Source organism: Actinomadura kijaniata (assembly GCF_014138665.1).
GTDB classification, from domain to species: Bacteria; Actinomycetota; Actinomycetes; order Streptosporangiales; family Streptosporangiaceae; genus Spirillospora; species Spirillospora kijaniata.
Map to the genome: position 1 here is coordinate 897,769 of NZ_JACJIA010000002.1, position 100,848 is coordinate 998,616.

Below are 100,848 nucleotides of genomic sequence, written 5' to 3' on the forward strand. Positions count from 1 at the left end.
CTGCTGTTCCTGGTGGTCATCGCGGCGTTCTCGATGGCCGGGATCACCGTCGTGAAGCTGATCGGCGTCGGCATGTTCGTCGCGGTCGTCGTGGACGCGGCGCTGGTGCGCTCCCTCCTGGTGCCCGCGACCATGCGGTTCATGGGCGGGGCCAACTGGTGGCTCCCGCGCCCCCTCGCGGGCCTGCACGCCCGGATGGACCTCCGCGAACGCGGCGAGGTCCCCGCCGGGGAGCCGGTGGCGGCCCCGCCGGCGGTCGCGCCGCCGCTGCCCGCCGAGCAGCCCTACCCGTACGCCCTGCACTGGGAGCCGACGCCCGAAACGGACGGCAGGATCACCCGCGAAAGTGGTCCAGAAGTGGCCGCCGCGCCCCTCCCCCCGCCCGATCCGGGCCCCGACCACCCGCCCACCTGGGCCGATCCCGTTCCGCCGCCTCCGCCCGCCGCGCCCCCCGGGCCGTGGCGGCCGTGGGCGAACGGACAACCCCAACCCCAACCCACAAGCACCAGCCGTACCAGACGTGAGATAGTTCCCAATCCCGATGGTTCGGGCTGGCGCTGGAGGACCGTGGAGGAGAACGATGTCAACTGAGTCACGCCGCCGGTTCGCACGGCGGACGGCGGCCGTCACGGCCGCCGCGGTCGCCGGGGCGGGCGTGCTCCCGCTTCCGCTCCCGCTCCCGCTGGACGCGGCCCCGGCGCAGGCCGCGAGCTTCCGGAAGGCCGACTCCGGCGCGAGGATCGTCAGCTACAAGTGGCTGAACAAGGGCAAGACCTCCTTCGACTTCACGGTGCAGTCGCCCTCCCTCGGCGGCGCGAAGGAGAACGTGCGCGTCCTGCTGCCCAAGGGCTGGAAGTTCGGCTCCAAGAAGACCTGGCCGGTCGTGTACGCCCTCCACGGCGGCAACGACCGCTACATCTCCTGGACCCGCAGCACCGACATCGAGCAGGTCGCCCGCAAATGGGGCGTCATCGTCGTGATGCCCGAGGGCCGCAACGGCTCGTACACCAACTGGTTCAACGGCGGCAAGGGCGGCACCCCCAAGTGGGAGGACTTCCACGTCCAGGAGGTCCGCCAGTTGATGGAGCGCAACTACGGGGCGGGCGGCTCCCGCGCCGTCATGGGCCTGTCCTCCGGCGGCCAGGGGGCCTGCACCTACGTGGGACGCCACCCGGGCATGTTCCGGCACGCGTCCTGCTTCAGCGGCGTGCTGTCGATGAGCCACCCGGGCATCCCCACGCTGCTCATGTACACCAACATGCGCAGCGGCCAGGACCCCTACAACATCTGGGGCGTGCCCTGGATCCACAAGGCCAACTGGGACGCCCACGACCCGATCAAGCTCCTGCCCCGCATGCGCGGCACGAAGCTGTACGTCTCCTCGGGCACCACGGGTGAGGCCGGCCCGTTCGACAAGCCCGGCAAGGCCCCGTGGGACATCGGCTACCTGAGCGAGCGCGCCATCGGCCCGACGGTGAAGGCGTTCGTCGAGGAGGCCAAGCGCCAGAAGGTCTCCGTCACGAGCCACATCTACGGTCCGGGCAGCCACTCCTGGCCGTACTGGCAGCGCGAGATGCACACCGCCTGGCCCCAGATCATGAAGACCCTGGGCGCCAAGCGCGTCTGACCCGCCCCCCGGTGCCCCGGCCCGCCACGCGGGCCGGGGCACCGGCGTTCAGCGGAGGGCGTCCAGGACCTCGGCGGCGCGGGCCACGCCGTCCTCGGCGTGGAGGCGGTCGCTCACGGCGCGGGCGCCGCCGGCGAACCCCGCGTCGTTCGTCGCCCGGCGGACGCGGGCCGCCAGCAGCGGGACGGTCAGCCTCCGGAACGGCAGCGGCTCCGGCCCCGCCCCCAGCGCGTGGACGCGGTCGCCCCAGTACGGCTGGTCCCCGAAGAACGGGCAGACGACCGTCGGGACGCCCGCGCGCAGGCCCGCCGCCGTCGTGCCCGCCCCGCCGTGGTGCACCACCGCCGCCATGCGCGGGAACAGCCACGAGTGCGGGACGTCGCTCACCGCCAGGACGTCGTCGTCGGACGTCGCCGGGTCGCCCTGGACGACGCCCCGGACGCCCGCCGCGCGGAGCGCCGCGCGGACCGTCCGGTCCGTGCCGCGGGCGTCCCGGGGGACCATGCTGCCGAAGCCCACGTACACCGGGGGCGGCCCGGCCTCCAGGAACGCCGCCAGGTCGTCCGGCGGCTCCCAGCCGGGCTCGTCCAGGAACCAGTAGCCGGTCAGGTTGACGTGCGCGCCCCAGTCGCGCGGGCGGGGGACCACCGCCTCGCTGAAGCACGCCAGGACCGGGCCGGTGCGCTGGACCTCGCGCGTCAGGCCGCGGAGGGGGGCCCGGCGCAGCCCCAGCGGGCCGGTCCGCCACGGGTTGATGAACGGGCGGGAGAGCTGCCAGGTGAGCTGCTCCACGGCGGCGTAGGTCGCGCGGTTCGCCCAGGGGCCCAGCGCGGGGAGCCGGGGGACGAACGGGTGCGGGAACGCGCCCGTCGGCTGGCTCGGCTGGAAGTGGATCAGCGCCCAGGGCACGCCCAGGTGCTCGCCGATGTGCACGGGCAGCAGGCCCAGCGTGGGGCCGAGGATCAGGTCGGCGCCCTTGCACGCGTCCAGGCACTCGGCCAGCAGGCGTTCGGCCAGCGGCCCCAGGATGCGCCAGAAGCCCGTCAGGAACCGCACCGGGTTCCGGCCGCTGGCCAGCAGCCGCTGCCCCTCGGGGGAGTTCATGATCTCGGCCGGGTCGGCGGTCAGGGGGGCCAGCTCCAGGCCCGCCCGGTGCGCCAGCGGGGCGTAGCGCGCGCTCGCCACCAGCCGCACCCGGTCGCCGCGCTCGCGCAGCGCGCGTCCCAGCGCCGCGCACGGCTGGATGTCGCCGCGCGAACCGGCGGCGAAGATCACGATCGTACGGGTCATGGGCACCTCACCAGGCGTCGTGACGGGGGGCGGGCCGCGGGGACGCGGGCGGGGCGTCCTCGGGCACGTAGGGGCGGTACCAGCCCTTCGGCGGCGGGGGCGGCCACTGCTCGCGCACCACCGGCAGGCCGTTCCAGGGGGTGGCGCGCGGCGCGGCGAGCGCCGCTCCGGAAGCGCGCGGCGCGGCGGGGGCGAGGTCCGGGGCGGGGCGCCGCCGGTTGTGCTTGGGCCCGGACCAGCCGCGCCGGCTGGGCAGCGTCACCCCGCTGATCACACCTCCGACCAGCACCAGCGCGGCCCCCAGCAGCAGCCCGGCCGCCGTGCCGCCGCGGAAGGTCTCCAGCTCCGCCGCCGACGCGCCCGGACCGGGGATGTCGTGGATCAGCAGGCCGACGATCGCGATGCCGAACGCCCCCGACGCCTCCCGGATCACGTTCATGATCCCGCTGGCGACGCCCGTCTGGTCCTCGGGCACGGCCTTCAGCACGTACATCACGATCGGCATGCACAGGGCGGCCCCGAGCCCGACGACCAGCACGCCCGGCATCAGGTCCAGGAAGTCGTCGTCCCGCCGGAGCTGGGAGAACAGCGCCATGCCTCCCGCCATCAGCGCCATCCCGCCGCCGACGGTGATCCGGGGCCCGAGCGCGGCGGCGGCCCAGAACGCCACCGGTGTCATCGCCATCACCACGATCGCCGACGGCAGCAGCACCAGGCCCGCCTTGCCCGGGTTGAACATCAGGAACGTCTGCAGGAACGTCGCCGCGTAGAAGACCATCCCGTTGAAGCCGATGCCGTGCAGCATCTGCGTCGCCAGCCCGCCGGTGAACACCCGGTTGCGGAAGAACCGCAGGCTGATCATGGGGTCGGGGGCCCAGGACTCCACCAGCACGAAGCAGACCAGGGCGATCCCGGCCAGCGCGAACACCGCCAGCACCGGCGGGTCGGTCCACCGGCCGCGCCCGGCCTCCAGCGCGTAGATCAGCGCGAACAGGAACGTCGCCGAGATCAGCGCGCCGGGCAGGTCCACCCGGGCCGAGGGGTTCTCGCTGTGGTCGGTCAGCACCGCCAGGCCGAGCGCGATGACGCCGAGCCCGACCGGGATGTTGATCAGGAAGATCCAGCCCCAGTGCCAGTGCTCGACGATCACGCCGCCGATGGCGGGGCCGAGCGCGGTCGCGCCGCCCGCCGCGATGATCCAGACGATGGAGCCCAGCGACCGCTCCCGGTCGTTCCGCCCCACGGTGGTCATGACGCTGGTGGAGGGCAGCGCCATCGCCGCGCCCGCGCCCTGCACGAGCCGGCCGATGATCAGGACCGACTCCTCGCCCGCCAGGCCGCACACCGCCGAGGCCGCCGTGAACACCGTCATCCCGGTGACGAACATGATCCGGCAGCCGTAGATGTCGGTGAGCCGCCCGCCGGCGATCAGCAGGCAGGAGAACATCAGGATGTACCCCATGCCGACCCATTCCTGCGCGCTCTTGGACATGCCGAGATCGCTCTTGATCTTCGGCAGCGCGTTGGCGACCACCGTGTTGTCCATGGTGATCATGAATGCGGCGATGGCGACCACGGCCAGCGCCCAGCGGAATCGGCCCCGGGTCAAGTGCTCCTGCGCGGCGGCGTCCCGGACGGGGAATTCCGCCGCTTCCCCCTATAGATGTGAGGTAATCCTGTTACGGTTCGTCGACGTCCCGTTACCCGTCTCCTTGCGCGCTCCGGGCGTCCCAACCATCCCATCAGGCCACATTGGCCGTCACGGAGTCTTGTCATCACCGTGACAAGTGGCGCCCGAGAAAAGTGGTCTGGATGCGCATCGTGAGACGGGCGAAATGGGACATTGTGGGCTCTCGCCTCTGAACGATCCCAGTGTCATTGGGGGACCCCCTCGCATGCAGACCAGCAACGATCGTTCCGGAAGCGCGCAGGTTCGACCGCGGATCACCGAGGATTCGCTTCGCCGGCACCTGATCGAGCAGATCGCGCGCCGTTCCCGGATTCCGGCCGCCGACGTCGACGCCGACCGCCCGCTGGAGGAGTTCGGCCTGGCCTCCCGCGACGCGGTGGCCATCGCCGGAGAGCTGGAGCAGACACTCGGCCGCTCCCTGCCCGCGACGCTGGTCTGGGAGCACCCCACCATCAACCGGCTGTCGGCCGCGCTGGCGTCCGGCGCGGACCTGACGCCCGCGCCCGGCTCCGCCCGGGCGCCCGCCCCGGCGCCCGTTCCGGCCCGGCCGGACGAGCCCATCGCCGTCGTCGGCATCGGCTGCCGCTTCCCCGGCGGCGAACGCGACCTGACCACCCCGGCCGACTACTGGCGTTTCCTGACCGGCCGGGGCGACGCGATCCGCGAGGTCCCGCCGGACCGCTGGGCGCCGTTCGACGACGGCTCGCCCGAGACCCGCGACCGGCTGGACGCCACCACGCGGCTCGGCGGCTTCCTGGACGACGTCGCCGCGTTCGACGCCCGGTTCTTCGGCATCACCCCGCGCGAGGCCGCCGTCATGGACCCGCAGCAGCGGCTGGTCCTGGAGGTGGCGTGGGAGGCGTTCGAGCACGCGGGCATCGGCCCGGCGTCGCTGCGCGGCAGCAGGACCGGCGTGTTCGTGGGCGTGTCGGCGCCCGAGTACGCGGCGTTCACCGCCTCCGACCCGGCCGCGCTGGAGCCGTTCACCGCGACCGGCGCGGCGCTGAGCGTCATCGCGGGCCGCCTGTCGTACCTGCTGGACCTGCGCGGCCCCAGCATGATCGTGGACACGGCGTGCTCGTCGTCGCTGGTCTCCACCCATCTGGCGGTCCGGGCGCTGCGCGACGGCGAGGCCGACGTCGCGCTGGCGGCGGGCGTGAACCTGCTGCTGTCGCCGACCGTCACGATGACGTTCGACATGGCCGGGGGCACGGCCGCCGACGGGCGCTGCAAGGCGTTCGACGCTTCCGCCGACGGCATGGTCCGCGCGGAGGGCTGCGGCGCGGTCGTGCTGAAGCGCCTGTCGGACGCGCGCCGCGACGGCGACCGCGTCCTGGCGCTGGTCCGCGGCACGGCCGTCAACAGCGACGGCCGCTCCAACGGCCTGGTCGCCCCCAACTCCGACGCCCAGCGCGCCCTGCTCCGCGACGCGTACGCCGCCGCCGGGATCGACACCCGCGAGGTGGACTACCTGGAGGCGCACGGCACCGGCACGTTCCTCGGCGACCCGATCGAGGCCAAGGCCGCCGGCGAGGTGCTCGGCGCGGGCCGCGACGCCGGCGCGCCGCTGCTGGTCGGCTCCGTCAAGTCCAACCTCGGCCACCTGGAGGCGGCGGCGGGCGTCGCCGGGCTCATCAAGACCGTCCTGGCGCTGCACCACGGGGTCATCCCGCCGTCGGCGCACTTCAAGGAGCCCAACCCGCACATCCCGTTCGACGAGCTGCGGCTGCGGGTCGTCGCAGAGGAGACCCCCTGGCCAGAACGCGGCCGTCCCGCCCGCGCGGGCGTCTCCGGCTTCGGCTTCGGCGGCACCAACGCCCACGTCATCCTCGAACAGGCCCCCGCCCCGGAGACCGCGCGGACCCCGGCGGCGATCCGCGCGTTCCCGCTGTCGGACACCACCGCCGACCGGATCCGCGCGCACGCGCGGGCGCTGGCCGGCTGGCTCCCGGACGACGCCCGGCTCGCCGACCTCGCCCGCACCCTGCACCGGCGCGGCGGGCGCGGCCGGGCGCGCGCCGCCGTCGTCGCCCGCGACCGCGCGGGCCTGCTCGACGGCCTCACCGCGCTCGCCGAGGGACGCCCCCACCCGGCCGTGGTGTCGGGGACGGCGGTCGGCGTCCCCGGCCGCCCCGTCTGGGTGTTCTCCGGCTACGGCGCGCAGCGCCCCGGCATGGCGACGCGGCTGCTAGAGGAGGAGCCCGCGTTCGCCGAGGCCATCGACGACCTCGACGCGCTGTTCGCCGAGGAGGGCGGCCCCGAGCTGTGGCGGCTGCTGGAGGAGGGCGGGAAGCTGACCGGCGGGCCCGCCGAGGTCATGCCGGTGCTGTTCGCCGTCCAGATCGGCCTGGCGCGGATGTGGCGGTCCTACGGCGTCACGCCCGGCGCGGTGATCGGCCACTCGATGGGCGAGGTCGCCGCCGCCGTCGTCGCGGGCGCGCTCACCCTCCAGGACGGCGTGAAGGTCATCTGCCGCCGCTCGGCGCTGCTGACCCGGCTGGTCGGGGGCGGCGCGATGGCCGTGCTCGGCGCGTCCGCGCAGGACGTGCGGCGCCTGGCCCACGACCTGCCACAGGTGTACGCGGCGGTCCACTCCTCGCCCCGGCAGACCGTCGTCACCGGCGACGCCGACCAGGTCGCGGAGGTCGTCCGGCGCGCCGAGGCCGAGGGCCGTCTCGCCCGCATGGTGCAGGCCGAGGGCGCGGGCCACTCGCCGCAGGTCGACCCGCTGCTGCCGGAGCTGCGGGAACGGCTCGCCGGCGTCGGCCTCGAACGCGGCACCCCCCTCGCCGAAGGCATCCGCCTCTACACCACCGCCCTCGACGACCCGCGCGCCCTCGACGAGGACGCCCTCCTGGACGCCGCCTACTGGGCGCGCAACCTGCGCGACCCGGTCCGCCTCACCGACGCGGTCGCGGCCGCCGCCGACGACGGGCACCGCACGTTCATCGAGATCAACGCGCACCCGATCCTCGCCCACGCGGTCGGCGAGACCCTCGACGGCGTCGGCGCGCTGGTCACCCACACGCTCAAGCGCGCACCCAGGGGCCAGGAAACCGACGACGCGCTGACGTTCCACGCCCAGCTCGCCGCGCTCGCCGCGCACGGCCACGCCGTCGCGGAACCGGAGGGCGGCGCCGTCATCGACGTCCCGCAGTCGCCCTGGCAGCACGAGCACCACTGGGCGGACCCCGGCCGCCGCGCCACCGGCCGCGACGAGCACCCCCTGCTCGGCGCGCACGTCGAGCTGCCCGGCGAGGACCGCCACGCCTGGCGCGCCGACGTCGGCACCGCCGCGCTGCCCTGGCGGCCGCGCGTGCACGGCCTGCCAGTGCTGCCGGTCGCGGCGCTCGCGGAGATGGCGATGGCGGCGGGCGCGGAGGCCCTCGGCGGGGACGCGCGCGTCACCGGCCTGTGGATCGAACGCCCCCTCGCGCTCGCCGAGCACACCACCGTCACCACCACGTTCACCGAGGCCGACGGCCGCGTGGAGATCCACGCCCGCACCCCGGCGGGCACCTGGGCGCGCCTGGCCCACGCCGAGGTGGGCGAGGCCCCCCGGGGCTCCACCGCCCCGCTCGACGGCCCCGCCACCGAGGTCGCGGGCGCCGAACGCGGCAGCCGCCACTACCGCGTCCACCCCGAGGTGCTGGACCGGGCTTTCGCCGTGCTCTCCGACGCCGTGCGGTCCGGCGGGGACGACGAGAGCGTGTGGCTCGCCGAGACGGTCGGCCGCCTGCGCGTCCACGGGCCGACGCACCGGGGCGGGCACGTGCGCACCCGCGTCGAGGAGACCGAGGAGGGCGTGGTCGGCGCGTTCCAGATCCTCGACGGCGACGGCGCGGTCCTGGTGGACGCCGCCGGGATCGTCCTGCGCCGCGTCGAGCGCGCCGACGTCCCCGTCGCGCTCGCCGACAAGGCCGTCGAGCTCGTCTGGGACGAGGCCGACGCCCCCGCGCCGGTCCTGGACGCCCAGACCTGGCTGGTGGTCGCCGAGGTCGAGGACCCGTTCGCGTCCCGCGTCGTGAACCTGCTGGAGTCGCGCGGCCACGTCGCGCTCGTCCAGGCCCCGTCCGCCGATCCCGACATCAACGAGACCCCCTCCCAGGTCCTGGTCGTCCCCGCCCCCGGCCTCACCGACGAGGAACTGGTGCTGGCCGTCGCCCGCGTCAGCGTCGCGACGCCGGACGGGCCGCGCCTGTGGGTGGCGACCCGCGGCGCCCTGACCGTCCGGCCCGGCGAGGCGGGCGACCCCGAGCAGGCGCACGTCCGCGCGGTCACGCGGGTGCTGGCGTTCGAACGCACCGTCCAGCGCGCCACGCTCGTGGACGCCGACCGGCCCGAGTCCCTGGTCGCCGAACTGCTCGGCGACGGCGACGCCCGCGAGGTCGCCTGGCGCGACGGCGTCCGGTACGTCGCGCGGCTGGCCCGCGCCGAGGTCCCGGAGCCGCCGAAGGCCGAGCGGATCGTCCGGCGCGGCGGCGCGTACATCATCACCGGCGGCTACGGCGGCATCGGCCTGGTCACCGCCCGGCTGCTCGCCGAGCGCGGCGCGGGCCGGATCGTGCTGTCGGGCCGCTCCGGACCGGACGCCGACGCCGAGAAGGCCATCGCGAGGCTGCGCGAGAGCGGCGTCGACGTCGGCGTGGTCCTCGGCGACGTCGCCGAACCCGAGACCGCCGAACGCCTCGTCGCCGCCGCCCGGGAGAACGGCGCGGAGCTGCGCGGCGTCGTGCACGGCGCGGGCGCGATCGACGACCGGCTCGTCACCGACCTCGGCCCGGACGACCTGCGCCGCGTGTGGTCGGCCAAGGTCGAGGGCGCGCGCCGGCTGTCCGCCGCGACCTGGGACCTCGACCTGGACTGGTTCGTGGCGCACTCCTCGGCCGCCGCGCTGCTCGGCTCGCCCGGCCAGACCGCCTACGCCGCCGCGAACGCCGCCGTCGACGCGCTGGTCGCGCACCGCCGCGCCAACGGACGGCCCGCCCAGACCGTCAACTGGGGCACCTGGTCGCAGGTCGGCGGCGCGGCCGACCGCGGGATCGCCGTCATCGAACCGATCTCACCGCTGGAGGGCGCCGAGGCCCTGGAGGCGATCCTCGCCTCCGGCCGCGAGGCGACCGGCGTGCTGCGCTTCGACCCGGCGGCCGCCGTCGCGCTGTTCCCCGAGATCAGGCGGATGCCGTACTTCGCGGCGCTCACCGAGGCCGCCGAGGTTCAGGGGACCGACGACGCCACCGGCTGGCCCGGCATCGACGAGGTCCGGAAGCTGGACCCGGCCGCCGCGCGCCGCGCCATCGCCGCGCAGGTCCGCCACCGCATCGCCACCGTCCTCGGCTTCGACCCGCAGCGCCTGGACCCGGCCGTCCCGCTCACCGACCTCGGCCTGGACTCCCTGGTCGCGGTGCGGATCAAGAGCGGCGTCGAGCATGACCTCGGGCTGACCGTCCCCGCGTCGGTCCTGCTCCAGGGCGCGAGCGTGAACGTCTTCGAGGCGTGGGCCGCCGAGGAGCTGGGCCTGGCCGCCGCGCCCACCCCGCACGAGACCGCCGTCTCCACCGCCGCGGCCAACGCCGAGGCGGGCTACGTGATGCCGCGCGACGACGCCGAACGCCTCGCCGTCCGCATCTTCGAGGACGTCCTCGGCCTCGACCGCGTCAGCGTCACCGCCGACTTCTTCGCCGAGCTCGGCGGCACCGACGCCCACGCCGAGCGGGTCGTCGCGCACGTCGTCGCCGAGATGGGCGGCGAGGTCACGCGCGGCGAGCTGCTGGCGACGCCGACCGCCGAGCACGTCGCCGACCACATCCGCGCCGCCGACGAGGAGGCCGCCCGCCAGACCGTGCGCCCGCTGAAGCCGACCGGCGACCGCCGCCCGATCTTCATCGCGCACCCGGCGGGCGGCACCACCGCCTGCTACCGGCAGCTCGTCGCGCTCCTCGGCGACGACCAGCCGGTCTACGGGCTCGAACGCTTCGACGACGCCCCGCCCGTCGAGGTCCGCGCCGCCCGCTACGCCGAGCGCCTGGTCGAGGCGCAGCCCGAGGGCGCGTTCCGGCTGGGCGGCTGGTCGTTCGGCGGGGTGCTGGCCTACGAGACCGCGCGGCGGCTGCGCGCGGCGGGCCGCGAGGTCGAGTTCGTCGCGCTGTTCGACGCGGGGCTCCCGCTCCCGGTCGAGGACGAGTCCGACACCCTCGCGCGGCGCTTCGCGGCGTTCGCCGACTACATCAACGAGACGTACGGCCTGGAGGTCGCCCTCACCTACGAGGAGCTGTCCGGGCTGGACGAGGAGGCGCAGTTCGCGCTGGTGATGGAGCGGGCCGCGCCGCTGGCGGAGCTGATCCCGCCCGCGGCGCTGCACCACCAGCTCACCTCCCACCAGGACACCCGCTCCCTGGAGGCGTACGAGCCGCGGCCCTACGACGGCCGCGTGATCCTCTACCGGGCCCCCGAGGAGACCCCCTGGGCCGTCCGCGACGCCCGCTACGTGCTCGACGGGACCAACGGGTTCGGCGAGCTGTGCCCGGCCCTGGAGGTCGTCACGATCCCCGGGGCGCACCACCTGAACCTGCTCGACCCGCCCGGCGTGGAGGCCCTCGCCGCGCACCTGGACGGGGAGCTGGCAGGTACCGAGGCCGCTGGTGCGACCGAGTCCGACGGACAGGGCGGCCGACCCGCAGTCACCACGGCCCGCTGACGGGCCGCCCACCGACGTCCCCCACGGAGGAGACCCCCATGGCCCAGCCCGACGCCCTGCTCGACGCCGTCCGCAACGGAGCCGCAGGGCAGGAACTGCTGGACATCGACCTGCCCACCCGCTTCCGTGCCGCGTTCACCCGCAAGGACGAGGTGGGCATCTTCGAGGGGCAGACCGACAAGGACGTGCGGCGGTCGCTGCACGTCGACGAGGTCGAGATGCCCGAGATCGCCCCCGACGAGTGCGTGGTCGCGGTGATGTCGGCGGCGATCAACTACAACACCGTCTGGTCGGCGATCTTCGAGCCGGTGCCGACGTTCGCGTTCCTGGAGAAGTTCGGCCGCCAGGGCTGGCACGGGGCCCGCCACGACCTGCCGTACCACATCCTGGGCTCCGACGGCTCGGGCGTGGTGGTGCGCACCGGCGCGGGCGTGCGGCACTGGAAGGTCGGCGACCGCGTCGTCATCTCCCCGGCCTACGTGGACGAGGAGGACCACGGCTCCTACGACGACGGCATGATGAGCGAGACCCAGCTCGCCTGGGGCTTCGAGACCAACTTCGGCTCGCTCGGCGAGTACTGCGTCGTCAAGGCCAACCAGCTCATCCGCAAGCCCCGGCACCTGACGTGGGAGGAGGCGGGCTCCAACACCCTGTGCGCCGCCACCGCCTACCGGATGCTGGTCGGCTCGCACGGCGCGCGCATGAAGCAGGGCGACGTCGTGCTGATCTGGGGCGCGACCGGCGGGCTCGGCTCGTTCGCCACCCAGCTGGTCCGCAACGGCGGCGGCATCCCCGTGGCCGTGGTGTCCTCGGAGGAGAAGGCCGAGATCGTCCGCGCCCAGGGCTGCGAGCACGTCATCAACCGCAACGAGCTGCCGCTCGGCGAGCAGGGCCTGCGCAACCCCAAGGCGGGCCGCATCCTGGGCGAGGCGATCCGCAACCTGGTCGGCGAGGACCCCGGCATCGTCTTCGAGTACCTGGGCCGGGAGACGTTCGGCGCGTCGGTGTACGTCGCCAAGCGCGGCGGGAAGATCGTCACCTGCGGCTCCTCCACCGGTTACCGCCACGAGTACGACAACCGCTTCCTGTGGATGCGGCTGAAGAGCATCGTCGGCTCGCACGGCTTCAACTACCACGAGGCCGTGGAGACCAACCGCCTGTTCTCCCTGGGGATGCTGCACCCGACGCTGTCGGCGGTGTTCCCGCTGGACGAGGCGGGCGAGGCGACCCGCGCCGTCCAGACCAACCAGCACGTCGGCAAGGTCGCGGTGCTGTGCGGCGCGACCGGGGAGGGCCAGGGCGTCGAGGACCCGGCGATGCGCGAGCGCATCGGCGAGGAGAAGCTGAACCTGTACCGCCGCTGAGGACCGCCCGCGCCCCGGCCCCGTGACCGCCCCTCCGTCGGCACGGGGCCGGTGACCGCCCCTGGGAAAATGCCGCGAATGTGTCACGTGGTTATTCCCGGATGGCGCCCCATGTTGCGCTTCCCGGGAAAGACACTTTAGTGGCGGATGAACGACGCCCGAAATCACTCGAATAACAAAAGTGGCTTTCCGGTATCGCTTCTCCGGCGGCTCATAAGAGGTGTTCCAGGAAAGGCATCCCATCGCGCCGCCCTGCCGGCCGCTATCCGGAGAGATCGTCCACCGTCCGGGACAGGGTGGGACGCGGACCGGACGGCGGCCCCGAATCCCGGGGGCGCGTGAGGGGGACGCGGGGCCGTCGCCGGGATGACCGTGACGTTACGCCGGAGGACCCGCCCGGAACGATCTCTTCAAGAGCTCTTAAGGGTCTCCTTGGCGAACCATCAGGAGCGCCGCGCGGCCCGCCGGGACGTCCGGCGCGGCGGCGCGGGCGCGGCGGTGCGCAGCCACACCTCGATCTGCGCGCCGCCCAGCGGCGAGGTGTCCACGCGCAGCGAGCCGCCGGTGGACTCGGCGAGGCGGCGGGCGATGTCCAGCCCGAGGCCGGTGGAGCCCGCGCCGCTGGCGCCGCGCCGCAGCGCCGCCGGCGCGTCGGGGATCCCGGTTCCCGCGTCCCCGAACAGCAGGCCCGTCGAACGCTGCCCCCGGTGCACGGTCAGCGAGAACGCCGTGCCCGGCGGCGTGTGCCGGAACACGTTGCCCAGCAGCGCGTCGATCACCGCGCCGAGCTCGGCCTCCGGCACCGGGACGGGGGCGGGCCCCTCCGGCAGCGTCAGCGTCCACTCCCGCTCCTGGTCGTCGGCGAGCGCCGACCAGAACTCCATCCGCCGCCGCGCCAGGCCGGCGGCGTCGCAGCCGGAGGTGACCGGGGGAGCGTCGTCGGCGCGGCGGGAGGTCTCGATGATCCCGTCCACGGTCTCCTCCAGCCGGGTCAGCGCCTCCCGGCTCTGCGCGATCCGCCCGCCGTCGCCGGGGTTGTCGGCCAGCCCGTCGAGGTTGACGCGCAGCGCGGTGAGCGGCGTCCGCAGCCGGTGGGACAGGTCGGCGGCGGTCTCGCGTTCGGCGGCCAGCAGCCGGGCGAGCTGGTCGGCCATGTGGTTGAACGCCTCCCCGGCGGCGCGCAGCTCGGCCGGGCCGCCGGGGCGCACCCGCGCCGACAGGTCGCCGTCGGCCACCCGCGTCACGGCCCCGGCGAGCCGGTCGGCGGCCCGCACCACCCGGGTGGCGAGCCGGTCGGCCATCGCCACCGAGACCAGCACCAGCGCCAGCGCGACCAGCGCCAGGACCGTCCATGACTTGGTGACGCCCCGGGTCAGCTCCGCCTCGGGCACGTACGCCTCCAGCACCACGTGGCGGCTGCCCTCCAGCAGGACCGGCGTGAGCAGGACCGTTCCGCCGCGCGCGGGCGCGGTGGACGACCGGCTCTGCCGCCAGGCGGTGGCCAGGTCGGCGGGCGCGGCGCGGGACGTGCCGAGGACGGTGCCGCCCGGCAGGTGCAGGGCGAGCCGCCCGGCCGCCCCGGCCGGGATGGAGCCGATCGCGTCGCGCAGCGCCGCCGGGTCGCCGGTCACCGTCAGCACGGGCACGAGGGCGGCGGTCTGCCGCTCGGCGGCGGTCAGCGCGCGCTCCCGGGACAGCTGGCCGTTCAGCAGGCCCAGCGGGATGACGAACGACAGCGCCACCATCGCGGTGACGGCCGTCGCGACCCGCGCCAGCGCACCCCTCATCGCGCACCCCTCATCGTGTTGCCCTCCTCGCCCCGACCCCGGCAATAATGCACGGCATGCGGGTGAGGGTCGGTTTCGCGGCGGTCTGGGTCGCCACCACGGCGGCGGGCGTCGCGATCAGCTGGGCCGGGGTGAGCGACGCGGTGCGCGGCGCCGCCGCGACCGGCCCCGAACCGGCCGCCGACGTCCCGGTGCTCCGGGGCCGCCCGCCCGTGCCGTCCCAGTCGCCGGCCCGGTCGCCGTCACCGTCCCCGACCGGCGCGCGGGCGTCGGTGCGGCCCTCGCCCCGCCCGGCCACCGCGACGCCGAGCCCCCGCGCCACGCCGCCGCCCGACGGGCAGGTGCGCACCTACACCGTGCGGTCCGGGCGGGTGACGCTGTCGATCGGCCGCTCCTCGGCGCGGTTCGTCTCGGCCACGCCCGACAGCGGCTTCCAGGCGAGGACGTGGAACGCGGCCGGGTGGCTGCGCGTCGACCTGACCGACGGGCGGCACGGCTCGGCGGTGTTCGCGACCTGGAACGGCCACGCGCCGCAGGTGCAGGTCTACGAGTACTGAGACCGGCGCCGGGCGGTCAGTCCCCGGGCTCGGTCAGCATGAAGCCGACGCCCCGGACCGTGTGCAGGTAGCGCGGCGCGCTGGCCTTCTCCCCGAGCTTGCGGCGCAGCCACGACAGGTGGACGTCGATGGTCTGGTCGTCGCCGTAGGGCTGCTGCCAGACCTCCGACAGCAGCTCCCGGCGGCGCACCACCCGCCCGGCGTTGCGGGCCAGGAACGCCAGCAGGTCGAACTCGCGCCGCGACAGCCGCAGCGGCGCGCCGTCCAGGCTCGCCTCCCGCCGGTCCACGTCCACCAGCAGCCCGCCCACCCGCACCGTCTCGCGCCGCGGCCGCAGCCGCCGCAGCCGCGCCTCGACGCGGGCGCTGAGGTGCCCGGCGGAGAACGGCTTCACCACGTAGTCGTCCGCGCCCGCCCGCAGCAGCCGGATGACCTCCCGCTCGTCGTCCCGCGCCGTCGCCACGATCACTGGCACCTGGGACACGGCGCGGATCATCTTCAGCGCCTCGCCGCCGTCCAGGTCGGGCAGCCCCAGATCCAGGATCACCACGTCGGGGACGTCGGCGGTGAGCTCGCGCAACGCGTCCAGCGCCCGGCCCACGCTGCGCACCGCGTGCCCGAGCCCGGTCAGTTCGCGCAGCAGGGCCCGCCTGACGTGCTCGTCGTCCTCGACCAGGAGAAGGGTAGCCACAGGCGGACCCTACGACATGCCCGCTTCGTCCGGGTGCGGGAACGGGTCAGGGCTCGGCGGGCTCGTCGAGCGCCTTGCGGTGGCCCGGCGTCTCCTCCGGGGGCGCGTCCCGGTGCCCGTTCGGCGGCTCGGCGACGTCCGCCAGGAAGCGCCGGTTCAACGCGACGCGGACCCGGTGCAGCGGTCTCCTCGCCTCGGGCGGCGCCACGCCGTGGCGTTCGGGACGTCCGATCGGCAGCGCCGGGGCCGGGCGCGGATCGGTGACCGGGGCCAGCTCCTCGTCCGACAGCGGCCGCTCCACCTCGGAGAACCCGCCCTCCGGCGACATGCGGATCGTGCCGGTCTCCAGGCCGTGCGCGACCATCGCGCGGTCCCGGAGCTGCAACCCCAGGCAGATCCGGTAGGTGATCACGTACGCCAGCACCGGCCCCAGGATCACCAGCCCCCGGAAGAACCACGTCGTCCAGAACAGCGGGATGTCGAACTTGTAGGCGATGACGTCGTTGCCCCCGGCGGCCCACAGCCCCCCGTAGAACACCACGCCCGCCATGCCGATCCCGGTGCGCGCGGGAACGTCGCGCGGCCGGTCCAGCAGGTGGTGGATCCCGTGGTCGCCGGTCACCCAGCGTTCCAGGAACGGATAGGCCGCCAGCCCCGTGAACAGCACGCCGGGCACCACCAGCGCGGGCACGATCACGCTCATCGGCAGCGTGTGGCCGAACGCGCTGATCTCCCACGACGGCATGATCCGCAGCGCGCCCTCCATCCAGCCCATGTACCAGTCCGGCTGCGAGCCCGCGCTGATTGCGCCCGGGTCGTAGGGCCCGAACAGCCAGATCGGGTTGATCTGGAAGAACGTCGCCAGCAGCGCCGTCACCCCGAGCGTCCACAGGAAGTACGCGGTCGTCTTGCCGATGAACACCGGGAAGAACGGGTAGCCGCGCACCGTCCGGTTCGTGCTGCCCTTGCCCGGGAACTGGGTGTGGGTCTGCCGCCAGGTCAGCACGACGGCGTGCAGCGGGATCAGCGCCAGCAGGATGCCCGGGATCAGCAGGATGTGGATCACGTACAGCCGGGGGATGATCTCGGTGCCCGGGAACTCGCCGCCGAACAGGAACATCAGTACATAGGTCCCGACGACCGGGATCGACAGGATCACGCCCTCCAGGATGCGGATCCCGGTGCCCGACAGCAGGTCGTCGGGGAGCGAGTAGCCGAACAGGCCGTTGACCATCACGAGCATGAACAGCACGATGCCGATCAGCCAGTTCAGCTCGCGGGGCTTGCGGAACGCGCCGGTGAAGAAGTTCCGCAGCAGATGGATGACGATCGCGCCGAGGAAGACGACCGTCGCCCAGTGGTGGAGCTGCCGCATCAGCAGCCCGCCGCGCACGTCGAAACTGATGTGGAGAGTGGAGGCGTACGCTTCACTCATCCGCACTCCGCGCAATGGCGCGTAGGAGCCGTCGTAGTGGACCTCGACCATGCTCGGCTTGAAGAACAGGGTGAGGAACACCCCCGTCAACAAAACGATCACGAACGAGTACAGCGCGATCTCGCCGAGCAGGAAGCTCCAGTGATCGGGAAAGGCCTTGCGGAACGCCTTGCGCAGGAACGCGGCCCCGCCGAAACGCTCGTCACCGGCCCGTCCGGCGGCCCCCAGGGGCTTGGGAACAGTCACGCTGACCTCCCGACGGCGGCCTTCCGAACGCGGCCGCCGATGGCGTCGCTCGTTCGTCTCCTCCCAATGTCGCACCGCGAAAGATCGTGATCCACCCGTGGGACCTGGAACTTCTCATCAGCCGAGACGGCCGAATCCGGTCGGGTCCCGCCCTAGACTTTGCGCCCGACGTCCCAGCGGGTCATGATTTCCACCACACAAGCCACATAAGTCATTAATTACCCCTTGTGTTCGTGAAGCGACGCAAGGAAAAGGCACACGGGGAGGGCACGTGGCTGAGGAGCCGGCGGGACGCCCCTGGGCGGACCTGCCCCGGGAGCTGGCGGACCATATGCGGCCCCACCTCGACGAGGTGGCCGACGACATGATCCACGAGATCCAGACGCGGGTCCGCGAGTACGACCGCCCCGGCGACGGCTCCTACTCCGGCACGCTGCGGCTGGCCGTCGAACGCGTCCTGCACTACTTCGTGGAACGCGTCGCCGACCCGGCCAACGAGCCCACCACCTGCAACGACTTCTTCCGCGCGATCGGCCGCGGCGAGGCGGGCGAGGGCCGCAGCCTGGACGCCGTGCAGGCGGCGATGCGCGTGGGCGGGATGATCGCCTGGCGGCGCATGGCCGAGGGCGCGGCGACGCTGGACGTCGGGCCCCGCACCCTCGGTGCGGTCGGCGAGGCCCTGATGCTGTTCCAGGACGAGCTGGCCGCCGCCGCGGCCGAGGGGTACGCGCAGGCCAAGGCCGCCGTCGCGGGCGAGATGCAGCGCCGCCGCCGGCGCCTGCTGGACCTGCTGTTCGCCGACCCGCCCGCCGCGCCCGAGGCGATCGCCGACCTGGCCGCCGCCGCGCACTGGCCCGTCCCGCGCACCGTCGCCGCCGTCGCGCTGGGCCGGCAGGAGTCGCGCCCGCCCGCGTTCCCCCCGGACATCCTGGCCGACCTGACCCGCCGCACCCCCAGCCTGATCATCCCCGACCCGGACGGTCCCGGCCGCGCCAAGCTGGTGGACCGCGCCCTGGCCGGGACCCTGGCGGTGATCGGCCCGACCGTGCCGGTCGCCGAGGCGGCCCGGTCCATCCAGTGGGCCCGCAAGACCCTCGGCCTGGTGCGGCGCGGCGTGATCGAGCAGGACAGCGGCGTGATCCGCAGCGTCGAGCACATGTCCACGCTGATCCTGTTCCAGGACGAGGACCTGATCACCTCGCTGGCCGACCTGCGCCTGGCCCCGCTGTCCCATCTGCGCCCCAGCCAGCAGGACCGGCTCGCCGAGACCCTGCTGGCCTGGCTCCAGTCGGGCCGCAACGCCAACGAGGTCGCGATGCGCCTGCACGTGCACCCGCAGACGGTCCGCTACCGCCTGCGCCAGCTGGAGGAGCTGTTCGGCGACCAGCTCCTGGACCCGGACCTGCGCTTCGACCTGGAGATCGTGCTGCGCGCCCGGGCCCTGCTGGCCGACCGGCCCGACGAGATCCTCTCCTCCCCGGGGGAGGCGGTCGGCGACACCGGGGAGATCGTCACCTTCCGCCGCACCTGACCGGAGATCTCCGGAGAAGGCGGGAACCGGGTCGCCGCACCCGGCCGAGTAAGGGGTGAACACCATCCCCCGAAAGGATCCCGATGACCCGGAAGCGAAAGCGGTGACCGCGACCGACGCGGAGTTGATCCGCCGGTCGCTGCGGTCGGCGGAGGACTTCGCCGCGCTGTTCGACCGGCACGGCGACGAGATCCACCGCTATGTGGCGCGGCGGATCGGCCCCGAGCACGCCGAGGACGTGGTCGCGGACACGTTCCTGGTCGCCTTCCGTAAGCGCGCCGTCTACGACACCGGGCGCGCCGACGCGCGTCCGTGGCTGTACGGGATCGCGACGCACGCGATCCGCGACCACCTGCGGGGCGAGCGCCGCCGCGCCGGGCTGCTGGCGCGCGTGCTGCCGTCCCGGGCGCAGGAGCCGTTCGACGAGCGCAGCCTGGCCCGGGTCGCCGCGGCGGGCCTCGGCCCCCGGCTGGCCGCCGCCCTGCGCCGCCTGTCCCCGGCCGAGCGCGACCTGCTGCTGCTGATCGCCTGGGCCGACCTGAGCTACGAGGAGGCCGCCGCCGCGCTCGGCCTGCCGGTCGGCACGGTGCGGTCACGGCTGCACCGCGCCCGCCGGAAGGCGCGGCGCGAACTCGGCGACACCGACCCTTTGACCATCGGCGAGGAGTCATGGGCGTGACACACGACGAGATCGACCTGTTCCGGCGGGCGCGGCCCGAGGCCCCCGCCTACGACCCGGCCGCCAAGGCGGGCCTGCGCGAGCGGCTGGCCGCCCAGACCATCGAGGAGACACCCGTGCGGACGAGGAGGCCGGTGCGACGGTTCGCGGCGGTGGGCGCGCTCACCGCGGCCATGGCGGTGGGCGTCACCGTCGTGCAGAACGTGGAGTGGGGCGGCGGCGCGCCGGGGCCGGACGGCAGGAGCCGTCCGGTCGTGCTCGGCCCCGTCGCCAACGCCGCCGCCGGGGAGTTCGCCGCCAAGGCCATCGACAGGGCCAACGCCGAGTCCCCCGCCACCCCGCGCCCCGACCAGTGGGGTTACGTGAAGTCGGTCCACGCGGAGTCCTCCAAGGGCACCGGCGGGCGGCTGTTCGGACCGCCCGACCGGCGGGTGACCGAGGAGAGCTGGCGCCGGGTGGACGGCACTCAGTCCGCGACGGTCGTGCGCGGCAAGGTCCAGGTCCGTCCGGTCACGGACCTGGAGCGCAGCGCCGTGCCGCGCAACGACTACCCCTACCTGCTGTCGCTGCCGACCGACCCGAAGGCGCTGCTGGACACCGTCTACAAGGCCACGGAGAGCCACCCCGTCGATCGGAACGCCGCCGCGTTCGGCGCCATCGAGGCGTTCATGCGCGACGCCGCGCTGCCGCCGAGGCTGCGCGCCGCGATGTACGGGGCGCTCGCGAAGATCCCCGGCATCCAGTTCGAGCGGAGGGCCGCCGACATCCTGGGCCGCCCCGGGGTGACCTTCTCCGTGGTCGAGGAGGGGTACCTGCGCAGCGAGATCATGATCGACCCGCGCACCTACGAGTACCTGGGACACCGCACGGTCGTGATCAAGGCGCACCGGGCCACCACCGAGCACGGCACGGTGATCCGCGACAGGCCCGGAACGGTCCTCGGCTGGGGCGGCCTGGTCAGGGCCGGGATCGTGGACGGCGCCGGCGCGCGCCCCTGACCCGCGGGCCCGGCCCCGCGTCCGGGTCACCCCGGCAGGGTGACCCGGATGCGGCAGCCCCGCTCGGTGTCGAGAACCTCGATGCCGCCGCCGTGCAGGTCCACCGCCCACCGCGCGATCGCCAGGCCCAGGCCCGTGCCGCCGTCGCTGGCGGTGCGGGAGCCGCGGGAGAAGCGCTCGAACACCCGCTCCCGGTCCGCGACCGGGATGCCGGGCCCCTCGTCGGCCACCTCCAGGGTGAAGCCGGGCCGGGCGGTCACGGTGACGACGCCGCCGGGCGGGCTGTGCCGGGCGGCGTTGTCGAGCAGGTTGGCGAGCACCTGGTGGAGGCGGTCGCGGTCGGCGCTCACCCGCAGGCCCGGCGTGATGTCGGTCGTGACCGCGACGTCGGGGTGCAGGGCCGCGGCCTCGGCGACGAACGCCGCCACGTCCAGCTCCTCCGGCTCCAGCGGCACGACCCCGGCGTCCACCCGCGACAGGTCCAGCAGCTGCGTGACCAGGCGGCCCAGGCGCTCGGTCTGCTGGACGGCCGACTCCAGCACCTCGGGCGTGGCCGGGGTGACGCCGTCGGCGACGTTCTCCAGCACCGCCCGCAGCGCGCTGATCGGCGTGCGCAGCTCGTGCGAGACGTTGGCGACGAACGCCCGCCGCTGCCGGTCCACCTCGGCCAGGTCGGCGGCCATCCGGTTGAACGCGACCGCCAGCTCCCCGACCTCGTCGCGCGAGGTGGCCCGCACCCGGCGGCTGTAGTCGCCGCGGGCCATCGCCCGCGCGGCGGCGGTCATCTCCCGCAGCGGCGCGGTCATCCCGTGCGCGATCAACTGCGTGATCACCAGCGAGACCAGCACGCCGAGCGGCAGCGTGACCCGCGCCCGCAGCCCCAGCCGGTACCCCCACAGCACCATCAGGATCGCCGACACCCCGGTCACGACCGTGACGACGCCGAACTTCAGCTTGATCGAGCGCAGCGGGTCCAGCGGCCTCGGCAGCCTCGTCCACAGGCTGTGGATAACTTTCACGAGGTCTCCAGGGCGTAGCCCACGCCGTGCACGGTCCGGATCAGGTCGGCCCCCAGTTTGCGGCGCAGCGCCTTGACGTGCCCGTCCACCACGCGGGTGCCCGACGCCCCGTTGCAGGCGTCGGCCCAGTCCCACACCTGCTCCAGCAGCACCGACCGGGTCAGCACGGCGCCCCGGTGGCGCGCCAGGCACTCCAGCAGCTCGAACTCGATCGGCGTCAGGTGCACCTCGCGCCCGTCCACCCGGACCCGCCGCCCCGCCCGGTCGATCTCCAGCGGCCCGGCCCGCAGCACCTGCCCGGCGTCCCGCTCGGAGGCCGCGGCGGCGGCCCGGTCGAACCTGCGCAGCACCGTCCGGATCCGCGCCACCAGCTCGCGCATGCTGAACGGCTTGGTCAGGTAGTCGTCGGCGCCCACGCCGAGCCCCACCAGCAGGTCGGTCTCGTCGTCGCGGGCGGTCAGCATCACCACCGGGACGGGCCGTTCGGCCTGCACGCGGCGGCACACCTCCAGCCCGTCGAACCCGGGCAGCATCACGTCCAGCACCAGCAGGTCGGGCCGCCGCTCGCGGGCCGCCGCCACCGCCGACGGCCCGTCCCCGGCCACGTCCACGACGAACCCCTCCGCCGTCAGCCGCGCCTCGACGGCCCGCGCGATGGTCGGCTCGTCCTCGACGACCAGAATGCGTGTCACAGCCCGACTGTAGAACGCGAATGTGAAGATCCTGTGCGGACGCCCACCGCCCGGCCGGCGTCGCTAGGCGGCGACGGGCCAGGTGTGCACCGGCTCGTTCGAGCGCATGTTCTCGGCGTAGATCCGGACCATCCGCCGCAGCGCCTCCTGACGCGAGACGCCGAACCGGCGTTCGATCGCCTCCACCGTCGCGACCTGCCACGTCGCGCCGGTCTGCTGGGTGACGCAGCGCCGTTCGACGATCCCCAGCAACCGGTCCCGCCGCCCCGCGTCCACGCCCCACCGCTCCAGGCCCTCATGGGCGAGCGGCAGCAGCCGCCGCAGGATCAGTTCGCCGGCGGGCGCCTCGCCGACCCCCGGCCAGTACAGGGAGGCGTCCAGCCCGCCCCGCGCCGCCCGGTGCAGGTTGTCCTCGGCGGTCGCGAACGACATCCGCGTCCACAGCGGCCGTTCCTCCTCGGCCAGCATCCGGACGAGCCCGTAGTAGAACGCGCCGTTGGCGACGATGTCGGCGACGGTCGGCCCGGCGGGCAGCACGCGGTTCTCCACGCGCAGGTGGGGGCGGCCCTCGAACACCGCGTAGATCGGCCGGTTCCAGCGGTAGATGGTGCCGTTGTGCAGCGACAGCTCCTCCAGCGCGGGGACGCCGCCCTCGTCGAGCACCGCGACCGGGTCCTCGTCCTCGCACAGGGGCAGCAGCGCCGGGAAGTAGCGGGTGTTCTCCTCGAACAGGTCGAACACCGAGGTGATCCACTTCTCGCCGAACCACACGCGGGGCCGCACGCCCTGCGACTTCAGCTCCTCGGGCCGGGTGTCGGTGGACTGCTCGAACAGCGTGATCCGCGTCTCGTCGTGCAGCCGGTGCCCGAACAGGAACGGCGAGTTCGCGCCCAGCGCGACCTGCGGCCCGGCGATGGCCTGCGCGGCGTTCCAGTACGCGCCGAACTCGTCCGGGCTCACCTGGAGGTGGAACTGCACGCTCGTGCAGGCCGCCTCGGGGGTGATGTTGTCGGCGTGCATCCGCAGCGGCTCGGGGCCGTCGATCGCGATGTGCAGCTCCTCGCCGCGCGCCGCGAAGATCTGGTCGTTGAGCATCTTGTAGCGGGCGTTGGACGACAGCGTCTCCTCGCCGATGTCGCTGCGCCGCAGTGTCGGCAGGATGCCGATCATCACCAGGTTGCCGCCGACCTCCTGGGCGCGCGAGTCGGCGTGCGTGAGATGGTCGCGGACCTCGGTCTCCAGCGCGCCGGTGTTGTCGCCGCCCAGCACCCGCGGCGGGATGTTGATCTCCAGGTTGAACTGGCCGAGTTCGGTGGCCCACGCGGGGTCGGCGATGGCCTTCAGCACGTCGGCGTTGCGCATCAGCGGATCGCCGAGCGCGTCGATCAGGTTGAGCTCGATCTCCAGGCCGATGTGCGGACGCTCGAAGTCGAACTGCGACTCGCCGAGCATCCGGGCCAGCACGTCCAGACAGCGTCGCACCTTGTCGCGGTAGCGCCGCCGATCCTCGCCGCTGATGGTGACCGCTGTGACGTCCCTGCCCATGTGACCGTCCCTGCGTGCGATGAACTGTCACAAAACGGATGTCCGATCTGGCGGTGGCGAAACCCGGGCGCGGGTTTCGGGCACCCGTTTCGTTACCGTTGAGTACGTCGTGGTGGTACGCCCCCGACCTCGCCCGCGCGTGACACTCTGTGACGGACGAGAAACGGTTGGCCTCACCGCCCGTCGGGCAGGAACGCCCGGCGGGCGGCGACGCCCGGACGGGAACGGGGAGGACGATGCGCTTGCGGCCCCGGTCGATCAGGGCGCGGGACACCCTGGTGTCGTTCGTGCTCGCGGCCCTGGTGTTCGGCGCCGTGGCGGTCGGTGCGGACGCGGCGATCCGCGGCACGGCCGAGGCGGGCCTGCTCCAGGAGGTGCAGAACGCCGCCCGCCGCACCAGCGGCGCGGTCCGCGACGGCACCCTGCCCACCCCGATCCCCGACGACTCCGGCGGCCGCCTGCTGGTCCAGGTGGTCGGCCCGCGCGGGCACGTGCTCGACGCCACGCCCGCCGCCGCCGGACGGCCCCCGGTCAGCCGGAAGTGGCCACCGCCCACCGAGCGCGTCCAGGACTTCACCGAGTGCCACGGCCGCGGCCTCGGCCGCGAGTGCGTCGTCCTGGAGGCCATCCGGGTGACCACCGCGCCGGACTCGGTGGTGGTGTACGCGGCGCGGCCCCTGCCGTCCTACCTGGTCACCGGGCTGCTGGAGGTGCTGCTGGCCGCGGCGGTGCTGGCGCTGTCGTCGCTGGTGGCCTGGACGACCTGGCGGATCGTCGGCCGCACCCTGCGGCCCGTGGAGCAGATCCGCGCGCAGCTGTCGGAGATCAGCGCCAGCGACCTGAGCCGCCGGGTCCCGCAGCCGCCCGGCGAGGACGAGATCGCGCAGCTGGCCCGCACCGCCAACGAGACCCTCGACCGCCTCGAACAGGCCGTGTCCCGGCAGCGCCAGTTCGCCTCCGACGCCTCCCACGAGCTGCGCACCCCCATCGCGGGACTGCGCGCCAACCTGGAGGACGCGGCGATGTACCCCGACGACACGGACCTGCGGGAGGTGATGCGGTCGGCGCTGCGCGACACCGACCGGCTGGAGTCGATCGTCACCGACCTGCTGCTGCTGGCCCGCATCGGCACCGGCGGCTCGGCCGCCCAGGAGGTCGTGGACCTGTCGGAGCTGACCCGTGCCGAGCTGGAGCGCCGCCCGTTCCTGCTGAAGATCGAGTCGGACCTGGCCGACGGCGTCCACGTCCGGGGCGTCCGCATGCAGCTGGTCCGCCTGCTGAACAACCTCCTGGACAACGCCGACCGCTACGCCGACACCAGGGTCCGCGTCACGGTCACGGCCGAGGGCGACCACGCCGTGCTGCGGGTCGCCGACGACGGCGCGGGCATCGCCGCCGAGGACCGCGAACGCGTCTTCGAGCGCTTCACCCGCCTGGACAGCGCCCGCAGCCGGGGCGCCGGCGGCACCGGCCTGGGCCTGGCCATCGCCCGCGAGATCGCCCACGCCCACGGCGGCACCCTGACCATCGAGGACGTGCCCAGGGGCGCGTCCTTCGCGTTCCGCATCCCGCTGATCACCGACGAACCGGCCTGACGGCCGGGAAAGCGAGAAGGCCGCCCACCGGTTCAGTGCGGTGGACGGCCTGTCGCCGTTGAAAAGCCCAGGTCGGCGCTGCCTTCGGGGCGACCCTCGGCCCCGGCGGAAGCGGCCTGGCGGAGAGCCTCGCTGCGCGGTCCTCGTCAGGCGCGCACGGCCTGGATCTCCAGCTGGATGTCGACCTTGTCGCCGAGCAGGGCCTTGTCGCCCTTCAGCGGGACGTTGAACTCGATGCCCCAGTCCTTGCGGTTGATGGTGGTGGAGGCGGAGAAGCCGGCGCGGGTGCCGCCCCACGGGTCCTCGGCCACGCCGTGGAACTCGACCTCCAGGGAGACCGGGCGGGTGACGCCCTTGATGGTCAGGTCGCCGTCCACGAAGTAGTCGCCGCCCTCGGCGCGCACGCCCTTGGTGGCGAAGGTCATGGTGGGGTGGTTCTCGACGTCCAGCACGTCGGCCTGGCGCACGTGGGCGTCGCGGTCGGCGTTGCGGGTGTCGATGGAGGCCATCTTGATCTCGGCCGTGGCGGTGGACCCGGCCAGGGTCTCGGCGACCTGGACCGCGCCGGAGAACTCGGTGAAGCTGCCGCGCACCTTGGTCATCAGGTGGCGGATGCTGAAGGTGACCTCGGAGTGGGCGGCGTCGATGTTCCAGGTGCCGGCGGTCAGGTCGGGGGCGACGGTGGCGGTCGCGGTCATGGTGACTCCAGAGAGTTTGAAGTTTCAACGACTGGAACGGAGCTTAGTTGATTTTTCAAGCATCTGTCAAACCCTCTCCGCCGCACGATCACGATAGGGCATCACGTACATACAGGGCGTCCTGTATGTATCTCGGATAGGGTGCGCTCATGCCGACGCCGACCCGCCCCCGCCGCACCCAGGAGGAGCGCACCGCCGCCACCCGCCGCGCGCTGCTCGACGCGACGATCGACTGCCTGGTGGAGCACGGCTACCACGGCACCACGACGACCCGCGTGGTGGAGCGCGCCGGGGTGTCCCGGGGCGCGCAGGTGCACCACTTCCCGACCAAGAACGCCCTGGTCCTGGCGGCGGTGGAGCATCTGGCCCGCAAGCGCGCCGCCCAGTTCGTGGAACAGGACCTGGACCGGCTGCGCGCCTCCGCCGACCCGATCGGCGACGCCATGGACCTGGTCTGGGAGGTCCACCAGGGCAAGCTGTTCGAGGCGTCCATGGAGCTGTGGACCGCCGCCCGCACCGACCCCGAGCTGCGCGCGCACGTGGCCGACCTGGAACGCCTGGTCACCACCGGGATCCTGGACATGGCGCGGGAGTTCCTGGGCGCCCGCGCCGACGAGCCGGACTTCCAGGGGGACCTGTTCGTGGTGCTGGAGACGGTCCGGGGCCTGCGCCTGCTCCAGTTCATCCGCCCGACGACCCCGGAGCGCACCCGCGAGCGCTGGCTGCGCAGCAAGGCCCGCCTGCGCCTGATCACCGGGTCCCGCGGGCCCGCCTGACACCGGGCCCGGACGCGGTCAGCCGTCGTCCCCGTCCGGGACGTCGGCCGGGAGCACGGCGGTGACCACGAGGCCGCCGTCGGCGCGGGGACGGGCCGTGGCCTCCCCGTCGTGGGCGCGGGCGATGGCGCGCACGATGGACAGGCCGAGCCCGGCGCCCTTGGCGGTGACCAGGCGGTCGGCGTCCAGCCGGCGGAACGGCTCGAACAGCGCCGGGACCTCGTAGCGCGGCACCACCGGGCCGGTGTTGGCGACCTCCACCTCCACCCGGCCGTCGTCGCGGACGCGGCTGGCGACCTCGACCCGGCCGCCCGGACCGGTGTTGTGGCGGATGCCGTTCTCGACGAGGTTCTGCACCAGGCGCTCCAGCAGCAGGGCGTTGCCCGCGGTGACGGCCTCCGCCGCCTTGACGTGCACGGAGACCCCGGCGCGTTCGGCCTCCGGGGCGGTCTGCAGCAGGACGTGGCCGACGATGTCGGCGAGGTCCACGGGGGCGCGGTCGGTGATCTCGTTCTCGGATCCGGCGAGCAGCAGCAGCCCGGAGATCAGCCGCTCGTGCCGCGAGTTGATCTCCAGCAGGTCCGCGCCGAGCCGCCGCACGTCGGCGCTGGCGTTCCCGCGGTGCATGGCCATCTCGACCAGGGCGCGGCCCAGGGTGAGCGGGGTGCGCAGCTCGTGGGAGGCGTTGGCGACGAAGCGGCGCTGCCCGTCGAAGGAGCGGTCGAGCCGTTCCAGCATCGTGTCGAAGGTGTCGGCCAGCTCCTTGACCTCGTCGTCCGGGCCGCGCAGCGCGATGCGCTCGTGCAGCCCGCGGTCGGCGGCCGGGGCGGCGGCGATCCGGCGGGCGGTGTCGGTGACCTGGTGCAGCGGCGCCAGCACCCGGCCCGCGACGAGCCAGCCGAACGCCATCGCCGCGCCGCCGACCACCGCCAGCGCGATCCCGCCCTGGGCGAGCAGCGACACGGTCGCGGCCCGGTGCATCGACCTGCGCTGCTCGCTCGTCCACCGCTCGATGTGCTCGGGGAGCGGCGAGGGGCTCCGCCCGCCGCCGTCCCGCCGGGCCGGTGCCGACGGGGACGCCGGCGGGTCGGGCGAGAGCCCGGTCATCAGGACCTTGGTGCCGGGCCGGGAGAGCTGCTGGGTGAACAGCGCGTAGGTGACGCCGAGCAGCACCACCCCGGCGACCAGGAACAGCGCCCCGTAGGTGAGGGTCAGCCGGGTCCGCAGCGACACCCGGCGCCCGGACCGGCGCAGCGGCGCCCTCATGGGATCCGGTATCCCGCGCCGGTGACGGTCTCGACGACCGGCGGGTCGGCGAGCTTGCGGCGCAGCTTCAGCACGGTGAGCCGCACCGCGCCGGTGAACGGGTCGGCGTGCTCGTCCCACACCTTCTCCAGCAGGCGCTCGGCCGACACCACCGCCCCGTCGGCGAGCAGCAGCTCGGTCAGCACCGCGAACTCCTTGCGGGCCAGCGGCACGTACCGGCCGTCCCGGAACACCTCGCGGCGGGCCGGGTCCAGGGTGATCCCGGCGCGCCGCAGCACCGGCGGCGCGGCCGGGCGGGACCGCCGTCCCAGCGCCCGCACCCGCGCCGCCAGCTCGGCGAACGCGAACGGCTTGGCCAGGTAGTCGTCGGCGCCGATGCCCAGCCCGGCGACCCGGTCGGTGACGTCGGCGGCGGCCGTCAGCATCAGCACCCGCGCGCCCGCGTCCCGCTCCACCAGCTCGCGGCACACGTCGTCGCCGTGCACGACCGGCAGGTCCCGGTCCAGCACGACCACGTCGTAGTCGTGGACGGCCAGCCGCTCCAGGGCCGCGCCGCCGTCGCGGGCGACGTCCACCGCGTGCGCCTCCCCGCGCAGCCACTCCGAGACCGCGTCGGCGAGCAACGGCTCGTCCTCCACCACCAGCACCCGCATGGGCACGCCTCCTTGTGATCCTCGGCCCCGCCATGCTGGCGGCGGCGGTGTTTCCTCGCCGTAAGGGCCGGAGGAAACGCGGAGGAAACGCCCCGCCCGGTTGCATCGCCTTCCGTCGGGCCGGAACGTCCGGCCCCGATGGGAGGAGAACCCCCGATGCGACCGCGATCCCTCGGCGCGCTCACCGCGCTGCCGCTCGTGCTGGCCCTGACCCTGACCGGCTGCGGCGGGGACGGCGACGACGGCGGCGTGGCTTCGGCCGGCGGCGCCGGGCAGGGCACCAAGGCCGCCGCGTCCCCGAGCATGAACCGCGACGAGATGGGCCAGAAGTTCGCCGAGTGCATGCGCAAGAACGGCGTCCACATGGACGACCCGAAGCCCGGCGAGGGCATCCAACTGAAGCTGGACAGGAGTGTGACCAAGGAGACGGCGGACAAGGCGATGGAGGCGTGCCGCCAGTACAACCCGGCGCAGAACTCCGCGGGTGGCCCGGACCCGAAGATGGAGGAGCGGAACCGCAAGTTCGCCGAGTGCATGCGCGCCAACGGCGTGGAGAAGTGGCCCGACCCGAAGCCGGGCCAGGTCGGCCACCAGATCGGGCCGGAGGTCGGGGACGACCCCGACCTCCAGACGGCCCAGGGCAAGTGCCGGAGCATCCTGTCGCAGGGGACGGGGCGGTGACGGCCGAGCCCCTGACGGAGGAGCGGGCCCCCGAGAAGCGGCGGCGACCCCGTCGGCGGCCCCGCCGCCGCACCGTCCTGGCCCTCGGCGCCGTCGTCGCGGCGGGCGCGGCGGCCGTCGCGACGTTCGGGTTCGGCGGCGGGGACGGGAAGGGCGGCGCGCGCGCCGCCGGGCTGCCGCCGAACACGACCAAGGTGACGAAGCAGACCCTCAAGGACAGCGAGACCGCCGACGGGAGCCTCGGCTACGGCCAGGCGGCCGCCGCCAGCGCCCGCGCCGCCGGGACCGTCACCGCCCTGCCCGACACCGGCGACCGGATCACCCGGGGCAAGGAGCTGTACGAGGTGGACTCCCGGCCGGTGGTCCTGATGTACGGGGCCAAGCCCGCCTACCGCACGCTGAGCGCCGGCATGGAGGGCAAGGACGTGCTGTGGCTGGAGCGCAACCTGCGCGCCCTCGGCTACGACGGCTTCACCGTGGACGACGAGTACACCTCCGACACCGCCGACGCCGTCGCGGAGTGGCAGGACGACGTCGGCCTGGCCGAGACCGGGAACGTCGAGCTCGGCAGCGTCGTGTTCGCGCCCGGCGCGGTCCGCGTGGACGGCCTCCAGGCGGGGGTGGGCGACGCGGTCACGCCCGGCCGCAAGATCCTCACCTACACCGGCACCGACAAGGCCGTCACCGTGGAGCTGGAATCCGACGACCTGCGGCTGGCCCGCGAGGGCGCGGCCGTGGACGTCGAGCTGCCCGACGGGAGCGTCGCCCGGGGCGTGGTCGACGAGGTGACCACGGTCATCGAACCGGCCGCGCAGGGTCAGGACCCCAAGACCAAGGTCGAGGTCACCGTGGCGTTGAAGGGGGACAAGGCACAGAAGGCCGCCGCCCGGTACGTGCTGGCGGCGGTGGACGTCACGTTCACCGCGGGCACCCGCAAGGACGTGCTGACCGTCCCGGTGGCGGCGCTGGTCGCGCTGTCGGAGGGAGGCTTCGGCGTGGAGGTGGTCAGCGGCGGGACCTCCTCCTACGTGCCGGTGAAGGTCGGGCTGTTCGCCGGGGGGAAGGTGGAGGTCTCCGGAGCGGGGATCGCCGAGGGCACCGTCGTGGGGGTGCCGAAGTGATCTCCCTGGTGGACGTGGTGAAGCGGTACCCCGGCGTCACCGCGCTCGACGGCGTCACCCTGCACATCGGCGCGGGCGAGCTGGCCGCGATCGTGGGTCCGTCCGGCTCGGGCAAGTCGACGATGCTGAACATGCTCGGCACGCTCGACCGCCCCACCTCCGGGCTGGTGCGCGTCGACGGCCACGACGTGGGCGCCCTGTCGGACGCGGAGCTGTCGGCGCTGCGGGCGCAGCGGATCGGGTTCGTGTTCCAGCAGTTCCACCTGGCCCCCGGTACGTCCGCGCTCGACAACGTGGCCGACGGCCTGCTCTACACGGGCCTGCGCCCCGCCGAGCGCCGCCGCCGCGCCACGGCGGCCCTGCACCGCGTCGGCCTCGCCCACCGCATGGAGCACCGGCCCCAGGAGCTGTCGGGCGGTGAACGCCAGCGCGTCGCCATCGCCCGCGCCGTCGCGGGCGAGCCCCGCCTGCTGCTGGCCGACGAGCCGACCGGCGCGCTGGACTCGGCGTCCGGCGCGGGGGTGATGGACCTGCTGCGCGACCTGCACGCCGCCGGCACCACCGTGGTGATCATCACGCATGACCGGGAGATCGCGGGCAGCCTGCCCCGGCAGATCCGGATGCGCGACGGCCGCGTGGTGTCCGACGCGCCCAACCCGGACCGCGTCCGGGCGGAGGCGGCGCCGTGACCGCGGTGCGGCAGGCGCCGCGCCCGGCCCGCATGTGGCCGGGCGACGTGGTCCGGGTCGGCGCGGTCGGGCTGCGCACCCGGCCGCTGCGGGCGTTCCTGTCCGCGCTGGGCATCGCGATCGGCATCGCGGCGATGGTCGGCGTGGTCGGCATCTCCTCCTCCTCGGGCGCCGACCTGGACCGCACGCTGGCCGCCCTGGGCACCAACCTGCTCACCGTCGAACCGGGCACGACCATGACCGGCGAGCGGGCGCGGCTGCCCACCGAGGCCGAGGCGATGGTCGGCCGCATCCGGCCGGTGCGGACGGTGTCGGCGGTCGGCCTGGTGGAGGACGCGAAGGTCTACCGGCACGGCCGGATCCCCGAGACCGAGACGCGCGGCCTGGCCACCTACGCCGCCCGCACGAGCCTGCCGGACGCCACCGGCGCGCGGATCCGCAGCGGCACCTGGCTGAACGAGGCGACCGCCCGCCATCCGGCCGTGGTGCTCGGCGCGAGCGCCGCCGAGCGCCTCGGCGTCGGCCGCGCCGGACCGGACGTGCGGGTGCTGGTCGGCGGCCGGTGGTTCACGGTGGTCGGCGTCCTGGAGCCCGCGCCGCTGGCGCCCGAACTCGACAACGCCGCGCTGGTCGGCTGGCCCGCGGCCGAGGCCGAGCTGAACTTCGACGGCCACCCGACGAAGGTCTACACCCGGTCCGACGAGGGGGACGTCGAGCAGGTCTCCGGCGTGCTGGGGGCGACCGCCAACCCCGAGTCCCCCAACGAGGTCGAGGTGTCGCGCCCGTCCGACGCGCTGGCGGCCAAGCAGGCGGCGGGGGAGGCGTTCACGAACCTGCTGCTGGGCCTCGGCGCGGTGGCGCTGCTGGTCGGCGGGGTCGGGGTGGCCAACACCATGGTCATCTCGGTGCTGGAGCGCCGCTCGGAGATCGGGCTGCGCCGCGCGCTGGGCGCGACCCGAGGCCAGGTCCGCACCCAGTTCCTCGCCGAGTCCCTGCTGCTGTCGGCGCTGGGCGGGACCGGCGGCGCCGCGCTGGGCGCGGCCGTCACGGCGGGCTACGCGGTCGCGCAGGGCTGGCCGGTGGTCGTCCCCGCGTGGGCGGTGTTCGGCGGCGTCGCCGCGACGCTGGCGATCGGCGCGGTGGCGGGCCTGTACCCGGCCGTCCGCGCCTCCCGGCTGTCCCCGACCGAGGCGCTGGCCACCCCGTGACCGGGGGCTCCGGCGGTCCCGCCGCCGGAGCCCCGCACGGTCGTCCGGCTCAGCGGGCGGGCTGGTAGACGGTGACGACCGCCGCGCCGCCCAGGCCGATGTTGTGCTGGAGCGCGCCGGTGACGCCCTCCACCTGGCGCCGGTCGGCCCGGCCGCGGATCTGCCAGGTCAGCTCGGCGCACTGGGCGAGGCCCGTCGCGCCCAGCGGGTGGCCCTTGGAGATCAGGCCGCCGGACGGGTTGACGACCCAGCGTCCGCCGTAGGTGTTGTCGCCGTCGTCCACGAGCCTGCCGCCCTCGCCCTCGGCGGCCAGGCCCAGCGCCTCGTAGGTGATCAGCTCGTTGGTGGAGAAGCAGTCGTGCAACTCGACGACCTGCACGTCCTCGGCGCCCATCCCCGCCTCCTCGTAGGCCCGCCGCGCGGCCAGGGCGCTCATCTTCGCGCCGACGAGCGTGATCGCGCTCTTGTCGGCGAAGGTGTCCCTGGTGTCGGTCACCATCGACTGGCCCGCGATCTCCACGGCGCGGTCCCACAGGTCGTGCTCGTCGACGAAGCGCTCGGAGGCGATCACCGCCGCGCCGGAGCCGTCGGAGGTCGGCGAGCACTGGAGCTTGGTCAGCGGCTCGTACACGACGCGGGCGGCCTTGATGTCGTCGAGGCCGTACTCGTCCTGGAACTGGGCGTACGGGTTGTTCACCGAGTGCTTGTGGTTCTTCCAGCCGATTCTGGCGAACTGGTCGGCGGTGGTGCCGTACTTCTCCATGTGCTCGCGTCCGGCCGCGCCGAACATGTACGGCGCGATCGGCTCGCCGCCCCACTCGTACAGCGAAAACAACTCCTTGAGGTGGTTCAGCATGGGTTGCTCGCGGTCCTCGTAGGTGGAGCCGAGCGAGCCCTTCTGCATCTTCTCGAAGCCGAGCGCGAGGGCGCAGTCCACGACGCCGTGCCTGACGGCCTGCCGCGCCAGGTAGAGCGCGGTGGAGCCGGTCGAGCAGTTGTTGTTGACGTTGACGACCGGGATGCCGGTGATGCCCAGCTCGTAGACGGCGCGCTGCCCGGAGGTGGACTCGCCGTAGACGTAGCCGACGTACGCCTGCTGGATCGCGTCGTAGGACAGGCCCGCGTCCTCCAGGGCCTTGGTCCCGGACTCCCGGGCCATGTCCGGGTAGTCCCACTCCCGGCTGCCCGGCTTCTCGAACTTCGTCATGCCGACGCCGACGACAAAGGTCCGGTTGCTCACGATCGCGCCTCCAGGTCGTTGTGCCCGCGACGCTAGGGGCTGTCTTATAAACAGTCAAGCTTGTATGTTTCTTGCAGGTTCCCCCGGAGGAAGAGGCCATGAGCGACCAGCCGCAGATGAACAAGGACAACCTGGGCGTGTGGAGCGACCCGTTCGACTTCAAGGTCGAGCGGGAGCGCACGATCGCCTACGCCGAGGCCACCAACGACGCCCACCCGCGCCACCTGTCGGGCGAGCTCGCGCCGCCGGTGTTCGCGATCGTCCCGGTGTTCGAGGGCATGATCGGCCCGCTGTTCACGGTCGTCCCGGACAGCCTGATCCCGTTCGTCGTGCACGGCGAGCAGGACATGGTCTTCCACCGGCCGATCGTCCCCGGCATGCGCCTGGTGTCGCGCGCCAAGGTCACCGGCTACTCCTCCAAGGCGTCCGGCACCACCGTGTCGGTGAAGCTGGAGACCCGCACCGCCGACGGCGAGCCGGTCAACGAGCAGTGGATGGTGTCGTTCTTCCGCGGCTTCCAGGCGGGCGAGACCGTCGGCGAGCTGGCCCCGCCGCACGGCTTCCCCGCGGAACTGCGCTCCGCCGCGCCGCTGGCCGAGGTCGTCCAGCACGTGGACGAGGACCAGACGTTCCGCTACAGCGAGGCGTCCGGCGACCCGATGCCGATCCACCTGGACGAGGAGTTCGCGAGGTCGGCCGGGCTGCCGGGGATCATCGCGCACGGGCTGTGCACGATGGCGTTCACGTCCCGCGCGGTGGTCGAGCACGCGGCCGGGGGAGACCCGGCCCGGCTGCGGCGCCTGGCGGTCCGCTTCTCCCGGCCGGTCCTGCCCGGCCAGGACATCACGACGCGCCTCCACGACGCGGGCGGGGGGAGGTACGTCTTCGAGACGACCTCCGACAGCGGCGACGTGGTCATCAAGGACGGCCTGGCCGAGATCGCCTGAAAACCGGTGGACCGGACGGCGCGCGGCGACCGACCATGACCCGATGGGAAAGATGGACGCCGTCGCCGCGCGCGTCGCGGCGGGCGGGACGGTGAGCTTCCGCCCGTCCGGCGCCTCCATGGTGCCGCTGATCGCCGACCGTGACCTGGTCACCGTCGCCCCCGTCGACCCCGCGCTGCTGGAGGTCGGCGACATCGCGCTGGCCCGGGTCGCGGGCACGACCTACCTGCACCTGGTCACCGCCGTGGACCGCGCGAAGGGGCGCGTCCAGATCGGCAACAACCGGGGCCACGTCAACGGCTGGACCGGCCACTCCCGCGTCTTCGGGATCTGCGTCGCCGTCAACGGCGTCGAACGCCCCGGCGCGCGGGACCGGGTCGGGCGGTGACCGGGCCCGTCCCGTAGGGCGTCGCGACGGCCGGTCTGCGGTGTACTAGTACACTGCGGACCGTCCGCCCCCGAGAGGACCGTCCGATGGCCCCCGCGATCCACCGCCCCGACCCGCCCTACCTGCAGATCGTCAAGCACATCCGCGCCGAGATCGAGTCCGGGGCGCTGCGCGAGGGCGACCACGTGCCGTCCGCGCGGCAGATCGCGCAGCGGTGGGACGTGTCCCTCGCCACCGCCACCAAGGTCCTGGCCGCGCTCCGCTCCGAGGGCCTGGCGGTGGGCGTGACCGGCGTCGGGACCGTCGTGACGACCCGCAGCGCGCTCAACGCCCCCAAGGACCGCATCGTCGCCGCCCTCACCGGCCGGATCTACCCGGCCGACGAGCACGCCGAGATCGTCTCCGCCGAGCTGGTCGCCGCGCCGCCGCACGTCGCCGACGCCCTCGGCCTGTACCAGGGCGCGAAGGTGGTCTGCCGCCGCCGCGTCACCCACAAGGACGGCGTCCCGGTCTCGACCTCGACGTCCTGGCTGGACGGCGAGCTGGCCCGGATCGCGCCCGCCCTGCTGCGCCCCGGCAGCCTGGGGCAGGGCGGCACCCTCGGCGTCGTCCGCGCCGCGACCGGCCGCCGCGTCGCCGGTCCGCAGACCGACCAGTTCACCGCGTCGTCCGCCACCGAGCAGGACGCGGCGGCGCTCGGCGTCGCGCCGGGCGCGCCCGTGCTGCGCGGCCGCAACTGGATGCGCGACGCCGACGGCAACGTGATCGAGTACGGCGAGTTCGTCTCGGTCGCGGGCCGCTGGGCCACCTACGAATACGAGATTCCGAGCTGAGGAGCGATATGGAACTGGTCCACTCCGGCAAGGTCCGGGACGTGTACGCCGACGGTGACGACCTGATCCTGGTCGCCTCCGACCGGGTGAGCGTCTACGACGTGGTGCTGCCCACCGAGATCCCCGACAAGGGCCGGATCCTCACCCAGATCTCGCTGTGGTGGTTCGACCGGCTCGCCGACGTCGTCCCCCACCACGTGATCTCCGCGACCGACGTCCCGGAGGAGTGGGCGGGCCGCGCGATCCGCTGCCGGAGGCTGACCATGCTCCCGGTCGAGTGGATCGCCCGCGGCTACCTCGCCGGCCTGGGGCTGGCGGAGTACCGGAAGGGCGGGACCGTCTCCGGCGTCGCCCTCCCGCCCGGCCTGGTGGAGGCGTCCCGGCTGCCCGAGCCGATCTTCACGCCGACCACCAAGGCGACCGAGGGCCACGACGAGTTCATCACCTACGACGACGTGGTGGACGAGATCGGCGCGGACACCGCCGCCGAGCTCCGCGCCACGACCCTGGAGATCTACCGGCGGGGCGCGGCCGTCGCCGCCGAGCGCGGCATCATCATCGCCGACACCAAGCTGGAGTTCGGCCGCGCCGCCGACGGAACCCTGGTCCTCGGCGACGAGGTCCTGACCCCCGACTCCTCCCGCTTCTGGCCCGCCGACGACTGGACGCCGGGCCGCCTGCCGCACTCGCTGGACAAGCAGTACGTCCGCGACTGGAGCAGCACCCTGGACTGGGACCGCACCGCGCCCGGCCCGGAGATCCCGCAGGAGGTCGTGGACGCCACCCGCGCCCGCTACGTCGAGGTCTACGAGCGCCTCACCGGCGACCGCTGGAAGTGAGCCCCCGCGTCACCCCCGCCGGATCCGCCGGGCGGGGGTGACGCGCCGCCAGTGCGCCAGGACGTCGAACCATTCCCGCGGCGATCCGCCCGCCATGGAGTGGGAGCCGTCGTCGGTGGGCCTCCCGATCACCCGGAACCGGGCCTCGCGGTCCAGCCACCGCCCGGCCGGCGGAGGCCCGGACCGCAGGTCCAGCAGGTAGCCGTCTCCGGCCGCGTCCAGCGTCGCCTCCGCCAGCTCCGGGCCGCCCTCCGGAACGCGCCCGGTCGCCGGTTCCCCGTAGGTGGCCAGCTCGCCCTCGTGGAACGTGATCCCGAGCGAGAGGTAGCCGTCGCCCATCCGTTCCCGCAGGTGACTGCCCGCGTTGCGGGAGACGTGCGAGGGGAACGGGGGGAACCCGCGCCGCAGGCCGTTGCAGGTGTGCGAGCTGGAGGACCAGAACAGCACCCGCCGGCCGGTGTGCCGGTGCCACCACTCGACGTTCTCGGCGAACGCCTTCTCGTAGTAGGCCATGTTCATCGGGTCCTCGGGCCGCCCGTCGTGGTCGTGCAGCTCGTGGAACTGGACGATCACCCGCGCGGACCGCAGCACGAGCGGGCCGGCCCCGCGCGCGGCCACCAGGTCGTGCGCCGCCCGCGCGCGTTCCACCCGGGACCGCCGGTCCGCCGCCGCCCGCAGCCGCCGGGCGTGCGCGGCGACGTCCCCGTCCGGGCGCAGCCCGTCGTACGCCTCCGCCGCCTCGGGCACGTGGGTGACGACCGTGTCGTACGCCTCCGGCCCGACCGCGTGCGGGCTCACCCCTGCGATCCTGACCGGGTCGTCCGGGTGGGCGCGGTTGAAGCCGCGCACCCACCGCAGCAGCGCCAGCACCTCCTCGGTGTCGGCGAACGCCTCGGCGCCCGCGAGGATCCCCGCCAGGTCGCCCTCCCCGCGAACGGCCGCGTCGAGCCGTCCCCCGAGCGTCCAGTCCAGGTCGAACGCGACCACCCGGAACCCCGCCTCCCCGACCAGCAGCCGGGCGATCCGGTCCTGCAACGCGAACACCTCGTGCGCCCCGCGCGTCCCGGCCCCGTACCCCACCACCGAGGCGTCCCCGACCATCCCCGCCAGGGGCCGCAGGTCGTCCAGCGGGTCCGCCGGATCCACCGTCGCCAGCGGGTGCGCCGTCCTCCTGATCCACTCCACCGTGTCCATGCCGGGGACGCTAGGCGCGGCCGCCGTGGAGCGAATCCGTCACGCGACTAGTGGTGCGGCGGCCACTGGTCCTGGAACGCCCGGCCGGATCGCGCCGCGATGTAGGCGGACACGTCCGACCGCCACAGCAGGACGGTCGCGCCCAGCCCGACGCCCCAGGTGACCAGCGAGAGCACCAGGCCGAGCGAGTACGACGCGATGGACGGCGAGGCGCCGGGCGCCATGAGCACCGTGGCCACGTGGAGGAGGACGAGCAGGGAGTGGATCCCGAACAGGACGGCGGACACGACGCGCGCGTAGGGCCGTCCGGCCCGGTTGGCGAACGCCATCCACAGCCACAGCCCGACCTGGACCACGGCGACGAGGATCGTGATCCCCACGCCGATGCCCAGGCCCACCGCGAACTCGGAGGTGTCCGGGTCGTCGGAGGCGGAGAAGAGCGACATCCCTATGCCCACCCCGATGACCAGCGTGAACAGGGCGCTGAGGGCGGCGATGCCCGCGCCCAGCAACATCAGGGCGAACGCGGTGTTCAGCGAGGACGGCCGGGCGACGGCCGCCCCCGGTCCCGCCGGGTAAGGGTGCGGGTCGTATCCATAGGACATCGGGCGACTCCCTCCGCGTATGACTGGTTCGTCGGATGGCGGGGCTCCGGGGTTCCCCGGACGAGTGTGGCCGATTCCGGCCATGCCTGCCCGGCTCCGCTCCCCGGCGATCGGCCGGCGCGAGGAGGCCCCCCGCCGACGTTTTCGATCTCCTGTCGTCCGGCTGGGCGGGCGTGGCCGGGGGCGGCCCTCAGGTAACGCGGTCGCGTTCGCTGCGCGGTCGGCCCGCTGGGACGGACGGCACACAGGCGGCACGCCGTCGCGGTGACCGGGGGCGGTGCCCGCCATGGGCGACGCGGTGTTCCGCGCGGGCGCGGTGGCGCTCGTCGCGTGGGGTGCGTGGCGTTCCCGGCCACCGGTCGGTGAGGCCGACCGGCCATGGCATCGGGGCAGGTCGCCGACCGGTGACGCGGCGGGTGCTCAGGCGGGTGGGCGCCAGTCGAGCACCGGTGCGAGCGCGCGGGGCATGGCGCTCGCCGGGGTGAGGCGGATCAGGGTGTTCCGCGCCGCGACGGCGAGCGGCGACGACCACCGCGTGGCCTCCCCGATCCACCGCGACCGCCGGGCGATCATCTGGGTGCGGGGCCGCCGCTCGCGGTCGTAGGCGGCCAGCGCGCGCTCGACGGCCGGATGCCGGTCGAGCAGCGCGGCGAGCGTGACGGCGTCCTCCAGGGCCTGGTTGCCGCCCTGTCCCAGGTTGGGGGTCATGGCGTGGGCGGCGTCGCCCAGCAGCGCGACCCGCCCCGACACGTACGTCCGCAACGGCGGCAGCTCGTGGATGTCGTGCCGGACGAACGCGTCCTCCCGGGGCGGCGGCCAGCAGTTCGGGGATCGGCGCGTGCCACCCCGAGAAAAGCCGCCTGAGCTCGGCCGGCTCGCCGTCCGGCGCCCGTCCCCCGGCCGGGGCGTCGGTCACGCAGAACATGTAGACCCGCCCGTCCGGGAGGCCGACGAGTCCGACCCTCCGGCCGCGCCCCCAGGTCTCGCCGCCCGCCCGCAACGGCCGTCCGGGGTCGATGACCGCCCGCCAGACGGTGTAGCCCGCGTACCGGGGTCCGGGCGCGTCCGGCCACACCGACCGCCGCACGGCGCTGCCGATGCCGTCCGCCCCCACCACGAGGTCGGCGCGAGAGACCCCGCCCGCGTGCTCGACCTCGACGTGCTCCCCGGCCCGCCGGACCGCCCTCACCTCGGCGCCGGTCCGCAGCATCCGCTCGGGCAGCGCCTCCCGCAGGAGGTCCAGCAGGTGCGCCCGGTGCAGGACCACGACGGAGCCGTGCCGGCGTTCGAGCGCGCCGGTGTCGGCGCGCGACAGCCACCGCCCGCCCGGTTCCCGTATGCCCGCCTCGCGTTCGGGCATCGAACGGTCCTTGACGGCCCGCCCGACCCCCAGCGCGTCCAGGGCCCGGACCCCGTTGGCCCAGAGGGAGATCCCGGCCCCGACCTCCCCGAACGCGGGAGCCCGCTCCAGCACCTCGACGTCCCATCCGCGCCGGTGCAGGGCCAGGGCGGCCGCCAGCCCGCCGATCCCGCCGCCGACCACGACGGCGGTCCGCTCGCTCATGTCCCTCACCTCTACATCTGTAGTGGACCCCATTGACTCTACACTTGTAGAGACCGAGACCGAGAGAGAGGTGGCGGATGAACGCCGACGGCTCCCGCCGGGACCGCCTGGCCGACGCGGCGATCGAGACGCTCGCCCGCGAGGGCACGCGCGGCCTGACGCACCGCGCGGTGGACCGGGAGGCGGGCCTGCCCGAGGGCTCCTGCTCGTACTACTTCCGCACCCGCCAGGCCCTGCTCCAGGCGGTGATCGAGCGCCTGGAGGCCGTGGACGCCGCCGAGATGGCCGCTCCGCTCGCCGCCGCGGGCGCCGCGGGCGGCGCGGACGACGCGGACGACGCGGACGTCGTGGAGTCCGTCGCGCGCCTGGTCGAACGCTGGACCACCACCGGCCGCTCCCGCATGCTGGCCCGCTACGAACTGGCGCTGGAGGCCAACCGCCGCCCCGAGGTCCGCGCGGTCTTCGTCCGGGCGGGCCGCCGCTCCCGCGCGATGACCGAGGCCATGCTGGCGGCGGCCGGAGCCCCCGATCCCGGGGCGCAGGCCCCGCTGCTGGTGGCGTACCTCGACGGCCTGATCTTCGACCACCTGGCCGGGGCCGGGGCCCTGGACCTGGACCCCGCCGGGCTCCGCGCCGCCCTCGCGCACCTGCTCCACGCGTTCCGGGACCCCGCCGGATGGGCCGGTCACCGCTGAGGCGTGCGCCAGTACTGCCGCCCGCTCTCGTCGCGCACGACCACGCCGAGGCCCGCCAGCTCCCGGCGCAGCTCCCGGGCGTCCTCGGCGTCGTCCCGCTTGCGCGCCGCCGCGCGGGCCCTCAGCAGGGCGTCCGCCCCCTCGGGCAGGCCGGGCGCGCCGGGGACCCAGCGGCGGAACTCGTTCCGGTACGGATCCTCGTCCGCCCACGGGTACCCGTGTTCGGCGAAGGCGTCGGCGAGGCGCTGCCAGGACAGGCCGCAGTCCTCCCGCGCGAGCTCCATGCCGTCCGGGCCGAGCAGCACGAGCTGCTTACCGTCCCGGAACGCCAGGGCGACCTCGGGGCGCGCGAACTCCCGGGGCGTGTCCCGGACGGCGAGGACCACGCGGCTGCCCGAGACGCCGACCGACAGTGACTCGTGCATCGCGACGAGGGCGGCCACCAGGCCCAGGAGCGCGCCCACCGCGACGGCGCCGATGGTGAGGCCGGGCTCCGGGACCGAGGCCAGCAGCTCGGCCGGTCCTTGCAGCGGCGCCCAGGGCAGGGTCACGAGCCAGTCCGCGAGGAGGGGGACCAGCAGGCCGAGCCCGGTCCCGCCCGCGACGCAGACGAGCGTCACGGCCCAGGCCGGCTCGGCGAGCGTGGTGGCCTTGTGCGTCGACGGGTCGGGGTTCTTCCGCGGCTTCACGCTCCCGAGTCTGGGAGGCGGCGGCGGGCCCTTGCGTCGGTCGATGGTCTAGCGGGCGGCGACTTTGGTCGCGGCCTCGGCGCACGGCCGGACGGCCGCGGGAGAGCCGCGCCCGCGTCCGCCCGGCCCGGTGCGCCCCGGCGGGGCCGGTCAGGTCACCTGAGGCGCAGGTTCTTGCTGGTCTTGGCCAGGGTGTACAGGCAGTTGGCCTTGGCGGTCTGCAGGGTGGCGCCGACGGTGGCGGGCGCGCCGCGCTGCCAGACCTTGGCGAAGTCGCCCTGGGGCTTGGCGGTCAGGGTGCGGGTGTGCCGCTTACCGTCGCACTTGGCGGGGGTGGTGGCGGCGCCGATGCGCTGGTAGCGGGGGGCGCCGCTCTTGGCGGCGGGCGGCTGCCCGGCCGCCACCGCCAGGTGGGTGGCCTCCCTGCACTGGTAGGTCACCTTCACCCGCAGCGTCCGCTTGTCGCCGCCGATGGTGGCGGAGTCCACCCGGGCGTGCGCCGGATGTTTGCGGATCATCTTCTCGCACGCCTGCACGGCGGTGCTGGGGGCGGCGGAGGTCAGCATCGCGGCCAGTGCGGCGACGCCACCCAGAGTCGTTGCCAGCATCGGATCGCTCCTTCCAGAGATGGAGGGTCGGCCGGGACCGGCGCCACGGGGCGCGCCGCCATGGGAGGCCCGCCCGGACGCCGCCGGCCGACGCTGTCGTGAACGCGCCCACGCTGTGGGAACGCCGCCACATCTAACCCACAGTTGAAGATCGACTACTAGCCGTGAGGTTCCCTTGGGAGATTCCGCCCAGCCCGGGGCCACGCCTCGGGGGAGGCGTAGTGGTTGCGGTGGCCCGCGGCCAGGACGGTCTCCAGCGCCGCCAGGTGCTCGGTGCCCTCCGGCAGGCGCAGGCGGCGCAGCAGGGCCAGCGCCTCGGACGGCTCCAGCTTCCCGTAGAAGTCGTGGTAGCCGTGCAGCAGGCCGCGGAACAGCGCCTCGCGCAGCTCCGGCACGTCCACCGCCGTCTCGTGGACGGGGCGTTTCAGCTCCCACGGCACCGGGCCGGAGTTGGTCAGCACGTGCCGCGCCCGGTGCAGGAGGCCGGGCGCCGGGGAGCGCAACGCCCCCACGTCCCGGCCCAGGGTCTCCCCGAACGCGGTCCCGACCGTCCGCGCGTCCTCGAACCAGTCCACCCCCAGCGAGTACGTGAGCGCCTCCGGCTCCTCCGGCGCCTCCAGCCGCCGCCGGCACCCCGCCCAGAAGGCCCCGGCCACCGACGGCTCGGTCAGCACGAGATGGCTCAGCTCGTGCGTCACCCAGTAGTGGTCGAGCAGGTCCAGCAGCCCGAACGTCAGCCGCAGCGCGAACGCCGGATCCCAGCCGCCGCCCGGCGCGGCCACGGTCGCCGTCTCCTCGGCCCAGGCGTGCGCCATGGCGCCGACGTCCCGGAGGACGCCGTTGTCGTCCCACTCCCCGGGGCCGGTCCGGACGACCCCGTTCGCCGCCAGCCAGCGTCGGGCCAGCTCGGCGTCCGTCTCGCTCATCCCGCCGAGCCTAGGCGGTCGCCTGCTCCCCGGCGCGGCCCGGCAGCGGGTGGTCGCTGCCCTCCAGGAGCACCTTCGCGACCAGCTCCGGGTCGTCGCCCATCGGGACGTGGCCGCAGCCCTCCAGCCAGACGAAGCGCGCGTGCGGCAGGCGGCGCTGCGCGCGGACCGCCTGGCCCGCGCGCAGCAGCCGGTCCTTGGTGCCCCAGGCGATGGTCACCGGGACGTCCGCGCACGCGCCCGCGAAGCGCACCTTCCGGCTCGCCCGCAGGGTCGCCTCGAAGGCCGGGGCGTCGCGGAGCGCGCGGGCGTCGGCCAGCAGCGCGTCCACGGTCAGCCGGTCGGGGCGGCCGTAGATCATTCCGAACAGGGCCGCGCGGCGGCGCGGGGAGCGCGCCAGCCGGTCCAGCACCGGGCCCGGCACGTTCGCCCCGAGCCGGGAGGCGCGCAGCACCGCCTTCGCGTAGCGGTGCTCGGCCGCGTTGAAGAAGCCCGCCGGGGACAGCACCGTCGCGGAGCTGACCAGGCCGCGGTCGGCGGCCTCCAGGGAGAACAGCCCGCCCAGCGAGTTGCCCGCGATGTGCGGCCGGTCGAGGCCGAGCAGCTCGAACGTCGCGGCCAGGTTCGCCATGGCCGTGTCGAGCGTGTAGGGCGTGCCCGCGGGCAGCGGCGGGGAGGCGCCGAAGCCGGGCAGGTCGACGGCGATGACGTCGCGCTCGGCGGCGAGGAGGTCCAGGACCGGTTCCCACGCCTGCCACCGGTGACCGATGCCGTGCAGCAGCACCAGCGGCGCGCCCGACCCGCGCCGCTCGAAGACGATGTCCACGAGAGGGAGGGTAGACAGCGTTCACTTACCGGTCACGCGTGACGATCGTCACGTTCGGGGCGTCCCGGTTCGGGGCGTCGGGTCCGGGGTGTCAGGTCAGGGTCGTCACCGGGGACTCGACCGGGCGGCGGTGCTCCAGGGCGGCGCGCAGCTGGGCGCGGCCCCGGTGGATGCGGGACCGCACGGTGCCGAGCTTGACGCCCAGCGTCGCCGCGATCTCCTCGTAGGTCAGTCCCTCGATGTCGCACAGCACCACGGCGGCCCGGTACTCGGGGGCCAGCGAGTCCAGCGCCCGCTGGATGTCGGCGTCCAGGTGCCGCTCGTCGTAGGCCTGCGCCGGGCTCGGCTCGCGCCCCTGGAGGCGCTCGGCGGCGTCGTCGGCCAGCGCGTCGAAGCGGATGCGCTGCTTGCGGCGGGCGCGGTCCAGGAACAGGTTCGTCGTGATGCGGTGCAGCCAGCCCTCGAACGTCCCCGGGCTGTAGGAGGACAGCGAGCGGAAGACCCGGATGAACACGTCCTGGGTCAGGTCCTCGGCGTCGTGCCGGTTGCCCGTCAGCCGGTATGCCAGCCGGAACACCCGCGTGGAGTGCTCGGTGACGATCTCCTCCCACGTCGGAGGTGTCCACGCCATTGCGCCTGCGCTCACCACTACCCCCGTCTGTTGCTAAATCGTTACGGCCAAGCATGCCGTTACCCAGATAAGAGGCGTGTAAGAACGATTCGTTTTGGCCGGATGCGGCGGGCCAAAGCCGGTGATCTGCGTCACAGGACGGGGTAGCCCCGCGCCCCGCCCGGGAGGGTTCCCTCCCCCCAACGATCCGCCGTGGCCGATGATCCCCTTCTCCGCGCATCGGAACGTGCCGCCGAAACCTTTGCGCATCCGGTGGAACCACCGCACAGGGGGCGTCATCTGATGACAGGCGACGCCCCCTGGGGCGTCGGTGACGGATGAGACACCGGAGAGGAACCGCATGTTGAAGAAGCTCGGGTTCGTGGCCCTCGGCGCGGCCATGGCGTCGGTCGCGGTGAGCGTTCCCGCCCAGGCCGCCCCGCAGGCTCCCCAGGCGGCCGCCACGCAGGCCGCCGCCGCGGCCCGCGACCTGCTCAAGCCCGGCCAGCTCCTCAAGCCGGGCCAGTCCCGCAAGTCCCGTAACGGCCGCTACCTGCTGCTCATGCAGAAGGACGGCAACCTGGTGCTCTACAAGGGCCGCACCCCGCTGTGGAGCACCATCACCGCCGGGCACAAGGGCGCGTTCGCCGCCATGCAGACCGACGGCAACCTCGTCGTCTACAAGGGCCGCAAGGCGCTGTGGGACAGCGGCACCCAGGGCCGGGGCGCGTTCCTGGCCGTGCAGAACGACGGCAACCTCGTGATCTACAAGGGCCGCAAGGCGCTGTGGTCGCGGCACATGCACATCGGCCGCCTCAAGCCGGGCCACGCGCTCAAGGCCGACCAGTACGTGGTCTCGCCGAACCGCAAGTTCGTGTTCGTCCAGCAGCGGGACGGCAACCTGGTCCTGTACAAGGGCCGCACCGCGCTGTGGAGCAGCCGCACCACCGGCCACAAGGGCGCGTTCACGCTCATGCAGCGGGACGGCAACCTGGTCGTCTACAAGGGCCGCACCCCGCTGTGGAACAGCCGGACCCACGGTCACGCGGGCGCGGCGCTGTCGGTCCAGAACGACGGCAACGTCGTCATCTACGACCGCGCGAACCGCGCGCTCTGGGCGACCGGGACCCGTGGCTGACCTGACGCGGACGTGAGGAGGCACGGTGCGGGCCCCCGCCCCCGCGCCGTGTGACCCAAGTCATTGGACTGAGCGTCAACAGAGGCGTTGAACGCGCGCCGCCCGCCGGGGATGATCGGGAGGGTCCCTCCCACCCCGACAGCGAGGACACGGCGATGGCGCGCAGCTACAACCTGGCCGACCTTCTGGAGATCCTGGCCGCGGCGGGCCCGGACCGACCCGCCCTCGTGGCGGGCGACGACCGCCGCACCTACCGGGAGCTGGACGAACGCGCCGGCCGGGTCGGCCACCACCTGGCCGCCGCCGGGGTGGAGCCGCACCAGCACGTCGCGATCCTCGCCCACAACCGGGTCGAGTGGATCGAGGCCATGTTCGGCATCTTCAAGATCCGCGCCGTGCCGATCCCGGTGAACTTCCGCTACGTCGCCGCCGAACTCCACCACGTGCTGTCCGACTCCGACGCGGTCGCCCTCGTCGCCGAGCGCTCCCTGCTCCGCCGGGTCCAGGAGATCCGCGGCGACCTGCCGGGGCTCCGGCACGTCATCGTCATCGAGGACGGCGACGACGCCGAGGTCCCCGGCGCCGTCGAGTACGAGAAGGCCCTGGCCGCGGCGTCCCCCGACGCCGGCTTCCCCGAGCGGTCCAGCGACGACCGCTACATCATGTACACCGGCGGCACCACGGGATACCCCAAGGGCGTCGAGTGGCGGTGCGAGGACATCTTCTTCGGCGCGCTCGGCGGCGGGAACGTCCTCGGCGATCCCATCACCAGCCCCGAGGCGATCGCCGCCAACGCCGACCAGCCCCCGATGGCCGTGCTCGACTGCGCCCCGGTGATGCACGGCGCGGGCCAGTGGGTGGCGTTCATGGGCCTGTTCAGCGGCGCGAAGGTCGTCCTGTACACCGACCACGCGTTCGACGCGGACAAGGCCCTGCGCCTGCTCGCCGAGGAGCAGGCCAACGTCCTCATGCTCGTCGGCGACGTCATGGCCCGCCCGGTCGCCCGGGCCCTGGCGGAGGGCGACCACGACACGTCCTCCCTGTTCGCCATCGCCTCCGGCGGCGCGCCCCTCACCGAGGCCGCCAAGGAGGAGCTGCGCGCCCACCTGCCGAACGTGATGTTCCTCGACAACTACGGCGCGTCCGAGACCGGCGCGTGCGGCCCGTCGGTCGGCGGCAAGGAGGGCACCGCCCGCTTCCAGATGAAGCCCGGCATCACCGTCCTGGACGACGGCCTGAGGCCCGTCCGCCCCGGCGAGATCGGCAGGCTCGCCCGCAGCGGCCACATCCCCCTCGGCTACTACAACGACCCGGGCAAGACCGCCTCGACGTTCTTCACCGACGCCGACGGCGTCCGCTGGTCGATCCCCGGCGACTTCGCGTCCCTGGAGGAGGACGGCACGATCGTCCTGCTCGGCCGCGGCTCCCTGGTGATCAACACCGGTGGCGAGAAGGTCTACCCCGAGGAGGTCGAGGTCGCCCTCAAGGACCACCCCGACGTCTACGACGCGGTGGTGGTCGGCCTCCCCGACGAACGCTACGGCCAGCGCGTGGCCGCCGTGGTCGCCCCGGTCCCCGGCCGGACCCCGACCCTGGAGGAGCTGGCCGGCCACTGCCGCGACCGCCTGGCGGGCTACAAGCTCCCCCGCACCCTGAAGCTGGTGGACGAGGTGCGGCGCACGGCGGTCGGGAAGTCCGACTACAAGTGGGCGAGGTCCCAGTTCGCCTGAGACCCGTCCGCCCGGCCCGCGCTCACGCCCAGCGGGCCGGGGTCAGGGGGACGCCGGCCGCCTGCTCGTAGCAGTCGGCGAACTCCTCCAGCACCCTCGGCCAGGTCACCCGCAGCGGCTCGGTCGCGCGGTTGTGGGCCGCCATCCGGTGGCGCAGCGACGGGTCGCGGGCCAGCGTCACCAGCGCCGCCGACAGGTCGGCGTAGGTGCGGCCCAGCAGCCCCTCCCGGCCCGAGCGGACGAAGTCCGCCACCCCGCTGCCCGCCTGCGCCACCACCGGGACGCCCGCCAGCCGCGCCTCCAGCGCCGCCAGCCCGAACGACTCCCGCGCCGCCGGAGCCAGGAACACGTCCGCCCCCGCCAGCACCTCCCGCACCCCCGGCTGGTCCAGCCGCCCGGTCAGGCGGACCCAGGTCTCCATGCCGTGGCGGCGCAGGAAGCGCTCCATCCGGGCGCGGGCCGGGCCCTCGCCGACGATCGTCGCGCGGATCGGCACGGCCGCCGCCACGTCGCGCAGCACCCGCAGCAGGGTGATCGGCTCCTTGCGCGGGGCCAGCCGGCCCACCGCCACCACGTGCATCGGCCCGCCGCCGGGCGGGACCGGCCCCCCGGACGCGTGCCAGCGCTCCAGGTCCACGCCGTTGGACACCACCCGCACCGGCACCCGGCCGTCCACCACCCGCCGGACCGGGTACGCCGCCGCCTCGCTCACCGCCGTCACCACCAGCCCGTGCCGCCGCGACCACGACGTGAACAGCGCCCGGTACGCCGTCCGGCTGAGCGGCCCCCACAGGCTGTGGACGGTGAGCACGACCGGCAGCCCCACGTCCAGCCCCCGCCCCACCGCCCGCCACGCGAACGGCGACGCCGCGCCCGCGTGGACGTGCAGCACGTCGGGCTTGCGGTGCGTCAGCAGCGCCCCCACCGAACGCCCGACCGGCAGCTCCCAGGGCATCGGCAGCACCAGCCGGTCCACCGGGTACGGCGAGGACGGCGGCGGCCCGCCCGCGTGCCCCGGGGTGGCGGTGGCGACGGCGACGTCGTGACCGGCGGCGCGCTGCGCCCGCGCGATCCCGTCGACCTGCACCTCGATCCCGCCCAGCCGCGGCAGGTAGGAGTCGCTGACGTGGAGAATTCTCATCGCTTGGCAGTCTGTGGAGCCGCGCGCCCCGGGCCCGTCCTGCCACCATGGAATGGCCCGGTTTTGACGCGGGCCAGACCTGAACTTCACGTCGGTGCGGGAATCTAGTTCCCGTGCGACGGACCTGTGTCTTCTTCCACGCCCACCCCGATGACGAGGCGCTGCTGACGGCGGGCACCATGGCCCTGCTGGCGGCGGAGGGCCACCGGGTGGTGCTCGTGGTGGCGACCGCCGGGGAGCGCGGGCTCGCCGCCGAGGGGGACCGCCCGCTGGGCGAGGTCCGCACCGCCGAGCTGCACGCCTCCGCCGCGGTGCTCGGCGTCGCCCGCGTCGTCGTGCTCGGCCACGCCGACTCGGGGCTGGACGGCGACGCGCCCGGCGGGTTCGCGTCCGCCGACGTCGCCGAGGCCGCCGCCGGGCTGGCCGGGCTCCTGCGCCGGGAGGAGGCCGACCTGCTCGTCGTCTACGACCCGGCCGGCGGCTACGGCCACCCCGACCACGTCCAGGTCCACCGCGTCGGCACCGAGGCCGCGCGGCTGGCCGGGACGCCCGTCGTGCTGGAGGCCACCGTGGACCGCGACCTGCTGCTGCGCGCGCTGCGCCCGATCGCGCGGCTGCGGCTCGCGCCGAGGACCCTGGACCTGGGGCGGTTCGCGACCGCCTACGCGGGCCGCGACGAGATCACCCACCGGGTGCGTGTCGGGAGGTTCGCCGACGCCAAGCGCGCCAGCATGGCCGCGCACGCCACCCAGGCGACCGGCGGCGACTCGGTCCGGACCCTCGCGGCGCTGCTGCGCCTGCCGCGCCCGCTGTTCCGCAGGGCCCTCGGGACCGAGTACTACGTGCGGCGCGACCTGCCGCCCGGAACGACCCTGACGCACCCGCTCGACCGCTGGCCCGCCGGCACCGGGCGCCCCGGCGACCGCGGGACGCTCGTCGATACGGCGGGTTCTTGAACCGGAGCGCCCGCGTCGCCCTGTCGGCCCTGTCCCTGGCCGGCGCGGTGGCCCTGCTGGCCGCGATGCCCTACGTCGTGGGCGTGGACTGGGAGCAGATCTTCCGGGAGCTGGGCGAGCTGGACCTGGGATGGCTGATCGGCCTGACCGCGCTGTGGCTGGCGGGCCTGTGGGCCTACACCTACGTGCTGACCGCGTCGCTGCCGGGCCTGACGCACCCGCACGCGTTCATGCTCAACGCCGTCGGCAGCGCGGTCAGCAACCTGCTGCCGTTCGGCGGCGCGGTCGGCGTGGCGGTCACGTTCGCGATGGCGCGCGGCTGGGGCCACCGCAACGCCGCCATCGCCGTGTCCACCCTGGTCACCGGGGTGTGGAACGTCCTGTCGCGGCTGCTGCTGCCGGCCGTCGGCATCATCGCGCTGCTGGTGGCCGGGGAGGTCCCCGACCGCCGCACCGCCGTGATGGCGCTGCTGGCCGCCGCCGTGCTGCTCGGCATCGTGGGGCTGCTGGCGCTCGCGCTGCGCTCGGAGAAGGCCGCCCGCGCCGTGGACCGGGGCGTCCGCCGGGTCGCGCTGCGGCTGCCGCGCCGTCCCCGCGCCCTGCTGCTGCGCGCCGACGGGGCGCTGCTGGACGTGCGCGGCAAGACGATCGGGGTGCTGCGGACCGGCTGGCGCGGCCTGACCGCCGGGATGGCCGCCTACCTGCTGCTCCAGGCGGTGCTGCTGCACGCCTGCCTGGTCGCGGTCGGCGCGGACGTCGAGCCGGCCGAGGTGGTCGCCGTGTTCGCGATCAACCGGATGCTCACCACCGCCGTCGTCACCCCGAGCGGCGCGGGCATCAGCGAGACCGGCACCGCCGCGCTGCTGGTGCACTTCGGCGTTCCGGCGGGCCCGGCCGCCGCCGCGACGATCCTGTACTCGTTCTACACCTACGCGGTCGAGATCCCGGCCGGCGGCGCCGGCTGGATCGGCTGGACGCTGCGCCGGCGCCGCCGCGCCTCCTCCGGGCGGTCGCGCTGCCTCCTGGTCAAGAAATGATGGGGGCGGGCGGGACATGAGTTGACCCGCTTCCCCGCATAACCACCCCATGAGGGTCGAACGGCGGGCGCCGCTCGCGCGGCGGTACCGCCTTCTCGTGCCGGTCGGCAGGGGCGGCACGGGCACGGTGTGGCACGCCTACGACGAGACGCTGGACCGGGAGGTGGCGATCAAGGAGGTGCGGCTGCCCGCGAGCCTCACCCCGCGCGAACGCCGGATGCTGTGCCGCCGCCTGATCGACGAGGCCCGCGCGACCGCCGCGCTGCGCCATCCCGGCGTCGTCGCCGTCCACGACGTGGTGGTGGAGGACGGCCGCCCGTGGGTCGTCATGGAGTACCTGAAGGCGCGTTCGCTGCACCGGCTGCTGAGCGAGGACGGCCCCGTCCCGCCCGCCCGCGCCGCCGAGATCGGCGCGGCCGTGCTGTCGGTGCTGCGCGCCGCGCACGCCGCCGGGATCCTGCACCGCGACGTCAAGCCCAGCAACGTGCTGCTGTGCGACGACGGCCGGGTCCTGCTCACCGACTTCGGCCTGGCCGTCCCCCTGCACCGGGGCCGGGAGGTCGTCGACACGATCGTCGCGGGCGTCGAGGGGTCCCCGGCGTACCTGCCGCCCGAACGCGTCCGCGGCCATCCCGGCGTGCCCGCCTCCGACCTGTGGTCGCTGGGCGCCACGCTGTACGCGGCCGTGGAGGGCGTCCCGCCCTTCCTGCGCTGCCACGCGCTCGCGTCGATGCTGGCGGTGCTGCTGGGGGACTGCCGGCCGCCGCGCCGCGCCGGGGCGCTCGGCCCCGTCATCACGGCGCTGCTGCGCGAGGATCCCGCCGAACGGCCGCATCCCGCCGTCCTCGCCGCGACCCTGGAGCGGATCGCGGGGTCCGGAGCGTCGCGCTTCGCGTCGCGGGCGATGGTCCCGTACGCGCGGCGGGGCCTGCTGCGGAGACGTCGCCCGCGGGCGTCGCGGGCCGGCGCGGTGACGGGGGTGGCCGCGCTCGCCGGGATGGTGGTCGTGCTGGGCATGTGGTCGGCGCGCTGGAACTCGGTCGGGCAGAGCGACGCGCTGCTGCTGACGCCCGCGCCGGACGCGACGGACCGGACGGTCACCTATCACGGGCCGGGGTACCGCGTCGACGTCCCGGCGGACTGGCGGCGTTCGCACCACGGCGGCGTCGTCGTCTGGGACGACCCGGACTCCACCCGGGAGCTGCGCATCGCCCGCGTCACGGGGGACGCGCTGGTCGGGCTGGAGGCCGCCGAGCGCGAGGCCGGGCGCGACCGGACCTATCCGGGCTACCGCCGGCTGCGGCTGGAGGCCGCGCCGCATCTCGCCCCGGGCGCCGCGGAGTGGGAGTACGTCTGGACCGGCCCGCGCGGCGAACGCGACGGCGCGCACGGGCTGCGCAGCCGCACCGCGGGCTACGAGATCACCTTCCACGCGCCGGACGAGCGGTGGACGCCGGGCCAGCGGCTCTACGACCGGGTACTCAGCACGCTCCGGCCGGAGCACGACTCCTAGTCCGCGCCTGTCCTGGTCCGCGCCCCGCGGGGTGGCGGTCCTAGTCGGTCGCGGCGGTCTGCTGCACCTTGAGCAGGAACTCGGCGTTGGAGGAGGTGCCCTTCATCCGCTCCAGCAGCTGCTCCACGGCCTGCTGCCGCTCCATGCCCGACAGGGCGCGGCGCAGCCGCCAGTTCAGGGCGAGCTCCTCGGGGGCCATCATGAGCTCCTCGCGGCGGGTGCCGGACTGCTCGATGTCGACGGCGGGGAACACACGCCGGTCGGCCAGGCCCCGGTCGAGCTTGAGCTCCATGTTGCCGGTGCCCTTGAACTCCTCGAAGAACACGTCGTCCATGCGGGAGCCGGTGTCCACCAGCGCGGTGGCGAGGATCGTGAGGGAGCCGCCGTTCTCGATGTTGCGGGCGGCGCCGAAGAACTTCTTGGGCGGGTAGATCGCGGTGGTGGCGACGCCGCCGGCCAGGATGCGGCTGTTGGACGGCGCGGCCAGGTTGTAGGCGCGGCCCAGCCGGGTGATGGAGTCCAGCAGCATGACCACGTCGTGGCCCTGCTCGACCAGGCGCTTGGCGCGCTCGACGGCCAGCTCGGCGAGCTGGGTGTGCTCCTCGGCGGGCCGGTCGAACGTCGAGTGGATCACCTCGCCGCGGATGGTCCGCTGCATGTCGGTGACCTCCTCGGGCCGCTCGTCGATGAGCACGACCATGAGGTGGACCTCGGGGTTGTTCAGGGAGATCGAGCTGGCCAGGGCCTGGAGCACCATGGTCTTGCCGACCTTGGGCGGCGACACGATCAGCCCGCGCTGGCCCTTGCCGATCGGGGCGACCAGGTCGATCACGCGGGTGGCCAGCGGCCCGGTGTCCAGCCGCAGCCGCTCGTCCGGGAACAGCGGGGTGAGCTTGCCGAACTCGGGACGGCCGGCGGCCTGCGCGGGCGGGAGGCCGTTGACGGTCTCGACGGACTGCAGCGCGCCGAACTTCTCCCGTCCGGAGCGGGGCGCGCGGTAGGTTCCGGCGACGACGTCGCCGGGGCGCAGGTGGTGGCTCTTCACCTGCGACAGGGACACGTACACGTCGTCGGGGCCGGGCAGGTAGCCCTGGGTCCGCACGAACGCGTGCTTGTCCTGGACGGTCAGCACCCCCGAGAACGGGAGCACGACCTCGTCGACCGGCGGCTGGGCCGGGGCGGCCTTGCGCGTGCGGCGCTCGGTGCGGTTCTGCCTGGGCACCTGCGCGGGAAGGGTCTGCCCGGTGGAGGCGACCGGTCGTTCGACGGTGGGTGCGGTCAAGGGGAGTCCTTTCTGGCGTACGCCGGAACGGCTTCACGGCGTGTGCGCGAGGGGAATGAGAAGAAAGCAGCGCGGTTCACCGGGCTGTCGTCGGCTCCCTTGGTGCGAGGCCCGGAACGACGGTCGGTCGCTTCGGGCGCGGACGAATGGGGAACACGCGGATCACCGGGCGCTCAGATGGCCCGTGCGGGGAAAGATGCACGTCTTCGCCGTCTCTCCCGACGGAGAACGAAGGCGCTACCACGACAGTACAGCACACGACCGCCGAAAAGCATTCCCCGCACCCTGGCGATTCGTCCGGGGAATGCCCCTCCGTACGATTGCGGCGCCCGGTGGGAGGGGCCGCCGGCAGGCCGCCGGAGGGGCCGTCGAAGGGGGAGAGATGACCGTCGAGCTGCGCCGGACCGTCGCCGACGGGGTCGGAACGATCACCATCGACCGGCCCGCCAAGCGCAACGCGATGACCGCGGCCATGTGGCGGGCGCTGCCGGAGATCCTGGCGGGGTTCGCCGCCGACCCGGCCGTGCGGGTCGTGGTGCTGACCGGCGCGGGCGGCAACTTCTGCGCCGGGGCCGACATCGGCGAGCTCGCCGACATCAACCGGCCGGGCGACGGGCACCTGTCCACGGCCGCCGAGGAGGCCCTGGCCGCGTTCCCCAAGCCGACGATCGCGGCGGTCGAGGGGTTCTGCGTGGGCGGCGGCTGCCAGCTCGCGGCCGCCTGCGACCTGCGGTTCGCCGCCGACGACGCCCGGTTCGGGATCACCCCGGCGCGGCTCGGGATCGTCTACCCGCTGTCGGCGACGGCCCGGATCGTCCGGCTCGTCGGCCCGTCCGCCGCCAAGTACCTGCTGTACTCGGCCGACCTGGTCGACGCCGCGCACGCGCTGCGCATCGGCCTGCTCGACGAGCTGCTGCCCGCCGGCCGCCTGCACGCGCGGGTCGCCGAGTTCGCCGCGACGCTCACGACGCGTTCGCTGCTGACTCAGCGGGCGACGAAGGAGCTGGTGGACGCGCTGGCGGCGGGCCTCCCGGCGGAGGAGAAGGCGGCCCGCTGGGTGGCGGAGATGGCGGCGGGCCCGGACCTGCCGGAGGGGGTGGCGGCGTTCCTGGAGCGCCGCCGGCCGGCGTTCACCTGGACCTCTCCCTGACCTCGCAGTAGCGGCCGTCGGGGAGCCCGCGCAGCCGCTCCGGGCCGGGCTCGTCGCCGCCGTGCCGGCGCAGCTCGGCGAGCGTGAGCACCCCGCACGCCAGCGATCCGGGCGTCCGGACGAGGACCAGCGGGCCGAGCCGCGCGCCGCCCGACTCCGCCGTCCGCAGCGCCGCCAGCAGCGCCCGCGCGTCCGCGCACCCGGCGTCGGGTCCGGCGTCGGGTCCGGCTTCGGGCCCGTTCCGCAGGGCGCGCACCAGCTCGAAGAAGTCGCGTTCCAGCGCGCGCGGGCTGCGTCCCGACAGGAAGAACCGCGTCCGCCCGTCCTCGGGAACGGCCAGTTCCACGCGCAGCCCGAGGTTTCCGGCGAACCGCCGGTAGGCGCGCTCGACCTCGGCTCCCCCGGCCACCGTGCCCGTCACCACGTCCACGGGGTCGGCCCCGAGCGACTCGGCGGCGGCCTGCGCGAGCCGCCCGGCCAGGTGCGCCCGCACCTCGGCGAGCTCGGCCTCCAGCCGCGCGATCGCCTCCCGGTGCCCGGCCAGCCGCCGGTTGACCTCGGGGACCATCCGCTCGTTGATCTGCGCGACCAGGGAGTCGACGCGCTCGTCCAGCCGCGCCGCCTCGTCCGGGGCGTCCGCCGTCCGCCACCGCCCGCCGAACCCCAGATACAGTTCCAGGCCGACGACCACCAGGCACAACACCACGAGGATCACCGTCATAGCGCCCTCCAACGGGCTCTCGCCGTGACGATAATTCAACATCTGGCGGCCCCGATAGCCCGAAACTCCGAAGAAGTGAGAAGAGCGTGACCAGCGATCACGAAGCCCTCCGCCTGTTCGTCTACCGTTCGCTGGCCACCACCGGCCGCGCGCCGTCGCCGGAGGAGCTGACGGCCCGCTTCGGCCCCGGCGCCCGCGCGGCCCTGCGCGCGCTGCACGACGCCCGCCATCTGGTGCTCGACGCCGACGACAACGTCCTCATGGCACATCCGTTCGCGACGATCCCGCTCGGCTTCGCCGTGATGGGAGCCCGCACGCTGTGGTGGGGCGGCTGCGCGTGGGACTCGTTCGCGCTCCCGCACCTGCTGCCCGGCGAACCCGGGGTGCTGGTCTCCACCCGCTGCCCCGCCTGCGGCGCCCCGCACGCCTGGAACGTCACCCGCGACGCGCCGCCGCCCGGCGACCAGGTCGCGCACCTCCTCGTCCCGGTCGCGCGCATGTGGGACGACGTCGTCCACACCTGCGGCAACCAGCGCCTGTTCTGCGGCGAGGCGTGCGTGACGGCCTGGCTGGACCGCACCGGCGGCGACCGGGGGCATGTGATGGACCTGCCGACCCTGTGGCGGCTGGCCCGGCACTGGTACGACGGGCGTCTCGACCCCGGCTACATCCGCCGCGAGCCGGCCGCGGCCGCCGCCTACTTCCGCGAGGTCGGGCTGTCGGGCCCGTTCTGGGGGCTCAGCGGGCGTTGAGGTGGGCCAGCACCGCCAGGACGCGGCGGTTGTCGTCGTCGGAGACCGCCAGGCCCAGCTTGGCGAAGATGTTCGCGGTGTGCTTGGTGACGGCGCGTTCGGTGACGACGAGCTGCTGGGCGATGGCGGCGTTGGACCGGCCCTGCGCCATCAGCTCCAGCACCTCGGTCTCGCGCGGGGTGAGGCGGCCGAGCGGGTCGTCGCGGACGCCCCGCGCCACCAGCCGCGAGATCACCTCGGGGTCCATGGCGGTGCCGCCCGCCGCCACCCGCCGGACCGCGTCCACGAACTGCGCGGCGTCGAAGACCCGGTCCTTCAGCAGGTAGCCGACGCCGCCGGTGCCGTCGGCCAGCAGCTCGCGGGCGTAGAGCTGCTCGACGTACTGCGACAGCACCAGCACCGGCAGGCCCGGGACGCGGCGGCGCGCCTCCAGCGCGGCCTGCAACCCCTCGTCGGTGAACGACGGCGGCAGCCGCACGTCGACCACCGCCACGTCCGGGCGGTGCTCGACCAGCGCCCGCAGCAGGGACGGGCCGTTGTCGACGGCGGCGGCGATCGTGAAGTCGTGCGACTCCAGCAGGCTGACCAGGCCCTCGCGCAGCAGTGCTAGGTCTTCGGCGAGGACGACGCGCACGGCAGCTCCAGGGTGACGACGGTCGGCCCGCCGATGGGGGAGGTGAGGGCGAGCACGCCGTCGAATGTAGCGATGCGGCGTTCGACGCCGCGCAGCCCGGTGCCGCCTTCGGGCGCCGCGCCGCCGTGCCCGTCGTCGGTCACGGTGGCCCGCAGCGTCCCGCCGGCGTGCCGCAGGTCGATCCAGACGCGGCGGGCGCCGGAGTGCTTGGCGGCGTTGGTGAGCAGCTCCGCGACGGCGAAGTAGGCGGCCGACTCGACCGGGGCGGGCAGCCGTCCGGGCAGGTCGGCCGACACCTCGACGTCCAGCGGGTGGTCCAGCGCGAGCGCCCGGACCGCGTCGCCGAGGCCCCGGTCGGCCAGCACCGGCGGGTGGATGCCGCGCACCAGGTCGCGCAGCTCGCTCAGTGCCCGCGCCGACGACTCGCGGGTCTGGGCGAGCAGGGCGCGGGCCCGGGCCGGGTCCTTCTCCAGCAGGTGCTCGATCGCGCCGAGGCTCATGCCCATCGCGACCAGCCGGGCCTGCGCGCCGTCGTGCAGGTCGCGTTCGATGCGGCGCAGCTCGGCGGCCGAGGCGTCCACCGCCTCGGCGCGGGTCTCGGTCAGGTGCGCGACGCGCAGCGCCAGCCGCGACCGCTCGGTGGGGCCGAGCAGCGTGGCGACCCACCGCCCGTGGGCGCGCAGCAGGGACGGCCCCGACAGGAACCCGGCCACGAGGAACGCCGTCGCCACCGCGAGCGTCTGGACCACCTGGAAGGGGCTGCCGTAACCGGACTCGATGTGGATGAACGTGTACCACTCGTTGAAACCGTGCTGCACGAGCTCCTGGGCGAGCCCGTTCGCGAGGATCCAGCCCCACAGCCCGTACAGGATGAGCAGCGCCGGGAGCTGGGCGGTGAACAGCGCCACGACGGGCTCGCCGAGCATCCACACGAGGTCGCGCCAGGTGGCGGGGTCGGCCATCAGCCGCGCGAACCGGTTCCACCGTCCCTCCGCGCCGTCGGGCGCGGGCAGGTAGGGACGCTCGACGCGCTGCCCGGCCCACCGGAAGGCCAGGTCGCGGTAGGTGTCGAGCAGCCCGCGCACCGCCCCGACCACCACCGGGACCAGCAGGATGCCGAGCCCGACGCCGACGAGCGACAGGGAGAGCGACAGCGCGCTCAGCAGCAGGATCGTGGGCGTCGCCAGCAGCCCGATCTGGAACCCCCGCCATGGCGCCCTGGCGTGCTCCCGCCACCAGGTGCCCTTGTCCGCGACTTCACCGTTCACCGTCTTCTCCGCACCTCGCCCGACCGACGAGGTCCAGTCTCGCGGGCGGACCGGACGCGCGCACGGGGCCTGGAACGCGGCCGGGGGTGTACCTGGGCACACCCCCGGCGCGCGGTCGGTCAGCCCGGCCGCTCGGCCAGCGCGGCGAGCCGCATCACCGCGGGCATCCAGTCCGGCGGCACCCGGTGGCAGCGCGTCGCACGCCATCCGTCATAGGAGAGCGTGTAGGAGAAATGGTCGGGGATGTCGCATCCCTGGGCGGACGAGGCGGTCGTGGTGATGCGGTCGAGCGCCCGCCGCAGCTCGCCGACCTCGACCGGGGCGAGCTCGAACGTCCCGTCGCGCGTGACGACCGTGCCCGTGTGGTCCACGGTGACCCGGTCGCTCACCCCGGCGAAACCGCCGGTCTTCTCGTAGACGACCATTGTCGGGATGGTTCCCGTAACGGTCGCTCCGGTCGTGGAGACGGCCGCGACGAAACTCGCGACTATCGTGCTGCTGAGATGCATGCCGAAATTCGTCTTCCTTTTGCGGGGTGTTTTTGGGCATGCGTCGGCCGCTTGGGAAATTGGAAAGCGATTTCATCGGCCGCCGTCGCGCATTGTGCAGCGGCGACGTGCGGCCGGGCGGGGAAACGGCCGGACGCGGTCGTCAGAACGCGAACAGCGCGCCCCCGGTGCCGCGCACGGCGGCGCACCGGTTGGGGTAGACCCGGTCGAAGTGGCGGGGCGCGCCGCGCCAGTGGCCGTCGGCGGTGACCCGGACCGGCCGGTACTCCAGCGTGCAGGGGCCGGGCTGCTCGGCGAGGGCGCCGATCCGGCCGGAGACCTTTCTGAGCTGGTCACAGGCGTTCGTCGCGGCCGGGTGCGCGCCCCCGTCGGGCCCGCACCACAGGGAGGCGGAGCGTTCGGGGGCCGGTTCGCCGACCGGGACGACCATGAGCAGGTAGGCCCCTTCCGGCCCGGTCGGCCGCGGATCGGCGGCGGCCGGGACGGCGGTGAGGGGGACGAGCGCGGCGGCCGCGACGGCCCACCGAACGGCGCGTGACACGTGCATTTTGACCTCCTGTTTTCGCCTGCCGCGGTGCAGCGGCTTTCGGCGCGGGGTGGCCGCCGAGGTGCGACGGCCTGCCCCCGCGTATGGAGAACGCGTTCCCATTCCCGCCCGGGTTTCGGTGCGGGGGTGTTTCCGCGTCCTCGACTTTAGGAGACCCTAAGACGCCCCACAACCCCGAAGTGAACACTTTTCACGACGAGTTATGTTGAGCATTCAAGGAATGGCTTGACCCTTTGTGAAAAGTATGTCCGATCGGAAGTTGACTTGCCTGGTCGGGCCGGTGTCGGCCCGGTGACGGGGGCGCGGCCTCCGGGGTGCGGGCCGTCCCCCGCCGCTCCTAGGCCGTGTTTCAAAGCCCTGGCCCACGGCGCTCGCCCTGGGGGCTCGCACCTCACCAGGGCTTGGCGAGCGCGACATCGCTTCGCGATCTGACCTGCGGGCCCTCGCCTTCGGCGTCGGGCCCGCAGGTCAGGTAACGCGCTCGCGTGCGCGGCTGAGGCCCACTTTGAAACAGGCCCTAGGCGCGCAGGGCGGCCGCGCCGAACGACACGCCGAACCGCTTGCACCAGATGCTCACGCTGGTCAGCCTCGCCAGGTCGGCGTCGGCGGGGACGGTGTAGTTCTGGTCGCCCTTGTTGCCCTTGAGCTTGCCGAGCTCGACGTGCCTGCCCTCGCCGAACGCGAACCACCCGGCGCGCCCCTCCCTGACCGGCTGGTCCGACAGCCACACGCGCAGGTCGGGCCCGTCGGAGGTGTCCAGCCCCTCGATCCGCAGCACGCGCCCGCCGTCCGGCAGCCGCACGACGCTGGCCCGGCCCCTGGTGGCGTGCTCGTGGGAGACGAACGTCCCGCTCGCCACCACCTGGGGCGCGCCGCTCGCGGTCGCGACGGCGGCGGGCGCGCTCTCGTGCACGGTCCGGTCGAAGAACAGCCGCCACGGCTGCGTGAGATACAGCCCCACGCCTCCGGCCAGCACGAACGCCACCAGTCCGACCCGTACCCAGGTCCTGCGCAGCAACCTGCCCATCACGTCCTCCTCAGATCCGGCCGACTACCGCCAGTCCACCAGCCCGAACCCGCCCCAGCTGCGAGAAGTGCTTACGGAGTCGTGACGGCGGACGGCGCGGGCGGTCGCGCGCTCTTACGTAGGTCAAGGATAAATTTATGTCTGACACACTATTTTAAGCGTTCATAAGTTTGGGCTCGACCTAAGAAAGGAGGTCGGGTGACCGTCACCGCGAAGCTGGACGCGCCCCTGCTGCGGGCGGCGTTCGTGCTGGTCCTGGGGCCGGTGCTGGCGCTGCTCGACACCACGATCGTCGGGGTGGGGACCGGCGCGATCGCCCGCGACCTGGACGCCCCGCTCGCCGGGGTCCGGTGGGCGTCCGCCGGATACCTCCTCGCCATCGCCGTCGTGATGCCGCTGTCCGGCTGGGCCGCCGAACGCTTCGGCGCGCGCCGCGCCTGGATCGCCTCGGTCGCGCTGTTCGTCACCGGGTCGGCGCTGTGCGGGCTGGCCTGGTCGGTGGAGGGCCTGGTCGCGTTCCGGGTGCTCCAGGGGCTCGGCGGCGGGCTGATCCAGCCGCTCGGGCAGTCGATCCTGGTCCGGGCCGCCGGGCCGGAACGCCTCGGCCGGACCATCGCCGTCACGCTGCTGCCGATCACGTTCGCGCCCGTGCTGGGGCCCGTCGCCGGCGGCGTGCTGGTGGAGCACCTCGACTGGCGCTGGATGTTCCTGGTGAACGTCCCGATCGGCGTGGCCACGCTGCTGCTGGCCGTCCGCCACCTGCCCCGCGACGACCGCGCCGGGACCGGCGCCCGTCTCGACGCGCGGGGGCTGGCGCTGCTGTCGCCGGGGCTGGCCGCGCTCGTCTACGGCTTCTCCGAGGTCGGGACGGCGGGGTTCGGCGGACGCGTGACCGCCGCGCTGGCGGCCGGGGCCGCGCTGCTCGCCGGGTACGCGGCGCACGCGTCGCGCACCGCGACGCCGCTGATCGACCTGCGGCTGTTCGCGCGGCGCGGGTTCGCGGTCGCGACCGCCAACTCGTTCCTCCAGGGCGCGACGCTCTACAGCTCCATGCTGCTGCTTCCGCTCTACTACCAGCACGTTCACCACGCGGACGCGTTCGACGCCGGGCTGCTGCTCGTCCCGCAGGCGCTCGGCACGGCCGTCGCCACGCTCGTCGCGGGACGGCTCGCCGACCGGACCGGGCCGCGCGCGCTGGTCGTGCGGGGCGCCGGGCTCGGCGTCGCGACCGTGCCCGGCATGGCCGCGGTCTACGCGTCCGTCGACCGCGCCCTGGTCCCGCGCGCGGCGGGCGCGGTCAACGCCCTCAACCGCGTCGGCGGCTCCCTCGGCACGGCCGTCCTGGCGGTCGTCCTCCAGGAGCGCCTGAACGCCGGGCCCGCCCCGGCCGCGTTCGCCGGTGCCTTCTGGTGGGCCGCCGGGCTGTCCGCGCTCACCCTGCTCCCCGCGTTCCTCTACCCGAAGGGAAAGCCATGAAGCCGCGCCTGCTCAGCGTGCACGCCCACCCCGACGACGAGACCAGCAAGGGCGCGGCGACGCTCGCCCGGTACGCCGCCGAGGGCGTGGACGTCATGGTCGCGACCTGCACCGGCGGCGAGCGCGGCGGCATCCTCAACCCCGCCATGGACCGGCCGGGAGTCCGCGCGAACCTGGCCGCCGTCCGCCGCGCGGAGATGGAGGCGGCCCGCGCGATCCTCGGCGTCCGGCAGCGCTTCCTCGGCTTCACCGACTCCGGCCTGCCGGGCCCCGGCGAGCCGCTCCCGGACGGCTGCTTCGCGGCCCGGCCCCTCGGCGAGGCCGCCCGCCCGCTGGTCGCGCTGATCCGCGGGTTCCGCCCGCACGCCGTCGTCACCTACGACGAGACCGGCGGCTACCCGCACCCCGACCACGTCCGGACGCACGAGGTGACGGTGGAGGCGTTCGGCGCGGCCCCCGACCCCGCCCGCTACCCCGGAACGGGCGGGCCCTGGCGGCCGCTCAAGCTCTACTACCAGGCGGCGCTGTCCCGCGCGTGGTTCCAGGCGATGCACGACGCGATGACCGAGCGCGGCATCGACTCGCGGATGGGCCCCTGCTGGCCGGGTGGCCCGACACGGCGCCCGCCCCGGAGGTCACGACCCGCGTCCCGTGCGCCGGGTACTTCGAGGTCCGCGACCGGGCACTGCTCGCGCACGCCACCCAGGTCGATCCGGACGCCGGGTTCATGACGCACCCCCGCGACGTGGAACGCGAGGTCTGGCCGACCGAGGACTACCACCTGGCCCGCACCGCGGTCCCCACGTCCCTCCCGGAGGACGACCTGTTCGCGGGCGTGCGCCCCTAGAGCGCGGTGAAGACCAGGCCCTTGCGCTTCAGGCGGGGGATGGCCTGGTCCAGCGCGGCGAGCGTCTGGGAGCGTTCCCCGCCCCCGTCGTGGCACAGCAGGATGTTGCCCGCCTGGCTGCCGACGAGCGTGCGGCGGATGGCCCCGACGCCCGGCCGCTCCCAGTCGCGCGGGTCGACGGCCCAGTCGATCGGCAGCATCCCGTGCTCGGCGATCGTCTCGTAGACGCGCTTGGACCAGCCGCCGCCGGGCGCGCGGAAGAACGTCGGCACGACCCCCGTCACGTCGGCGATCTTGTGGTGCGCCTGGACGATCTCCTTCTTCACCACCCTGGCCGACACGCCCGACAGGATCGGGTGGGTCATGGTGTGGTTGCACACCTGGTGGCCGTGGTCGGCGATACGCCGCGCGATCCTGGGGAACTCGTCGACCTGCTGGCCGATGATGAAGAACGTGGCCTTGACGTCGTGCTCTTCCAGGATGTCCAGCACCCGCGGCGTCCACAGCGGGTGCGGCCCGTCGTCGATGGTCAGCGCGATCGTCCTGGGCGGCGGCGGGGGGACCAGCTCCGTCAGGTTGCGGATCGGGGTCTTCGTCGCCGTCAGCTTCTCGGTCGTCCAGGGCGACGGCCGGGGCTTGGGCACGGGTTTCGGCGTCGGTGTCGGGGTCGGGACCGGCGCCGCGCCGGGGGTGCCGGGGTTCGGCGGTGTCCGCACCGCCGCCGACGACGAGTGCCGTGCGCCGTCCGCGCCCAGCGCGACCAGCCCGGCGGCACCCATCAACCACAACGCTGTGCGGCGGGACGGCCCGCGCGCCTCCAGTTCCGCTTCCGCCACAGGGGACACGTTAGCGGTCTTTCAGGGGATCTACGGCTTTTATAGAGGTCCAAATCAGGCGATCTTGGTATCAAAGGGAGTCTCATGAATGCGGCACCGGCCATCGGGCCCCCGCTGGCGGTGGTGTTGGTCCTGCTGACGGCGGCGGGAGCCGTCCTGGTGCGGCTCGGCGGGCTGCGGCTGTCCCGCGAGATCGCCGTCGCCTCGGCGCGCGCCACGGCGCAGCTCGCGGTGGTCTCGCTGCTGATCGCGGCGGTGCTGCGGCACGCGGGCTGGACGGCGCTGTTCGTCGTCGGGATGGTGACGGTCGCCGCCGCGACCTCCGCCCGGCGCGTCACCGGGACGTCCCGCGCGACCCCGTGGACGGCGGTCCCGATCGCCGCCGGCGCGGCCCCGGTCCTGGCGCTGCTGCTGGTCTCGACGCTGGTGCCGCCGCGGCCGGTCGCGATCCTGCCGCTGGCGGGCATCCTGATCGGCGGCGCGATGACCGCGACGGCGCTGACCGGCCGCCACGGCCTGGACGAGCTGCGCAAGCGCAGGGGGGAGTACGAGGGCGGCCTGGCGCTCGGGCTGCCGCCGCGCGACGCGGCGCTGGAGGTGTGCCGCGACTCGGCGCGGCTGGCGCTGATCCCGGCCCTGGACCAGACGCGGACGGTCGGCCTGGTGACGCTGCCGGGCGCGTTCGTGGGGGTGCTGCTGGGCGGCGCGGACCCCCTCCAGGCGGGCGCGACCCAGCTGCTCGTCCTGATCGGCCTGCTGGTGGCCGAGCCGATCGCCGCGCTGCTCACGCTGTGGCTGGTCGCCACCGGCAGGCTGACCGACCGCCGGACCCCTTAGGCTGCGATCGTCAACGGTCCGTCAACAGGCGAAGCGAAGGAACCCCCTGCCCATGAGCCAGGACAGCGCCCTCACCGAAGCGGAACTTCGCGAGGCGTTCGACGAGCGCGACCTCAACCGCGACGGCTACATCAGCCGTGACGAGCTGCGTCGCCACCTCCTCATCCAGGGCAGGGAGCTGACCCTGGCCCAGCTGGACGAGCGCATCGCGCGGGCCGACACCGACGGCGACGGCCGGATCTCCTTCGCGGACTTCGTCAAGGCCCACGAGTCCCTGGAGGCCTGACCGGCCCGGGTCCGGGACGCGCGCCCCGGACCCGGCGGGGGTCAGCCGACGGCGGCCAGCGCGTCGATCTCGACGAGCATCGACTCGTGCGGCAGCTCCACGAAGACCGTGGTGCGGCTCGGGAACACGCCGCTCGGGCAGTTCTCCTTCACGAACTCCTCGTACGCCTCGTTCATCGCCGGGAAGTCCTCCCGCTTGGTGAGGTACACCCGCAGCATCAGCACGTCCTCGAAGGACGCGCCGCCCGCCAGCACCACCGCCTTGACGTTGGCGAGGGTGCGGGTGGTCTGCGCCTTCACGTCGCCGGGGTACAGGAACTCGCCGGTCGCCGGGTCCTGCGGGCCCTGCCCGGACACCTGCAACAGCGGGCCCTTGCGGACGCCCTGCGAGAACGCCCAGGCGGGGGTGGGCGCGCCGTCGGTGCGGATCTGGGTCTTGTCGCTCATTCGGAGTCCTCCCGGGGGATGTGGCCGCAGTCGGCGGAGATGGCGCGGGTCGTGGCCCGCAGTTCGGGGAGCAGGCCAAGGACCTGCTCGCGGTTGAGCACCACGTCCGGAACCGAGATCGACGCCGCCGCCACCACGCGGCCGGAGGCGTCGCGGACCGGCGCGGCGACGCAGCGGATGAACGTCTCGTGCTCGGCGTCGTCCATCGCGTACCCCTGCTCGGCGACGCGGTCCAGTTCGGCCAGCAGGGCCTGCGGGGCGGCCAGCGTGTGCTCGGTGAAGCGGACGTAGTCGATCCCGCTGGCGATGGCCCGGCGGCGTTCGGGCGGCAGGTCCGCCAGCAGCACCTTGGCGATGGCGGTGGCGTGCAGCGGCATCGCCAGGCCGATCCGCGAGTACATGCGGATCGAGTGCCGCGAGTCGTACTTGTCCAGGTAGACGACGTCGCCGCCGTCGAGCACGCCGAGGTGCACGGTCTGGCCGGTCGTCTCGTTCAGCCGGGCCAGGTGCGGGGCGGCGATGCCGCGGATCCCGTGCTGGTCCAGCGCCGCGCCCGACAGCGCGAACAGCCGCGACCCGAGGTGGAAGCGGTGGGCGTCGTCGCGGCGCACGAAGCGCTCGGACTCCAGCGTGCGCAGCAGCCGCAGCACGGTCGTCTTGTGCACGCCGAGCGCGGCGGCCAGCTCGTCCAGCGACCGCGGCCCCTCGCCGAGCTCGGCCAGGATGCCGAGCCCGCGCGCCAGGCTCTGGCTCATGGCGTCCCCCCGATCACCGTCGCCGCCCACTCCGCGGGCGGGGCGTCCAGCAGCGCGGCGACGCGGCCGGGAGGCGGCGGCGCCCCGTGGTCGCCGGGGACCGCCAGGGTCGAGGCCGCCATCAGATGGCCCAGGCGCAGCCGTCGCCGCTGGTCGTATCCGCGCAGCGTAGCGGCCAGGTAGCCAGCGGCGAACGCGTCCCCCGCCCCCACGTGGTCGACGATCTCCACGCGCAGCGCGGGCTCGGTGTGCGCGCCCTCCGGGGTCACCACGGTGACCTGGTGCCCGGCGTCCTTGACCACCAGCGCGCGCGGTCCGGGCAGCAGCTCCCGCAGCTTGCGCGGGACGCCGGTGCCGAACACCTCGGCGGCCTCGTCCGCGCCCAGCAGCACGAGGTCGGCCGCGTTCAGCAGGTCGCCCAGCACGCCGGGGTCGCGGTCCCGCCACAGCGCCGGGCGCCAGTTGAGGTCGAAGCTCAGCAGCCCGGTCCGGGGCCGCCGCACCAGCTCGGTCACGAACGCCATCGCGTCGTCCGACAGCGCCGGGGTGATCCCCGACAGGTGGACCAGGGACGCGTCCCGCAGCGCCGCGGACTCCAGCATCCCGGGGTCGAGCGCCGACCCGGCCGAGCCGTCGCGGTAGTAGTGCAGGACGCTGCCGTCCGGCCCGGTCTCCTTCACGTACAGTCCCGTCGGCCGCTGCGGGTCCACGACCACGTGCGAGGTGTCGACGCCGCCGGCGGCCAGCTCCCGGACGATCCGCCGCCCGAAGCCGTCGTCGCCGACGCGTCCCAGCCACGCCGCCGGGACGCCGAGCGCCGCCAGCCCGCGCGCCACGTTCGCCTCCGCGCCGCCGACCGACGACCGGAACCCCGGCACGTCCTCCAGCGGGCCGGGCCGGTCGGGCAGCAGCGCGGCCATCGTCTCGCCCACGCAGACCGCCCGTGGCGTGCCTTCCATGTTCACGACCCCTCCCGCCGGGAACGCTTCCGCCCATTGACCGGCGGGTAAGCGAGATGTTACAACCACCTAAGCGCATAGCGCAATGAGCGTTGCAGTGTGTGCAACGAAGGAGGTGGAGTGGTGACGGGTATCAACGCCGACGCGGTCGAGGCGCTCCGCGGCGAGACACTCGACTGGCGGTTCAAGGCGATCCCGCCGAACGGGCACGGCGCGACGGTCGCCGAGTACCTGGAACGGCGGCCCGCGCTCGCCGACCTCGGCACCCCGCTGCTGACGCTCGACGCGGGCGCGCTGCACCACAACCTGACCGTCATGGCCGACTGGGCGGAACAGGCGGGCGTCCTGCTCGCCCCGCACGGCAAGACCACGATGGCCCCCGCGCTGTGGAAGCGGCAGCTCGACGCCGGGGCCTGGGGCATCACCCTGGCGAACCTGCCGCAGCTTCGCGTCGCCCGCGCGTTCGGCGTCCGGCGGCTGATGCTCGCCAACGCCGCCGTCGACGAGGCCGGACTCGCCTGGATCGCCGGGGAACTGGACCACGACCCCGACTTCACGTTCGTGTCCTGGGCGGACTCGGTCCGCACCGTCGAGCTGATGGACCGGGCCCTGCGCACCGCCCGCGCCCAGCGCGTCCTGGACGTCTGCGTCGAGCTCGGCGGCGAGCACGGCCGCACCGGGGCCCGCACCGAGGACGAGGCGCTGGCCGTCGCCGAGGCCGTCCGCAGGGCCCCGACCCTCAACCTGGTCGGCGTCGCGGGCTACGAGGGCGCGTTCGCCCACGACGCCACCGCCGGCTCCCTGAAGACCGTGGACGCCTACCTGCACCGGCTGGCCGCGCTGTTCGCCCGGCTCGACTACGACACCGGCGAGCCGATCGTCACCGCGGGCGGCTCGTCCTTCTTCGACCAGGTCGTGCACGTCCTGAAGGACACCGGCGGCCGGGTGGTGCTGCGGTCGGGCGCGTACGTCATCCACGACGACGGCTTCTACCGGGGGATCTCCCCGCTCGGGCGGGGCGCGGGCGTCGCGCTCGCCTCGGCCATGCACGGCTGGGCCCGCGTCGTCTCCCGCCCCGAACCGCGCCTGGCGCTGCTGGACGCGGGCAAGCGCGACCTGCCGTTCGACGAGGGCATGCCCGTCCCGCAGGCGGTCCGCGGCCGGGACCTGCCGGACGGCCTGCGCGTGACCGCGATGAACGACCAGCACACCTTCCTCGAAGGCGAGGGCGTCGAGGTCGGCGACGTGCTGCGCCTCGGCCTGTCCCACCCCTGCACCGCGCTCGACAAGTGGTCGCTGCTGCCGGTCCTCGACGACGCCGACTCCCCGGAACCGGTCGTCGTCGACCTGGTCAGGACGTGGTTCTGATGACCGACCTGGTGATCCGGAACGCCCTCGTCCTCGACGGCACCGGCGCCCCCGGGCACGTCGCCGACGTCGCCGTCACCGGCGGCCGGATCGCGGAGGTCGGCCCCGGCCTGTCCGGCCGCCGCGTCCTCGACGCCGCCGGCCTCGCCCTCGCCCCCGGCTTCGTCGACATGCACGCCCACTCCGACCTGGCGCTGCTGGCCGAGCCCGACCACCTCGCCAAGGTCGCCCAGGGCGTCACCTGCGAGGTCATCGGGCAGGACGGCCTGTCCTACGCGCCCGTCGACGACGACACCCTCGCCGCCGTCCGCCAGACCATCGCGGGCTGGAACGGCGACCCGCCTGGCTTCGACTGGAACTGGCGCGGCGTCGGCGAGTACCTCGACCGCCTCGACGAGGGCATCGCCGTCAACGCCTGCTACCTCGTCCCGCAGGGCACCGTCCGCATGCTCGCCATGGGCTGGGAGGACCGCCCGCCCACCGAGGCCGAGCTGGACCGCCAGCGCGACCTGGTCGCCACCGGCATGCGCGAGGGCGCGGTCGGCATGTCCAGCGGCCTCACCTACGTCCCCGGCATGTACGCGGACGACGCCGAACTGGTCGAGCTGTGCCGCGTCGTCGCCTCCCTCGGCGGCTTCTACGCCCCCCACCACCGCTCCTACGGGGCCGGGGCGCTGGACGCCTACGCCGAGATGGTCGAGGTGTCCCGGCGCTCCGGCTGCCCCCTCCACCTGGCCCACGCCACCATGAACTTCGGCGTCAACAGGGGCCGCGCCCCCGAGCTCCTCGCCCTCCTCGACCGGGCCCTCGACGAGGGCTGCGACATCACCCTCGACACCTACCCCTACCTGCCGGGCGCGACGACGCTCGCCGCGCTGCTGCCGAGCTGGGCGTCCGAGGGCGGCCCCGCCGCGACCCTGCGCCGCCTCGCCGATCCGTCGGCCCGCGCACGCATCCGCCACGTCATGGAGGTCGAGGGCTCCGACGGCTGCCACGGCGTCCCCGCCGAATGGGAGACCATCGAGATCGCGGGCTCCCCGGACCCCGCCGTCGTCGGCCGCACGATCGCCGAGCTGGCCGCCGCGTCGGGCCGCCCGCCGTTCGACGTCTACTGCGACCGCCTCGTCGCCGACGCCCTGGCCACCACGATCCTCCAGCACGTCGGGCACGAGGAGAACGTCCAGGCGATCATGCGGCATCCGGCGCACACCGGCGGCAGCGACGGCCTGCTCGCCCCCGCCAAGCCGCACCCGCGCGCGTTCGGGACGTTCCCGCGCTACCTCGGCCACTACACCCGCGACCTGGGCGTCCTGTCCCTGGAGGAGTGCGTCGCGCACCTCACCGGCCGCCCCGCGCGCCGCCTGAGGCTGCGCGACCGCGGCCTGGTCCGGCCCGGGTACCACGCCGACCTGGTCCTGTTCGACCCGGCGGGCGTCCGCGACACCGCGACGTTCGACGACCCGCGCCGCACCCCCGACGGCATCCCGCACGTGTTCGTGGGCGGCACCGCCGTCATCGCGGACGGACGGCACACCGGAGCGCTCCCCGGCCGCGCGCTGCGCCGCGCCGCGGACGGCACCACCCGCTGAAACCCCACCCCCGAAGGACGCCCATGATCAACTGGTTGCAGCACGAGACGGGCGGGCTGCTGGTGCTCTGCGCCGCCGCCATCGCGGTGCTGTTGTTCCTCATCATCAAGGTCAAGCTGGAACCGTTCATCTCCCTGCTGGTCTCCGGGCTGCTGCTGGCCCTCGCCGCCGGGCTCAGCGTCAACCAGATCGTCGGCACCGCCCTCAGCGCCAAGAACTCGATCCTGGAGACCGGGTTCGGCGGCATCCTCGGCCACATCGCCCCGATCATCGGGCTCGGCACGATCCTCGGCGCGATCCTGGAGGCGTCCGGCGGGGCCGACGTCCTCACCCGCCGCCTGCTGGGGATCTTCGGGGAGCGCGGCGCGCCGTTCGCGATGGGCCTGGCGGGCCTCATCTTCGGCATCCCCGTCTTCTTCGACATCGGCATCTTCGTGCTGGCGCCGCTGGTCTACATCACCGCCCGGCGCGGCGGGCGCTCCCTCGTGCTGTACGCGATGCCGCTGCTGGCGGGCCTGTCGATGACGCACGCGTTCCTGCCGCCGCACCCCGGCCCGGTCGCCGCCGCCGGACTGCTCCAGGTCTCCCTCGGCTGGCTGATCATCATGGGGCTGGTCTGCGGCATCCCGGCGTTCCTGGTCGCGGGCGTCGCCTGGGGCGCGTGGATCGGCAAGCGCGTCAACGTCGGCGTCCCCGAGGACTACATCGTCGCCGAGCGCGAGCGCGCCGAGAACGGCGAGCGGACCCCCGAGCGTCCCGACCCGTCGCTCACCCTCGTCCTGCTCATCATCGCCGTCCCGCTCGTCCTGATCCTGCTGGCCACCTTCGGCACCGTCTGGTGGAAGGGCAGCGCCGCGCTGCCCGTCCTCACCTTCCTCGGCAACCCGGCCGTCGCGCTGACGATCGCGGTGCTGCTGGCGTTCTACCTGCTCGGCATCCGCCGCGGCGTGCCCGCCGCCGAGCTGTCCGACCTCGCCACCAAGTCGCTGCGGCCGGTCGGCATGATCCTGCTGGTGGTCGGCGCGGGCGCGTTCTTCGGCGCGGTCATCTCCGCCACCGGCGTCGGCAAGGCCCTGGCCGGGACCCTCTCCGACGCGGGCCTGCCGGTCATCGTCCTCGCCTACCTGATCAGCTGCGGCCTCCGCCTCGCCCAGGGCTCGGCGACCGTCGCGATCGTCACCACCGGCGGCATCGTCGCGCCCCTGCTCCAGGGCCAGGACCACTCCCAGGCCCACATCGCCCTGATCGCCGTCGCCATCTCCGCGGGCTCGATCATCGCCTCGCACGTCAACGACGGCGGCTTCTGGATCGTGTCCCGCTACTTCAACATGAGCGTCCGCGACACCCTGAAGACCTGGACCGTCCTGGAGACGATCCTGTCGATCGTCGGCTTCGCCGCCGCGGGAACGCTCAGCATCTTCATCTAGCCATCCGACCCAGACGGGCCGGGGTTCACGCCGCTCCATCAGCCCGGCGTGGCCCCCGGCCCGTCGCCCTGGACCTCCTGGGCACGGAACACCTCGCCCGCCCGCGTCAGCTCTTCACCCGCGAGCGCGGAGACCTGCCGTCGGGTGGACGCCAGGAACCCGTGAACGCACATCGCGCGGTCGAACGCGTCGAAGACGAGGCGGACGGCGTTGGCGGCGCGTTCCTGAGCGGCCCTGGCCTCACGCTGGAAGATCTCGCGGTCCCGGACGAGAACGCCGCGCTCGTCCAGCAGCCGTTTGAACGTCGCCTCAAGCTCCGCGACCCGCGCCGAGTCGGCCTCACGGGGAACGCGCTCGTCCCAGCAGCGGGTGAGCACCCGTTCCATGTGTTTCTCGACCTCCGCGATCATGCGCGGAGGGACCCGGGCGGCCCGCAGCGCGTCCCCGCACACCATGTCAGCCCATCGGAACAGGAAATCCCGGTCGCAGCCCTCGCACGGCACGCGACGAAGCTCGCCCCGCTCCGCCGCACGCGCCGTCACCTCCGCCAGCGCCGCCGCCGTGAGCAGGTCTTCCTGCGCGAGGGAGACCAGACCCGCGAGCCGCACCGCCGCCGCGTGCGCGTCCGCCGTCATGGAACGAGCTCCCACAGCGCCGCGCGGCATGCGCTGAGCGTTGACGGAACGGCGTCGGTGGCGTTCACGGGAACGATCGCCCCGCCGTGCGGAGCCCAGACGTACCACCAGCGCCCGTCCCGGTAGTCCGCCACCACCGACACGGCGGCGCTGTCGGAGCGGTGAACGAACGAGACGACGACACGCGGGGCCGCCCCGGAGTCCCACACCAGCACCCCCCGAAGGTCACCGGCCCGCCGCACCCCAGCGACAAGCACGTCCAGCACCTCCCGCCGCGGATTGACGCGGCCCGTCCCGTCCTCGCACAGCGGAACGCCAGCCTCCCGGCGACCCCGCCGAGACACGCCATCGCTTACGGAACCACCCGCAGCGCGCTCAGGAGAGCCGCCGTCCGCATGACGCCCGCGCGGCCGCCCGCGCCACCATGACGATCGAGAAAGCACCTCGTCACCCCCGGAATCGGAGTTCGACAGAAACGCTTACAGCCTGTGCCTAACCGCGTTAACCTCGCTACGTTCATGCACCAAATGCAACAGGCGGAGCGCGAGTTGTGAACAGCCAGGAGTTGCTGGACCCCGAACGCTCGATGTGGGACTTCATCGCGGTTGAGCTGCGCAGGCAGCGAACCATGCGAAGAGTCTCAGGAGCACAGCTCGCGCGCATGATTGGGCGTGATCGTTCAATTGTTTCACGCATCGAGTCCGGCAAGATCCCCATGCAGCTCGAACACGCGGAGATCATTGATCGTGCGTGGGACCTGAACTTCCTGTTCACGCGCCTCGTCAGGTTCGCCAAAGAACGGAAGGACGACGAGTGGAGACTGGGCGACCTTGCTGAGCAGGAGGCGCGTGCAACGCGGATACGCATGTGGGAGATCGGGCTCGTTCCAGGCCTCCTCCAGACGCCTGCCTACGCCCGTACCGTCTTCTCCGTGGGGCTTGTGAGGGATCTCGACAAAGCAGTGGAAACCCGGCTTGCTCGGCAGGCGGCCGTCTTCGACAAGGAGAATCCTGCGGAAATCTCCGTGTACCTGAATTGGGTTGTACTCATGCAGCCCGTCGGTTCTCCCGAAGTGATGAGGGAACAACTCACGCGCCTGCTGGACGTCGGCAGGCTTTCCCACGTCAACGTGCGTGTTGTGGAGCGGGAAGCGGGCGTGCACGTCGGCTATGACGGTTCGCTGGAGCTACTGACCGTAGACGCGAGGGAGCTTGCTTACGCTGACGCGCCCCACGGTGGCGGACTCGTCATCGACCCGAAGGAAGTAGAAGACTTCCAAGTAAGGTACGACCGTATAGGCCATATCGCCGCCCCGGTCGGACCTTCGCGGGCGATGATCGAAGCAGCTTTGGAGACGTACACATGACGGAGTGGCGAAAGTCGAGCCGTAGTGCCACCTCAGACAACACCAACTGCGTGGAGGTTGCACAGCTCTCACGCAACATCGGGGTGCGGGACTCCAAGGACCCGGACGGGCCGCGTTTCGCGCTTGCTCCGGTCGCCGCTCGTGAGCTGTTCGACGCGATCAGGGCGGGCCGTTCGGAGGCGTGACGCCGCGTTTCCGCTGCTCGGCTTTGGTGCGGCAGTGCCCGACGTGCTGGGGCGTCCTAGGGCGAACGGTCGTCATGATCGGCGGGCCTCAATGGGCCGCCGGTGTCACGGACGTTTGTTCGTGCTGTCGGCGAGCGTTCCGATGATGTGGGCGACCTGTCGGGGGGCTTTGAGGTCGGCGCTGTGGTCGCGTTTGGGCATCACGACCCGGTGGCCGTGGGGCAGCACGTGTTCGATGGCGTCGAGCCGTTCGGCGAGGTGCGCCGGGCTGCGGTCGCCGCCGAGCAGGAGGACCGGGACGTCGATGCGGGCGTAGGCGTCGAGACGTACGCCGAGTTCGTTCATCGCCTCCAGGTCGTCGATCTGGCGGCCGACCAGCCTGCGGTAGCGCGGGATGAGCCCGGTGAGCGCGCCCGCCGACGCGGCCTGCCAGGCCGGTAGTCCGACGACCTCGCGCATGAAGATCGTCAGCGCCCTGCCGGGGCGGCCTGCGGCGATCGCCGCTCGGGCGCGCCTGACGACCGCGCCTTCCTCGCCCCCCAGCGGCGGGCCGGTCACGGCGGCGGGCTCGAAGATGACCGCCCCCGCGAAAGAGGACGGCGAGGCCGCCAACGCTTCGAGGGCGATCACGCCGCCGGACGAGTGGCCGTACAGGAACGCGGGTCCGCCGACGGCCCGCGCGAGCGCGAGGACGTCGTCGACCTCCCGGGCGGCCGAGCACGGCGTGCCGCCGGTCTTGAGGTCCAGGCGGTACCGGCGGCGCTGCAAGCGCAGCACGCGGAAACGCCGAGCCAGCAGCGCGGCGAGCTTCTTCGTTCGCGTCCCGTCGTCCATGCCGGGGCCGACGATGAGCAGGACCGGCCCGCGCCCCTCGTCGTAGGCGCGGACATCGGTTCCGTCGGCCGAGATCGTGGTGAACAACGTGGCGGGCATCGCGCCTCCCGGTCGTTCCGGCTGCCTTAGCAGTGCTAAGGAGGATTTAGCAATGCTAAGTTGATGCGGTGCGCGCGGACAAGAGGCCCGGTCTGACCAGGCAGGTGATGATCGAGGCCGCCCTGCGGCTCCTGGACGAGGTGGGCCTCGACGGCCTGACGGTGCGCAGGCTCGCGGCCGAGCTCGGCGTGCAGTCTCCCGCCCTGTACTGGCACATCCGCACCAAGCAGGAGCTGCTCGACGGGATGGCCGAGGCGATGATCCTGGCCGCCGGGATGGGGCCGCCCCGTCCCGGCGAGTCATGGCAGGACTGGCTCGCCCGCCGGGCCCGCGCCTACCGCCGGACGCTGCTCTCCCACCGCGACGGCGCCCGCATCGTCGCCGGCGCCGCCCGGTTGAGCCCCGCGACGATCAACCGGTTCGACGAGGAGCTGACCGCCCTGGTCGCCTGCGGCTTCCCTCCGGTCCTGGCGCTGCGCACCATCACCGCGCTCTCCCAGTACGTCAACGGATTCGTCCTCCAGGAACAGGCCGAACCCCGCCGGGATCAGCAGGATCGGCTGGCCGAGCTGCTGGACGCCGGTCCGACCGCCACCCTGCTGGAGGCCCTCCGTGACAGCGGCGACGCCCCGAGGGAGGACGCCTTCGAGCACGGTCTGCGCGCACTGATCCACGGCACGGCGGTCATCCTCGCTTCGGAGGGCGACCCCTCCGCCGACTGATCGCCAGGCCGCGAACGCGACGATCCCGCAGCCGGGGCCGCTTGTATCGCGAACGTATCCAAAAACGCATACGCCTCCACAACACTCCTCTGGCTTCAGTGAGCGCATGGGCCACAGCGGTCCGTGCCGGGGCACGCCGCCTCGGCTCCGAAGGGTGATGAGGAAAAGGGGAAGGCCGTGACCGAGGACAGGGAATGGGGGCGGCGCTCGCTGCTGCGGGGCGCGGCCGTGGTGGCCGGTGCCGCTGCGGCCACGCCGCTGTTGGGCGGGGCGGCCACGGCGCGGGCCGACGGGGACGCGGACGCGTTGTTCGAGGCCGGGAGGTTCGAGCAGGCCGGTCGCGCGTACGAGGAGATCCTCAGGCAGGACCCCGGGAACGTGCACGCCGCGCGCCGGCGCGGCCATGTGGGATTGCTGTCCAACAGGTTCCCCGAGGCCGAGAAGTACCTCACGACGGCCCTCAACCTGGCGCCCGACGACAAGCAGACCAACCGGCTCCTGGCCGACTGCTACACCCGGCAGGACAAGTTCTCCCTCGCCGCGCCCCGCTGGCAGGCGACCGGCGAGGAGGCCTACGCCAAGTGGTTCGCGGCGATGCGCGGCACGCCGTACCAGGTCCACGGCGACATCGCGCGGCTGCCATGGAAGCAGATGGACCCGTTTCCTCTGGTGGAGGCCTCGATCAACGGCGGGCCGAAGAGGAGCTTCACGTTCTACACGCGCGTCGACTCGCTGGGCGTGTCCAAGAGGGTCGCCGAGGAGGCCGGGCTGACCGCCGTGGCCAAGCAGAGGACCGAGGCCTTCGGCGACGTCATATGGCTGTACTACGGGGTGCTGGAATCCTTCAGGCTGGACGGCATCGAACTGCGCAACATCCCCGTGGGGTGGTCGGAGCGGGAGTCGGGCGGAGAGGTCGCCCCCGAGGCCCACGACGGCATGATCGGCACCTGGGTCCTCTACCACCTGCTGCCCACCTTCGACTACGCGGGCCGGTCGCTGATCCTGCGCCGCCGCACCCCCGAAACGGCCGGGAAGGCGCGTGCCGACGCCGCACGAGCACGGGTCAAGCCGTTGCCGCTGTGGCTGACCGGCGGGCACCTGCTGTACAGCGAGGGCAGCGTCGCCGGTTCCAGCCCGGGGGTGGTGGCCCTGCACATCGGCGGAACCGGCGAGCAGGTCGCGGGCATCTCCGAGGAAACGGCCAAGCGGTTGGGGGTCCGCGTCGACTACGACCGCCCGATGGCGTCCTTCGCCGGAGGCCAGCCGACCAACGGCTATCCCTGTTACCCCAAGGAGGTCCGCCTCGGCGACGCCACCGCCAAGGGCGCCTACTGCTACGCGGGCGGAAAGAACACTCTCGGCGACGAGGGGTTCTACAAGCTGGCCAGCTTCGACCACGCCTTCCACAAGCCCTTCAACATCACCCTCGACTTCACCGACATGAACCTCTACATCGCCCGCGGCCCGGCCACCTGACCACCGGGCCGCCGACCACCCGGTGTCCTGGGCCGTCCCGCGGCGACGGGCGTCGGGGCTGGTCGGCGGATGGGACGTCCCGCTTCGTCCCGTGGGTCGCCGGGACTCTGTCGGGCGGGGAGCGGAGCTGTTCGGATCGGTCCCGGCGGCACCACCGCCGCCGATCCGACCACCTCCTGGAGGAGTCCCGTGCGTACCGCTCTCGTATCCCGGGCCGGGCTGCTGGGCCTGGCCACCGCCGCCGCCCTCGCCCTGGCCCCGGCCGCGCACGCCGCCCCGGCGGCCCCCGCCCCGCCGGCGCCGCCCGCGGCCACCCCCCATGCCACCGCGACCCTCACCGCGAAGCAGGAGACCGTCACGGCGCGGGGCACGGCGCCGGCCTGCATCAAGCGCAAGGGCTGGCCGGTTCCGTGGAGCCGCACGGCGGTCAAGATCACGAACAAGTGCGGCAAGACCATGCGCGTGAGGGTCATCGTCAAGCGCGGCAAGGACAGCCCGTGCAAGACGCTGCGGAAGAACAAGTCGTTCACCTGGCAGCTCATCCCGCCGTACGGGTCGCCCAGCTACCACAAGACCGTCACCTGCTGAGGCCGGGCACGCGTGCGCACCCGCCGACCGGCGGCCCGTCCCACCGGCCGCACCCCCACGTCCACGGCGTCGCGCGGCACCCGGCGCCGACCCGATGACCAGCCGAGGAGACCCATGCGCACCACCCCCGCCACCCGCGCCGGGCTGCTGAGCCTGGCGGCCGCCGCCACCCTCACCCTGGCCCCGGCCGCCCATGCCGCCCCCGCGGCCCCGGACCGGCCGGCCGCCCCCCGAGGCTCCGCGCAGGAGACGGCGCCGACCATCGGCGCGGCCGCCAAGTGGCACAACATCAAGACCGGCTCGCGCCGGGACCCGATCTGGTCGCTCCGGTGGAAGCGGCCCGCGGGGGTCCGGGTGATGCAGGTCAAGGCCCGCTGCTGGGACAGCAGGGCGAGCTTGACGATCCGGCTGGCCTACCGCAAGAACGCCTCCAGGATCTGGAAGACCATCAAGACCACCCAGGGCAGGTGCAACGGCCGCTACCACTACGCGCGCATCAACAACGCCGGGCACACCCACTACGACGCCGACATGTTCACCAACCACCGGGGGCCCGGGTCCAAGACCATCCAGTACTGGGTGCAGTACTACAGGTGAGCCCCGCTCGGTGGCCCGAGGGCGGCACGCCCTCGGGCCACCACCCGCGCGGGCCCTACCCGCGGCGCGGGTGGGCGAAGTCCGCGAGGCCGCGTCTGGACGGGCCCCGGAGGAAGTCGAACATGACCTTCGCGACCTCGTTCTCGTCGCCGGTCAACGTGCCGTCGCGCGCGGCCCACAGGGCGGCCCGTACGGCGCGGTCCCGGTGCTCGGGGATCCCGGCGCGCCGCAGCCCCGGGGTGTTGACGCGCCGGTGCCGGGCGGGACGGCCGTCGACCATGCTGAACGGCAGCACGTCCCGGGCCACCGCCGCGGCGCCGCCGACGAACGCGTACGCCCCGATCCGCACGTGCTGGTGGACGCCGGCCATGCCGCCGATCACCGCGCCGTCCGCGATCTCGACGTGTCCGGCCAGCCCGGCGCCCTGGGAGACCACGATCCGGTCGCCGAGCCGGCAGTCGTGGGCCACATGGGCGTTTCCCATGATCAGGCAGTCGGAGCCGATCCGCGTCGGCCGGTCGCCCGTCGCGCGGTGGACGGTCGCCCCCTCCCGGACGACCGTGCGCGCCCCGATCTCCAGGCCGGTCGGCTCACCGCCGTACGCCAGATCCTGCGGATCCCCGCCGACCACGGCCATGGGCCAGACCCGCACGCCGGTCTCCAGCAGGACCGGCCCCCGCACCACGGCGTGGGCGTGGACGTGCACCCGCGGCCCCAGAACGGCGGGCCCCTCGATGACCGCGAACGGGCCGACCGAGACCGACGGGTCGAGTTCGGCGTCGGCGGAGACCACCGCGCTGGGGTGGATGTCCGACACGTGCGCTCCAGGGTCGTTCCGGCCCGCCGCCCGGCGTTCGCCACGCCGGGCTTCCAGTCAGGCACGGCGCGCGTAAGAGCGCGATAAGCGATCGAGGAGCGCGGGCCGCCGTCACCGCTCCACGTCGTAGACGAGCTTCGCGACGCCGTTGGAGTAGGTGGCGGAGTCCCGGAGCCTGAGGTTCCGCTTGTCCATGTCCTCGCGGCTGAAGAGGCCCTTTCCGGCTCCCAGCAGCACGGGGAAGATGAGCAGGTTGTACCGGTCGATCAGGTCGGCCTCGGCCAGGCGGCGGGCCAGCTCCGCGCTCCCGTGGATGAAGATCGCCCCGCCCTCCTCCCGCTTGAGCGCCGCGACGTCCTCGACCGAACGCAGGACCGTGATCGGCCCCCAGCCGTCGACCAGCTCGTCGTCGGTGAGCGTCGAGGACACCACGTACTTCGGAAGGTCCCTGTAGGCCGCGTGGTCCTCGGATCCCGGCCAGAACGCCGCGAAGGCGTCGTAGCTGCGGCGACCGAACATCAGGGCCGTCGTCTCGGTCAGCTCCTCGGCCTTGAGCGAGTACGCCTCCGGCACGAACGGGGTCCGCGCCACCCAGCCGCCGCTGCGGTGGCCCTCGGCCTTGCCTCCCGGCGAGTCCACCACACCGTCGAGCGACATGAACCCCGTGTAGACCAGTTCCCGCGCCATCGTTCTTCCCCTCGGAATCGGCCGCCCCACCGGCTGCCTGCGTGGTTCCACCTTGCCCGCGGCCGGTTACCGATTCCTTACCGCCCCTGCCCGGCCCTCCCGTGCCCGGCCGTGCCCCGCCGGTGGCTCAGGTGGGGAGCCCGGTGTCGACGATGAGGCTGATCTCGACGAGCTGGCCGGGGAAGGTCAGTTCGGTGACGCCGAGGGCCGTGGCGACCGGGCGGTGGTCGCCGAAGTACGCCCGGTTGGCCTCCACCACCGTGTCGGCGTTCCGCTGGAGGCCCACCGCGTACAGGGTCTGCGAGACGACCTGGTCGCGGGTGGCGCCGTAGTGGGCCAGGACCTTGTCGATGTTGGCGTGGGTCCGCCGGAGCTGGGCGGCGAAGTCGTCGGCGTGGACGAAGTCGCCCCTCTCGTCGAAGGAGAGCTGCCCGGAGACGTGGATCAGGTCGCCGGACCTGATCGCCTGTGCGTAGCCGAAGTGTCCCTCGGCCGGGATGCCGTGGTCGAAGACGTCGATGGTGGTCATGGTTCCTGCCTTCCGGTCGCGAGAGCCATGTGCTCTCTTGTGGTTACTCGGGAACTGTAGGAGAGTGTCCGGTGACCTGGAAGAACGAACTTTTCCGGAACCGAGGAACCTGATGGTGACCAAGCAGCTCAGGGGCCTGCCCGAGAACGCGGACCTGAGGCGCGCGGACTCCCTGGCGCGGGAGATCTTCTCGGACGTCGCCAACAAGTGGGCGTTCCTGATCATCGAGGCGCTCGGCGAGCGCACCCTGCGCTTCAGCGAGCTGCGGAATGAGGTCGAGGGCGTCAGCCACAAGATGCTCACCCAGAACCTGCGCATGCTGGAGCGCTACGGCCTGGTCGAACGGGAGGTGCACCCCACCGTGCCGCCGCGCGTGGAGTACACCCTCACCGAGCCGGGCCGGGCCCTGCGGGCCACGGTCGACGGGATGTGCGGCTGGACGCACCGGTACCTCGGGCACATCGAGGCCGCCCGCCGCCGCTTCGACGGCTGACCGCGCCGTTCGGGCGGGACGTCTCAGCGGGCGGCGTTCAGCAGCAGGTCCGCGTGGGCCATGATCGGGGCGCGGAGGGCCGGCAGCGAGGTGTGCTCGCCTGCCGCGATCTTCGCGCTGACCAGGCTCGCGATCCCGCCCACCAGCATGCGCGTGGCGAACGCGGGGTCCGGCAGCGCCGCCCACCGCCCGTCGTCCCGCAGCAGCCCGTCCACCAGCTCCACGAACGCCCGCTGCACCTCGAACCGCCGCACCGCCGCGTCCGGCCCCGCCGCGTAGATCTCCAGCAGGAACGTCCGCGCCCGCGCCGGATCCGCCGCCAGCGCCCGCAGGTAACCGGCGACGGCCCGGTCGAACCGCTCCATCGCCGCGCCGTCGGTCCCCGCGGCCTCGGCGACGACCGTCATCATCAGCCCGGCCGCCATGTCGTAGGCGGCCAGGAAGCACGCCTGCTTGTCGGTGAAGTGCTCGTAGAACGTCTCCCGCGACACCCGGGCCCGCTTGATCACGTCGGCGACGGAGACCCGCGCGTACCCCTTCTCGGCCACCGCGTCGATCACGCCCTGCAACAGCCGCTCCCGCTGCGACGCGACCACCTGCTCGCGCGTCAGATGGTGCCGCCCCCGTGGCAGCACGTCATAGCCGAGGGAATCCACAGAAGGCAACGTACCAACCGCTCCCGAGAGGCTAAAATGAACACTTCTGTACACCACGAACATGGTTGTTCGTGGTGGCGGTTCTGGCCGGTCTCCGGTGGTGTCCGGCGGGTCCGCCCGGTCGGCGGCGCGACGGCGGGGGCCGTGCGGCGGGAACGGGCGGGACCGACCCCACCGGAGCCGGTCGGCCCCGCGAGGCCGGGCGAGGCCGGGCGATGATGTCGCGAACCCGCCGGACTCCCTCGCGCCCGCTTCCTACGATCGTCGCATGCCGAATGACTCCCGCACCATCGTCCGGAACGCCTGGAAGGCGTTCGCCAGCCACGACTCCGGCCGGATCGCCGCGGTCCTCACCGAGGACGCCGAGTGGCTGGCGCCCGAGGGGAACGCGACCGCCGTCGCGCTGGGGATTCCCAGCCACCTGGTCGGCCGGGAGGCGATCGTGCGCTTCCTCGCCGAGGACTTCCCCCGCTTCTTCGCGCGCGACGTCGAGGTCGTCTTCCACGGCTTCCACGCCGACGGCGACCGCGTGACCGTGGAGGAGACCATGACGGCGACGCTGGCCGACGGCAACCGTTACGTCAACGACTACTGCTTCGTCTTCGAGGTCCGGGACGGCCTGGTGCACCGGGTGCGCGAGTACATGGACACGGCCCGCGGGCATCGCATGATCTTCGGTGGGGGTCCGGGGCGACCCGCCGAGCCGTCGCCCCCGGCGCGCTGACCCTCAGGGCAGCAGGCCCGCGCGGCGGGCGGCCGTGACCGCCTCCAGGCGCGTGTGGCTGTCGAGCTTCCGCATCGCGGAGCGCAGGTAGCTCTTCACCGTCTCCGGCAGCAGGCCCAGGCGCCGCGCCGCCTCCGCGTTGGTGCAGCCCACCGCCACCTGCGCGAGGACGTCCAGCTCGCGCGGCGACAGGAGGGGGCCGGCGGGGCGGCGCTCGCCGAGGCCGGCGGCGGCCAGGCGGCTGGAGGCCGCCAGCAGGCGCTCCCGGACCTCGGGGTCGCTGGTCTTCTCGGCCAGGCCGCGCAGCTCGGCGTGCACGGCGCGGACCTCCTCCCAGTCGGCCGCGCCGGGGGCGACCGCCGGGGGCCGGGCGAGGGCGCGGTCGGCCTCGTCGCGGACGGCGAGGTCCTGCTCCAGGTCGCGGGCGGCGTCCACGGCGGCGGCCACCACCCGGTCGGCCAGCGACAACGGCTCGCGCAGCGCCCCGTACAGCACGCCGCGCACGTTCCGCCGGACCACGACCGGGACCGCGACGACCGACAGCAGGCCCTCGCGGCCGACCGGGCCGTCGTAGTCGTGGCTGATCGTGGACGCCCTCGGGTAGTCGCTGACCCACACCGGGCGGCCCAGCGCCATCGCCTTGCCGCCGAGGCCGCTGCCCTGCCGCACCGCCAGGCCGTGCAACGAGTCGGTGGTGTTGCCGACCAGCTCGGAGATCCGGATCCGGTCCGCCCCGCACACGACCCCGCCGAACACCACGGGCAGGCCGGTACGGCGGTGCAGCGCCAGCACCGCCGCCCGCACCGCTCCGGCGTCGTCGCTCATGTCGCCAGGATGCCCCGAACGCCCCCCACCGGGGAAGACGTCACGCGTGCCGTTGCTTCGCCGCATCGTGCAGCCCGAGGATGTCCACCGCCTCGGCGCGCATCTGCACCTTGCGGATCTTTCCGGTGACCGTCATCGGGAACTCGTCCACCACATGGACGTAACGCGGGATCTTGTAGTGCGCGAGCCTCCCGGCGCAGAACTCCCGCAGCCCCTCGGCCGTGAGGGGCCCGGCGCCCTCGCGCAGCCGCACCCACGCCATCAGCTCCTCGCCGTACCTGGCGTCCGGAACGCCGATGACCTGCGCGTCCACGATGTCGGGATGGGTGTAGAGGAACTCCTCGATCTCGCGCGGGTAGATGTTCTCGCCGCCGCGGATGACCATGTCCTTGATCCGGCCGGTGATGTTGACGTAGCCGTCGGCGTCCATGACGGCCAGGTCGCCGGTGTGCATCCACCGCGCCGCGTCGATGACCTCGGCGGTCTTGTCGGGCTGCTCCCAGTAGCCGAGCATCACCGAGTAGCCGCGCGTGCAGAACTCGCCGGGCGTCCCGCGCGGCACCGTCACCCCGGTCTCCGGATCGACGATCTTGACTTCGAGGTGCGGGTGGACGGTCCCGACGGTGGACACGCGGCGGTCCAGCGAGTCGTCGGCGCGGGTCTGGGTGGACACCGGCGAGGTCTCGGTCATGCCGTAGCAGATCGTCACCTCGGCCATCCCCATCCGCTCGATGACCTGCTTCATCACCTCCACCGGGCACGGTGATCCGGCCATGATCCCGGTGCGCAGCGACGACAGGTCGTGCTCGGCGAACGACGGGTCGTTCAGCTCGGCGATGAACATCGTCGGGACGCCGTACAGCGACGTGCAGCGCTCGGCGGCGACGGCCTCCAGGGTGGCGCGCGGGTCGAACGCCGGGGCCGGGATCACCACGCACGCGCCGTGGCTGGTGGCGGCCAGGTTCCCCATGACCATGCCGAAGCAGTGGTAGAAGGGCACCGGGACGCAGATCCGGTCCTCCTGGTCGTAGCCGCAGCCCTCGCCGACGAAGAAGCCGTTGTTGAGGATGTTGTGGTGCGACAGCGTCGCGCCCTTGGGGAACCCGGTCGTGCCGCTGGTGTACTGGATGTTGATCGGGTCGTCGGCGGTGAGCGTCGCGCCGATCCCGGCCAGGCGGCCGGGGTCCCCGGCGCGGCCCGCCTCCAGCAGCGCGTCCCAGGACCCGCCGCCGAGCAGCACGACGTCCTCCAGCGCCGCGCACCGGGGCCGCACCTGCTCGATCATCGCGGCGTAGTCGGAGGTCTTGAACGCGGGCGCGGCGACGAGGGTGCGGATCCCGGCCTGGTTCAGCACGAACTCCAGCTCGTGGACCCGGTAGGCGGGGTTGATGGTGACGAGGACCGCGCCGATCTTCGCGGTGGCGTACTGGACGAACATCCACTCCGCGCAGTTGGGGGCCCAGATCCCGACCCGGTCGCCCTTGCCGACGCCGAGGTCCAGCAGGCCGAGCGCGACCGCGTCGACCTCGGCGGCGAGCTGGTCGTAGGTCCAGCGGCGGCCGGTCGCGCGTTCGACGAGGGCCTCCCGGTCGGCGAACGCCGCCGCCGTGCGGTCGAAGTTCGCCCCGATGGTGTCGCCGAGCAGCGGCTTGGCGGACGTCCCCGAGGCGTAGGAGAGCTCGGTCATCGAGGTCATCGCAGATCTTCCTCCCGGAACTCGCCCATCGGGCGGGCGTCGGCGTTCGGGTGCTTGTCCAGTTCGCTGGCGCGCAGCTCGACGCGGCGGATCTTCCCGGAGATCGTCTTGGGCAGTTCGGCGAACTCCAGCAGCCGGACCCGCTTGTACGGCGACAGCTGCGCCCGGCTGTGCGCGAAGATCGAGCGGGCGGTCCCGGCGTCGGGCTTCCAGCCCGGCGCGAGCGTCACGTACGCCTTGGGCACCGCCAGCCGCACCGGGTCCGGCGACGGCACGACCGCCGCCTCCGCGACCGCCTCGTGCTCGATCAGCACGCTCTCCAGCTCGAACGGCGAGATCTTGTAGTCGGACGCCTTGAACACGTCGTCGGCGCGGCCCACGTAGGTGATGTACCCGTCGGCGTCGCGGGAGCCGATGTCGCCGGTGTGGTAGCGGCCCCCGGCCGTCGCCTCCGCGGTGCGCCCGTCGTCGCCGTGGTAGCCGACCATCAGGCCGAGGGGGCGGTCGCGCAGGTCGAGGCAGATCTCGCCCTCGTCGCCGGGCTCGCCGGTCACCGGGTCGACGAGCACGACCTCGTAGCCGGGCACCGGGCGGCCCATCGAGCCGGGCCGGACCGGCTGGCCCGGGGTGTTGGCGATCTGCACGGTCGTCTCGGTCTGGCCGAACCCGTCGCGGATCACGACGTCCCAGGCGTCCCGCACGCGCTCGATGACCTCGGGGTTGAGGGGTTCCCCGGCGGCGACGACCTCGCGCGGCGGCGACGTGAGCGCCCGCAGGTCGGCCTGGATCAGCATCCGCCACACGGTCGGCGGAGCGCAGAAGCTGGTGACGCCGCACCGGTCCATCTCCCGCAGCAGCCGCGCGGCGTCGAAGCGGGTGTAGTTGAAGATGAAGACGCACGCCTCGGCGTTCCAGGGCGCGAAGACGTTGCTCCAGGCGTGCTTGGCCCAGCCGGGCGAGGAGATGTTGAGGTGGACGTCGCCGGGGCGCAGCCCGATCCAGTACATCGTGGACAGGTGCCCGGCCGGGTAGGACGCGTGGGTGTGCTCCACCAGCTTGGGCCGCGCCGTGGTGCCCGAGGTGAAGTACAGCAGCAGCGTGTCCGACGCCCGCGTGACGCCGTCGGGCTCGAACGCCGCGTCGCCCGCGTACGCCTCGCCGTACCGCAGCCACCCGTCCACGGGCTCGCCGACCGCGATCCGCGTGAACGCGCCGTCGATCCCGTCGAACTTGCCGGTGTCCCCGGACCCGGTGACGACGTGCGCGGCGTTCCCCCGCTCGATCCGGTCCCGCAGGTCGGAGGTGCCCAGCAGCGGCGTGCACGGGATCAGCACCGCGCCGAGCTTCATCGCGGCGAGGATCGTCTCCCACAGCTCGACCTGGTTGCCGAGCATGAGGACGAGCCGGTCGCCGCGGCGCACGCCCGCGCCGCGCAGCCAGCCCGCGACCTGGTTCGACCGCCGCGCCAGGTCGGCGAACGAGTACCGCGCCTCGGACCCGTCCTCCTCGACGATCCACAGGGCGGGCCGGTCGTTGCCCTCGGCGATCCGGTCGAACCAGTCGATCGCCCAGTTGAACGCGTCCAGCTCCGGCCACCGGAACTTCTCCCGCGCCCCCGCGTAGTCCTCGCGGTGCTCAAGCAGAAAATCGCGCGCCGCCCGAAACCCGACCGCGGACATGGGAACCTCCTCGTCACGCACCGTTCAAGAGGATGCTCATCCCCCCGTGTGACCCACGCCACCCCCGAACGGGGGTACTTCCTTTTCTGGAGAGCTTCTCTGGAGACTTTCTCTGTTCCGGGTTGCGCTTCGGCCCCATGGGAGACATGACCGCCGTCGTCACCGGGGCCAACCGGGGGAGCGGGCCGTGGCGGAGCTGGGCGGCGGCCGTCTGGTCGTCGACGGCCTGGCCGCCGCGCTCCACGCCCGCTGCGTGGCGGACCTGCTGGACTCCCTCGTCGAGGCGCTGGAGTCCGAGGGGGCGGCGCGGGAGGGGATCGGCGCGTTCGTGCGCGCCTACCTGGCGTTCACCCGCGACCGCCGTTCCGAGGCGTACTTCATCCACGCCTCCTCCCACGCGGGCCACCTGCCCGCCCACGCCGAGCGGATCGCCGCGTGGCTGCGCCCGTTCGTGGAGTCCGGCGAGCTGGTGGCGCTCCCGGACCCCTACACGGAGATGCTGGTCGTCGGCCCGGTCGCCGAGACGTCCCGCCGCCGGCTGGCCGGGGACCCGGCCGTGGACCTGGAGACGGCCGCCGCACTCCTGCCCGACCGCCTCTGGAACGCCCTGCGCCGGTGAAGCGGCCCAGTCAGATCGACCGTGATCGGCTCTTCGGGTGGGCCGCTGTGCGCTCCTAGGGTGGCGGCATGATGCGAACGCGATGGATCCCCGGCCCCGCCGCGGACACCGAGGGGCCCGTGCTGGTCAGCGTCACCGAGTTCACCGGCGACGCGTTCCGGGACGTCCCGGCGATCTACCGTGCGGGCCAGGAGCTGAGCCGCGCCTGGCCGCGGCTGGACGGCGCGGTCGGGATGTGGCTGTGGGCCCGCCCGCTCGGGCGGGCCAGCGGCTCGGTGTCGGTCTGGGAGGACGAGGCGGCGCTGCGCCGCTTCGTCTCCTGGGCGCCGCACGTGGCGATCGTGCGGCGGTTCCGGGACCGCGGGCGGGTGCGGGCGACGACCTGGCACGCCGACCGGTTCGCCGGGGACGAGGCCTGGCGCGAGGCCGTCCGGTTCCTGGAGGACCGGACGGCCCCCGCCCCCACGTGACGTCACACGGCGAACGCCCGCCGGACCGCCGCCAGCATCTCCCGATGCATCCGGGCGCTGACCTCCGCGCCCTCGAAGATGCCGTGCGGGACGCCCGGGTGGACGTGGAGCTCGACCGGGACCCCGGCCCGCGTCAGCCGCCGCGCGTACTCGACGTCCTCCTCCAGGAACAGGTCCAGCGCGCCGACGCTCACGAACGCCGGGGGCAGCCCGCCCAGGTCCTCGCACCGGGCGGCGACCGCGTACGGGGCCACGCCGTCGCGGCCGGGCTCGTGGCCCAGCAGGCTGGACCAGCCGAACGCGTTGGACGCCCGCGTCCACCGGAACTCCCCGGTGTAGGGGTGCGGGTCGCTCTCGGTGACGGTGCGGTCGTCGAGCATCGGCACGAACAGCGCCTGCAACACCAGCGGGATCCGCCCCTCGTCCCGGACCTTCTGCGCCAGCGTCGCGGCCAGCCCGCCGCCCGCGCTCACCCCCGCCACGGCGATCCGCGCCGGATCGACGCCCAGCTCGGCGGCGTTGCCGTGCAGCCAGGACAGCGCCGCGTGGCAGTCGTTCACCGGGCCGGGGTGCGGGGTCTCCGGGGCGAGCCGGTAGTCCACCGACACCACGACGCAGCCGATCTCGGCGGCGAGGGGGACGACGGCGACCTGGTCCCAGTCCGCGCTGCCCAGCACGTACCCGCCGCCGTGGATCCACAGCAGCGCGGGCAGCGCCTCCCCGGCCCCGGCGGGCCGGGTGACCAGGACCCGGACGTCCGGATCGCCCGGCCGGCCCGGGACCCGGCGCTCCTCGACGACCAGCCCGTCCGGCGGCGGGGGCACGGGCTGCTCCTCCTGGAACCGCCGCCGGGCCTCCCGGACCGCAGGGAGGTTCCCGGCGCTCAGCTCGATCGTCGGGACGAGGTCGATCAGGGAGGCGATCTGCGGGTCGAGGAGATGGCGCGTGTCCACGGCGGCCCTTTCCGGAGAGACGGAGGATTCGGGGTCATTGTGCTGTGCGCCGGGTGAACGCCGCCCGCGGGCCCGCGCGCTCGGGGCCGGACCCTACGCTGGCCTTCCGCACCACCCTGGAGAAGGAACGCCCGTGATCCTGTCCCGCCGCGCCCTCAACCGTGCGACGCTCGCCCGCCAGTTCCTCCTGGAACGCGTGCGGAAGCCGGTCGTCGAGACCGTCGAGCACCTGGTCGGCCTCCAGGCGCAGACCCCGCACACCTGGTACCACGGGCTCGCCGCCCGGCTCGACGGGATCCGGCCCGAGGAGGTCGCGGCGCTGCTGGTGGACCGCCGCCTGGTGCGCATCGCGCTGATGCGCTCCACGATCCACCTGGTCAGCGCCGACGACTGCCGGTGGCTGCGCCCGCTGGTCCAGCCGGTCCTGGACCGCGACCTGTTCCACAACAGCCTGCACGGCAAGCCGGTCCAGGGCCTCGACATGGACGAGCTGGTCGCCGCCGCCCGCCCGATCCTGGAGGAGAGGCCCCGCACCGCCAAGGAGCTGGGCGCGCTGCTGGCCGAACGCTGGCCCGACCGCGCGCCCGCCTCCCTCGCCTACGCCGCCCGCAACCGGATGGCCCTCGTCCAGGTCCCGCCGCGCGGCGTGTGGGGGTCCAGCGGCCCGATCGCCCACACCACCGCCGAGCACTGGCTCGGCGAGCCCCTCGACGCCGGCGCCACCCTGGACCGCATGGTGCTGCGCTACCTGGCGGCGTTCGGCCCGGCGTCGGTGATGGACGTGCAGGCGTGGTCCGGCCTGACCCGCCTCAAGGAGGTGGTGGAACGCCTCCGCCCCCGGCTGGTGACGTTCCGCAGCGAGGACGGCCGCGAGCTGTTCGACCTCCCCGACGCGCCCCGCCCCGGCGAGGACGCGCCCGCCCCCGCCCGCCTGCTGTACGACTTCGACAACCTGCTGCTGTCGCACGCCGACCGCTCCCGCTTCGTCACCGAGGAGCACCTCGCCGCGGCGAAGGGGCGGCCCAACCTCGTCCCCGGCACGATCCTGCTCGACGGCGTGACGGCGGGGGAGTGGAACCTCACGGACAAGGCCCTGACGCTCCGGCCCCACACCTCGTTCACCGGCGAGGACGAGGAGGCCCTGACCGCCGAGGCGCACCGCCTCCTCGACTTCGCCGGGGCCACCGGCCGCGACATCCGCTTCGGCGACTAGCGACCGCGTCCGCTCCCAGCCGCCGCGGCGGCGCTCACCACGCGCCCTCACCCGCGCCGACCCCCGGGTTCCCACATTCCCGGGGGTTCCGCGTCCCGCGGGGCCGGAGGTCAGGAGTTCGGGATGTAGGGAGGGGCCACGCCCCAGCCCCAGTGCGGCATCGGGGCCTCCAGCGGTGGGGTCGCGCCGGACTGGGAGTTGCCGCGGGCCAGGCGCGTGCCCCACTCGACGTAGCCCGCGAACGCCGCGCGGAACTCCGGGTCGTCGGGCAGGCCGACCTCGTCGGCGGCGTCCATCAGCAGGTTCACCCAGCGGCGCCGCTGCGGCTCGGTGATCGCTTTGCCCAGGTGCTGGCGGACCATGTGGGCGTAGCCGCCGCGCTCGGCGCTGTACCGCTCCGGGCCGCCGAACACCTCCGACAGCCACATCGCCACGTACCGGGGATGCCCGGGGTCCATGCCCGCGAACAGCGGTCCGATCAGGTCGTCCTTCAGGACCTTGCCGTAGAACGTCTCGGTCAGCCGCTCGAACGCCGCGCTCCCCCCGGCCCACTCGTACAGCGTCGGGACGGATCCGCCCCGGCCGCGCACGGCGGTCGGCCCGTAGTGCCGCATCTCCTCGATGCTCTCCACGTACGGCCTGATCTCGGCGAAGAACGCCGGGAAGTGCTCGCCCTTCCGGAAGCCCTCCAGATGGTCGGCCGCCGACGTCCAGGTGATCCGCAGGACGTACCGTCCGGGCTCGTCCACGCAGCGGGTCAGCTCGTAGTCCACGCACTGCGGCGCGGCGGTCAGCGCGCGGGCGGCCCGCCCGTACGCCTCCTCGAAGGCGGCGGCGTCGGCCTCCGCGATCCGGTACCGGATGTATTCGACGATCATGCGCTCACGCTCTCGGTCGAGGGCCGGGAGCTTCATGTAATCATGTAATCAGCGCAAGAGAGATCATCTCTGTGAAAAAGCGGGACGCCCGGCGGGAACCCCGCCGGGCGCCCATCGGACCGGTTCCGCGGATCAGCCGCGCGGCGACCGCCGCGCCCAGGCGACACCGCCCGCCACGGCCGCCACCAGCACGGCGCCCAGCCCGATCCACAGCCAGCCGCCCGACCCGGACGACTCCTTCTCCTCGGCGACCGCCGCCGGCGTGCTCGCCGGGGACGGGGCGGGAGCGGACGAACCCGAGGCCGCCGGCGACGCGGCCGCGGCCCCCTTCACCGTGAACGTGAAGCTGCCCGACACCGGGTGCCCGTCCAGCGACACGACCCGCCACCCCACGGTGTACCGGCCGTTCGGCAGGCCGGGCTTCACCGGCAGCGTCACCTTGTTGTCCGCGGCCTCGGCCGCGCCCGCGCCGTACTGGGTCCCACCCTCGCCGGTGAGGATGACCTTCGGCAGCGAGATCGCCTGCGTGTAGGTCAGCACGATCTCCTTCGGCGCCTCGACGGTGGACTTGGCGGCCGGGGTCGAGGAGCGCAGCGCGGTGTGCGCCGACGCGGGCGCGGCGGGAAGGGCCAGCGCCAGCGCGGCCCCGGCGGTCAGCGCCGCCAGCCTGCGGCGCCTCATGCCCGACGCCCCCGCACCAGGCCGAGCGCCCCGACGACCAGGCCGAGCACGCCGATCGCGATGCCGATCCCGCCCAGCATCCGGGCGGTGCCGTCGTCGGCGGAGGAGGCGGCCACCGGCCTGGCGGCGGCGGCCAGCCCCCGGGCGGGCTCCGTGGACCCCTTCGCCGCGAGCTTCAGCACCGGCGCGGGGTGCTCGGGCTCCTCCTTGCCCGGCTCGGCCGGCTGGTCCCACTTGACGACCTCGCCGCCCTCGTAGGTCTGCTCGGCCTTGAACGCCAGCTGGTCCACGTCGGTCGGCAGCGGCCCCATCGACACGTCGAACTCCTGGAACTGCCCCTTGTCGATCTTCCCGCCGGACCAGGTGATCCGGGAGACCGCCTCGGTGAGGTTCGCGCCGTGCACGTTGATCGGCGTCTTGAGCCTGCTCTTCTCCACCTTCACCGACCAGCCCGGCACCGGCCGCACCGACACGAACGCGATCGGGTGGTCCACCGGCAGGTCGACCTGGACCTTGGTGGTCCCGGCGTCGTCGCGCTCGTTCGGCACCCGGAAGGCGACCTTGGTGAAGCCGCCCTGCTCGGCGGTGCCGGGGTTGACGGTGACGTGCGCGGACGCGACGCCCGCCAGCCCGACCACCGACACCGACGCCAGCGCCGCCACCGCGGCGAACCTGGACATGCCCGAAGAGAACCGTGATGACATGGTGAGACTCCGTTCGAGAAGCACGTGAAGAACCCGAACGCGCCGACGGCGCGCCCGGTGACGTACGGCGCTCCCTCAGAGCGCCCTCGAACGGAGCGGCGGCCCCCGCCGGACGACCTGGTGCCGCAGCGCCCGCCCCACGGGCACGGGCACGTCCGTCACCGGTATCACGGGGATACGGGCGGGAGGCGCCGGGGGTTCGACGACGAGCGGCGGCGCCGGCCGGAACGTCAGCCGGCGCGCCAGCGACCACAGGGCCCGTTCGCCGCGCCGCAGCCACCACGCCGCCAGCGCGGCGGCCGCGACGTGCGCGAACGTCATCGTCCAGCCGGAGTCCCGCCCGGGCATCAGGGAGCCGCCGTGATGCCCGGACCCCAGGGCGGCGTCCGCGTACAGCGTGTGCAGCGCGAACTGCCCGCCCAGCAGCCCCCCGAAGATCGTCGGAAGGGACCGCTCGTGCCCGGCCAGCGCCCAGGTGACCCCGAGCGTTCCCGCGAACCCCGCCAGCACCGCCCACGCGGGCACCGCGTGCGACGACGCCAGCCCGTGCCCGAGGGTCGCCAACGCGACCACGACGGTGGCGAACAGCACCGCCCGGGAGGCATGGAAGAACGGTTGCGGGGACATGGCGGCCCCATGGTCCCACCTCCGGACGAAAGGCACCACCCGACCCCCGCCTTGGGGCTGTGACACGCCCTACATGTTGGGGTTGTGCGTCACCCGTCATCAAGATGTAGGGTCATGCCCGTGCTGGTTCGCCCCAGCCGTCCCAGACGGCACGGGCGTCACAAGAGGGAACCCGGTGCGAGTCCGGGACTGCCCCGCAGCGGTGAGCGGGAACGACCGCCGTCACATGCACTGACCCCGGGAACGGGGGCGGGAAGCGACGGCCGGTAGGAGCGCGCAGTGCGCCCGCGAGTCCGAAGACCTGCCAGCTCCGCCGTGGACGCGGTCCGCGGCGAAGGGAGCCCGGAGGGCTCTCGTACGTCCAGGTCTCGCGGGAGGACCGGGGGCGGTGCGCGGCATGCCGGCGACCGGCGGTCCGCGCGTCGTTCGCATGCCCTCGCGGGACGAGCTCGCGAGGGGAAAGAGCACGTGACCCAGGAACTGATCGCGCCACCGGCCGGTGTCCTCACCGGGACCGCCGAGGCCGTCAGCGTCGCACCCGCCCAGGCCGTGCCGACCGGGCAGCCGGTCGAGCGCCTGGCCGAGCAGGTGGAACGCGCCTGCGCCGGGCTGCCGGACGCCGACCCGGCCCGGGTGCTGGCGGCGGTGCGCGCGAACGGGGGAGTGGACGCCGCCGGCCTGCGCGACCTGGCCATCGGCGAGGCGGCCGCGCTGGTCGGCGTCGAGCCCGCCTACTCCCGGGTCGCCGCCCGGCTGCTCGGCGCGAAGATCGCCGACGAGACGGCGGCGGAGGGCGTCCGCTCGTTCGCCGGCTCGGTCGCCGTCGCGCACCGCGAGGGCCTGCTGTCGGACGCGCCCGCCGCGTTCGTCGCCGCCCACGCCGACGCGCTGGACGCCCTGGTGGACGAGGCCGCCGACGACCGGTTCGAGTACTTCGGCCTGCGCACCGTCTACGACCGCTACCTGCTGCGCCACCCGAGGACCCGGCGCGTCGTGGAGCGCCCCCAGTACTTCCTGATGCGCGTCGCGGTCGGCCTGTCCGACACCGTCGAGGACGTCCGCGAGCTGTACGCGCTGCTCAGCACCCTGTCCTACCTGCCGAGCTCGCCCACCCTGTTCAACTCGGCGGCCCGCCGCCCCCAGCTCTCGTCGTGCTTCCTGCTCGACTCCCCGAGGGACGAGCTGGAGTCGATCTACGAGCGGTACGCGCAGGTCGCGCGGCTCAGCAAGTACGCGGGCGGCATCGGCGTCTCCTGGAGCCGGATCCGGTCCCGGGGCTCCCTCATCCGGGGCACCAACGGCCACTCCAACGGCATCGTCCCGTGGCTGCGCACCCTCGACTCCTCGGTCGCCGCCGTCAACCAGGGCGGACGCCGCAAGGGCGCGGCCTGCGTCTACCTGGAGCCGTGGCACGCCGACGTCGAGGAGTTCCTCGAACTGCGCGACAACACCGGCGAGGAGGCCCGCCGCACCCACAACCTCAACCTCGCCAACTGGATCCCCGACGAGTTCATGCGCCGCGTCGAGGCCGACGCGCGGTGGTCGCTGTTCGACCCCAAGGAGACGCCCGAGCTCGTCGACCTGTGGGGCGAGGAGTTCGACGCCGCCTACCGCCGCGCCGAGGCCGAGGGCCGCTACGTCCGCCAGGTCCCCGCCCGCCGCCTGTTCGGCAGGATGATGCGCACCCTCGCCGAGACCGGCAACGGGTGGATGACGTTCAAGGACGCCGCCAACCGCGCCTGCAACCAGACCGCCGAGCCCGGCAACGTCGTCCACCTGTCCAACCTGTGCACCGAGATCCTGGAGGTCACCAGCGACGGCGAGACCGCCGTGTGCAACCTCGGCTCGGTCAACCTCGGCGCGCACGTCTCCGGCGACGACCTGGACTGGGAACGCCTCCGCTCCACCGTCCGCACCGCCGTCCGCTTCCTGGACCGCACCATCGACCGCGGCTTCTACCCGACCGCCGAGGCCGAGGGCGCGAACCGTCGCTGGCGGCCGGTCGGCCTCGGCGTGATGGGCCTGGCCGACGTGTTCTTCAAGCTGCGGCTGCCGTTCGACTCGGCCGAGGCCAGGACGCTGTCCACGCGCATCGCCGAGGAGATCGCCCTCGCCGCCTACGACGCCTCCGCCGACCTGGCCGCCGAACTCGGCGCGCTGCCCGACTACGCCGCCACCCGCACCGCGCGGGGCCAGCTCCACGTCGACCACTTCCCGGACGCGGCGATCACCCGTCCCGACGCGTGGGAGGCCCTGCGCGCCAAGGTCGCCGAGCACGGCCTGCGCAACTCCCTGCTGATCGCCATCGCGCCGACCGCCACCATCGCGTCGATCGCGGGCTGCTACGAGTGCGTCGAGCCGCAGGTGTCCAACCTGTTCAAGCGCGAGACCCTGTCCGGCGAGTTCCTCCAGATCAACAACTACCTGGTCGCCGACCTCAAGCGCCTCGGCCTGTGGGACGCCGCCACCCGCGACGCCATCAAGCGCGCCAACGGCTCCCTCCAGGGCCTGGTCGACCTGCCCGCCGACCTGCGCGAGCTGTACCGCACCGCCTGGGAGCTGCCGCAGAGGGCGCTGATCGACCTGGCGGCGGCGCGGACCCCGTTCATCGACCAGAGCCAGTCGCTCAACCTGTTCATGGAGACGCCGACCATCGGCAAGCTCTCCTCGATGTACGCCTACGCCTGGCGCAGCGGCCTGAAGACCACCTACTACCTGCGCTCCCGCCCGGCGACCCGCATCGCCCAGACCACCATCGCCCAGACCACCGGCGCGCGCACCGCCCCGGACGCCGAGGCGGTCGCCTGCTCCCTTGAGAGCCCCGAGACCTGCGAGGCCTGCCAGTGATGCTGCTCGACCCGGGCATGGACCTGACCCTGCGGCCCATGCGCTACCCCGACTTCTACGAGCGCTACCGCGCGGCGATCCGCAACACCTGGACGGTCGAGGAGGTCGACCTGGCCTCCGACCTGGCCGACCTGGCGCGCCTCACCCCCGAGGAGCTGCACCTGGTCAACCGGCTGGTCGCGTTCTTCGCCACCGGCGACTCGATCGTCGCCAACAACCTGGTGCTCAACCTCTACAAGCACGTCAACGCGCCCGAGGCCCGCCTCTACCTGTCCCGGCAGCTGTTCGAGGAGGCCGTCCACGTCCAGTTCTACCTGACCCTGCTGGACACCTACCTGCCCGACCACGACGAGCGCGTCCGGGCGTTCGCCGCGATCGAGCACATCCCCTCGATCCGCGCCAAGGCCGAGTTCTGCTTCAGGTGGATCGACTCGATCAACCGCCTGGACGAGCTGAGCACCGCCGCCGACCGGCGCGCGTTCCTGCTCAACCTGATCTGCTTCGCCGCGTGCATCGAGGGCCTGTTCTTCTACGGGGCCTTCGCCTACGTGTACTGGCTGCGCTCGCGCGGCCTGCTCAACGGCCTGGCCTCGGGCACCAACTGGGTGTTCCGCGACGAGAGCATGCACATGGAGTTCGCGTTCTCCGTCGTGGACACCGTCCGCGCCGAGGAGCCCGGGCTCTTCGACGCCGCGATGACGCGCCAGGTCACCGAGATGATCGAGGAGGCCGTCGAGGCGGAGCTGGCGTTCGCCCGCGACCTGTGCGGCGACGGCCTGCCCGGCATGAGCGCCGACGACATGCGCCGCTACCTGGAGTACGTCGCCGACCAGCGCCTCGCCCGCCTCGGCCTGCCGGTCCGCTACGGCACCGAGAACCCGTTCGCGTTCATGGAGCTCCAGGACGTCCAGGAGCTGTCGAACTTCTTCGAACGCCGCGTGTCGGCCTACCAGATCGGCGTCGAGGGGGCGGTGGCGTTCGACGAGGCTTTCTGATCCGCCAGGTGAGAGAAGCGTCCCTCCGGGTAGGAGCAACGTCCAGCAACCTTCGCCGGGGTGCCGTTCGTTGACCGGGTGAGCACCCCGCTGAGGAGGAACGGAATGCCTCTCGCCGACCGAATCAGACGCTTCCTGCGCAGCCCGCAGGGCCAGCGCGCGCGCAACCGGGCCGGGCAGATCGCCCGTGACCCGCGCAACCAGGCCAAGGCCCGCAGTCTCCTGGCCCGCTTCCGCGGCAAGGGCGGCGGCGGCCACGGACGCCGCTACTGAGAACCGCCACCCGCGAACCCACCGGCCCGTCCCGCTCCCCGGAGCGGGACGGGCCTTCTCATGCCCACACGCACCTGCAAACTGGACTTACCTGCGAACGAGTTGCAATAGTAGAGATCATGTCGAACTACACGCTGCCCGACCTCCCTTACGACTACGCGGCCCTCGAACCCGCCATCACCGGCGAGATCCTGGAGCTGCACCACGCCAAGCACCACGCGGCCTACGTCAAGGGCGCCAACGACACGTTGGAGAAGCTCGCCGAAGCGCGCGAGAAGGAGCAGTTCGGCGGTCTGGTCGGCCTGGAGAAGACCTTCGCTTTCAACCTCTCCGGCCATGTGCTCCACTCGATCTTCTGGGAGAACCTGTCCCCGGACGGCGGCGACCGCCCGGGCGGGGAGCTGGAGTCCGCCATCGACGAGCACTTCGGCTCGTTCGAGGCGTTCCGGAAGCAGCTTTCGTCGGCCACCGCCACCGTGCAGGGCTCCGGCTGGGGCGTCCTGGCGTGGGAGCCGCTCGGCGGGCGCCTGGTGGTCGAGCAGGTGTACGACCACCACGGCAACGTCGGCATGAACACCACCCCGCTGCTGGTGTTCGACGCCTGGGAGCACGCGTACTACCTCCAGTACCGCAACGTGCGCCCCGACTACGTCCAGAAGCTCTGGGACCTCGTCAACTGGGACGACGTGAAGGCCCGCTTCGACAAGGCGCGCAACGCGTAAGCGAGCCGGCGCCGAAGGACGTGCGGCGCCCACCAGGCCGGGATCGTGCTCAGAACCTTTCCTTGCGGCCTGGTGGGCGCCGCACTTTTCCTTCCCCCGGTTCCCCGCGTCGACCGAAAGGAGGACCGCCTGTAAGAAAGCGAGGTGATCTCGGGGGTACCGGGTGACACCCGAGAGGAGGTGGTGACGTGGACGCCGATGTCGAGCGCTTCACGGCCATCTACCGGAAGCACTACCCGAAGGTCCTGAGCTACGCGCTCGCCCATGACGCGCGGGCGGTCGCCGAGGACGTGGCCAACGAGACGTTCCTGACCGCCTGGCGCAAGCTCGACCAGGTGCCGGACGACGACCCGTTGCCCTGGTTGTTCGGCGTGGCGCGGCGGCACCGGCTGAAACAGCGCGACGCCGGGCGGCGGCACGCGACGATCGCCGAGCGGGCCCGGCGGATGAGGTCCGAGCACGGCGCCGACGCCGGCGAGGTGGTCGCCGAGCGGGAGGCGGGACTGGCCGCGTTCGCGGCGCTTCCCGAACGCGACGCCGAGGCGCTGGTCCTGAGCGCCTGGTACGGCTTCTCGGCCGGGCAGGCCGCGCGGGTGCTCGGCTGCTCCACGGCGACGTACTTCGTCCGCCTGCACCGGGCGCGCAAGCGGCTCGCCCGCCTGCTCTCGACCTCCGACCACGCCTCTTTTCCGCACCCGGCCCTGGAAGGACAGCGCGGATGAACACCGTTGACCGCACCGTCGCCTCGCTCAAGCCCGCCGTGCTCGACGCCGTGGAGAACACCCCGGCGGACGAGTCGCGCATCCCCGCGCTCACCGTCGCCTCGCGGGAACGGTCGCGGCGGCGCGTCCCGAGGCTGCCGATCGCGCTGGCCACCGGGGCCGCGGTGGCGGCCGCGGGCGTCACCGTCGTCGCCGTCCGGTCCGACGGCGGCCCGGCGCCCGCCCCGGCGGTCCCGGGCAACGCGCTGCTGGTCGCCGCCGCCAGCGCGCAGAAGGCGCCGGCCGGACGCTACTGGCACGCCAGGAGCATCCTCGGCGAGATCTACGCGGTCGGCGCGCGGGCGGCGACGCACTACCGGATCGACTCGCGTCAGGGGAACGATCTCTGGTTCGCGCGGGACGGCAGGGGCAGCACGACCCACCTGGACCTGCCCGACGTTCCGGTCACCGCCCGGGACAGGCAGAGGTGGCAGGCCGCCGGGTCCCCCGGCATGGTGGGGATCCCCAACACGGAGGGGGGCGAGGGGGACATGCGCCTGGAGATGAACCCCGCGGCCCAGACGGGGCCGCGAATGCGCGTCGAGGGGCGGTGGCACGGTCTGACCGTCGACCAGATCGCCAAGCTGCCCACCGAGCCCGGGGCGCTCCAGAACGCCCTGCTCGGCCTCAGGGGCAACTGGCGCGCCCGGTCCGCCACGGCCCGCAAGGAGCCGATCCGGGCGCTGTCCGGCCAGGAGCGGGTCCGCGCCCTCAGCGAGGTGGCCGGGACGCTGCTGTCCACGGCGCCCGCGCCTCCCCGGGTGCGCGCGGCGACGTTCCGGATGCTGGCGGCGCTGCCCGGGGTGCGGCCCGAGGGCAGGACGACCGACCCGCAGGGGCGTCCCGGCACCGCGGTCTCGCTGCCCCTGGAGACCACCGTGCCGCTCGGCCTGTACACCGCCCCCAAGCAGCTCGGCACGTACCGGCGGCAGTTCGTCATCGACCCGGCCGCCGGGAGGCTGCTGGCGATCCGGGACCTGGTGGTGAAGCCGCCGCGCGGCAGCCGCCCCCTTCCCTCCGGGGACGACGGCCGGCCCAGGAGGCTGGAGGCCAGGGACCTGCCCGACCGGTTCCACAAGCCCGGTGAGCTGGCCGGTTACCAGATCTTCGAGGTCAGCGAGTGGACGGACGCGGAGCCGCCCGCCGGAGCGCTGCTCCCGCCCGACCGTTCGTGACGAACGGCCACCGCGTGCGCTCGCGTCAGCGGTCTTCGACGCGAGCGCGCGCCGCTGTCCGGGCGCCGGGCGGCCGGGTCAGTCGTCGGTCCACAGCAGGACGTTCGAGGTCTCGGCGTGGATCATCGCCGCGCCGCGGCGGGTCTTGCGCTGGATGTCCGCCTGGGGCTTGGAGGACGACGCCGTGACGGCGATGTGGCGGCCGCGCGCCGTCACGTCGCCGTAGGTCGCGCCGCCCCGGGGCTTGAACGGGCCGCCCGCCGTGAAGCGCAGGCCCGTGTACTTCATCGCGGCCGCGGCCTGCTTGGCGGCGTTCTCGTCGGGGAAGCGCAGGACGTGGCTGCTGACCAGGACGTTCGCGCCGGTCCGGAGGGCGATCTCGACGCGGCCGTCGCACTTGAGGCGGGTCAGCAGTTCCCGGGTCGCCGCGTCGGCCGCCCCCGCCTGGCAGCCCGCCGCGTCGGGGAGGTCCCGGGCGTTGAGGCGGGTGTAGGTCTCGACCGTCTGGTTGATCCGGGCGGTGAACCGTTCCCCGTCGGGGTAGAACGTGTTGACGGTGAACGCGGTCCTGTCGCGCTTCTTGGCGGCGGGTTCCTTGTCGTCGGCCCACAGCATCAGCACGAGGACGAAGGCGGCGAGCAGCACGCCGGAGAGGGCGATGCAGCCGAGGACGACGTAGAGGATGCGCCGTCCCGTCCGCTCGGACCGGTCGATGATCTCCTGGGCGCGCCGCCACTCGTCGTCCGGGAGCGCCGCGTGGGGCCCCTGGTGGGGCCCGTGATGGGGGCCGCGGCCGGGTTCGTGGGGGGACTTACCGGGCAGGGGGTAAGGGTTGTTGCCCTTCATGGTGGGCCATGGAAGCACATTCTGCGGCCCCCGCTCTAGAACCGTTTTCTAGGATGGCCCTACAGTGGCCGGCATGACCGGCGATTACCTGTACTGGGAGCGGGTTCCCACCCGGTGGAAGGACAACGACGTGTACGGGCACGTCAACAATGTCGTCCACTACTCCCTCATGGACACCGTGATCAACGAGTGGATGATCCGCACGGCCGGGTTCGACCCGGTGCGCTCGGACGCCGTCGCGTTGTGCGTGGAGTCGCACTGCGTCTACAAGGCCGAGGTGTCCTTCCCCGACACCATCGACGTCGGCCTGCGCGTCGGCAGGCTCGGGCGGTCCAGCGTGCGCTGGGAGGTCGGGATGCGGCGCGGCGACGGCACGCCGATCGCCGAGGGGCACTTCGTGCACGTGTTCGTGGGGCGGGACAGCCGCCGCCCCGTGGAGATCACCGGAACGGTCCGGTCCGAGATGGAGAAGCTGGTGATCGCGTGACGACGACCCGCGCCGCCGTCCTGGTCGAGTCCGGCCGCCCCGCCCCGTACGCCGACTCCCGCCCCCTGGAGGTCACCGAGCTGCGCCTGGACCCGCCCGGCCCCGGCGAGCTGCTGGTCAGGGTGGGCGCGGCGGGCCTGTGCCACTCGGACCTGTCGGTCATCAACGGCTCCCGGCTCCGCCCCCTGCCCATGGCGCTCGGCCACGAGGCGGCGGGCGAGGTCGTGGAGGCGGGGGAGGGGACGGACTTCGCGCCCGGCGACCGCGTGGTGCTGGCGTTCGTCCCGGCGTGCGGTCACTGCGAGCGCTGCGTGGACGGCCGCCCGGCGCTGTGCGGGCCCGGGGCCCAGGCGAACGGGGCCGGGACGCTGCTGTCGGGCGCCCGCCGCTTCACCGCCCCCGACGGCACCCGGCCCCACCACCATCTGGGCGTCTCGGCGTTCTCCGAGTACACGGTCGTGTCGGCGCGGTCGGCGGTGAGGGTGGACGGCGACCTGCCCCACGAGATCGCCGCGCTGTTCGGCTGCGCGGTGCTCACCGGGGCCGGGGCGGCGCTCTACAGCGCGCGGGTCACGCCCGGCGACAGCGTCGCGGTGTTCGGGCTGGGGGGCGTCGGGCTGGCCGCGCTGCTGGCCGCCAGGGCCGCCGGGGCCTCGACGATCGTCGCGGTGGACGTGGTGGACCACAAGCTCGACCTGGCCCGCGAGCTGGGCGCGACCTCCGTCGTCAAGGGCGGTCCGGACACCGTCGAGCAGGTGCGCGACCTCACGCGCGGCGGCGCGGAGAAGGTCATCGACACCACCGGCGTCGTGCGGGTCCTCGAACAGTCCTACGCCGCCACCCGCGCGGGCGGCACCACCGTCACCGTCGGGCTGCCCGACCCCGGCGCGCCGCTCACCCTCCCGGCGCTCAGCCTGGTCGCCGAGGAGCGCACGCTGCGCGGCAGCTACCTGGGCTCGTGCGTGCCGCGCCGCGACGTGCCGCGCTTCGTCGGGATGTACCGCTCCGGAACGCTGCCGGTCGACGCGCTGCTGTCGCACCGGCTGACCCTCGACGAGATCAACGCGGGGTTCGACCGGTTGCACACCGGCGAGGCCGTCCGGCAGGTCGTGACGTTCTGACCGGGTCGGGGGGGCGCCCCCCGCCCCCCCCCCCCCCCCGGGGGGCGCCGCCGCGCCCCCCCCCCCCCCCCGCCCCCGGTGCCCGGGGCTGTAGGCGGACTTCACCAACCTCCCCACCACGAAACAACCCGCGCACCC

At 73.7% G+C, this 100,848-nt stretch carries 98 protein-coding genes, 3 pseudogenes and 1 riboswitch (1 of these 102 only partly in view); of the genes and pseudogenes, 52 read left to right on the plus strand and 49 right to left on the minus strand.

The window, feature by feature from the left end; translation table 11 throughout:
- Together HNR61_RS11575 and HNR61_RS11580 are read left to right on the plus strand one after the other, a co-directional pair.
- Nucleotides 1-591 carry the 3' portion of an MMPL family transporter gene (locus HNR61_RS11575; protein ID WP_182843072.1) on the plus strand. The gene continues 2,070 nt to the left of window position 1, outside the view, so the window shows 591 of its 2,661 coding nt (coding positions 2,071-2,661); its start codon lies beyond the left edge, outside the window; the stop codon is at nucleotides 589-591.
- The gene (locus tag HNR61_RS11580) at nucleotides 581-1,627 is read left to right on the plus strand and encodes an alpha/beta hydrolase (RefSeq protein WP_182843073.1); all 1,047 of its coding nucleotides are present in this window, start codon (nucleotides 581-583) and stop codon (nucleotides 1,625-1,627) included. Before HNR61_RS11575 ends, HNR61_RS11580 begins: the two co-directional genes overlap by 11 nt.
- A gap of 48 nt (nucleotides 1,628-1,675) precedes the next feature.
- On the opposite strand, the gene HNR61_RS11585 is transcribed toward HNR61_RS11580, so the two are convergent.
- Nucleotides 1,676-2,917 carry a glycosyltransferase gene (locus HNR61_RS11585; RefSeq protein WP_182843074.1) on the minus strand — a complete coding sequence of 414 codons (1,242 nt, stop codon included), beginning with the start codon at nucleotides 2,915-2,917 and terminating at the stop codon, nucleotides 1,676-1,678.
- Between the two features lie 7 nt (nucleotides 2,918-2,924).
- The gene (locus HNR61_RS11590) at nucleotides 2,925-4,526 is read right to left on the minus strand and encodes an MFS transporter (RefSeq protein WP_182843075.1); all 1,602 of its coding nucleotides are present in this window, start codon (nucleotides 4,524-4,526) and stop codon (nucleotides 2,925-2,927) included.
- A gap of 286 nt (nucleotides 4,527-4,812) precedes the next feature.
- Here HNR61_RS11590 and HNR61_RS11595 point away from each other — a divergent pair, with 286 nt between their 5' ends.
- Together HNR61_RS11595 and ccrA are read left to right on the plus strand one after the other, a co-directional pair.
- Nucleotides 4,813-11,304 carry a type I polyketide synthase gene (locus tag HNR61_RS11595; protein WP_182843076.1) on the plus strand — a complete coding sequence of 2,164 codons (6,492 nt, stop codon included), beginning with the start codon at nucleotides 4,813-4,815 and terminating at the stop codon, nucleotides 11,302-11,304.
- Nucleotides 11,305-11,342: 38 nt separating this feature from the next.
- The gene (ccrA, locus tag HNR61_RS11600; RefSeq protein ID WP_182843077.1) at nucleotides 11,343-12,668 is read left to right on the plus strand and encodes a crotonyl-CoA carboxylase/reductase; all 1,326 of its coding nucleotides are present in this window, start codon (nucleotides 11,343-11,345) and stop codon (nucleotides 12,666-12,668) included.
- 443 nt (nucleotides 12,669-13,111) lie between these two features.
- Here ccrA and HNR61_RS11605 read toward each other — a convergent pair whose 3' ends face one another.
- On the minus strand, nucleotides 13,112-14,455 hold the full coding sequence (locus tag HNR61_RS11605; protein WP_182843078.1) for a sensor histidine kinase: 1,344 nt from the start codon (nucleotides 14,453-14,455) through the stop codon (nucleotides 13,112-13,114).
- A 56-nt stretch (nucleotides 14,456-14,511) separates the two neighbouring features.
- Here HNR61_RS11605 and HNR61_RS11610 point away from each other — a divergent pair, with 56 nt between their 5' ends.
- Entirely contained in the window at nucleotides 14,512-15,012 is a 501-nt protein-coding gene (locus tag HNR61_RS11610; protein ID WP_182843079.1) for a hypothetical protein, read from the plus strand.
- A gap of 16 nt (nucleotides 15,013-15,028) precedes the next feature.
- Here HNR61_RS11610 and HNR61_RS11615 read toward each other — a convergent pair whose 3' ends face one another.
- Complete coding sequence (locus HNR61_RS11615; RefSeq protein WP_182843080.1) at nucleotides 15,029-15,703, minus strand: response regulator transcription factor; 675 nt, start codon at nucleotides 15,701-15,703, stop codon at nucleotides 15,029-15,031.
- A gap of 46 nt (nucleotides 15,704-15,749) precedes the next feature.
- The gene (qcrB, locus tag HNR61_RS11620; RefSeq protein WP_182843081.1) at nucleotides 15,750-17,384 is read right to left on the minus strand and encodes a cytochrome bc1 complex cytochrome b subunit; all 1,635 of its coding nucleotides are present in this window, start codon (nucleotides 17,382-17,384) and stop codon (nucleotides 15,750-15,752) included.
- Between the two features lie 271 nt (nucleotides 17,385-17,655).
- Between qcrB and HNR61_RS11625 the strand changes: the two genes are divergently transcribed.
- The 3 genes from HNR61_RS11625 to HNR61_RS11635 all read left to right on the plus strand — a co-directional run bounded on the left by HNR61_RS11625 (nucleotide 17,656) and on the right by HNR61_RS11635 (nucleotide 20,592).
- Nucleotides 17,656-18,915, plus strand: a complete 1,260-nt coding sequence (locus HNR61_RS11625) for a PucR family transcriptional regulator (RefSeq protein ID WP_312897853.1) — start codon at nucleotides 17,656-17,658, stop codon at nucleotides 18,913-18,915.
- A 103-nt stretch (nucleotides 18,916-19,018) separates the two neighbouring features.
- Nucleotides 19,019-19,594 (plus strand): RNA polymerase sigma factor, encoded by a 576-nt coding sequence (locus tag HNR61_RS11630; RefSeq protein ID WP_312897854.1) that lies wholly within the window; start codon nucleotides 19,019-19,021, stop codon nucleotides 19,592-19,594.
- Nucleotides 19,591-20,592, plus strand: a complete 1,002-nt coding sequence (locus HNR61_RS11635) for a CU044_5270 family protein (protein ID WP_182843082.1) — start codon at nucleotides 19,591-19,593, stop codon at nucleotides 20,590-20,592. The genes HNR61_RS11630 and HNR61_RS11635 overlap by 4 nt, the downstream gene beginning before the upstream one ends.
- Before the next feature lie 26 nt (nucleotides 20,593-20,618).
- Here the strand turns inward: HNR61_RS11635 and HNR61_RS11640 are convergent, their stop codons facing one another.
- The 3 genes from HNR61_RS11640 to HNR61_RS11650 all read right to left on the minus strand — a co-directional run bounded on the left by HNR61_RS11640 (nucleotide 20,619) and on the right by HNR61_RS11650 (nucleotide 23,848).
- On the minus strand, nucleotides 20,619-21,611 hold the full coding sequence (locus HNR61_RS11640) for a HAMP domain-containing sensor histidine kinase (protein ID WP_312897855.1): 993 nt from the start codon (nucleotides 21,609-21,611) through the stop codon (nucleotides 20,619-20,621).
- Entirely contained in the window at nucleotides 21,608-22,303 is a 696-nt protein-coding gene (locus HNR61_RS11645; protein WP_218009931.1) for a response regulator transcription factor, read from the minus strand. Before HNR61_RS11645 ends, HNR61_RS11640 begins: the two co-directional genes overlap by 4 nt.
- Before the next feature lie 63 nt (nucleotides 22,304-22,366).
- Nucleotides 22,367-23,848, minus strand: a complete 1,482-nt coding sequence (locus HNR61_RS11650; RefSeq protein ID WP_182843083.1) for a glutamate-cysteine ligase family protein — start codon at nucleotides 23,846-23,848, stop codon at nucleotides 22,367-22,369.
- 236 nt (nucleotides 23,849-24,084) lie between these two features.
- Here HNR61_RS11650 and HNR61_RS11655 point away from each other — a divergent pair, with 236 nt between their 5' ends.
- Nucleotides 24,085-25,443 carry a sensor histidine kinase gene (locus HNR61_RS11655; protein ID WP_182843084.1) on the plus strand — a complete coding sequence of 453 codons (1,359 nt, stop codon included), beginning with the start codon at nucleotides 24,085-24,087 and terminating at the stop codon, nucleotides 25,441-25,443.
- 146 nt (nucleotides 25,444-25,589) lie between these two features.
- On the opposite strand, the gene HNR61_RS11660 is transcribed toward HNR61_RS11655, so the two are convergent.
- Nucleotides 25,590-26,141: a YceI family protein gene (locus HNR61_RS11660; RefSeq protein ID WP_182843085.1), complete on the minus strand. Its 552-nt coding sequence runs from the start codon at nucleotides 26,139-26,141 to the stop codon at nucleotides 25,590-25,592.
- A 149-nt stretch (nucleotides 26,142-26,290) separates the two neighbouring features.
- On the opposite strand from HNR61_RS11660, the gene HNR61_RS11665 reads away from it, so the two are divergent.
- Nucleotides 26,291-26,917 (plus strand): TetR/AcrR family transcriptional regulator, encoded by a 627-nt coding sequence (locus HNR61_RS11665; protein WP_182843086.1) that lies wholly within the window; start codon nucleotides 26,291-26,293, stop codon nucleotides 26,915-26,917.
- Nucleotides 26,918-26,935: 18 nt separating this feature from the next.
- Here HNR61_RS11665 and HNR61_RS11670 read toward each other — a convergent pair whose 3' ends face one another.
- On the minus strand, nucleotides 26,936-28,183 hold the full coding sequence (locus tag HNR61_RS11670) for a sensor histidine kinase (RefSeq protein WP_182843087.1): 1,248 nt from the start codon (nucleotides 28,181-28,183) through the stop codon (nucleotides 26,936-26,938).
- Nucleotides 28,180-28,836 carry a response regulator transcription factor gene (locus HNR61_RS11675; RefSeq protein WP_182843088.1) on the minus strand — a complete coding sequence of 219 codons (657 nt, stop codon included), beginning with the start codon at nucleotides 28,834-28,836 and terminating at the stop codon, nucleotides 28,180-28,182. The genes HNR61_RS11670 and HNR61_RS11675 overlap by 4 nt, the downstream gene beginning before the upstream one ends.
- Before the next feature lie 156 nt (nucleotides 28,837-28,992).
- Here HNR61_RS11675 and HNR61_RS11680 point away from each other — a divergent pair, with 156 nt between their 5' ends.
- Genes HNR61_RS11680 through HNR61_RS11695 form a run of 4 tightly spaced genes read left to right on the plus strand, consistent with a single transcriptional unit; the run spans nucleotide 28,993 to nucleotide 32,535 of the window.
- Complete coding sequence (locus tag HNR61_RS11680; RefSeq protein ID WP_182843089.1) at nucleotides 28,993-29,517, plus strand: hypothetical protein; 525 nt, start codon at nucleotides 28,993-28,995, stop codon at nucleotides 29,515-29,517.
- Nucleotides 29,514-30,638: a peptidoglycan-binding protein gene (locus HNR61_RS11685; protein ID WP_182843090.1), complete on the plus strand. Its 1,125-nt coding sequence runs from the start codon at nucleotides 29,514-29,516 to the stop codon at nucleotides 30,636-30,638. The genes HNR61_RS11680 and HNR61_RS11685 overlap by 4 nt, the downstream gene beginning before the upstream one ends.
- Entirely contained in the window at nucleotides 30,635-31,327 is a 693-nt protein-coding gene (locus HNR61_RS11690) for an ABC transporter ATP-binding protein (RefSeq protein ID WP_182843091.1), read from the plus strand. Before HNR61_RS11685 ends, HNR61_RS11690 begins: the two co-directional genes overlap by 4 nt.
- Nucleotides 31,328-31,359: 32 nt before the next feature.
- Nucleotides 31,360-32,535: an ABC transporter permease gene (locus tag HNR61_RS11695; RefSeq protein WP_182843234.1), complete on the plus strand. Its 1,176-nt coding sequence runs from the start codon at nucleotides 31,360-31,362 to the stop codon at nucleotides 32,533-32,535.
- Nucleotides 32,536-32,584: 49 nt separating this feature from the next.
- Here HNR61_RS11695 and HNR61_RS11700 read toward each other — a convergent pair whose 3' ends face one another.
- Nucleotides 32,585-33,775 (minus strand): lipid-transfer protein, encoded by a 1,191-nt coding sequence (locus tag HNR61_RS11700; protein ID WP_182843092.1) that lies wholly within the window; start codon nucleotides 33,773-33,775, stop codon nucleotides 32,585-32,587.
- A gap of 98 nt (nucleotides 33,776-33,873) precedes the next feature.
- Here HNR61_RS11700 and HNR61_RS11705 point away from each other — a divergent pair, with 98 nt between their 5' ends.
- The 4 genes from HNR61_RS11705 to HNR61_RS11720 all read left to right on the plus strand — a co-directional run bounded on the left by HNR61_RS11705 (nucleotide 33,874) and on the right by HNR61_RS11720 (nucleotide 36,782).
- Nucleotides 33,874-34,722, plus strand: coding sequence for a MaoC/PaaZ C-terminal domain-containing protein (locus HNR61_RS11705; protein WP_182843093.1), 849 nt, complete (start codon nucleotides 33,874-33,876; stop codon nucleotides 34,720-34,722).
- A 43-nt stretch (nucleotides 34,723-34,765) separates the two neighbouring features.
- Nucleotides 34,766-35,110, plus strand: coding sequence for a S26 family signal peptidase (locus HNR61_RS11710; protein WP_182843094.1), 345 nt, complete (start codon nucleotides 34,766-34,768; stop codon nucleotides 35,108-35,110).
- An 86-nt stretch (nucleotides 35,111-35,196) separates the two neighbouring features.
- Complete coding sequence (locus tag HNR61_RS11715; RefSeq protein ID WP_067816559.1) at nucleotides 35,197-35,943, plus strand: GntR family transcriptional regulator; 747 nt, start codon at nucleotides 35,197-35,199, stop codon at nucleotides 35,941-35,943.
- Between the two features lie 8 nt (nucleotides 35,944-35,951).
- On the plus strand, nucleotides 35,952-36,782 hold the full coding sequence (locus HNR61_RS11720) for a phosphoribosylaminoimidazolesuccinocarboxamide synthase (RefSeq protein WP_182843095.1): 831 nt from the start codon (nucleotides 35,952-35,954) through the stop codon (nucleotides 36,780-36,782).
- Nucleotides 36,783-36,791: 9 nt separating this feature from the next.
- Here HNR61_RS11720 and HNR61_RS11725 read toward each other — a convergent pair whose 3' ends face one another.
- The 4 genes and pseudogenes from HNR61_RS11725 to HNR61_RS50445 all read right to left on the minus strand — a co-directional run.
- Nucleotides 36,792-37,976 carry an erythromycin esterase family protein gene (locus HNR61_RS11725; protein ID WP_182843096.1) on the minus strand — a complete coding sequence of 395 codons (1,185 nt, stop codon included), beginning with the start codon at nucleotides 37,974-37,976 and terminating at the stop codon, nucleotides 36,792-36,794.
- Nucleotides 37,977-38,023: 47 nt separating this feature from the next.
- On the minus strand, nucleotides 38,024-38,581 hold the full coding sequence (locus HNR61_RS11730; protein ID WP_182843097.1) for a hypothetical protein: 558 nt from the start codon (nucleotides 38,579-38,581) through the stop codon (nucleotides 38,024-38,026).
- Between the two features lie 420 nt (nucleotides 38,582-39,001).
- Entirely contained in the window at nucleotides 39,002-39,343 is a 342-nt protein-coding gene (locus HNR61_RS46770; RefSeq protein ID WP_220509164.1) for an FAD-dependent monooxygenase, read from the minus strand.
- 349 nt (nucleotides 39,344-39,692) lie between these two features.
- Nucleotides 39,693-40,178: pseudogene (locus HNR61_RS50445) on the minus strand (FAD-dependent oxidoreductase); the annotation flags it as partial.
- A 44-nt stretch (nucleotides 40,179-40,222) separates the two neighbouring features.
- Between HNR61_RS50445 and HNR61_RS11740 the strand changes: the two are divergent.
- Nucleotides 40,223-40,840 carry a TetR/AcrR family transcriptional regulator gene (locus HNR61_RS11740; protein WP_182843098.1) on the plus strand — a complete coding sequence of 206 codons (618 nt, stop codon included), beginning with the start codon at nucleotides 40,223-40,225 and terminating at the stop codon, nucleotides 40,838-40,840.
- Here the strand turns inward: HNR61_RS11740 and HNR61_RS11745 are convergent.
- From HNR61_RS11745 to sigE, 5 genes are all read right to left on the minus strand, one after another.
- On the minus strand, nucleotides 40,831-41,529 hold the full coding sequence (locus tag HNR61_RS11745; protein ID WP_182843099.1) for a YqeB family protein: 699 nt from the start codon (nucleotides 41,527-41,529) through the stop codon (nucleotides 40,831-40,833). The genes HNR61_RS11740 and HNR61_RS11745 overlap by 10 nt on opposite strands.
- Before the next feature lie 155 nt (nucleotides 41,530-41,684).
- Nucleotides 41,685-42,137, minus strand: a complete 453-nt coding sequence (locus HNR61_RS11750; protein ID WP_182843100.1) for a hypothetical protein — start codon at nucleotides 42,135-42,137, stop codon at nucleotides 41,685-41,687.
- A gap of 158 nt (nucleotides 42,138-42,295) precedes the next feature.
- Nucleotides 42,296-43,063: a hypothetical protein gene (locus tag HNR61_RS11755; protein WP_182843101.1), complete on the minus strand. Its 768-nt coding sequence runs from the start codon at nucleotides 43,061-43,063 to the stop codon at nucleotides 42,296-42,298.
- Between the two features lie 10 nt (nucleotides 43,064-43,073).
- Complete coding sequence (locus tag HNR61_RS11760; protein WP_182843102.1) at nucleotides 43,074-43,889, minus strand: alpha/beta fold hydrolase; 816 nt, start codon at nucleotides 43,887-43,889, stop codon at nucleotides 43,074-43,076.
- A 91-nt stretch (nucleotides 43,890-43,980) separates the two neighbouring features.
- Entirely contained in the window at nucleotides 43,981-44,520 is a 540-nt protein-coding gene (gene sigE, locus HNR61_RS11765; RefSeq protein ID WP_182843235.1) for an RNA polymerase sigma factor SigE, read from the minus strand.
- Between the two features lie 340 nt (nucleotides 44,521-44,860).
- On the opposite strand from sigE, the gene HNR61_RS11770 reads away from it, so the two are divergent.
- Together HNR61_RS11770 and HNR61_RS11775 are read left to right on the plus strand one after the other, a co-directional pair.
- Entirely contained in the window at nucleotides 44,861-45,637 is a 777-nt protein-coding gene (locus HNR61_RS11770; RefSeq protein WP_182843103.1) for a hypothetical protein, read from the plus strand.
- A 155-nt stretch (nucleotides 45,638-45,792) separates the two neighbouring features.
- Nucleotides 45,793-47,367: an acyl-CoA synthetase gene (locus tag HNR61_RS11775; RefSeq protein WP_182843104.1), complete on the plus strand. Its 1,575-nt coding sequence runs from the start codon at nucleotides 45,793-45,795 to the stop codon at nucleotides 47,365-47,367.
- 22 nt (nucleotides 47,368-47,389) lie between these two features.
- Here HNR61_RS11775 and HNR61_RS11780 read toward each other — a convergent pair whose 3' ends face one another.
- Nucleotides 47,390-48,508: a glycosyltransferase family 4 protein gene (locus tag HNR61_RS11780; RefSeq protein ID WP_182843105.1), complete on the minus strand. Its 1,119-nt coding sequence runs from the start codon at nucleotides 48,506-48,508 to the stop codon at nucleotides 47,390-47,392.
- Between the two features lie 113 nt (nucleotides 48,509-48,621).
- Between HNR61_RS11780 and HNR61_RS11785 the strand changes: the two genes are divergently transcribed.
- Genes HNR61_RS11785 through HNR61_RS11795 form a run of 3 tightly spaced genes read left to right on the plus strand, consistent with a single transcriptional unit; the run spans nucleotide 48,622 to nucleotide 52,014 of the window.
- The gene (locus HNR61_RS11785) at nucleotides 48,622-49,464 is read left to right on the plus strand and encodes a PIG-L deacetylase family protein (RefSeq protein ID WP_182843106.1); all 843 of its coding nucleotides are present in this window, start codon (nucleotides 48,622-48,624) and stop codon (nucleotides 49,462-49,464) included.
- Entirely contained in the window at nucleotides 49,461-50,501 is a 1,041-nt protein-coding gene (locus HNR61_RS11790) for a lysylphosphatidylglycerol synthase transmembrane domain-containing protein (protein WP_182843107.1), read from the plus strand. Before HNR61_RS11785 ends, HNR61_RS11790 begins: the two co-directional genes overlap by 4 nt.
- A 49-nt stretch (nucleotides 50,502-50,550) precedes the next feature.
- Nucleotides 50,551-52,014, plus strand: a complete 1,464-nt coding sequence (locus HNR61_RS11795; RefSeq protein ID WP_182843108.1) for a serine/threonine-protein kinase — start codon at nucleotides 50,551-50,553, stop codon at nucleotides 52,012-52,014.
- Between the two features lie 40 nt (nucleotides 52,015-52,054).
- Here the strand turns inward: HNR61_RS11795 and rho are convergent.
- Nucleotides 52,055-53,230: pseudogene (rho, locus tag HNR61_RS11800) on the minus strand (transcription termination factor Rho); the annotation flags it as partial.
- Between the two features lie 448 nt (nucleotides 53,231-53,678).
- Here rho and HNR61_RS11805 point away from each other — a divergent pair.
- Nucleotides 53,679-54,446: an enoyl-CoA hydratase/isomerase family protein gene (locus tag HNR61_RS11805; protein WP_182843110.1), complete on the plus strand. Its 768-nt coding sequence runs from the start codon at nucleotides 53,679-53,681 to the stop codon at nucleotides 54,444-54,446.
- Here the strand turns inward: HNR61_RS11805 and HNR61_RS11810 are convergent.
- Nucleotides 54,427-55,167: a hypothetical protein gene (locus tag HNR61_RS11810; RefSeq protein WP_182843111.1), complete on the minus strand. Its 741-nt coding sequence runs from the start codon at nucleotides 55,165-55,167 to the stop codon at nucleotides 54,427-54,429. The genes HNR61_RS11805 and HNR61_RS11810 overlap by 20 nt on opposite strands.
- A gap of 86 nt (nucleotides 55,168-55,253) precedes the next feature.
- Between HNR61_RS11810 and merB the strand changes: the two genes are divergently transcribed.
- The gene (merB, locus tag HNR61_RS11815) at nucleotides 55,254-55,919 is read left to right on the plus strand and encodes an organomercurial lyase (protein ID WP_182843112.1); all 666 of its coding nucleotides are present in this window, start codon (nucleotides 55,254-55,256) and stop codon (nucleotides 55,917-55,919) included.
- Here the strand turns inward: merB and HNR61_RS11820 are convergent.
- The 5 genes from HNR61_RS11820 to HNR61_RS11840 form a co-directional block, all read right to left on the minus strand.
- Nucleotides 55,906-56,553 (minus strand): LuxR C-terminal-related transcriptional regulator, encoded by a 648-nt coding sequence (locus HNR61_RS11820; protein WP_182843113.1) that lies wholly within the window; start codon nucleotides 56,551-56,553, stop codon nucleotides 55,906-55,908. The two genes, merB and HNR61_RS11820, sit on opposite strands and share 14 nt — an antisense overlap.
- Entirely contained in the window at nucleotides 56,526-57,821 is a 1,296-nt protein-coding gene (locus tag HNR61_RS11825) for a sensor histidine kinase (RefSeq protein ID WP_312897856.1), read from the minus strand. Before HNR61_RS11825 ends, HNR61_RS11820 begins: the two co-directional genes overlap by 28 nt.
- Before the next feature lie 119 nt (nucleotides 57,822-57,940).
- Nucleotides 57,941-58,246: a hypothetical protein gene (locus tag HNR61_RS11830; protein WP_182843115.1), complete on the minus strand. Its 306-nt coding sequence runs from the start codon at nucleotides 58,244-58,246 to the stop codon at nucleotides 57,941-57,943.
- A 226-nt stretch (nucleotides 58,247-58,472) separates the two neighbouring features.
- Nucleotides 58,473-58,877 carry an SSI family serine proteinase inhibitor gene (locus HNR61_RS11835; RefSeq protein WP_182843116.1) on the minus strand — a complete coding sequence of 135 codons (405 nt, stop codon included), beginning with the start codon at nucleotides 58,875-58,877 and terminating at the stop codon, nucleotides 58,473-58,475.
- 517 nt (nucleotides 58,878-59,394) lie between these two features.
- A complete protein-coding gene (locus HNR61_RS11840) occupies nucleotides 59,395-59,904 on the minus strand; it encodes a DM13 domain-containing protein (protein WP_182843117.1) in 510 nt (169 codons plus the stop codon).
- A 198-nt stretch (nucleotides 59,905-60,102) separates the two neighbouring features.
- On the opposite strand from HNR61_RS11840, the gene HNR61_RS11845 reads away from it, so the two are divergent.
- Both HNR61_RS11845 and mca read left to right on the plus strand, forming a co-directional pair.
- On the plus strand, nucleotides 60,103-61,380 hold the full coding sequence (locus HNR61_RS11845) for a DHA2 family efflux MFS transporter permease subunit (protein WP_220509165.1): 1,278 nt from the start codon (nucleotides 60,103-60,105) through the stop codon (nucleotides 61,378-61,380).
- Nucleotides 61,377-62,227: pseudogene (gene mca / locus HNR61_RS11850) on the plus strand (mycothiol conjugate amidase Mca). The gene HNR61_RS11845 and the pseudogene mca overlap by 4 nt, the downstream one beginning before the upstream one ends.
- On the opposite strand, the gene HNR61_RS11855 reads toward mca, so the two are convergent.
- Nucleotides 62,224-63,063: a polysaccharide deacetylase family protein gene (locus HNR61_RS11855; RefSeq protein WP_312897858.1), complete on the minus strand. Its 840-nt coding sequence runs from the start codon at nucleotides 63,061-63,063 to the stop codon at nucleotides 62,224-62,226. The pseudogene mca and the gene HNR61_RS11855 sit on opposite strands and share 4 nt — an antisense overlap.
- 84 nt (nucleotides 63,064-63,147) lie before the next feature.
- Here HNR61_RS11855 and HNR61_RS11860 point away from each other — a divergent pair, with 84 nt between their 5' ends.
- Both HNR61_RS11860 and HNR61_RS11865 read left to right on the plus strand, forming a co-directional pair.
- A complete protein-coding gene (locus HNR61_RS11860) occupies nucleotides 63,148-63,900 on the plus strand; it encodes an ABC transporter permease (RefSeq protein WP_182843118.1) in 753 nt (250 codons plus the stop codon).
- A gap of 52 nt (nucleotides 63,901-63,952) precedes the next feature.
- Nucleotides 63,953-64,186: an EF-hand domain-containing protein gene (locus HNR61_RS11865; RefSeq protein WP_182843119.1), complete on the plus strand. Its 234-nt coding sequence runs from the start codon at nucleotides 63,953-63,955 to the stop codon at nucleotides 64,184-64,186.
- Between the two features lie 41 nt (nucleotides 64,187-64,227).
- Here HNR61_RS11865 and HNR61_RS11870 read toward each other — a convergent pair whose 3' ends face one another.
- Genes HNR61_RS11870 through HNR61_RS11880 form a run of 3 tightly spaced genes read right to left on the minus strand, consistent with a single transcriptional unit; the run spans nucleotide 64,228 to nucleotide 66,346 of the window.
- Entirely contained in the window at nucleotides 64,228-64,632 is a 405-nt protein-coding gene (locus HNR61_RS11870; RefSeq protein ID WP_067816474.1) for a RidA family protein, read from the minus strand.
- Complete coding sequence (locus tag HNR61_RS11875; RefSeq protein ID WP_182843120.1) at nucleotides 64,629-65,387, minus strand: IclR family transcriptional regulator; 759 nt, start codon at nucleotides 65,385-65,387, stop codon at nucleotides 64,629-64,631. The genes HNR61_RS11870 and HNR61_RS11875 overlap by 4 nt, the downstream gene beginning before the upstream one ends.
- Complete coding sequence (locus tag HNR61_RS11880; RefSeq protein ID WP_182843121.1) at nucleotides 65,384-66,346, minus strand: sugar kinase; 963 nt, start codon at nucleotides 66,344-66,346, stop codon at nucleotides 65,384-65,386. Before HNR61_RS11880 ends, HNR61_RS11875 begins: the two co-directional genes overlap by 4 nt.
- A 123-nt stretch (nucleotides 66,347-66,469) precedes the next feature.
- Between HNR61_RS11880 and HNR61_RS11885 the strand changes: the two genes are divergently transcribed.
- The 3 genes from HNR61_RS11885 to HNR61_RS11895 are packed head-to-tail and all read left to right on the plus strand — an operon-like array spanning nucleotide 66,470 to nucleotide 70,730.
- Nucleotides 66,470-67,714, plus strand: coding sequence for an alanine racemase (locus tag HNR61_RS11885; protein ID WP_312897859.1), 1,245 nt, complete (start codon nucleotides 66,470-66,472; stop codon nucleotides 67,712-67,714).
- Nucleotides 67,714-69,303 carry an N-acyl-D-amino-acid deacylase family protein gene (locus HNR61_RS11890; RefSeq protein ID WP_182843123.1) on the plus strand — a complete coding sequence of 530 codons (1,590 nt, stop codon included), beginning with the start codon at nucleotides 67,714-67,716 and terminating at the stop codon, nucleotides 69,301-69,303. The genes HNR61_RS11885 and HNR61_RS11890 overlap by 1 nt, the downstream gene beginning before the upstream one ends.
- Before the next feature lie 23 nt (nucleotides 69,304-69,326).
- Nucleotides 69,327-70,730: a GntP family permease gene (locus HNR61_RS11895; RefSeq protein ID WP_182843124.1), complete on the plus strand. Its 1,404-nt coding sequence runs from the start codon at nucleotides 69,327-69,329 to the stop codon at nucleotides 70,728-70,730.
- Between the two features lie 38 nt (nucleotides 70,731-70,768).
- On the opposite strand, the gene HNR61_RS11900 is transcribed toward HNR61_RS11895, so the two are convergent.
- Together HNR61_RS11900 and HNR61_RS11905 are read right to left on the minus strand one after the other, a co-directional pair.
- A complete protein-coding gene (locus HNR61_RS11900) occupies nucleotides 70,769-71,365 on the minus strand; it encodes a hypothetical protein (protein ID WP_182843125.1) in 597 nt (198 codons plus the stop codon).
- On the minus strand, nucleotides 71,362-71,622 hold the full coding sequence (locus HNR61_RS11905) for a hypothetical protein (protein ID WP_182843126.1): 261 nt from the start codon (nucleotides 71,620-71,622) through the stop codon (nucleotides 71,362-71,364). The genes HNR61_RS11900 and HNR61_RS11905 overlap by 4 nt, the downstream gene beginning before the upstream one ends.
- 293 nt (nucleotides 71,623-71,915) lie before the next feature.
- On the opposite strand from HNR61_RS11905, the gene HNR61_RS47565 reads away from it, so the two are divergent.
- Together HNR61_RS47565 and HNR61_RS11915 are read left to right on the plus strand one after the other, a co-directional pair.
- On the plus strand, nucleotides 71,916-72,731 hold the full coding sequence (locus tag HNR61_RS47565; RefSeq protein ID WP_182843127.1) for a helix-turn-helix domain-containing protein: 816 nt from the start codon (nucleotides 71,916-71,918) through the stop codon (nucleotides 72,729-72,731).
- Complete coding sequence (locus HNR61_RS11915; protein ID WP_182843128.1) at nucleotides 72,728-72,916, plus strand: DUF397 domain-containing protein; 189 nt, start codon at nucleotides 72,728-72,730, stop codon at nucleotides 72,914-72,916. Before HNR61_RS47565 ends, HNR61_RS11915 begins: the two co-directional genes overlap by 4 nt.
- A 105-nt stretch (nucleotides 72,917-73,021) precedes the next feature.
- Here the strand turns inward: HNR61_RS11915 and HNR61_RS11920 are convergent, their stop codons facing one another.
- The gene (locus HNR61_RS11920) at nucleotides 73,022-73,849 is read right to left on the minus strand and encodes an alpha/beta fold hydrolase (protein WP_220509166.1); all 828 of its coding nucleotides are present in this window, start codon (nucleotides 73,847-73,849) and stop codon (nucleotides 73,022-73,024) included.
- Nucleotides 73,850-73,917: 68 nt separating this feature from the next.
- Between HNR61_RS11920 and HNR61_RS11925 the strand changes: the two genes are divergently transcribed.
- The 4 genes from HNR61_RS11925 (at nucleotide 73,918) to HNR61_RS11940 (ending at nucleotide 77,232) form a co-directional block, all read left to right on the plus strand.
- A complete protein-coding gene (locus tag HNR61_RS11925; RefSeq protein WP_312897860.1) occupies nucleotides 73,918-74,571 on the plus strand; it encodes a TetR/AcrR family transcriptional regulator C-terminal domain-containing protein in 654 nt (217 codons plus the stop codon).
- Nucleotides 74,572-74,748: 177 nt separating this feature from the next.
- Complete coding sequence (locus HNR61_RS11930) at nucleotides 74,749-76,047, plus strand: tetratricopeptide repeat protein (RefSeq protein WP_182843129.1); 1,299 nt, start codon at nucleotides 74,749-74,751, stop codon at nucleotides 76,045-76,047.
- Between the two features lie 189 nt (nucleotides 76,048-76,236).
- A complete protein-coding gene (locus HNR61_RS11935) occupies nucleotides 76,237-76,635 on the plus strand; it encodes an alpha-amylase inhibitor (protein ID WP_182843130.1) in 399 nt (132 codons plus the stop codon).
- 114 nt (nucleotides 76,636-76,749) lie between these two features.
- Nucleotides 76,750-77,232, plus strand: a complete 483-nt coding sequence (locus HNR61_RS11940; RefSeq protein ID WP_182843131.1) for a hypothetical protein — start codon at nucleotides 76,750-76,752, stop codon at nucleotides 77,230-77,232.
- A gap of 55 nt (nucleotides 77,233-77,287) precedes the next feature.
- Here HNR61_RS11940 and lpxA read toward each other — a convergent pair whose 3' ends face one another.
- From lpxA to HNR61_RS11955, 3 genes are all read right to left on the minus strand, one after another.
- Nucleotides 77,288-78,049 (minus strand): acyl-ACP--UDP-N-acetylglucosamine O-acyltransferase, encoded by a 762-nt coding sequence (gene lpxA, locus HNR61_RS11945; RefSeq protein ID WP_182843132.1) that lies wholly within the window; start codon nucleotides 78,047-78,049, stop codon nucleotides 77,288-77,290.
- 111 nt (nucleotides 78,050-78,160) lie between these two features.
- Nucleotides 78,161-78,736, minus strand: a complete 576-nt coding sequence (locus tag HNR61_RS11950) for a dihydrofolate reductase family protein (RefSeq protein ID WP_182843133.1) — start codon at nucleotides 78,734-78,736, stop codon at nucleotides 78,161-78,163.
- Between the two features lie 127 nt (nucleotides 78,737-78,863).
- Entirely contained in the window at nucleotides 78,864-79,265 is a 402-nt protein-coding gene (locus HNR61_RS11955) for a RidA family protein (RefSeq protein WP_182843134.1), read from the minus strand.
- A gap of 112 nt (nucleotides 79,266-79,377) precedes the next feature.
- Between HNR61_RS11955 and HNR61_RS11960 the strand changes: the two genes are divergently transcribed.
- Nucleotides 79,378-79,758 (plus strand): winged helix-turn-helix transcriptional regulator, encoded by a 381-nt coding sequence (locus HNR61_RS11960; protein ID WP_182843135.1) that lies wholly within the window; start codon nucleotides 79,378-79,380, stop codon nucleotides 79,756-79,758.
- Nucleotides 79,759-79,781: 23 nt separating this feature from the next.
- On the opposite strand, the gene HNR61_RS11965 is transcribed toward HNR61_RS11960, so the two are convergent.
- On the minus strand, nucleotides 79,782-80,414 hold the full coding sequence (locus HNR61_RS11965; RefSeq protein WP_220509167.1) for a TetR/AcrR family transcriptional regulator: 633 nt from the start codon (nucleotides 80,412-80,414) through the stop codon (nucleotides 79,782-79,784).
- 268 nt (nucleotides 80,415-80,682) lie between these two features.
- On the opposite strand from HNR61_RS11965, the gene HNR61_RS11970 reads away from it, so the two are divergent.
- The gene (locus tag HNR61_RS11970) at nucleotides 80,683-81,138 is read left to right on the plus strand and encodes a nuclear transport factor 2 family protein (protein WP_182843137.1); all 456 of its coding nucleotides are present in this window, start codon (nucleotides 80,683-80,685) and stop codon (nucleotides 81,136-81,138) included.
- A gap of 3 nt (nucleotides 81,139-81,141) precedes the next feature.
- Here the strand turns inward: HNR61_RS11970 and HNR61_RS11975 are convergent, their stop codons facing one another.
- The 3 genes from HNR61_RS11975 to HNR61_RS11985 are packed head-to-tail and all read right to left on the minus strand — an operon-like array spanning nucleotide 81,142 to nucleotide 85,338.
- A complete protein-coding gene (locus tag HNR61_RS11975) occupies nucleotides 81,142-81,963 on the minus strand; it encodes a helix-turn-helix transcriptional regulator (protein ID WP_182843138.1) in 822 nt (273 codons plus the stop codon).
- Between the two features lie 40 nt (nucleotides 81,964-82,003).
- On the minus strand, nucleotides 82,004-83,659 hold the full coding sequence (locus HNR61_RS11980; RefSeq protein WP_182843139.1) for an AMP-binding protein: 1,656 nt from the start codon (nucleotides 83,657-83,659) through the stop codon (nucleotides 82,004-82,006).
- Complete coding sequence (locus HNR61_RS11985; protein ID WP_182843140.1) at nucleotides 83,656-85,338, minus strand: AMP-binding protein; 1,683 nt, start codon at nucleotides 85,336-85,338, stop codon at nucleotides 83,656-83,658. Before HNR61_RS11985 ends, HNR61_RS11980 begins: the two co-directional genes overlap by 4 nt.
- A 187-nt stretch (nucleotides 85,339-85,525) precedes the next feature.
- Between HNR61_RS11985 and HNR61_RS11990 the strand changes: the two genes are divergently transcribed.
- Nucleotides 85,526-85,957, plus strand: a complete 432-nt coding sequence (locus HNR61_RS11990; protein WP_182843141.1) for a hypothetical protein — start codon at nucleotides 85,526-85,528, stop codon at nucleotides 85,955-85,957.
- Between the two features lie 68 nt (nucleotides 85,958-86,025).
- Entirely contained in the window at nucleotides 86,026-86,427 is a 402-nt protein-coding gene (locus tag HNR61_RS11995; RefSeq protein ID WP_182843142.1) for a hypothetical protein, read from the plus strand.
- Nucleotides 86,428-86,429: 2 nt separating this feature from the next.
- Here HNR61_RS11995 and HNR61_RS12000 read toward each other — a convergent pair whose 3' ends face one another.
- Nucleotides 86,430-87,380 (minus strand): alpha/beta hydrolase, encoded by a 951-nt coding sequence (locus HNR61_RS12000; RefSeq protein WP_182843143.1) that lies wholly within the window; start codon nucleotides 87,378-87,380, stop codon nucleotides 86,430-86,432.
- 133 nt (nucleotides 87,381-87,513) lie between these two features.
- On the opposite strand from HNR61_RS12000, the gene HNR61_RS12005 reads away from it, so the two are divergent.
- Nucleotides 87,514-88,593, plus strand: a complete 1,080-nt coding sequence (locus tag HNR61_RS12005) for a winged helix DNA-binding domain-containing protein (RefSeq protein ID WP_182843144.1) — start codon at nucleotides 87,514-87,516, stop codon at nucleotides 88,591-88,593.
- Between the two features lie 110 nt (nucleotides 88,594-88,703).
- On the opposite strand, the gene HNR61_RS12010 is transcribed toward HNR61_RS12005, so the two are convergent.
- The 4 genes from HNR61_RS12010 to HNR61_RS12025 all read right to left on the minus strand — a co-directional run bounded on the left by HNR61_RS12010 (nucleotide 88,704) and on the right by HNR61_RS12025 (nucleotide 91,483).
- Entirely contained in the window at nucleotides 88,704-89,471 is a 768-nt protein-coding gene (locus HNR61_RS12010) for a group II truncated hemoglobin (protein ID WP_182843145.1), read from the minus strand.
- Between the two features lie 132 nt (nucleotides 89,472-89,603).
- Nucleotides 89,604-90,152 carry a copper resistance CopC family protein gene (locus HNR61_RS12015; protein ID WP_182843146.1) on the minus strand — a complete coding sequence of 183 codons (549 nt, stop codon included), beginning with the start codon at nucleotides 90,150-90,152 and terminating at the stop codon, nucleotides 89,604-89,606.
- Nucleotides 90,149-90,832, minus strand: coding sequence for a YcnI family copper-binding membrane protein (locus tag HNR61_RS12020; RefSeq protein ID WP_220509168.1), 684 nt, complete (start codon nucleotides 90,830-90,832; stop codon nucleotides 90,149-90,151). The genes HNR61_RS12015 and HNR61_RS12020 overlap by 4 nt, the downstream gene beginning before the upstream one ends.
- A 99-nt stretch (nucleotides 90,833-90,931) precedes the next feature.
- A complete protein-coding gene (locus HNR61_RS12025; RefSeq protein WP_182843148.1) occupies nucleotides 90,932-91,483 on the minus strand; it encodes a hypothetical protein in 552 nt (183 codons plus the stop codon).
- 107 nt (nucleotides 91,484-91,590) lie between these two features.
- Nucleotides 91,591-91,806: riboswitch (cobalamin riboswitch) on the plus strand.
- Nucleotides 91,807-91,951: 145 nt separating this feature from the next.
- Here HNR61_RS12025 and HNR61_RS12030 point away from each other — a divergent pair.
- The 6 genes from HNR61_RS12030 to HNR61_RS12055 all read left to right on the plus strand — a co-directional run bounded on the left by HNR61_RS12030 (nucleotide 91,952) and on the right by HNR61_RS12055 (nucleotide 98,256).
- Nucleotides 91,952-94,330, plus strand: a complete 2,379-nt coding sequence (locus tag HNR61_RS12030; RefSeq protein WP_312897861.1) for a ribonucleoside-diphosphate reductase subunit alpha — start codon at nucleotides 91,952-91,954, stop codon at nucleotides 94,328-94,330.
- A complete protein-coding gene (locus HNR61_RS12035) occupies nucleotides 94,330-95,325 on the plus strand; it encodes a ribonucleotide-diphosphate reductase subunit beta (RefSeq protein ID WP_182843149.1) in 996 nt (331 codons plus the stop codon). Before HNR61_RS12030 ends, HNR61_RS12035 begins: the two co-directional genes overlap by 1 nt.
- 105 nt (nucleotides 95,326-95,430) lie before the next feature.
- On the plus strand, nucleotides 95,431-95,598 hold the full coding sequence (locus tag HNR61_RS12040; RefSeq protein WP_169813961.1) for a hypothetical protein: 168 nt from the start codon (nucleotides 95,431-95,433) through the stop codon (nucleotides 95,596-95,598).
- 119 nt (nucleotides 95,599-95,717) lie between these two features.
- Nucleotides 95,718-96,320 (plus strand): superoxide dismutase, encoded by a 603-nt coding sequence (locus HNR61_RS12045; RefSeq protein WP_182843150.1) that lies wholly within the window; start codon nucleotides 95,718-95,720, stop codon nucleotides 96,318-96,320.
- 188 nt (nucleotides 96,321-96,508) lie between these two features.
- Nucleotides 96,509-97,042: an RNA polymerase sigma factor gene (locus tag HNR61_RS12050; RefSeq protein ID WP_182843151.1), complete on the plus strand. Its 534-nt coding sequence runs from the start codon at nucleotides 96,509-96,511 to the stop codon at nucleotides 97,040-97,042.
- Nucleotides 97,039-98,256 (plus strand): CU044_5270 family protein, encoded by a 1,218-nt coding sequence (locus HNR61_RS12055; RefSeq protein WP_182843152.1) that lies wholly within the window; start codon nucleotides 97,039-97,041, stop codon nucleotides 98,254-98,256. Before HNR61_RS12050 ends, HNR61_RS12055 begins: the two co-directional genes overlap by 4 nt.
- A 78-nt stretch (nucleotides 98,257-98,334) precedes the next feature.
- Here the strand turns inward: HNR61_RS12055 and HNR61_RS12060 are convergent, their stop codons facing one another.
- Nucleotides 98,335-99,102 carry a hypothetical protein gene (locus tag HNR61_RS12060; protein WP_182843153.1) on the minus strand — a complete coding sequence of 256 codons (768 nt, stop codon included), beginning with the start codon at nucleotides 99,100-99,102 and terminating at the stop codon, nucleotides 98,335-98,337.
- Between the two features lie 73 nt (nucleotides 99,103-99,175).
- Here HNR61_RS12060 and HNR61_RS12065 point away from each other — a divergent pair, with 73 nt between their 5' ends.
- Together HNR61_RS12065 and HNR61_RS12070 are read left to right on the plus strand one after the other, a co-directional pair.
- On the plus strand, nucleotides 99,176-99,589 hold the full coding sequence (locus HNR61_RS12065; protein WP_182843154.1) for an acyl-CoA thioesterase: 414 nt from the start codon (nucleotides 99,176-99,178) through the stop codon (nucleotides 99,587-99,589).
- Nucleotides 99,586-100,710 carry a zinc-dependent alcohol dehydrogenase family protein gene (locus tag HNR61_RS12070; protein WP_182843155.1) on the plus strand — a complete coding sequence of 375 codons (1,125 nt, stop codon included), beginning with the start codon at nucleotides 99,586-99,588 and terminating at the stop codon, nucleotides 100,708-100,710. Before HNR61_RS12065 ends, HNR61_RS12070 begins: the two co-directional genes overlap by 4 nt.
- Nucleotides 100,711-100,848 lie beyond the last annotated feature (138 nt).

Coding starts and splice junctions, on each gene's coding strand:
- HNR61_RS11970 (WP_182843137.1), top strand. CDS start 80,683: ATGCCGAATGACTCCCGCACCATCGTCCGGAACGCCTGGAAGGCGTTC.
- HNR61_RS11580 (WP_182843073.1), top strand. CDS start 581: ATGTCAACTGAGTCACGCCGCCGGTTCGCACGGCGGACGGCGGCCGTC.
- HNR61_RS11715 (WP_067816559.1), top strand. CDS start 35,197: ATGGCCCCCGCGATCCACCGCCCCGACCCGCCCTACCTGCAGATCGTC.
- HNR61_RS11705 (WP_182843093.1), top strand. CDS start 33,874: ATGAGCGACCAGCCGCAGATGAACAAGGACAACCTGGGCGTGTGGAGC.
- HNR61_RS11675 (WP_182843088.1), bottom strand. CDS start 28,836: ATGCGGGTGCTGGTGGTGGAGGACGAGCCGTTGCTCGCCGACGCGGTC.
- HNR61_RS11890 (WP_182843123.1), top strand. CDS start 67,714: ATGACCGACCTGGTGATCCGGAACGCCCTCGTCCTCGACGGCACCGGC.
- HNR61_RS11710 (WP_182843094.1), top strand. CDS start 34,766: ATGGGAAAGATGGACGCCGTCGCCGCGCGCGTCGCGGCGGGCGGGACG.
- HNR61_RS11770 (WP_182843103.1), top strand. CDS start 44,861: ATGTTGAAGAAGCTCGGGTTCGTGGCCCTCGGCGCGGCCATGGCGTCG.
- HNR61_RS11660 (WP_182843085.1), bottom strand. CDS start 26,141: ATGACCGCGACCGCCACCGTCGCCCCCGACCTGACCGCCGGCACCTGG.
- HNR61_RS12025 (WP_182843148.1), bottom strand. CDS start 91,483: ATGTCCCCGCAACCGTTCTTCCATGCCTCCCGGGCGGTGCTGTTCGCC.
- HNR61_RS11810 (WP_182843111.1), bottom strand. CDS start 55,167: ATGACGGTGATCCTCGTGGTGTTGTGCCTGGTGGTCGTCGGCCTGGAA.
- HNR61_RS11740 (WP_182843098.1), top strand. CDS start 40,223: ATGAACGCCGACGGCTCCCGCCGGGACCGCCTGGCCGACGCGGCGATC.
- HNR61_RS11670 (WP_182843087.1), bottom strand. CDS start 28,183: ATGAGGGCGCCGCTGCGCCGGTCCGGGCGCCGGGTGTCGCTGCGGACC.
- HNR61_RS11895 (WP_182843124.1), top strand. CDS start 69,327: ATGATCAACTGGTTGCAGCACGAGACGGGCGGGCTGCTGGTGCTCTGC.
- HNR61_RS12035 (WP_182843149.1), top strand. CDS start 94,330: ATGCTGCTCGACCCGGGCATGGACCTGACCCTGCGGCCCATGCGCTAC.
- HNR61_RS12055 (WP_182843152.1), top strand. CDS start 97,039: ATGAACACCGTTGACCGCACCGTCGCCTCGCTCAAGCCCGCCGTGCTC.
- HNR61_RS12010 (WP_182843145.1), bottom strand. CDS start 89,471: ATGATCGTCGAATACATCCGGTACCGGATCGCGGAGGCCGACGCCGCC.
- HNR61_RS11940 (WP_182843131.1), top strand. CDS start 76,750: ATGCGCACCACCCCCGCCACCCGCGCCGGGCTGCTGAGCCTGGCGGCC.
- HNR61_RS11585 (WP_182843074.1), bottom strand. CDS start 2,917: ATGACCCGTACGATCGTGATCTTCGCCGCCGGTTCGCGCGGCGACATC.
- HNR61_RS11650 (WP_182843083.1), bottom strand. CDS start 23,848: ATGGGCAGGGACGTCACAGCGGTCACCATCAGCGGCGAGGATCGGCGG.
- HNR61_RS11960 (WP_182843135.1), top strand. CDS start 79,378: ATGGTGACCAAGCAGCTCAGGGGCCTGCCCGAGAACGCGGACCTGAGG.
- HNR61_RS11975 (WP_182843138.1), bottom strand. CDS start 81,963: ATGAGCGACGACGCCGGAGCGGTGCGGGCGGCGGTGCTGGCGCTGCAC.
- HNR61_RS11915 (WP_182843128.1), top strand. CDS start 72,728: ATGACGGAGTGGCGAAAGTCGAGCCGTAGTGCCACCTCAGACAACACC.
- HNR61_RS11605 (WP_182843078.1), bottom strand. CDS start 14,455: ATGAGGGGTGCGCTGGCGCGGGTCGCGACGGCCGTCACCGCGATGGTG.
- ccrA (WP_182843077.1), top strand. CDS start 11,343: ATGGCCCAGCCCGACGCCCTGCTCGACGCCGTCCGCAACGGAGCCGCA.
- HNR61_RS11595 (WP_182843076.1), top strand. CDS start 4,813: ATGCAGACCAGCAACGATCGTTCCGGAAGCGCGCAGGTTCGACCGCGG.
- HNR61_RS11695 (WP_182843234.1), top strand. CDS start 31,360: ATGTGGCCGGGCGACGTGGTCCGGGTCGGCGCGGTCGGGCTGCGCACC.
- HNR61_RS11980 (WP_182843139.1), bottom strand. CDS start 83,659: ATGACCTCGATGACCGAGCTCTCCTACGCCTCGGGGACGTCCGCCAAG.
- HNR61_RS12065 (WP_182843154.1), top strand. CDS start 99,176: ATGACCGGCGATTACCTGTACTGGGAGCGGGTTCCCACCCGGTGGAAG.
- HNR61_RS11875 (WP_182843120.1), bottom strand. CDS start 65,387: ATGAGCCAGAGCCTGGCGCGCGGGCTCGGCATCCTGGCCGAGCTCGGC.
- HNR61_RS11610 (WP_182843079.1), top strand. CDS start 14,512: ATGCGGGTGAGGGTCGGTTTCGCGGCGGTCTGGGTCGCCACCACGGCG.
- HNR61_RS11665 (WP_182843086.1), top strand. CDS start 26,291: ATGCCGACGCCGACCCGCCCCCGCCGCACCCAGGAGGAGCGCACCGCC.
- HNR61_RS11805 (WP_182843110.1), top strand. CDS start 53,679: ATGACCGTCGAGCTGCGCCGGACCGTCGCCGACGGGGTCGGAACGATC.
- sigE (WP_182843235.1), bottom strand. CDS start 44,520: ATGGCGTGGACACCTCCGACGTGGGAGGAGATCGTCACCGAGCACTCC.
- HNR61_RS11950 (WP_182843133.1), bottom strand. CDS start 78,736: ATGGCGCGGGAACTGGTCTACACGGGGTTCATGTCGCTCGACGGTGTG.
- HNR61_RS11835 (WP_182843116.1), bottom strand. CDS start 58,877: ATGCACGTGTCACGCGCCGTTCGGTGGGCCGTCGCGGCCGCCGCGCTC.
- HNR61_RS11725 (WP_182843096.1), bottom strand. CDS start 37,976: ATGGACACGGTGGAGTGGATCAGGAGGACGGCGCACCCGCTGGCGACG.
- HNR61_RS11840 (WP_182843117.1), bottom strand. CDS start 59,904: ATGGGCAGGTTGCTGCGCAGGACCTGGGTACGGGTCGGACTGGTGGCG.
- HNR61_RS11880 (WP_182843121.1), bottom strand. CDS start 66,346: ATGGAAGGCACGCCACGGGCGGTCTGCGTGGGCGAGACGATGGCCGCG.
- HNR61_RS11955 (WP_182843134.1), bottom strand. CDS start 79,265: ATGACCACCATCGACGTCTTCGACCACGGCATCCCGGCCGAGGGACAC.
- HNR61_RS11795 (WP_182843108.1), top strand. CDS start 50,551: ATGAGGGTCGAACGGCGGGCGCCGCTCGCGCGGCGGTACCGCCTTCTC.
- HNR61_RS11870 (WP_067816474.1), bottom strand. CDS start 64,632: ATGAGCGACAAGACCCAGATCCGCACCGACGGCGCGCCCACCCCCGCC.
- HNR61_RS11830 (WP_182843115.1), bottom strand. CDS start 58,246: ATGGTCGTCTACGAGAAGACCGGCGGTTTCGCCGGGGTGAGCGACCGG.
- HNR61_RS11775 (WP_182843104.1), top strand. CDS start 45,793: ATGGCGCGCAGCTACAACCTGGCCGACCTTCTGGAGATCCTGGCCGCG.
- HNR61_RS11720 (WP_182843095.1), top strand. CDS start 35,952: ATGGAACTGGTCCACTCCGGCAAGGTCCGGGACGTGTACGCCGACGGT.
- HNR61_RS12040 (WP_169813961.1), top strand. CDS start 95,431: ATGCCTCTCGCCGACCGAATCAGACGCTTCCTGCGCAGCCCGCAGGGC.
- HNR61_RS11860 (WP_182843118.1), top strand. CDS start 63,148: ATGAATGCGGCACCGGCCATCGGGCCCCCGCTGGCGGTGGTGTTGGTC.
- HNR61_RS12015 (WP_182843146.1), bottom strand. CDS start 90,152: ATGAGGCGCCGCAGGCTGGCGGCGCTGACCGCCGGGGCCGCGCTGGCG.
- HNR61_RS11985 (WP_182843140.1), bottom strand. CDS start 85,338: ATGTCCGCGGTCGGGTTTCGGGCGGCGCGCGATTTTCTGCTTGAGCAC.
- HNR61_RS11995 (WP_182843142.1), top strand. CDS start 86,026: ATGATGCGAACGCGATGGATCCCCGGCCCCGCCGCGGACACCGAGGGG.
- HNR61_RS12060 (WP_182843153.1), bottom strand. CDS start 99,102: ATGAAGGGCAACAACCCTTACCCCCTGCCCGGTAAGTCCCCCCACGAA.
- HNR61_RS11755 (WP_182843101.1), bottom strand. CDS start 43,063: ATGAGCGAGACGGACGCCGAGCTGGCCCGACGCTGGCTGGCGGCGAAC.
- HNR61_RS12045 (WP_182843150.1), top strand. CDS start 95,718: ATGTCGAACTACACGCTGCCCGACCTCCCTTACGACTACGCGGCCCTC.
- HNR61_RS11780 (WP_182843105.1), bottom strand. CDS start 48,508: ATGAGAATTCTCCACGTCAGCGACTCCTACCTGCCGCGGCTGGGCGGG.
- HNR61_RS11920 (WP_220509166.1), bottom strand. CDS start 73,849: ATGCCCGCCACGTTGTTCACCACGATCTCGGCCGACGGAACCGATGTC.
- HNR61_RS11655 (WP_182843084.1), top strand. CDS start 24,085: ATGCGCTTGCGGCCCCGGTCGATCAGGGCGCGGGACACCCTGGTGTCG.
- HNR61_RS11730 (WP_182843097.1), bottom strand. CDS start 38,581: ATGTCCTATGGATACGACCCGCACCCTTACCCGGCGGGACCGGGGGCG.
- HNR61_RS11750 (WP_182843100.1), bottom strand. CDS start 42,137: ATGCTGGCAACGACTCTGGGTGGCGTCGCCGCACTGGCCGCGATGCTG.
- HNR61_RS12020 (WP_220509168.1), bottom strand. CDS start 90,832: ATGTCCAGGTTCGCCGCGGTGGCGGCGCTGGCGTCGGTGTCGGTGGTC.
- HNR61_RS11680 (WP_182843089.1), top strand. CDS start 28,993: ATGCGACCGCGATCCCTCGGCGCGCTCACCGCGCTGCCGCTCGTGCTG.
- HNR61_RS11865 (WP_182843119.1), top strand. CDS start 63,953: ATGAGCCAGGACAGCGCCCTCACCGAAGCGGAACTTCGCGAGGCGTTC.
- HNR61_RS11900 (WP_182843125.1), bottom strand. CDS start 71,365: ATGACGGCGGACGCGCACGCGGCGGCGGTGCGGCTCGCGGGTCTGGTC.